Annotated in this window: 94 protein-coding genes and 3 pseudogenes (1 of these 97 only partly in view); 68 read left to right on the forward strand and 29 right to left on the reverse strand. The window is 73.4% G+C overall.

The features are described 5' to 3' along the window. The 6 genes from ACPXBU_RS24365 to ACPXBU_RS24390 form a co-directional block, all read right to left on the reverse strand. On the reverse strand, positions 1–740 hold the beginning of the coding sequence (locus tag ACPXBU_RS24365; RefSeq protein WP_425759806.1) for a phytoene desaturase family protein. It extends 748 nt beyond the left edge of the window; only the first 740 of its 1,488 coding nucleotides appear in the window; it begins with the start codon at positions 738–740; its stop codon lies off the left edge, out of view. A gap of 11 nt (positions 741–751) precedes the next feature. Then, positions 752–1,879 (reverse strand): glycosyltransferase, encoded by a 1,128-nt coding sequence (locus tag ACPXBU_RS24370; RefSeq protein ID WP_425759807.1) that lies wholly within the window; start codon positions 1,877–1,879, stop codon positions 752–754. After that, complete coding sequence (locus ACPXBU_RS24375) at positions 1,876–2,829, reverse strand: carotenoid biosynthesis protein (protein ID WP_425759808.1); 954 nt, start codon at positions 2,827–2,829, stop codon at positions 1,876–1,878. Before ACPXBU_RS24375 ends, ACPXBU_RS24370 begins: the two co-directional genes overlap by 4 nt. Next, positions 2,826–3,377 (reverse strand): GNAT family N-acetyltransferase, encoded by a 552-nt coding sequence (locus ACPXBU_RS24380; RefSeq protein WP_393363437.1) that lies wholly within the window; start codon positions 3,375–3,377, stop codon positions 2,826–2,828. Before ACPXBU_RS24380 ends, ACPXBU_RS24375 begins: the two co-directional genes overlap by 4 nt. Continuing rightward, positions 3,374–4,111, reverse strand: coding sequence for a monooxygenase (locus ACPXBU_RS24385; RefSeq protein WP_425759863.1), 738 nt, complete (start codon positions 4,109–4,111; stop codon positions 3,374–3,376). Before ACPXBU_RS24385 ends, ACPXBU_RS24380 begins: the two co-directional genes overlap by 4 nt. Positions 4,112–4,284: 173 nt before the next feature. Continuing rightward, the gene (locus tag ACPXBU_RS24390; protein WP_425759809.1) at positions 4,285–4,773 is read right to left on the reverse strand and encodes a YbaK/EbsC family protein; all 489 of its coding nucleotides are present in this window, start codon (positions 4,771–4,773) and stop codon (positions 4,285–4,287) included. A gap of 443 nt (positions 4,774–5,216) precedes the next feature. Here ACPXBU_RS24390 and ACPXBU_RS24395 point away from each other — a divergent pair, with 443 nt between their 5' ends. The 9 genes from ACPXBU_RS24395 (at position 5,217) to ACPXBU_RS24435 (ending at position 15,628) form a co-directional block, all read left to right on the forward strand. Next, the gene (locus tag ACPXBU_RS24395) at positions 5,217–5,666 is read left to right on the forward strand and encodes an SAV_6107 family HEPN domain-containing protein (RefSeq protein WP_007463070.1); all 450 of its coding nucleotides are present in this window, start codon (positions 5,217–5,219) and stop codon (positions 5,664–5,666) included. 105 nt (positions 5,667–5,771) lie between these two features. Beyond that, complete coding sequence (locus tag ACPXBU_RS24400; RefSeq protein WP_393363430.1) at positions 5,772–6,497, forward strand: hypothetical protein; 726 nt, start codon at positions 5,772–5,774, stop codon at positions 6,495–6,497. Beyond that, positions 6,494–8,107 carry a DNA polymerase Y family protein gene (locus tag ACPXBU_RS24405; RefSeq protein WP_425759810.1) on the forward strand — a complete coding sequence of 538 codons (1,614 nt, stop codon included), beginning with the start codon at positions 6,494–6,496 and terminating at the stop codon, positions 8,105–8,107. The genes ACPXBU_RS24400 and ACPXBU_RS24405 overlap by 4 nt, the downstream gene beginning before the upstream one ends. A gap of 33 nt (positions 8,108–8,140) precedes the next feature. After that, on the forward strand, positions 8,141–11,527 hold the full coding sequence (locus tag ACPXBU_RS24410) for an error-prone DNA polymerase (protein ID WP_425759811.1): 3,387 nt from the start codon (positions 8,141–8,143) through the stop codon (positions 11,525–11,527). A 93-nt stretch (positions 11,528–11,620) separates the two neighbouring features. Next, the gene (locus tag ACPXBU_RS24415; RefSeq protein WP_393318609.1) at positions 11,621–11,797 is read left to right on the forward strand and encodes a hypothetical protein; all 177 of its coding nucleotides are present in this window, start codon (positions 11,621–11,623) and stop codon (positions 11,795–11,797) included. 18 nt (positions 11,798–11,815) lie between these two features. Further along, a complete protein-coding gene (locus tag ACPXBU_RS24420) occupies positions 11,816–12,565 on the forward strand; it encodes a methyltransferase domain-containing protein (protein ID WP_393363421.1) in 750 nt (249 codons plus the stop codon). Continuing rightward, positions 12,562–13,734 (forward strand): alkaline phosphatase family protein, encoded by a 1,173-nt coding sequence (locus ACPXBU_RS24425; protein ID WP_425759812.1) that lies wholly within the window; start codon positions 12,562–12,564, stop codon positions 13,732–13,734. The genes ACPXBU_RS24420 and ACPXBU_RS24425 overlap by 4 nt, the downstream gene beginning before the upstream one ends. A gap of 119 nt (positions 13,735–13,853) precedes the next feature. After that, complete coding sequence (locus tag ACPXBU_RS24430; protein ID WP_393363416.1) at positions 13,854–15,113, forward strand: DNA polymerase IV; 1,260 nt, start codon at positions 13,854–13,856, stop codon at positions 15,111–15,113. Between the two features lie 116 nt (positions 15,114–15,229). Further along, the gene (locus ACPXBU_RS24435) at positions 15,230–15,628 is read left to right on the forward strand and encodes a DUF3040 domain-containing protein (RefSeq protein WP_110564093.1); all 399 of its coding nucleotides are present in this window, start codon (positions 15,230–15,232) and stop codon (positions 15,626–15,628) included. A 678-nt stretch (positions 15,629–16,306) separates the two neighbouring features. Here ACPXBU_RS24435 and ACPXBU_RS24440 read toward each other — a convergent pair. The 3 genes from ACPXBU_RS24440 to ACPXBU_RS24450 are packed head-to-tail and all read right to left on the reverse strand — an operon-like array spanning position 16,307 to position 21,153. Then, positions 16,307–18,784, reverse strand: coding sequence for a transglutaminaseTgpA domain-containing protein (locus tag ACPXBU_RS24440; protein ID WP_425759814.1), 2,478 nt, complete (start codon positions 18,782–18,784; stop codon positions 16,307–16,309). A gap of 16 nt (positions 18,785–18,800) precedes the next feature. After that, positions 18,801–20,099 (reverse strand): DUF58 domain-containing protein, encoded by a 1,299-nt coding sequence (locus ACPXBU_RS24445; protein ID WP_393363410.1) that lies wholly within the window; start codon positions 20,097–20,099, stop codon positions 18,801–18,803. A 1-nt stretch (position 20,100) separates the two neighbouring features. Beyond that, a complete protein-coding gene (locus ACPXBU_RS24450) occupies positions 20,101–21,153 on the reverse strand; it encodes an AAA family ATPase (RefSeq protein ID WP_387197722.1) in 1,053 nt (350 codons plus the stop codon). A gap of 402 nt (positions 21,154–21,555) precedes the next feature. On the opposite strand from ACPXBU_RS24450, the gene leuS reads away from it, so the two are divergent. Further along, positions 21,556–24,396: a leucine--tRNA ligase gene (gene leuS, locus ACPXBU_RS24455; RefSeq protein ID WP_425759815.1), complete on the forward strand. Its 2,841-nt coding sequence runs from the start codon at positions 21,556–21,558 to the stop codon at positions 24,394–24,396. Positions 24,397–24,490: 94 nt separating this feature from the next. Here leuS and ACPXBU_RS24460 read toward each other — a convergent pair whose 3' ends face one another. Genes ACPXBU_RS24460 through ACPXBU_RS24475 form a run of 4 tightly spaced genes read right to left on the reverse strand, consistent with a single transcriptional unit; the run spans position 24,491 to position 27,894 of the window. Continuing rightward, a complete protein-coding gene (locus ACPXBU_RS24460) occupies positions 24,491–25,255 on the reverse strand; it encodes an aminoglycoside phosphotransferase family protein (protein ID WP_425759816.1) in 765 nt (254 codons plus the stop codon). Between the two features lie 2 nt (positions 25,256–25,257). After that, positions 25,258–25,941, reverse strand: a complete 684-nt coding sequence (locus ACPXBU_RS24465; RefSeq protein WP_393363401.1) for a TVP38/TMEM64 family protein — start codon at positions 25,939–25,941, stop codon at positions 25,258–25,260. After that, the gene (locus ACPXBU_RS24470) at positions 25,938–26,657 is read right to left on the reverse strand and encodes a type 1 glutamine amidotransferase (RefSeq protein WP_393363398.1); all 720 of its coding nucleotides are present in this window, start codon (positions 26,655–26,657) and stop codon (positions 25,938–25,940) included. The genes ACPXBU_RS24465 and ACPXBU_RS24470 overlap by 4 nt, the downstream gene beginning before the upstream one ends. Then, positions 26,647–27,894: a MurT ligase domain-containing protein gene (locus tag ACPXBU_RS24475; RefSeq protein WP_393364511.1), complete on the reverse strand. Its 1,248-nt coding sequence runs from the start codon at positions 27,892–27,894 to the stop codon at positions 26,647–26,649. Before ACPXBU_RS24475 ends, ACPXBU_RS24470 begins: the two co-directional genes overlap by 11 nt. A 355-nt stretch (positions 27,895–28,249) precedes the next feature. Here ACPXBU_RS24475 and mraZ point away from each other — a divergent pair, with 355 nt between their 5' ends. From mraZ to ACPXBU_RS24600, 25 genes and pseudogenes are all read left to right on the forward strand, one after another. Next, a complete protein-coding gene (gene mraZ / locus ACPXBU_RS24480) occupies positions 28,250–28,681 on the forward strand; it encodes a division/cell wall cluster transcriptional repressor MraZ (protein ID WP_393363395.1) in 432 nt (143 codons plus the stop codon). A gap of 205 nt (positions 28,682–28,886) precedes the next feature. Further along, positions 28,887–29,996 (forward strand): annotated as a pseudogene (gene rsmH / locus ACPXBU_RS24485) (16S rRNA (cytosine(1402)-N(4))-methyltransferase RsmH). Beyond that, positions 29,986–30,591, forward strand: coding sequence for a hypothetical protein (locus ACPXBU_RS24490; protein ID WP_393363393.1), 606 nt, complete (start codon positions 29,986–29,988; stop codon positions 30,589–30,591). Before rsmH ends, ACPXBU_RS24490 begins: the two are co-directional and overlap by 11 nt. A gap of 3 nt (positions 30,592–30,594) precedes the next feature. Beyond that, on the forward strand, positions 30,595–32,799 hold the full coding sequence (locus tag ACPXBU_RS24495) for a peptidoglycan D,D-transpeptidase FtsI family protein (RefSeq protein WP_425759817.1): 2,205 nt from the start codon (positions 30,595–30,597) through the stop codon (positions 32,797–32,799). Between the two features lie 91 nt (positions 32,800–32,890). Then, positions 32,891–34,414 (forward strand): UDP-N-acetylmuramoyl-L-alanyl-D-glutamate--2,6-diaminopimelate ligase, encoded by a 1,524-nt coding sequence (locus tag ACPXBU_RS24500; RefSeq protein ID WP_425759818.1) that lies wholly within the window; start codon positions 32,891–32,893, stop codon positions 34,412–34,414. Further along, positions 34,411–35,808, forward strand: a complete 1,398-nt coding sequence (locus ACPXBU_RS24505) for a UDP-N-acetylmuramoyl-tripeptide--D-alanyl-D-alanine ligase (RefSeq protein WP_425759819.1) — start codon at positions 34,411–34,413, stop codon at positions 35,806–35,808. The genes ACPXBU_RS24500 and ACPXBU_RS24505 overlap by 4 nt, the downstream gene beginning before the upstream one ends. Continuing rightward, entirely contained in the window at positions 35,805–36,929 is a 1,125-nt protein-coding gene (mraY, locus tag ACPXBU_RS24510; RefSeq protein WP_393363381.1) for a phospho-N-acetylmuramoyl-pentapeptide-transferase, read from the forward strand. The genes ACPXBU_RS24505 and mraY overlap by 4 nt, the downstream gene beginning before the upstream one ends. 222 nt (positions 36,930–37,151) lie before the next feature. Continuing rightward, positions 37,152–38,597 (forward strand): FtsW/RodA/SpoVE family cell cycle protein, encoded by a 1,446-nt coding sequence (locus tag ACPXBU_RS24515; protein WP_425759864.1) that lies wholly within the window; start codon positions 37,152–37,154, stop codon positions 38,595–38,597. Further along, positions 38,597–39,703, forward strand: a complete 1,107-nt coding sequence (gene murG, locus ACPXBU_RS24520; protein ID WP_357556319.1) for an undecaprenyldiphospho-muramoylpentapeptide beta-N-acetylglucosaminyltransferase — start codon at positions 38,597–38,599, stop codon at positions 39,701–39,703. The genes ACPXBU_RS24515 and murG overlap by 1 nt, the downstream gene beginning before the upstream one ends. Next, complete coding sequence (murC, locus tag ACPXBU_RS24525) at positions 39,700–41,265, forward strand: UDP-N-acetylmuramate--L-alanine ligase (protein ID WP_425759820.1); 1,566 nt, start codon at positions 39,700–39,702, stop codon at positions 41,263–41,265. The genes murG and murC overlap by 4 nt, the downstream gene beginning before the upstream one ends. After that, positions 41,262–42,080 carry a cell division protein FtsQ/DivIB gene (locus ACPXBU_RS24530; protein WP_425759821.1) on the forward strand — a complete coding sequence of 273 codons (819 nt, stop codon included), beginning with the start codon at positions 41,262–41,264 and terminating at the stop codon, positions 42,078–42,080. The genes murC and ACPXBU_RS24530 overlap by 4 nt, the downstream gene beginning before the upstream one ends. Positions 42,081–42,325: 245 nt before the next feature. Further along, entirely contained in the window at positions 42,326–43,441 is a 1,116-nt protein-coding gene (gene ftsZ / locus ACPXBU_RS24535) for a cell division protein FtsZ (protein ID WP_357251061.1), read from the forward strand. A 9-nt stretch (positions 43,442–43,450) separates the two neighbouring features. Next, positions 43,451–44,194, forward strand: a complete 744-nt coding sequence (locus ACPXBU_RS24540; protein WP_393363372.1) for a YggS family pyridoxal phosphate-dependent enzyme — start codon at positions 43,451–43,453, stop codon at positions 44,192–44,194. A 189-nt stretch (positions 44,195–44,383) separates the two neighbouring features. Beyond that, the gene (locus tag ACPXBU_RS24545; protein WP_393363369.1) at positions 44,384–45,076 is read left to right on the forward strand and encodes a cell division protein SepF; all 693 of its coding nucleotides are present in this window, start codon (positions 44,384–44,386) and stop codon (positions 45,074–45,076) included. 31 nt (positions 45,077–45,107) lie between these two features. Beyond that, positions 45,108–45,413, forward strand: a complete 306-nt coding sequence (locus ACPXBU_RS24550; RefSeq protein WP_030334503.1) for a YggT family protein — start codon at positions 45,108–45,110, stop codon at positions 45,411–45,413. A gap of 44 nt (positions 45,414–45,457) precedes the next feature. Then, positions 45,458–46,264 carry a DivIVA domain-containing protein gene (locus ACPXBU_RS24555; protein ID WP_357251070.1) on the forward strand — a complete coding sequence of 269 codons (807 nt, stop codon included), beginning with the start codon at positions 45,458–45,460 and terminating at the stop codon, positions 46,262–46,264. 80 nt (positions 46,265–46,344) lie between these two features. After that, positions 46,345–46,731 (forward strand): annotated as a pseudogene (locus tag ACPXBU_RS24560) (hypothetical protein); the annotation flags it as partial. Between the two features lie 449 nt (positions 46,732–47,180). Further along, positions 47,181–47,486 (forward strand): DUF167 domain-containing protein, encoded by a 306-nt coding sequence (locus ACPXBU_RS24565; protein WP_425759822.1) that lies wholly within the window; start codon positions 47,181–47,183, stop codon positions 47,484–47,486. Between the two features lie 22 nt (positions 47,487–47,508). Further along, complete coding sequence (locus ACPXBU_RS24570; RefSeq protein WP_425759823.1) at positions 47,509–49,008, forward strand: potassium/proton antiporter; 1,500 nt, start codon at positions 47,509–47,511, stop codon at positions 49,006–49,008. A gap of 227 nt (positions 49,009–49,235) precedes the next feature. Beyond that, complete coding sequence (locus tag ACPXBU_RS24575; protein WP_124770807.1) at positions 49,236–49,655, forward strand: TraR/DksA family transcriptional regulator; 420 nt, start codon at positions 49,236–49,238, stop codon at positions 49,653–49,655. 65 nt (positions 49,656–49,720) lie between these two features. Continuing rightward, complete coding sequence (lspA, locus tag ACPXBU_RS24580; protein WP_425759824.1) at positions 49,721–50,335, forward strand: signal peptidase II; 615 nt, start codon at positions 49,721–49,723, stop codon at positions 50,333–50,335. Next, positions 50,332–51,276 carry an RluA family pseudouridine synthase gene (locus tag ACPXBU_RS24585; protein WP_425759825.1) on the forward strand — a complete coding sequence of 315 codons (945 nt, stop codon included), beginning with the start codon at positions 50,332–50,334 and terminating at the stop codon, positions 51,274–51,276. The genes lspA and ACPXBU_RS24585 overlap by 4 nt, the downstream gene beginning before the upstream one ends. 42 nt (positions 51,277–51,318) lie before the next feature. Further along, positions 51,319–52,350, forward strand: a complete 1,032-nt coding sequence (locus ACPXBU_RS24590; RefSeq protein ID WP_425759826.1) for a hypothetical protein — start codon at positions 51,319–51,321, stop codon at positions 52,348–52,350. A 95-nt stretch (positions 52,351–52,445) separates the two neighbouring features. Beyond that, a complete protein-coding gene (locus tag ACPXBU_RS24595; protein WP_425759827.1) occupies positions 52,446–54,218 on the forward strand; it encodes an ATPase in 1,773 nt (590 codons plus the stop codon). 245 nt (positions 54,219–54,463) lie between these two features. Then, positions 54,464–55,210 carry a DUF2567 domain-containing protein gene (locus ACPXBU_RS24600; protein WP_425759865.1) on the forward strand — a complete coding sequence of 249 codons (747 nt, stop codon included), beginning with the start codon at positions 54,464–54,466 and terminating at the stop codon, positions 55,208–55,210. On the opposite strand, the gene ACPXBU_RS24605 is transcribed toward ACPXBU_RS24600, so the two are convergent. Continuing rightward, the gene (locus ACPXBU_RS24605) at positions 55,125–55,829 is read right to left on the reverse strand and encodes an LON peptidase substrate-binding domain-containing protein (RefSeq protein ID WP_425759828.1); all 705 of its coding nucleotides are present in this window, start codon (positions 55,827–55,829) and stop codon (positions 55,125–55,127) included. The two genes, ACPXBU_RS24600 and ACPXBU_RS24605, sit on opposite strands and share 86 nt — an antisense overlap. Before the next feature lie 106 nt (positions 55,830–55,935). On the opposite strand from ACPXBU_RS24605, the gene hisD reads away from it, so the two are divergent. From hisD to hisF, 12 genes are all read left to right on the forward strand, one after another. Further along, positions 55,936–57,258, forward strand: a complete 1,323-nt coding sequence (gene hisD, locus ACPXBU_RS24610) for a histidinol dehydrogenase (protein WP_425759829.1) — start codon at positions 55,936–55,938, stop codon at positions 57,256–57,258. Then, complete coding sequence (locus ACPXBU_RS24615; protein WP_425759830.1) at positions 57,255–58,346, forward strand: histidinol-phosphate transaminase; 1,092 nt, start codon at positions 57,255–57,257, stop codon at positions 58,344–58,346. The genes hisD and ACPXBU_RS24615 overlap by 4 nt, the downstream gene beginning before the upstream one ends. After that, a complete protein-coding gene (gene hisB, locus ACPXBU_RS24620; protein WP_425759831.1) occupies positions 58,343–58,954 on the forward strand; it encodes an imidazoleglycerol-phosphate dehydratase HisB in 612 nt (203 codons plus the stop codon). Before ACPXBU_RS24615 ends, hisB begins: the two co-directional genes overlap by 4 nt. Further along, entirely contained in the window at positions 58,954–59,127 is a 174-nt protein-coding gene (locus tag ACPXBU_RS24625) for a hypothetical protein (protein ID WP_393363331.1), read from the forward strand. Before hisB ends, ACPXBU_RS24625 begins: the two co-directional genes overlap by 1 nt. Then, entirely contained in the window at positions 59,124–59,756 is a 633-nt protein-coding gene (gene hisH, locus ACPXBU_RS24630) for an imidazole glycerol phosphate synthase subunit HisH (RefSeq protein WP_425759832.1), read from the forward strand. Before ACPXBU_RS24625 ends, hisH begins: the two co-directional genes overlap by 4 nt. Before the next feature lie 36 nt (positions 59,757–59,792). Next, positions 59,793–60,116: a hypothetical protein gene (locus tag ACPXBU_RS24635; RefSeq protein WP_393364505.1), complete on the forward strand. Its 324-nt coding sequence runs from the start codon at positions 59,793–59,795 to the stop codon at positions 60,114–60,116. 14 nt (positions 60,117–60,130) lie between these two features. Then, positions 60,131–60,856, forward strand: a complete 726-nt coding sequence (gene priA, locus ACPXBU_RS24640; RefSeq protein WP_393363325.1) for a bifunctional 1-(5-phosphoribosyl)-5-((5-phosphoribosylamino)methylideneamino)imidazole-4-carboxamide isomerase/phosphoribosylanthranilate isomerase PriA — start codon at positions 60,131–60,133, stop codon at positions 60,854–60,856. Further along, complete coding sequence (locus ACPXBU_RS24645) at positions 60,853–61,242, forward strand: RidA family protein (RefSeq protein WP_393363322.1); 390 nt, start codon at positions 60,853–60,855, stop codon at positions 61,240–61,242. The genes priA and ACPXBU_RS24645 overlap by 4 nt, the downstream gene beginning before the upstream one ends. 80 nt (positions 61,243–61,322) lie before the next feature. Next, positions 61,323–61,769 (forward strand): MarR family winged helix-turn-helix transcriptional regulator, encoded by a 447-nt coding sequence (locus ACPXBU_RS24650; protein WP_393363319.1) that lies wholly within the window; start codon positions 61,323–61,325, stop codon positions 61,767–61,769. 5 nt (positions 61,770–61,774) lie between these two features. Next, a complete protein-coding gene (locus ACPXBU_RS24655) occupies positions 61,775–62,206 on the forward strand; it encodes an organic hydroperoxide resistance protein (protein WP_393363316.1) in 432 nt (143 codons plus the stop codon). A gap of 46 nt (positions 62,207–62,252) precedes the next feature. Continuing rightward, complete coding sequence (locus ACPXBU_RS24660) at positions 62,253–63,248, forward strand: NADP-dependent oxidoreductase (RefSeq protein ID WP_425759833.1); 996 nt, start codon at positions 62,253–62,255, stop codon at positions 63,246–63,248. Positions 63,249–63,324: 76 nt separating this feature from the next. Further along, positions 63,325–64,092, forward strand: a complete 768-nt coding sequence (gene hisF, locus ACPXBU_RS24665; protein WP_425759834.1) for an imidazole glycerol phosphate synthase subunit HisF — start codon at positions 63,325–63,327, stop codon at positions 64,090–64,092. A gap of 5 nt (positions 64,093–64,097) precedes the next feature. Here hisF and ACPXBU_RS24670 read toward each other — a convergent pair whose 3' ends face one another. Both ACPXBU_RS24670 and ACPXBU_RS24675 read right to left on the reverse strand, forming a co-directional pair. Beyond that, positions 64,098–64,559: a hypothetical protein gene (locus tag ACPXBU_RS24670; protein ID WP_393363307.1), complete on the reverse strand. Its 462-nt coding sequence runs from the start codon at positions 64,557–64,559 to the stop codon at positions 64,098–64,100. Between the two features lie 102 nt (positions 64,560–64,661). Continuing rightward, positions 64,662–65,330 carry a YczE/YyaS/YitT family protein gene (locus ACPXBU_RS24675; RefSeq protein ID WP_425759835.1) on the reverse strand — a complete coding sequence of 223 codons (669 nt, stop codon included), beginning with the start codon at positions 65,328–65,330 and terminating at the stop codon, positions 64,662–64,664. Positions 65,331–65,389: 59 nt separating this feature from the next. Here ACPXBU_RS24675 and ACPXBU_RS24680 point away from each other — a divergent pair, with 59 nt between their 5' ends. Beyond that, positions 65,390–66,847, forward strand: a complete 1,458-nt coding sequence (locus ACPXBU_RS24680) for a PLP-dependent aminotransferase family protein (protein ID WP_425759837.1) — start codon at positions 65,390–65,392, stop codon at positions 66,845–66,847. A gap of 62 nt (positions 66,848–66,909) precedes the next feature. Here the strand turns inward: ACPXBU_RS24680 and ACPXBU_RS24685 are convergent, their stop codons facing one another. The 3 genes from ACPXBU_RS24685 to ACPXBU_RS24695 form a co-directional block, all read right to left on the reverse strand. After that, a complete protein-coding gene (locus tag ACPXBU_RS24685) occupies positions 66,910–68,736 on the reverse strand; it encodes an AMP-dependent synthetase/ligase (RefSeq protein WP_425759838.1) in 1,827 nt (608 codons plus the stop codon). A 138-nt stretch (positions 68,737–68,874) separates the two neighbouring features. Beyond that, positions 68,875–69,750: a terpene synthase family protein gene (locus ACPXBU_RS24690; RefSeq protein WP_425759839.1), complete on the reverse strand. Its 876-nt coding sequence runs from the start codon at positions 69,748–69,750 to the stop codon at positions 68,875–68,877. A 204-nt stretch (positions 69,751–69,954) separates the two neighbouring features. Next, a complete protein-coding gene (locus ACPXBU_RS24695; RefSeq protein WP_393363293.1) occupies positions 69,955–70,584 on the reverse strand; it encodes a TIGR03085 family metal-binding protein in 630 nt (209 codons plus the stop codon). Positions 70,585–70,779: 195 nt separating this feature from the next. On the opposite strand from ACPXBU_RS24695, the gene ACPXBU_RS24700 reads away from it, so the two are divergent. The 3 genes from ACPXBU_RS24700 (at position 70,780) to ACPXBU_RS24710 (ending at position 75,340) form a co-directional block, all read left to right on the forward strand. Then, positions 70,780–72,663, forward strand: coding sequence for an ABC transporter ATP-binding protein (locus ACPXBU_RS24700; protein WP_425759840.1), 1,884 nt, complete (start codon positions 70,780–70,782; stop codon positions 72,661–72,663). Between the two features lie 56 nt (positions 72,664–72,719). Then, a complete protein-coding gene (locus ACPXBU_RS24705) occupies positions 72,720–74,498 on the forward strand; it encodes an ABC transporter ATP-binding protein (RefSeq protein WP_425759841.1) in 1,779 nt (592 codons plus the stop codon). 92 nt (positions 74,499–74,590) lie between these two features. Then, complete coding sequence (locus tag ACPXBU_RS24710) at positions 74,591–75,340, forward strand: DUF2470 domain-containing protein (protein WP_393363284.1); 750 nt, start codon at positions 74,591–74,593, stop codon at positions 75,338–75,340. A 124-nt stretch (positions 75,341–75,464) separates the two neighbouring features. Here the strand turns inward: ACPXBU_RS24710 and ACPXBU_RS24715 are convergent, their stop codons facing one another. The 3 genes from ACPXBU_RS24715 to ACPXBU_RS24725 all read right to left on the reverse strand — a co-directional run bounded on the left by ACPXBU_RS24715 (position 75,465) and on the right by ACPXBU_RS24725 (position 77,631). Beyond that, on the reverse strand, positions 75,465–76,061 hold the full coding sequence (locus tag ACPXBU_RS24715; RefSeq protein WP_393363281.1) for a TetR family transcriptional regulator: 597 nt from the start codon (positions 76,059–76,061) through the stop codon (positions 75,465–75,467). Positions 76,062–76,123: 62 nt separating this feature from the next. After that, the gene (locus tag ACPXBU_RS24720) at positions 76,124–76,879 is read right to left on the reverse strand and encodes an ABC transporter permease (protein ID WP_393363278.1); all 756 of its coding nucleotides are present in this window, start codon (positions 76,877–76,879) and stop codon (positions 76,124–76,126) included. After that, on the reverse strand, positions 76,876–77,631 hold the full coding sequence (locus tag ACPXBU_RS24725) for an ABC transporter ATP-binding protein (RefSeq protein WP_425759842.1): 756 nt from the start codon (positions 77,629–77,631) through the stop codon (positions 76,876–76,878). The genes ACPXBU_RS24720 and ACPXBU_RS24725 overlap by 4 nt, the downstream gene beginning before the upstream one ends. Positions 77,632–78,188: 557 nt before the next feature. Between ACPXBU_RS24725 and ACPXBU_RS24730 the strand changes: the two are divergent. The 4 genes and pseudogenes from ACPXBU_RS24730 to ACPXBU_RS24745 all read left to right on the forward strand — a co-directional run. Further along, a pseudogene (locus ACPXBU_RS24730) lies at positions 78,189–78,512 on the forward strand (phosphoribosyl-AMP cyclohydrolase); the annotation flags it as partial. 180 nt (positions 78,513–78,692) lie between these two features. Next, the gene (gene hisI, locus ACPXBU_RS24735; RefSeq protein ID WP_425759866.1) at positions 78,693–79,124 is read left to right on the forward strand and encodes a phosphoribosyl-AMP cyclohydrolase; all 432 of its coding nucleotides are present in this window, start codon (positions 78,693–78,695) and stop codon (positions 79,122–79,124) included. A gap of 58 nt (positions 79,125–79,182) precedes the next feature. Further along, entirely contained in the window at positions 79,183–80,736 is a 1,554-nt protein-coding gene (locus tag ACPXBU_RS24740; RefSeq protein WP_425759843.1) for an anthranilate synthase component I, read from the forward strand. A 115-nt stretch (positions 80,737–80,851) separates the two neighbouring features. Continuing rightward, positions 80,852–81,442 carry a Trp biosynthesis-associated membrane protein gene (locus ACPXBU_RS24745; RefSeq protein WP_425759844.1) on the forward strand — a complete coding sequence of 197 codons (591 nt, stop codon included), beginning with the start codon at positions 80,852–80,854 and terminating at the stop codon, positions 81,440–81,442. A 29-nt stretch (positions 81,443–81,471) separates the two neighbouring features. Here ACPXBU_RS24745 and ACPXBU_RS24750 read toward each other — a convergent pair whose 3' ends face one another. Then, positions 81,472–81,735: a hypothetical protein gene (locus ACPXBU_RS24750; protein ID WP_425759845.1), complete on the reverse strand. Its 264-nt coding sequence runs from the start codon at positions 81,733–81,735 to the stop codon at positions 81,472–81,474. A 494-nt stretch (positions 81,736–82,229) separates the two neighbouring features. On the opposite strand from ACPXBU_RS24750, the gene trpC reads away from it, so the two are divergent. Genes trpC through trpA form a run of 3 tightly spaced genes read left to right on the forward strand, consistent with a single transcriptional unit; the run spans position 82,230 to position 85,112 of the window. After that, complete coding sequence (gene trpC / locus ACPXBU_RS24755; protein WP_334631255.1) at positions 82,230–83,033, forward strand: indole-3-glycerol phosphate synthase TrpC; 804 nt, start codon at positions 82,230–82,232, stop codon at positions 83,031–83,033. A 35-nt stretch (positions 83,034–83,068) separates the two neighbouring features. Next, a complete protein-coding gene (gene trpB / locus ACPXBU_RS24760; RefSeq protein WP_393363264.1) occupies positions 83,069–84,307 on the forward strand; it encodes a tryptophan synthase subunit beta in 1,239 nt (412 codons plus the stop codon). A gap of 1 nt (position 84,308) precedes the next feature. Beyond that, a complete protein-coding gene (gene trpA / locus ACPXBU_RS24765) occupies positions 84,309–85,112 on the forward strand; it encodes a tryptophan synthase subunit alpha (protein ID WP_393363261.1) in 804 nt (267 codons plus the stop codon). Positions 85,113–85,162: 50 nt separating this feature from the next. On the opposite strand, the gene ACPXBU_RS24770 is transcribed toward trpA, so the two are convergent. Continuing rightward, on the reverse strand, positions 85,163–85,801 hold the full coding sequence (locus tag ACPXBU_RS24770; protein ID WP_425759846.1) for an NUDIX hydrolase: 639 nt from the start codon (positions 85,799–85,801) through the stop codon (positions 85,163–85,165). A gap of 102 nt (positions 85,802–85,903) precedes the next feature. Here ACPXBU_RS24770 and lgt point away from each other — a divergent pair, with 102 nt between their 5' ends. Continuing rightward, complete coding sequence (lgt, locus tag ACPXBU_RS24775) at positions 85,904–87,076, forward strand: prolipoprotein diacylglyceryl transferase (protein ID WP_425759847.1); 1,173 nt, start codon at positions 85,904–85,906, stop codon at positions 87,074–87,076. 15 nt (positions 87,077–87,091) lie between these two features. Continuing rightward, entirely contained in the window at positions 87,092–88,279 is a 1,188-nt protein-coding gene (locus tag ACPXBU_RS24780; RefSeq protein ID WP_425759849.1) for an FAD-dependent oxidoreductase, read from the forward strand. A gap of 18 nt (positions 88,280–88,297) precedes the next feature. On the opposite strand, the gene ACPXBU_RS24785 is transcribed toward ACPXBU_RS24780, so the two are convergent. Then, on the reverse strand, positions 88,298–89,143 hold the full coding sequence (locus ACPXBU_RS24785; protein ID WP_425759850.1) for a GNAT family N-acetyltransferase: 846 nt from the start codon (positions 89,141–89,143) through the stop codon (positions 88,298–88,300). 166 nt (positions 89,144–89,309) lie between these two features. Between ACPXBU_RS24785 and gltB the strand changes: the two genes are divergently transcribed. The 4 genes from gltB (at position 89,310) to ACPXBU_RS24805 (ending at position 97,686) form a co-directional block, all read left to right on the forward strand. After that, positions 89,310–93,995, forward strand: coding sequence for a glutamate synthase large subunit (gltB, locus tag ACPXBU_RS24790; protein WP_425759867.1), 4,686 nt, complete (start codon positions 89,310–89,312; stop codon positions 93,993–93,995). Continuing rightward, positions 93,988–95,523: a glutamate synthase subunit beta gene (locus ACPXBU_RS24795; RefSeq protein WP_425759851.1), complete on the forward strand. Its 1,536-nt coding sequence runs from the start codon at positions 93,988–93,990 to the stop codon at positions 95,521–95,523. Before gltB ends, ACPXBU_RS24795 begins: the two co-directional genes overlap by 8 nt. A gap of 174 nt (positions 95,524–95,697) precedes the next feature. Beyond that, the gene (locus ACPXBU_RS24800) at positions 95,698–97,083 is read left to right on the forward strand and encodes an MFS transporter (RefSeq protein ID WP_425759852.1); all 1,386 of its coding nucleotides are present in this window, start codon (positions 95,698–95,700) and stop codon (positions 97,081–97,083) included. Positions 97,084–97,152: 69 nt separating this feature from the next. Next, the gene (locus ACPXBU_RS24805) at positions 97,153–97,686 is read left to right on the forward strand and encodes a hypothetical protein (RefSeq protein WP_425759853.1); all 534 of its coding nucleotides are present in this window, start codon (positions 97,153–97,155) and stop codon (positions 97,684–97,686) included. Between the two features lie 632 nt (positions 97,687–98,318). Here the strand turns inward: ACPXBU_RS24805 and ACPXBU_RS24810 are convergent. Next, the gene (locus ACPXBU_RS24810; protein ID WP_393363239.1) at positions 98,319–99,854 is read right to left on the reverse strand and encodes a M1 family metallopeptidase; all 1,536 of its coding nucleotides are present in this window, start codon (positions 99,852–99,854) and stop codon (positions 98,319–98,321) included. A gap of 169 nt (positions 99,855–100,023) precedes the next feature. Here ACPXBU_RS24810 and ACPXBU_RS24815 point away from each other — a divergent pair, with 169 nt between their 5' ends. The 3 genes from ACPXBU_RS24815 to ACPXBU_RS24825 all read left to right on the forward strand — a co-directional run bounded on the left by ACPXBU_RS24815 (position 100,024) and on the right by ACPXBU_RS24825 (position 106,363). Beyond that, a complete protein-coding gene (locus ACPXBU_RS24815) occupies positions 100,024–102,759 on the forward strand; it encodes a hypothetical protein (protein WP_425759854.1) in 2,736 nt (911 codons plus the stop codon). Positions 102,760–102,842: 83 nt separating this feature from the next. Further along, positions 102,843–105,419, forward strand: a complete 2,577-nt coding sequence (locus ACPXBU_RS24820) for an FtsK/SpoIIIE domain-containing protein (RefSeq protein WP_425759855.1) — start codon at positions 102,843–102,845, stop codon at positions 105,417–105,419. Positions 105,420–105,421: 2 nt separating this feature from the next. Next, on the forward strand, positions 105,422–106,363 hold the full coding sequence (locus ACPXBU_RS24825; protein WP_425759856.1) for a hypothetical protein: 942 nt from the start codon (positions 105,422–105,424) through the stop codon (positions 106,361–106,363). Between the two features lie 127 nt (positions 106,364–106,490). On the opposite strand, the gene ACPXBU_RS24830 is transcribed toward ACPXBU_RS24825, so the two are convergent. Genes ACPXBU_RS24830 through ACPXBU_RS24840 form a run of 3 tightly spaced genes read right to left on the reverse strand, consistent with a single transcriptional unit; the run spans position 106,491 to position 107,859 of the window. Next, positions 106,491–106,961: a hypothetical protein gene (locus ACPXBU_RS24830; RefSeq protein WP_425759857.1), complete on the reverse strand. Its 471-nt coding sequence runs from the start codon at positions 106,959–106,961 to the stop codon at positions 106,491–106,493. Beyond that, positions 106,958–107,707 (reverse strand): hypothetical protein, encoded by a 750-nt coding sequence (locus tag ACPXBU_RS24835; protein ID WP_425759858.1) that lies wholly within the window; start codon positions 107,705–107,707, stop codon positions 106,958–106,960. Before ACPXBU_RS24835 ends, ACPXBU_RS24830 begins: the two co-directional genes overlap by 4 nt. Continuing rightward, positions 107,704–107,859 carry a hypothetical protein gene (locus ACPXBU_RS24840; protein WP_357374398.1) on the reverse strand — a complete coding sequence of 52 codons (156 nt, stop codon included), beginning with the start codon at positions 107,857–107,859 and terminating at the stop codon, positions 107,704–107,706. Before ACPXBU_RS24840 ends, ACPXBU_RS24835 begins: the two co-directional genes overlap by 4 nt. A gap of 356 nt (positions 107,860–108,215) precedes the next feature. Here ACPXBU_RS24840 and ACPXBU_RS24845 point away from each other — a divergent pair, with 356 nt between their 5' ends. Continuing rightward, positions 108,216–108,434 carry a winged helix-turn-helix domain-containing protein gene (locus tag ACPXBU_RS24845; RefSeq protein WP_196925434.1) on the forward strand — a complete coding sequence of 73 codons (219 nt, stop codon included), beginning with the start codon at positions 108,216–108,218 and terminating at the stop codon, positions 108,432–108,434. Positions 108,435–108,577: the final 143 nt, after the last annotated feature.

Genomic DNA, 108,577 nt, shown 5'->3' on the forward strand with positions numbered 1-108,577 from the left:
ACGACCACGCCGAGGTCCAGGCAACGCGTCAGCAGCGCGTCGGCGAGCGTGCCCAGCCCACCGCGCAGGTACCAGCCGCCGAAGGCCAACTCGGCGTAGGGGACCGCGACCAACGCCGCCGGCGCCCGGCGCGGGTCGGCGCCGGTGTAGGTGGCGTACCGGTCCAGCAGCATCCGCAGCCGCGGGTCGGACAGGTGCCCCCGGCCCAGCCCGCGCAGGGTGCGGCCCGGGGCGATGGCGGCCAGGTCGCCGAGCCGCCAGGCCAGCGACGCGAGATCGCGGGGGGAGTCGACGGTACGGCGCAGGATGTCGCGCTCGGAGGCCCGCCACACCCGTTCGGCGCGACGCCACAGCCGCTGCCAGTCGGCCGCCGCCCGGTCACCGAGGGCGGCCCCGATCCGGGTGGCGAACTCCACCGGGTCGGCGCACGAGTCCAGGGTCGGGCCACCGTCTCCGAAGACGTGCCGGACGATCGGGTCCAACGGGACCAGGTCCAGGTATTCGTCGAGCTTCGCCCCGGTCGCCTCGAACAGGTCGTGGAAGACCTGGGGCAGGGTGAGCAGGCTCGGCCCGGTGTCGAAGTGGAACGACCCGGCCGGGGTGTCGTGCGCGTACCGGCCGAGCTTGCCACCGACCGCGTCGGCGGCCTCGAAGACGGTCACCTGGTGCCCGGTGGCGGCCAGCCGGGCGGCGGTGGCGAGGCCACCCACCCCGGCGCCGACGACCACGATCCGCGCCATGCCGCGCCCTCCTAGCTGACCGGGCGGCCCCGCCAGGTCAGGCGGCGTCGCTTTCGCAGATGGTACGACCGTAGGGTCAACCAACCGAGGACCACGACCGACACGGGGTGTGCGAGCGCGTCGGGCCACCACCGGCCTCCGGTCGCCCGCGCGGTGAGCACCCGTCCGGCCACCCCCAGCAGGTAGCCGGCCAGCGCCACGGCGGCCACCCCCGGCGCGCCGGCGAGCAGCGCGCTGACCGCGACCAGTGGCGGGGCGGTGTAGAGCAGGAGCAGCAGCGCCACCACGACCGCCGCCGCGCCCGGGTGCCCGAACGACGCCCAGAGCGACTTCGAGTACCCGTCGCGCAGTTGCGGCCAGTCGTCGTACATCCGACAGGTGGCCAGCCGGGAACCGTCGGCCAGGGCGATCCGCCCACCGGCCCGCTTGACCGCCCGGGCCAGCTCGACGTCCTCCAGGATCTTGTCGGCGACCGCGGCGTGCCCGCCGGCGGCGGTGTAGCCGGCCCGGTCCAGCACCAGGAACTGCCCGCCCGCAGCGGCCAGCGACGGCCGCCGCGAGCGTTCCATCGCGCGCAGCGGCAGGAACGTCAACCAGAGCCACTGCAGCAGCGGCTGCACCAGCCGGTCGGCCGCCGTCGCCACCACGATCCGGGGGTACGGCGACAGCAGCGTCACGCGGGCGGCGCGCAACTCGGTGACGGCCGCCGCGACGGCGTGCGGGGCGAGCACCACGTCGGCGTCGACGAAGACCAGCGCGGTGGCGTCCGGGTCGGCCCGGGTGGCCAACTGCCAGCACGCGTGCGGCTTGCCCAGCCAGCCCGGCGGCGGGGCGACCCCGGTGAGCAGCGTGACGCGGGGGTCGTCGCCGGCCACCGCGCGGACCACGTCGGCGGTGCCGTCGGTGGACCCGTCGTCGAGGACCACGACGCGCAGCCCCGGCACACCGCGTTGGGCGAGCAGCGCGCGTAGGCATCCGGTGACCCGGGTGGCCTCGTCGCGCAGCGGCAGCAGGACGGCGACCGGCTCCTGGAGGGCGTCGGGTCGGTCGGTGGGCCGGCGCAACCACCGGGCGGCGTTGAGCCAGGTGTGCCCGGTCAGCGCGGCGACGGCGGCCAGCAGGGCGAGCAGGACGGTCATCGGGTCGCGTCGACGCCGGGGCGGTGCGGCTGGTGGTCCTCCCGGCGGGTGTCCCGGCCCCGGCGGGCCCGCAGCAGGGTCACCGCCAGCGGGACGGCGGTCACCGCCATGCCGGCGGCCCCCCAGAGCGCCGACGCGGGCAGGTCGAGGAAGACGGCGTGGGCCAGGATGCTGGAGAAGTACGTCCACAGGTAGAGCGCGATCATCGGGTGGTCCCGCCGATCGGTGTGCGCCGCGCTCGGCCCGGCCAGCGGACGCAGCGCGCTCATCAGCAGCACCGCGAAGAGCAGCCAGCCCAGGTAGTTGCTGACCGGGATGCCGGCCAGGCCGGGCAGGGCCGGTGTGGCGTCGCGCCACCGCCAGTAGCCCTCGGCCACCATCTGCGGGTCGAGGAAGAGGTCCCAGGCGGCCAGCCCCACGGTGGCCAGCGCGATCCGCCGTACCCACAGACCGGCCGCCGCGCCGCTGCCGGCTGTCGCGCCGCTGCTGCCCGTTGCGCCGCTGCTGCCCGTTGCGCCGCTGCCGCCCGGTGCGCCGCTGCCGCTGGTTCCGGTTGCGCCGCTGCTGCTGACCCGTGACGCGCTGCCGCCGGTCAGCCGGACCGCCGCCAGCCAGGCCGGCCAGGCCATCCAGGTCCAGGCCAGCGGAATGATCAGCGGCACTCCGGCCAGCTTGGGACCCAACTCGCCGGAGTAGTCGTAGCTGCCGAACGGCACACCGGTGGCCACGCCGATCGCCTCGATCGCGAACCCGCCGCCGGTGGCCACCGCGACCAGCGCCGCCGCGACCCGCGGGCCCCGGCTGAGCAGCGCGTGGCCCACCGAGAGCAGCCACCCGAGCACGACGGTGGCCACGGTGAGCCCGGCCCTGGTGGCGCCGGTGGTGAGTGGGTAGCAGATCTGGGCGAGCACCAGGACGGCGAGCAGTGTCCAGGAGATCCGCCGGGTCATGACGCCGGTGGCTCGAGCGGCAGATCCCGACCGAGTACGCCGAACGGTCGTTCGTCACCGGGGAAGTGGAAGTTGCGCAGCACGTCGACGAAGCCGAAGCGCCGGTACAGCCGCCAGGCCCGCGAGGTCTGCTCGTCGGCCTCCGGGGTGGACAACAGCACGGTGTCGCCCTCGGCCATGCCGAGCAGCGCGCGCAGTTGGCCGGTGCCCAGGCCGTGTCCCTGTGCCGGTGGCCGGACGTGCAGCTCGACCACCTCGAAGCAGTGGGTGAGCCAACGCTGGCGGGTCGGGGCGTCCAGTGCCCGGTGCACCTGGTCGTGCCACCACTGACCGGAGGCGCCCAGGTAGCCGTAGCCGAAGCCGGCGAGGTGCCCCTCGCTGGTCAGGCTGGCGACCGCCCGGAAACCCGGCCGGCGGACGTGGGTGGCGATGTAGCCGCGCCGGGCCTCCAGCAGGTCGGTGCGGTATCCCATCGCCTCGCCGTAGACGGCCACCACGTCGTCCAGCCGCCGGACGAGATCGTCCGGCGTCCAGCGCACCAACCTCATGCCCGTCCACCCTTCACCGTTTCGGGGCCACCGTCGGCGACCCACCCGAGCACCGTCCGGTCGCCGACCACGTCGCGCACCTCGAACCGGGCGAACAGTTCCTCGGCGTACCAGCCCGCGGTGGGGGTTCGCATGATCGCCGCCCGGTGCTCCGGGTGACGGTACGCGAACGCCACCAGGTCTGTCGGGTCGCGCCACACGCTCACCGTGCCCTGCCAACCCAGCGGTGCCTCCCCGACCCCGAACCGGGCCAGCAGGCCGGGCGCGTCGCGCAGGGCGGCGGCCACCGGAGGGATCGCCCGCCAGAAGGTGGCCGCCCGGCGGACCCGCAACCGGGCCCGGGTCAGCGCCAGCACCGGGCCGGTGACCCGACCGCCGGTGGGCTCGCCGAACGGTCGTCGGCCGGACCACTCGCCCCGGCTGGTCAGCGGACGCATGTCGATCCGGGCCTCGGCGCGGGCGATGCGGGCCCAGGCGCGGCCGACCGGCGAGTCGTCGAAGCCGGCCGCCGCGGCGGGGGAGTCCCAGACGGTCAGCGCCGCCCACCGGGTCAGATCGGCGTCGCCGGGCCCGAAGCCGGTGCCGGTCCCGGTGCCCAGCAGCTTGCCGAACCGGACGCCCGGGAGGGCCCGCAGCCGGCGCGGGTCCACCGCCATCCGGGTCAGCGCCCGGGGCAGCGCGCCGGAGGAGGTCCGCCACACGTGCAGGGTGACCAGCTCCGGAGCAGTGCTCACGCCGCTGTGCTTGCCGGTTCGCTCGCTCCGCTCGTTCACGCCGCCGCTTCGCGACGTCGCGAGCGCGTCGCCGCTGTGCTTGCCGGTTCGCTCGCTCCGCTCGCTCACGCCGCCGCTTCGCGGCGTCGCGAGCGCGTCGCTGCTGTGCTTGCCGGTTCGCTCGCTCCGCTCGCTCACGCCACCTCGGCCGGGCTGCCGGAGGTGACCCGCAACAACTCGGCGTAGGTGGTCGGGAAGACCGCCTGCGGTACGCCGCCCGCCGCCCAGATCTCGGGGTACGTCGCCAGCGCCGTGTCCACAAGTGTGCGCAGCGGGTGCGGGTGCCCGAGCGGGGCGACCCCGCCGATCGGTTGCCCGGTGTGCGTCCGGACGAACTCCGGGGTGGCCCGGCGCAGCCGGGTGACCCCGATCGACGCGGCCAGGCCGGCGGTGTCCACCCGGTGTGCGCCGGAGGTGAGCACGAGCAGCGGCGCGTCGTCCGCGTCGAAGACCAACGAGTTGGCGATCTGGCCGACCTCGACGTCGAGCGCCTCGGCGGCGGCTGCGGCGGTGGGCACCGCGTCGGGCAGCAGGCGGATCGTGCTGGGCTCACCGGCGCCGTCGAGCGTGCCGGCGGCGGTGAGCGCGTCCTGCACCGCCCGTACGTTCGGGTGTGGCTGCATCCCGCCATTCTTCCCGGTCCGCTGGGGGCCGGTTCAAGCGGCCGGCGCGGCCGGCGCGTCACACGTTGCATTTTCGTCGGTGGGGAGGTGTACTGTCAGCAGCAGTTAGAACGAGTGTTCGATTGCCTCGAACGCCCGTTCCAACCAGCCGGAGTGCGGCGTTTCGCGGCGCCAACTCCGGCCGGTGCGGCTCCGCGGGCCGCACCTGGGTTTCCGGGCAGTCGCGAGCCTGGTCCCGACAGGCAGGAGCGTCGTCCGCCGCCCACGACCCCCGGGCAGCGGGCGACGCACCCGCCGGTACGCCGGCCGGGTGTGGTGTGGGGAAGCGTCCACACCCGGCCGGCCACACCCGGTGCGTCTTCCTCCGCACCACCCGACCTCGGCGTCTCGTCGGCGGCACCAACGCGCCGAGGCGACACCCGGCCACGTGGAGGAGACACCCCATGCCGACCAACCCGGCTCAGGCACCGACGGTGCCGGCGCACGTGCTGCCGCACCGCACCCCCGCCCAACTCCTCACGTTGGCTCGGCGCGGGCTGGTCGAGGCCGGCCAGACCCGACCCGACGGCCTGCGCTACGCGGCTGCCCACCTGGCGGCGCTGCGTGCGGCGGCTGCCCTGCTCGCCGCCCGGGCCCGGCCCGCGCCGAGTCGGCGCAACCGGATCACCAGCGTCTGGGTCCTCCTCTGCGCCGTCGCTCCGGAGCTCGACGAGTGGTCCCGATTCTTCGCCGCCGGAGCCAGCAAGCGCGCCGCCGCCGAGGCCGGCATCCCCCGGGTGGTCAGCGCCCGGGAGGCCGACGACCTGCTCCGCGCCGCCGAACAGTTCGTCACGGTGGTGGAGACCGCGCTCGGCGTGGCCCACCAACCGGCCCTGGACGGCCTCGCCGCCTGATCCCGCCGTGTCACCGACCGCCCCGCGGGGGGAGCCGGGCGGCCGGTGGCACGGCGTGCCGGTCCTGAATGTGATCCACAGCAGCAACGACGGGGGGTTGGTCCAATGGCGGGCCGCATGGTGGTCGGTTCCGCCGCACTTGCCGATCTGGTGCGCCCGGCGAGCGCACCCGACCCGGTCGGTGGCCACCGTGTGCTGCCGGTGGCACCCGAGCTGACCGGTCTGCTGCCCAATCGAGGTCTGCGCCGGGGGAGCACCATCGCGGTCGCCGCCGGCCAGCCCCAGCGCAGTGGCGGCACCTCGCTGATGCTGGCCCTGCTTGCTGAGGCGTCCCGGGCCGGCTCGTGGTGCGCCGTGGTCGGGGTGCCGACGTTCGGTGCGGGCGCGGCCGCTGAGCTGGGCATCTCCCTGGACCGGTTGGCCCTGGTGCCGAATCCCGGCCCGGAGTGGGCCACCGTGATCGCCGCGCTGATCGACGGGGTGGACGTCGTGGTGACCACCGTGCCGGCATCGGTCTCCGCCTCGGTCGCCACCCGGTTGGCCGCCCGGGCCCGGCAGCGCGGCAGCGTGCTCGTCCCGTACGGCCGGTGGGACGGCGCGGACGTGACACTGCAGGTGGTCCGTGGGGTGTGGGAAGGGCTCGGGCAGGGCCGGGGGCGGCTGCGCCGCCGGGAGGTCACCGTCTCGGCGCGCGGGCGCGGGGCGGCCGCCCGACCCAAGGAGATCAAGGTCTGGCTCCCGGGTGACGAGCTGACCCGGGTCATCCCCCGCACGGTCTCGTCGACCGTGGGCCGACCGGCCGCGCCGCTTGCCCTGGTCGGTCGGGGGTGACCGGTTCTCCGCCCCGCACCCTGCTGTTGTGGTGCCCGGACTGGCCGGTGCTCGCCGCCGAGATCGTCGACGGGGTGCCGGCGACCGGCCCGGTCGCCGTGCTGCACGCCAACCGGGTGGTCGCCTGCTCCGAGCGGGCCCGCGCCGAGGGGGTCCGCCGAGGTCTGCGCAAGCGGGAGGCGCAGGGTCGTTGCCCGCAACTCACAGTCGTGGAACACGACCCGGGCCGGGACGCCCGGGCGTTCGAGCCGGTGGTCGCCGCGGTGGAGGAGTTGGTCGCCGGCGTGGAGGTGGTCCGTCCGGGCGCCTGCGCGGTGGCCGCCCGGGGGCCGGGCCGTTACCTCGGCGGCGAGGAGGCGGCCGCCGAGCGGATCATCGAGCACGTCGCCCAGTCGTGCCTGGTGGAGAGCCAGGTCGGCATCGCCGACGGGGTGTTCGCGGCCGGGTTGGCCGCCCGCGCCGGCCGGGTGGTGGCACCGGGCGGGACACCGGAGTTCCTGGCCGGGTTGCCGGTCGAGGCGCTCGGCCGGTCGGCGTTGGCCGACCTGCTGCGCCGGCTGGGGGTGCGTACCCTCGGAGAATTCGCCGCGTTGCCGGCCGGCGACGTGTTGGCCCGGTTCGGGTTCGACGGGGCGTTGGCCCACCGGCTCGCGGCCGGGCGCGACCACCGCCCGCTCGCCGTCCGGCAGCCACCGGCCGACCTGACGGTGACCGCCGGGTACGACGAGCCGATCGACCGGGTCGACGCGGCGGCGTTCGCGGCCCGCGCGTTGGCCGAGCAGTTGCACGAGGGGCTGGCCGGGCACGGGCTGGCCTGCACCCGGCTCGGCATCGAGGCGGTCACCGAGCACGGTCAGGAGCTGCACCGGGTCTGGCGGCACGATGGCCTGCTCACCGCCACGGCCATCGCCGACCGGGTGCGCTGGCAGCTCGACGGTTGGCTCTCCGGCAGCAACGGCCGTACCGGCGCCCGACCGGCCCGGCCGACGGCCGGCATCATCCGGTTGCGGCTGGTCCCGGACGGGGTGATCGCCCAGGCCGGTCTGCAGGTCGGCCTGTGGGGCGAGGCCGGTGCGGAGCGGGAACGGGCACACCGGGCGTTGAGCCGCGTGCAGGGCATCCTCGGCCCGGAGGCGGTGGTCACCGCGGTGCTCGGCGGTGGTCGCTCCCCGTCCGACCAGGTGCGACTGGTGCCGTGGGGCGACGAACGCGTCCCCGCCCGTCCCGGCCCGCCGACCGCTGCCGGCACCGACCCGGCCACCGGCCGGGGTGGAGGCGGGGCCCCGCCGTGGCCCGGCCGGCTGCCGGCGCCCGCGCCGGCGGTGGTGCTGCCCAGTCCGCTCGCGGCGACTGTGCACGACGCCGCCGGCGAGCCGGTGGTGATCAGCGCGCGGTTGGCGGTGAGCGCCCCACCGGCTCGGCTGGTGGTCGGCAACGGCCGGCCGGCGGAGATCGTGGGCTGGGCCGGGCCGTGGCCGGTGGACGAGCGGTGGTGGGCGCCGGTCGAGGCCCGCCGCCGGGCCCGCTTCCAGGTCAGCCTGGCCGACGGTGCCGCCCTGCTGCTGGCCGTCGAGGCCGGGCAGTGGCTGGTGGAGGCGATCTATGACTGAGCCGCTGCTTCCCAGGTCGGAGGCGGGTGCTCGATGAGCTTCCACAACCCGAAGATGCCCTGGTCGGAGTTGGAGCGGGTGCTCTCCGGGCGGACCGATGGCAGGTCGGGCGGTTCCGGCGGCGGGCGGTCGCGCGAGGAGCGGCACCTGCACGTGGTGGACCCGCTCGCCGTGGACGCCGACGGTGGCGACTCCCCGGCCTGGAGTCGCCGCCGCGAGCAGTACCAGCCACCGGAGCTGACCCGCCCGGACGGCGTGGTGCCCTACGCCGAGCTGCACGCGCACACCAACTTCAGCTTCCTCGACGGCGCCAGCCACCCGGAGGAGCTGGCCGAGGAGGCGGCCCGGCTGGGGCTCACCGCGCTCGCCGTCACCGACCACGACGGCTTCTACGGGGTGGTCCGCTTCGCCGAGGCGGCTCGTACGCTGGGCCTGCCGACCATCTTCGGCGCGGAGCTGTCCCTCGGACTGCCCGGCCCGCAGAACGGCGAACCCGACCCGCACGGCGCGCACCTGCTGGTGCTCGCGCACGGCCACGAGGGGTACGCCCGGCTGGCCACCACCATCGCCCGCGCCCAGCTCCGCGGCGGGGAGAAGGGCCGCCCGGTCTACGGGGAGCTGGAGCAGGTCGCCGAGGAACTGCGTGACCACGTGCTGGTGTTGACCGGCTGCCGCAAGGGACACGTGCCGGGGGCGCTGCTCACCGAGGGGGTGGACGCGGCGGCCCGCGAGTTGGACCGGCTGACCGCGCTCTTCGGCGCGGAGACGGTGGCGGTGGAGCTGACCGACCACGGTCATCCGATCGACGCCGACCGCAACGACGCGCTCGCCGAGCTGGCCGCCGCGGCCGGGCTGCCGACGGTGGCCAGCAACAACGTGCACTACGCCAGCCCCGGCCGGCGTCGGCTGGCCACCACCGTCGCCGCGGTCCGGGCCCGCCGCAGCCTGGACGAGATCGACGGCTGGCTGCCCGCGGCGGCCACCGCCCACCTGCGCAGTGGCGCGGAGATGGCGGCCCGGTTCGCCGCGTACCCGGGTGCGGTGGCGCGGGCCGCCGAGTTCGGCGCCGAGTTGGCCTTCGACCTGCAACTTGTCGCGCCGCAGTTGCCGGCGTACCCGGTGCCTCCGGGGCACACCGAGATGAGCTGGCTGCGCAAGCTGACCGCCGACGGCGCGCACGAACGCTACGGGCCGCCGCAGGCGCACCCGGCGGCGTACGCGCAGCTCGACCACGAGCTCAACATGATCGAGGAGCTGGGCTTCCCCGGCTACTTCCTGGTGGTCTACGACATCGTCACGTTCTGCCGGGACCAGGACATCTACTGCCAGGGCCGGGGGTCGGCGGCCAACTCGGCGGTCTGCTACGCGCTGCGGATCACGAATGTGGACGCGGTCCGGCACCGGCTGCTCTTCGAGCGTTTCCTCGCCCCGGAGCGGGACGGCCCACCGGACATCGACGTGGACATCGAGTCCGACCGTCGGGAGGAGGTGATCCAGCACGTCTACACCCGCTACGGCCGGGAACACGCCGCCCAGGTCGCCAACGTCATCTCCTACCGGCCCCGGTCGGCGGTGCGGGACGTGGCCAAGGCGTTCGGCTTCTCACCCGGGCAGCAGGACGCCTGGAGCAAGCAGATCGACAGGTGGGGCTCGGTGGCCACGGTCGACGTCGAGAACATCCCCGAGCAGGTGGTGGAGTACGCCAACGAGTTGCAGACGTTCCCCCGGCACCTGGGCATCCACTCCGGCGGCATGGTGATCTGCGACCGGCCGGTGATCGAGGTCTGCCCGGTGGAGTGGGGGCGGATGCCCGGCCGCAGCGTCCTGCAGTGGGACAAGGACGACTGCGCCGCGGTCGGCCTGGTGAAGTTCGACCTGCTCGGGCTCGGCATGCTCTCCGCCCTGCACTACGGCTACGACATGATCGGCGAGAGCCTCGACCTGGGTGACATGACCCTGGACGACCCGGAGGTCTACGACATGCTCTGCCGGGCCGACTCGGTCGGGGTGTTCCAGGTGGAGAGCCGCGCCCAGATGGCCACCCTGCCCCGGCTCAAGCCCCGCGAGTTCTACGACCTGGTGGTCGAGGTGGCCCTGATCCGCCCCGGCCCGATCCAGGGCGGTTCGGTGCACCCGTTCATCAGGCGCAAGAACGGCCAGGAGCCGGTGACGTTCGCGCACCCGTTGATGCGCAACGCCCTGGAGAAGACCCTCGGTGTGCCGCTGTTCCAGGAGCAGCTGATGCAGCTCGCCATCGACCTGGCCGGCTTCGACGCGGCCGAGGCCGACCAGTTGCGCCGGGCGATGGGCGCCAAACGGTCGGTCGAGCGGATGACCCGCATCGCCGACCGGCTCTACGCCGGGATGGCCGAGCGGGGCATCACCGGCGAACTGGCCGACGACGTCTACCGCAAGCTCACCGCGTTCGCCAGCTACGGCTTCCCGGAGAGCCACGCGATGAGCTTCGCCTACCTGGTCTACGCCAGCTCCTGGCTCAAGCGCTACCACCCGGCGCCGTTCCTGGCCGCGCTGCTCAACGCCCAGCCGATGGGCTTCTACTCCCCGCAGACCCTCGTCGACGACGCCCGCCGGCACGGGGTGGAGGTCCGTCGCCCGGACATCAACGCCAGCGGTGCCGCGGCGGTGCTGGAGTCCACCCCGGACACCCGGTGGGGCAGCGGGCCGGGGGAGCCGCCACACGCCTGGGGGCTGGGCGGCCCGGCCGTCCGGCTCGGCCTGTCCAGCGTACGGACCCTCGGCGCCGACGTGGCCGAGCGGATCGTGGCGGAGCGGGACGCCGGTGGGCCGTACCGGGACATGCCGGATCTGGCCCGGCGGGTCGGTCTCACCGCGGCGCAGCTGGAGGCGCTTGCCACCGCGGACGCCTTCGCCTGTTTCGGGCTGACCCGGCGGGAGGCGCTCTGGGCCGCCGGCGCGGCGGCCCAGGACCGGCCGGGCCGGCTGCCCGGCACGGTGACCGGCGCGGCGGCGCCCACGTTGCCCGGGATGGAGGCGGTGGACCGGCTGGTCGCCGACGTGTGGGCCACCGGGCTGTCCCCGGAGAGCCATCCGGCCCGGTTCATCAGGGGTCAGCTCGACGTGCTCGGCGCGGTGCCGATCGCCCGGCTGGGCCGGGTGGAGCCGGGGCAACGGATCCGGGTCGGCGGCATCGTCACCCACCGGCAACGTCCGGCGACCGCGGGCGGGGTCACCTTCCTCAACCTGGAGGACGAGACGGGAATGCTCAACGTCACCTGCTCGCCGGGGTTGTGGCAGCGCTACCGGCGGGTGGCCCGGACCAGCGCCGCGCTCGTGGTCCGGGGGCGGTTGCAGCGCCACGAGGGGGTGACAAACCTGGTCGCCGACCGACTGGACGCCATCGAGCCACCGGTCAGCCCCGCCTCCCGTGATTTCCGCTGATTCAGTGATCCACATTACGGTTTCCCGCGCCGTCGAGCGGGAGACTCGTCCTGAGCGGGCAGAGCGGCCCGCGATCCGTGAGGGAGAACGACAGTGACGGGAAATCACGCGTACACCGGTGGAATCGCCAACGCCCGGCGGACCCGGCTGGGCACCGGCTGGGTGCCGGCGCACCTCGCCGACCCCCGCGAGTACGAGGTGACAAACGGGCCGGTGGCCAACGAGCGCCGGTCCCGGGCCGAGGACGAGGCCGAGGGCACCGACTCCTGACCCACTAGGCTCGACCGGGTGGAGCAGACCCGAGGCCGGTTCGCCGGGCCGCCGCTGACACCCCGTACCGCCGTGATCTGGTCGGTGCTCCGCGCCGAGCTGGACCGGCGCGGCGACGCCGAGCTGACAGTGCTCGACGTGGGCGGCGGCACCGGCGGTTTCGCCGTCCCGCTGGCCCGCGCCGGACACCGGGTCACAGTTGTCGACGCCAGCCCCGACGCCCTCGCGGCGCTCACCCGTCGGGCCGCCGAGGCCGGGGTGGCCGACCGGATCGCCGCCGTGCAGGGCGACGGTGACGCTCTCGCCGGGCTGGTCGAGCCGGCCGGCGTCGACCTGGTGCTCTGCCACGCCGTGCTCGAGGTGGTCGACGACCCGACGCCCGTGGTGTCCGCGCTGGCCACCGCGCTGCGTCCCGGCGGCGCGGCAAGTGTCCTGGTGGCCGGCCGGGCCGCCGCCGTGCTGGGCCGGGCGATGAACGGGCACCTGGACGTGGCGACCGCCCTGGCCGCCGATCCGGCCGGCACCGCCGGGCCGCGCGACACGCTGCGCCGGCGTTACGACGCCCCCGGCGCCGCCGCGCTGCTCGGCGCCGCCGGGCTGGTCGTCGAGGAGATCCACGGGGTACGCGTGCTGGCCGACCTGCTGCCGGCCGCGGTCGCCGACGGGCAGTCCGCCGCGGTGGTCGAGCTGGAACGCGCGTTGGCCGCCCAACCGCCGTACCGGGATCTGGCCGCCCAACTGCACCTGTTCGCCCGCCGCCCCGCATGATCGCCGAAGCGGACGGCACGCCGGCGCCGCTGGCGGTCCTCGGGCCGGACCACGGCGGCGGCCGTCTCGCCGACGTGCTGCCCAGCGCGCTCGCCGTGCTGGGCGTGCCCGGCGCGGCCGACCCGCTCGGGTTGGCCCCCACGCTGGCCGGGGTACGCCGGATCGCCGTGCTGCTCGTCGACGGGCTCGGCTGGTACCAGCTGCCGACCGCCGCACCGTACGCGCCGACGCTCGCCGGACTCGCCGCGACGGCGGGCCGGCCGCTCCTCGCCGGTTTCCCGTCCACCACCCCGACCAGCCTGGTGTCGCTGGGCACCGGCGTGCCGCCCGGCGCGCACGGGGTGCTCGGCTTCACCGTGCGGGTGCCCGGCACCGACCGGGTGCTCACCCACACCGACTGGGCCGGAGATCCGTCGCCGCTGAGCTGGCAGCCGGTGACCACCCAGTTGGAGCGCGCCCGCGCCGCCGGCGTGACGACGACGGTGGTGAGTCGGCCCGAGTTCGGCGGCAGCGGGCTGACCCTGGCCGCCAACCGGGGTGGCGACTTCCGGGGCGCCGCCGGCGGGGACGCGGTGGCCGCCGCCATGCTGGCCGCGCTGGCCGCAGGCGTCGGGCCGACGCTGGTCTCCGGCTACCACGCCGACCTGGACCGGCACGGCCACCTCAGCGGCGTCGACTCGGCGCCCTGGCGGGTCGCCGCCACCGAGGTGGACGCGCTTGTCGCCCGACTTGTCGACGGACTCCCGCCGGACGCGGCGCTGCTGGTGACCGCCGACCACGGCCAGCTCGACATTCCCGCCGCGCACCGTTTCGACCTGGACACCGACCCCCGGCTGCGTGACGGGATCCGGGTGGTCACCGGTGAGGCCCGGGTGCGGTACCTGCACGTCGCGCCGGGCGCGCTCGACGACGTGGTGGCCGCCTGGTCGACGGTGCTCGGCGACGCCGCGCGGGTACAGACCCGCGACGAGGTGGTGGCCACCGGCTGGTTCGGGCCGGTGCCCGAGGAACACCTCGCCCGGATCGGCGACGTGGTGGTGACCTGCAACGACACCTACGCGGTCATGGCCAGCCGCACCGAGCGGCCGATGGCGTCGAAGCTGGTGGCGTACCACGGGTCGGACACCGCCGCCGAGCTGACCGTGCCGCTGCTGGTCGTCCGCGGCTGACCGGCGTACGGGGCGGCCCGCCGGCGGCTGGTGGTGTCGTACCTTCGGGTTAACCTGCCGGGGTATGGTCCGGCCCGCCGGCGGCTGGTGGTGTCGTACCTCCGGGTTAACCTGCCGGGATGGGCCGCAGTCAGTCGTTGCCCCGGGGCGGGGATCCGCGCTTCGGGCCGGATGCCGACGACTCCGGCAGCCCGATCCTGCACGTCGACATGGACGCCTTCTTCGCCGCCGTCGAGGTGCGCCGCCGCCCGGAGCTGCGCGGCCGGCCGGTCATCGTCGGCGGTGTGGGGCCGCGCGGGGTGGTCAGCTCGGCCAGCTACGAGGCCCGCCGTTACGGCGTCCGCAGCGCGATGCCGACCAGCCAGGCTCGGGCGCGCTGCCCGCACGCGGTCTACCTGCCACCGGAGTTCAGCGCCTACACGGCCGCCTCCCGGGCGGTGATGCAGATCTTCCGGGACGTCACCCCGCTCGTCGAGCCGCTCTCCCTCGACGAGGCGTTCCTCGACGTGAGCGGCGCCCGCCGACTCTTCGGCTCCCCGGCCGCCATCGCCCGGCGGATCCGCCGGCGGGTCGCCGAGGAGCAGGCGCTCACCTGTTCGGTCGGGGTGGCGCCGAGCAAGTTCGTGGCCAAGCTCGGCTCCACCCGGGCCAAGCCCGACGGCCTGCTGGTGGTGCCCTCGGGGCAGGTGCTCGACTTCCTGCACCCGCTGCCCGTGGACGCGCTCTGGGGGGTGGGGGAGCGCGCCGCCGAGTCGCTGCGCAGGCTGGGCCTGACCACCGTCGGCGACCTCGCCGAGGCCCCGCTGGGCATGCTCCGCAAGGCGGTGGGCGCGGCGTCGGCGGCCCACCTGCACGAGCTGGCCTGGGGACGCGACGCACGCCGGGTCACCCCGGAGCACGTCGACAAGTCCATCGGCGCCGAGGTGACCTTCGACGTCGACGTGGCCGACCCACTGGAGATCCGCCGCGCGTTGCTCGCGCTCAGCGCCAAGGTCGGCGTCCGGTTACGCGGCTCCGGGCAGGTCGGGCGCACCGTCGCCCTCAAGGTGCGGTTGGCCGACTTCCGGACCGTCAGCCGTTCCCGCACCCTCGACGTGCCCACCGACACCGCTCGCGAGATGTTCGACACGGTCTGGGCGCTCTACACCGCACTGGACCCGGGCGAGCGGATCCGGCTCGTCGGTGTCCGGGTGGAGGGGCTCGCCGCGGCGCGGGGTGCGCCCCGGCAGCTCACCCTCGGCGCGCCCGAGCGCGGTTGGCGGGAAGCGGAAGCTGCCGCCGACGCCGCCGCTGCCCGATTCGGGCGGTCCGTCATAGGTCCGGCCAGTCTGATGGGCGACCGTGACGCTCACCGGAAGGAAAATCCACCCCACCCGTAGGTCGTCCCGCTTTCCGACGCGCGAGCCCCCTCGTAGACTTGCGGGTAAGCAGCCGGATGGCTGCCACGGTCTGTCGGCCCGAGTGGGCCCGACCAACGTGACCGGGGAGGAGTGCCGTGCCGCTCTCGGAGCACGAGCAGCGGCTGTTCGAGCAGATCGAGCGGTCGCTTGCCGAGGACCCCAAATTCGCCTCGGCCGTGCGCGCCAGCGATCCGCGCTTCCATGCGCGGCGTCGCCTGCTCGTCGCCGCCGGCGTCATCATCGCTGGCCTGGCTCTACTGGTCTACGGGGCGGTGATCAAGACTCCACCGCTGGCGGTGGCGGGCTTTGTCGTCATGCTGGCCTCGGCCGCCTATGCGGTGCAGTCGCACCGGCGAGCGCAGTCACCCGACCTGCACGTGGTGGGCGGCACGACAAGTCGTCGTCGTCCCCGCGGTGGCCGGTCCGGTCGCCGGTCGTCGATCCTGGACCGCATGGAGGACAGGTGGCGGCAGCGCCCGGAGGGGCACCGCTGAGTCGGTCCCGCCGCTGAGGCGGGCCGAACGCCGCGACGAGCGGGTCGCCGGGCAGAGCCCCGGCGACCTCCGTCATATCCGCGCGCCCTTCTCCACCGCTGCCCGCAGCGCCTCGCGCGTGCCGCGAACCCGCGTGGCCTTACTCAAGCGCAGCGCCCCGCTCAGCCGTCAGAACCCGCGTGGCTTGCCCAAGCGTCGGGACCTGCCTGGCCTTGCTGAAGCGTGGGTACCTGCCTGGCCTTGCCCAAGCGTCGGGACCTGCATGGCCTTCTCAAGCGTCGGGACCTGCCTGGCCAAGATCAGGTGATGAAAAGTAGGTCTGGCGAGCCTCTGAGCCCTACTTTTCATCACCTGATCAAGGAGCCGGCGGGGGCCCGGATGCGGTGAGGGACCCGGAGGCGGCGGCGCGCCTGATGTGGCGGGCCTGGCCGCCGTGCGGGGCGGACTGTCGGCTCGGGCGGGGCCGCCCGTCGTCGGCTCGGGCGGGGCCGCCCGTCGGATCGAGCGGCGGGGTGGGCCGGGCTGTGTCCGGTGGGGTGGCGGTTCGAGCGGCGCGGCGCGGGGCGGGGCGGCGCGGGGCGGCGCGGCGCGGGGCGGCGCGGGGCGGACTCTCGGGCGGGGTGGCGGTTGGTGGACCGCCACCCCGGCTCCGAACGGGCGTCGCTCAGCCGGCCCAGGTCAGCGGGCCGCTCGGTCCGCCAACAGCCGTCGAGGGTTCCAGCGCAGCAACCGGTACCGGGCTCGCCCGGTCAGCGCCACCATCCGGCCGGACGCGTCCGCCATGGAGGTCCGCCACCGCAGCAGCACCGACGGCGGCAACACGGCGGCGACCAGGCGGGTGCGGCGGTCGGCCCGTGCGGCGAGCGCCCCGCGGACCGCGCGCAGCGCAGGCGGCAAGCGCTCACCGGTGAGCGGGTCCCGTGCGTAACGGGCCCGCTCCTCCGCCTGGCCGAGCAGTCGCGCCGACCCGGTCGCGGCCGTGTCGTCGCCGAGGGTGTCCCGGACCAGCCGGTCCGCGGTCGCTCGGGGCGTCTCGGTCAGGTCGACCGGGACCCGGAAGTCCACCATGGTGTCGAGCAGTTCCGCCCAGGCGGCGTGTGCGTCAGCGCGGGCCCGGTCGGCGTCCACGCCGACCACCACCACCCGCGCCCCCGGATCGACACCGTCGCCGACGGCCGCCGTGGGGGCCACCGCGGCGCTCGCCGGCTGGCCACCCCGTCGGCGGCGCAGCGCCAGCCGGCGCAGCGCGGGAATGGCGAGCAGCGCCAGCAGGGCCAGCAGGCCCGCCGTCCACCAGGGCCAGACCGGTGGCTGCTCGGCCGGCGTGGTGCCGCCCAGGGACAGCCCGTCGTCGACGTCCCGGTCGGCGTTGTCCGGACCGGCCGGACCGGCCGACGCCTCGGGGCCCGTCGGGGTGTCCGTGACGCCGGTGCCCGGTGTGGTCGGTTCCGGCGCGTCCGTGTCCGGTGCCCAGGCCGAGCGGGTGGACCCCGGCACCCCGTACGTCGGGGTGGCGTCGAACGGCACCCAACCGACCTCGTTGAAGTAGACCTCGGTCCAGGCGTGCAGGTTGAGGTTTGTCAGCGTGAACGTGTCACCGTCGCGCTTGCTGCCGTTGGTGAACCCGAACGCCACCCGCGCCGGGATGCCCGCCGAACGGACCAGCCACGCCATCGCGGCGGCGTACTGCTGGCAGTAGCCGACCTTGTTGGTGAGGAAGTTGACGATGTCCTGCCCGCTGCTGCCGCTCTCGGTGCTCAACCGGTAGCTGAACCCGTTGTCCGCCGAGAAGTGCTTGTAGATCGCCAACACCCGGTCGTAGTCGGTGCGCTTGTCCTGGATCAGTCCCTTGACCAGCTCCTCCACCTCGGGCACCGGCCCAGGGGTGGCGGTCATCTGCCGTCGTAACGGGTGGTCGGTCGGCAGCGATTGGGTGGCCCGCAGCGTCGTCGGCGTGTACGTCGAGCGGACGTAGTCGAAGGAGTACTTCCGGCCCCGGGAGTTTTCCCGGTTGGAGAAGACGACCTGCTGGTTGGGGTCGTAGAGCCAGTTGCCGCTGAGGTCCTCGGCGCGGATCGGCTCGGCGTACACCGGCATGAGCGACATGCTCAGGCTCTTGGTGACCTCGACGGTCGCCCGGTAGGTGGTGTGCTGCACACCGGGGCGGGCCCGCTCGGCCGGGTTGGGCAGGTCCCGGTTGACCGCTCGGCCGGCCGGGTTGCGTGCCTGGAAACCGGTCGGGCGCAGCTCGTCGGCGACCGCGTAGCGCAGGTAGAACGGGTCGGGTTCGGATGTGGTGACCTTTACCAGCTCGGCCACCTGGGACTGGTTGAGCTGACCGGCGAGCGAGGCGAACAGGTCGATCCGACCCGACGTGCCGCCCGAACCGGGCCCGTTGCCGGTGCCGTTGCCCGGACCTCGGCTGAGGGAGTCGAGGAGCCCGCCGCTCATGCCGGGCACCGCCAGCGGCAGCGCCACGGCCAGCACCACCCCGATCACCGCGAGCCGACGGCCGGCCGACGCCAGCGGCGAGGCCTCCCACACGTCGACGTCGCGGCCGTCACCGGTGAACCGGCGCCCGAACCTGCGGACCCGGTCGACGTTGTCGGTGACCAGCAGCCAGAGGTAACCGGCGGCGCCCACCACGAACGGCGTCGCGGGGACGCTGTTCACATAGACGGCGACCGGCACCGAGTAGATGGCGAGCATCGGCAGCCCCGCCAGCGCGGGCCGGCGCAGCCCCACCGCGAGGACATCCACGAGTACGGCGACCGCGCCGACGCCGAGCACGGCGATGAACAGCAGCGGGTCGGTGTCCGGGACCTCGACCCCGTACGAGCGCATGTCCTGCATGGAGCTGCTGAGCAGGTCGTTGAAGTGCGCGAACGTGCCCGGCGTGGGCAGGACTGTGAACAGTTCCTGGTTGCTGGGGAACAACCAGGTCAGGGCGAGGACCAACCCGGCCAGCATGCCCAGCACCTGACCCCACAGTGGTGCCCGGACGAGCCTGGTCAGCGCGGCCGCCCCGGCCACCACGGCGACCGCGATGACCGACTGGACGAGCCACGTCCAGCTCTGGAAGATGGCCGACAGCGGCGCGGCGGCCAGCAGCGTGGCCGTGGCCGCCACCAGGCCGATGTTCCGACTGGCGATCATGAGGGGACCCTTCCGTTCATCGCACGCCGCCGGCGACCGTCTCCGCCAGCGCGGCGCGCAGGGCGAAGCCCTGGGAGCCCCGGCCGGTCTGCGGCCACAGCGCCGGCAGTCGGGCGCCGTGGTCGACGCCGACGACGCGCCAGCCACTCTGCAACATGGCGAGGACGGCGGCAGCGTGCGCGTGTTCGGCCTCGGCCCGGGCCTTCTCCGGCAGGCTGAGCCAGGTGGAGCTGTTCAGGAGGAAACCGATGCAGGTGGCGCCGTTGCCCCGCAGCCCGGCCAGCAGCTCGGCCTCGGCCACGCTCACCGTGCCGAACAGCCCGATGATCAACCCGCCGTCGGCGCGCTGGCGGACCCGCTGCACGAGACCTGCCACGTCGGCGCGCTGATCCAGGCGCACCTCCGCGAGGTGATCGAGCAACGCCCCGTCACCGCCGGCCTCCGACGCGTCCACGTCGACGCCCGAGCCGCTGACCAGGCGCAGCTTGTAGCCGGCCTGGCGGAGGTGGACGGCGACGCTCGCGGCGGCGGAGACGGCCCACTCGAAACTGGCGGTCGGCCCCTCGCCGCGGTGGCCGTACGCCCGGGTGTCCAGGACGACTGTCGCGCGGCTCTCCCACGGCTGCTCCTCGCGGCGCACCATCAGCTCGCCCGTGCGCGCGGTGGACTTCCAGTGCACCCGCCGCAGGTCGTCGCCGCGCCGGTACTCCCGGGTCGCCGCGTCGTCCTCGCCGTGCACCGCCACCGACCGGGCCCGGCTGTCGCCGCTGCCCGCGTACTCCCCGGGGAGCCGGACCGACGGCAGGGGAGCGACCTGCGGGATGACCGTCAGGTGGTCGGTGCTGGGGAAGGACCGGGTGAGCTCGCAGAGGCCGAACGGGTCGGTTATCCGGACCACGAGCGGACCCACGTCGTACCGGCCCCGCACGTCGGCCCGCACGGTGTACGCCACGGAACTGGCCTGGTGCGCGCCGAGCCGCTCCAGCACCACCCGGGGCCGGCTGCCCAGCGCGTAGGGCAACCGGTCCTCCAGCAGGAGGGTGCCTGTCGGTAGCCGGGACAGGTTTTGTAGACGCAGCACCACGCGGGAGTTGGCGCCGACCGGAACCCGGTGCGGGTCCAGGGACCGGTTGCAGGCCAGCTTGTAACGGCTGCGCCCGACGTAGGCCGCGGCCAGCAACGGCAGGACGGCCAACAGCACCGCCACCCGGAGCAGGTCCTTCTCGCCGAGGATGCCGGACGAGAGCGCCGCCGCGACCGCGGCGGCGAGGAAGGAGCGCCCGCGGGTGGTCAGCCCGCGCAGCCCGGCACGCACGTCATGGCCTCCGCGGCTCGTAGGGCGCGCGGCCGTTGCCGGAAGCGGGCCGGGTGTCGTACTGGTTGCGCTGCCGGTCGTGCGGCAGCGGCAGGCGGTGCACCAGCTCCGAGACGATCGCGTCGGTGGTGCGCCGGGCGAGCTGCGCGTCGGCGGTCGGGATGATCCGGTGGGCGAGCACCGGCACCGCCAGGGCCTGGAGGTCGTCGGGGAGGACGTAGTCGCGGCCCTCCAGGGCGGCGACCGCGCGGGCGGTGCGCAGTAGCTGCAGGGTGGCTCGGGGGGAGGCGCCGAGCCGCAGGTCGGGGGCCTCGCGGGTGGCGGTGACCAGGTCGATCGCGTACTGCTTGACCGCGTCCGCGACGTGCACCTGCCGGACGGTGGCGATGAGCTGCCGGACGATGTCCGCGTCGGAGACCGCGCGCAGCTCGTTCAGCGGGTCGGTGGCACCGTGGCCGTCGAGCATGGCCAGCTCGGCGTTGGCGTCCGGGTAGCCCATCGCGATGCGGGCGGTGAACCTGTCGCGCTGCGCCTCGGGCAGCGGGTAGGTCCCCTCCATCTCGATCGGGTTCTGGGTGGCGATGACCATGAACGGGGTCTGGAGCTGGTACGTCACCCCGTCGACGGTGACCTGACGCTCCTCCATGCACTCCAGCAGCGCCGACTGGGTCTTCGGCGAGGCCCGGTTGATCTCGTCGCCGACCACCAGGTTGGCGAAGACGGCACCCGGGCGGAACTCGAAGTCGTGCGTCTCCTGGTTGTAGACGCTGACCCCGGTGACGTCGCTGGGCAGCAGGTCGGGGGTGAACTGGATCCGTCGTACCGTGCAGTCGATGGACCGCGCGAGGGCCTTGGCCAGCTTGGTCTTGCCGACACCGGGAACGTCTTCGATCAGGAGGTGACCCTCGGCGAGCAACACGGCCAGGGCGAGCCGCACGGTGGCGGTCTTACCCTCGATGACCTGCTCGATGTTGGCCACGATGGCCTCGCTTGCGGCGCGGAACTCGTCGTGCGGCAGTAGGCCGCCAACCTCGTCCCAGGTCTGTTGTGTCACGGGCCTCCTCCTCGTCGCCGTCACGGCAGCTCTGTAGAGAGCACCTAGACCCGCCGTTGGGTTCGCGACGTCGAGCCTCGTTTGCCGCAGGATTCTCACTAGCCTCTCAGGCTAACCATGTTTGTCGTTATCGCCGACCCCCGCAGGTAGTCCGTCGGTTGCGCCCCGATATTCGCCACCTCGGGGGACCCGGCCCGGCGTACCCCTGCGGCCGGCGGGGCGGGCCGCCGACGCGGTACACTGCCGAACATGGCCGGAGTCTTCCTGCTTCTTACCGGGCCGTGCTGATGCGCTGAAGGCGCGACAGCACGGCGGCCCCTCCTGTGCGAGGGGCATTTTTGTGCCCGCCGCCGGCCCGGCCCGGCGCCGCCGAGACGAAGCGAAGCGAAGCGAGGAGAGACGATGAGTGAGGCAGCCGCACCGGCGGGCGACATTCCCCCGTTCCGGTACACCGCGGCCCTGGCCGACGAGATCGAGATCCGTTGGCAGGACACCTGGGCGCGCGAGGGCACCTTCCACGCACCGAACCCGACCGGCCCGCTGGCCGACCCGACCCACCCCCGCGCCGGCGCGGAGAAGCTGTACGTGCTGGACATGTTCCCGTACCCGTCCGGCGCCGGCCTGCACGTCGGCCACCCGCTGGGCTACATCGGCACCGACTGCTACGCCCGCTACCAGCGGATGGCCGGCCGCAACGTGCTGCACGCGATGGGCTTCGACGCGTTCGGCCTGCCCGCCGAGCAGTACGCGGTGCAGACCGGCACCCACCCCCGGACCACCACCGTGGCGAACATCGAGCGGTACAAGACGCAGCTGCGCCGGCTGGGGCTGGCACACGACGAGCGCCGCTCGGTGGCCACCATCGACACCGACTTCTACCGCTGGACCCAGTGGATCTTCCTGCAGATCTTCAACTCCTGGTACGACGGCGACGCCGGCCGGGCCCGCCCGATCGCCGAGCTGATCGCCGAGTTCGAGGGCGGTAACCGACCCACCCCGGACGGCCGCGCCTGGGCCGAGCTGAGCGTCGCCGAGCGCCGCCAGGTCGTCGACGACCACCGCCTGGCGTACGTCTCCGAGGCCCCGGTCAACTGGTGCCCCGGGCTGGGCACCGTGCTGGCCAACGAGGAGGTCACCGCCGACGGTCGCTCCGACCGGGGCAACTTCCCGGTCTTCAAGCGTAACCTGAAGCAGTGGAAGATGCGGATCACCGCGTACGGTGACCGGCTGCTGGACGACCTGGACACCCTGGACTGGCCCGAGCCGATCAAGCTGATGCAGCGCAACTGGATCGGCCGCTCCACCGGCGCCCACATCGACTTCCCGACCGAGCAGGCGCCGGTGCGGGTGTTCACGACCCGGCCGGACACCGTCTTCGGCGCCACCTACATGGTGCTGGCGCCCGAGCACGAGCTGGTCGACGCGCTGACTCCGGACGCGTGGCCGGACGACGCGAGGGACGCCTGGACCGGCGGGCACGCCAACCCCCGGGCCGCCGTCGAGGCGTACCGGAAGGCGGCGGCGGCCAAGACCGACGTCGAGCGGCAGTCCGACACCAAGGAGAAGACAGGCGTCTTCATCGGCGCGTACGCCACCAACCCGGTCACCGGCGCGCAGATCCCGATCTTCATCGCCGACTACGTGCTGGCCGGCTACGGCACCGGCGCGATCATGGCGGTGCCGGCCCAGGACGAACGGGACTGGGCGTTCGCGGAGGTCTTCGAGCTGCCCATCGTGCGTACCGTGCAGCCGGCGGAGGGCTTCGACGGCAAGGCGTACACCGGGGACGGCCCGGCGATCAACAGCGCCGCGCCCGAACGCGGCCTGGACCTGAACGGCCTGGGGGTCGCCGACGCCAAGGCCGCGATCATCGCCTGGCTGGAGGCGAACGGGCACGGCACCGGCGCGGTGACCTACCGGCTGCGCGACTGGCTGTTCTCCCGCCAGCGTTACTGGGGTGAGCCGTTCCCGATCGTCTACGACTCCACCGGCGCGGCCATCGCCCTGCCGGAGGAGATGCTGCCGGTCGAGCTGCCGGAGGTGGACGACTTCTCCCCGAAGACGTTCGCCGCCGACGACGCGAACAGCAACCCGGAGACCCCGCTGTCGCGCCGGCGCGACTGGGTCGAGGTCGAGCTGGACCTGGGTGACGGGCCGAAGCGCTACACCCGGGAAACCAACGTGATGCCGCAGTGGGCCGGCTCCTGCTGGTACGAGCTGCGCTACCTGGACCCGACGAACAGCGGGCGGTTCGTCGACGCGGAGAACGAGCGCTACTGGATGGGCCCGCAGCGCGAGGGTGACTGCGGCGGCACCGACCTGTACGTCGGCGGCGCCGAGCACGCCGTGCTGCACCTGCTGTACGCGCGGTTCTGGCACAAGGTGCTGTTCGACCTGGGTCACGTGTCATCGTTCGAGCCGTTCCGCAAGCTGTTCAACCAGGGCATGATCCAGGCGTACGCGTACACCGACTCGCGCGGCAGCTACGTGCAGGCCGAGGACGTCATGGAGCGCGACGGCGCCTACTACCTGGGCGACCTGGCGGTCAACCGTGAGTACGGCAAGATGGGCAAGTCGCTGAAGAACGTGGTGACCCCCGACGACATGTGCGCCGCGTACGGCGCCGACACCTTCCGGGTGTACGAGATGTCGATGGGCCCGCTGGAGGTGTCCCGACCCTGGGAGACCCGGGCGGTGGTCGGCTCGTACCGGTTCCTGCAGCGGGTCTGGCGGGCCGTCGTCGACGAGCAGACCGGTGCCCTGCGGATCACCGAGGACCCGGCCGACGAGGCGACCCGCCGGCTGCTGCACAGGGTGATCGACGGGGTCCGTGGCGACATGGACGGCATCCGGTTCAACACCGCGATCGCCAAGCTGATCCAGCTGACCAACGGGCTGACCGGGCTGTCGGCGACGCCGCGCGAGGTGGCCGAGCCGCTGGTGCTGATGGTGGCCCCGTTCGCCCCGCACCTGGCCGAGGAGCTGTGGCGCAAGCTGGGCCACGACACCTCGCTGACGTACGCGGACTTCCCGACCGCCGACCCGGCGCTGCTGGTGGCCGACACGGTGACCTATCCGGTGCAGGTCAACGGCAAGGTCCGTGGCCGCGTCGAGGTGCCCGCCGACGCCGCCGAGGAGGTCGTCCGCGCGGCGGCCCTGGAGGCGGTGGCCGCAACCCTGGCCGGCAAGGAACCCCGCAAGGTCATCGTGGTCAAGGGCCGAATGGTCTCAGTAGTGGCGTAACTCGCCCCCGCGCCCCCGCGATCTTGCACTTTCGGTCCCTGTTTTGCCCTTTCGTGGGCGGTATGTCGGGACAGAAACTGCAAGATCGCGGGGATCAGAGGGTCAGCGCCGCCTGGACCACGGCGCTGTGGGTTTGTAGCCACTCGTGCCAGTGGGCTATCGACGTGCTGACGCCTGCCTCGCGGAGGCGGTGCATTGCCGGGTCGGTGCTCGCGTCGATGGTGCGCCAGGTGCTCCCGATCTGGTCGAGCATCAGATCCACCAGCTCCGTCCGGGGCAGCACCCCCGGGCCGGCCGAATCGTAGGCGTCGCAGAGGACGCGACAACGCCGGCCCAGCTCGGCCGGGTCGGCGCCCTCGCCCAGCGGGGCCCAGTGCCAGCCGGCGAACGCCACATCCTCGATCCGTCGTCCCGGCCTGGCCAGATCCCAGTCGATGAAGGACACGGGCAACGGCCCGGCCGGGAAGTCCCGGTACACCGTGTTCTTCGGCGACAGATCGCGATGGCACACCGTCTCGGCGTTGCCCGCCAGCCCGGTGCCCGCACACGCGTCGTGCAGCCGCCGGATCAGCTCGGCCAGCCGCACCAGCGCCGCGTCGGCGAAGAACGCCGGATCCTCCCGGTCCCGCCAGGGCACCCGACCCGCGACGTAGCTGAGCATCTGCCGACCGTGGGCGTCCACGCCCAGGTGGCGGGGCGCGAGGTCGGCGCCCACCTCGGCCAGGTGGCGCAGCAGCGCACCGACGAAGTCCAGGTTGGCGGGCGGGGTACGTCGTACCGTGTCGCCGATCCGGACCACGTCGGCGACGAACCCGCCGCACAGGGGCTCCTCGGCCGGGCTGACGGTTGGCTCGGGCACGGTCAGACCGGCATGGAGCGGCGGGCTCGCTCGGCACGCCACCACCGGTAGATCAGCACCCCGCTGGCGATGAGGCCGAGGCTGGCCGGGGCGGCGGCGTACCAGTTGATGTGGCCCGGTGAGCTGACCGACGCGCCGATCGCCGCGTAGCCGAAGGCGGTCGGCGCGGAGGCGATCACGCTCCCGGCCAGGAACGGCAGCACCCGGGCGCCGGTCGTGCCGTAGCCGTAGCTGACCAGCCCGAAGCCGGCGATCGGCAGCAGCCGGACGGTGACCACACCGACCACGCTCTGCCGGGCGAACCAGCCGTCGAGGCGGGCCAGGCGGCCACGGACCCTTTCGGCCACGAACTCTCGCCCGAGCAGCCGGCCGACCGTGAACCCGATCGCCGCGGCCACCAGCGCGGCGCCGAGGGCGTACGCGGCGCCCTCCAACGGGCCGAAGATCGCGCCCGCGGCGAGGGTGACGAAGGTCCGGGGGACCAGGGCGACCAGCAGCAGCGCGCCGCCGAGGACGGCCGCCACCGGGGCGAGGTCGCCCAGCCGGTCGGCCAGCAGCGGCAGTTGCTCCGGATCGGGTCGGGGCGCCAGGAGCAGCAGCAGCCCGCAGCCGCCGATCAGCAGCACGAGCAGGGCGAACCGGGCGGCCGACGGCTGCCGGAGCAGCCGCCGGACGGCACGGATCATGCCCGGGCGACGGCCACCGCGGAGCGGCGCTCGTTGCGGAGCCGGTCCGACCAGGTGTCGTCCAACGGCGGGAGTTGGTGAGCTCCGGTGGCCCAGCGCAGCAGCAGGTCGGCCAGGGCGGGGTTGCGGGCCAGCGCCGGCCCGTGTGAGTAGGTGCCCAGCAGCTTGCCGCGCCACGCGCCCTCGGTGGCGCCGTTGTTGCCCACCCCGGCGGTGACCCGGGCCAGCGGCGAGACCTCCGGGCCGAGGTGGGTCCGGCCGCCGTGGTTCTCGAAACCGGTGAGCGGGGGCAGCCCCAGCCGGGGGTCGATCTCGCCGGCCAGCTCGCCCACGGCCCGGCTCTCGCCCCGGTCCGACTGCAGGTCGAGCAGCTCCAGGCCGCGGCACTGCACGCCCTTGGCGAAGAACGAGGCGCCGAGCAGTTGGTAGCCGGCGCAGACCCCGAACACCACCGAGCCCTGCGCGACGGCGCGGTGCAGGCCGCCGTCGGCGAGGAGCCGCTGGGCGCCGAGCGCCTGCGGGCCGTCCTCGCCGCCGCCGACCAGGTAGATGTCGGCGGTCGCGGGCAGCCGCTGGTCGGAGCGGACCTCCAGCACCTCGACAGGCATCCCGCGCTGACGGGCCCGACGGGCGAGGATCAGGGCGTTGCCCCGGTCTCCGTAGGTGGAGAGCAGGTCGGGGTAGATCCAGACGATGCGCAGACTCTCAGATGACACGGTCCAACTCCGCTCGGATGTCCTGGAACGCGGTGTAGTTCGCGATGACCTCCAGCCGCCCGGGCGGGACCGACCGGAGCGCGTCGTCGAACGTGCGGACGTGCTGGAACGGCACGTCGTTGACGTCCAGTCGGACCGCCAGGTCGTATGCCCGGTCACCGGTGATCAACACCTGCCGGCCGCGGAGCGGGGCGAAGTCGACGTCGTAGAGCCAGGAGGTGTCGAGGCCGTCGGGGTCGCGCGCGTTTATGGAGAGCAGGGTCGGTGCGTCGTCGGCCATGTCGAACGCCTCCAGCCAGCTGGCCGGGTTCTTCGCCAGCAGCAGCCGGATGTTGCGCCCGTCCTTGTCGACCTGTGCGTAGCGGCCGGCCACCGAGGTGACGATGCCGAGGCGGGACACCGCGTCGACCGGGCGTACGCCGAACTCGGCGGCCACCGCCAGCGCGGTCGCCGCGTTGCCGAGGTTGACCTTGCCGGGCAGTTGGAGGGAGACCTTGTGCCAGGCGCCGGTGGGGTCGAGCACCCCCTCGTCCTCGACGACCCAGTGCGGCTCGGGTCGGCGCAGTGGGCAGCCGGTGCACCACCACTGCTCGCCGGAGCGCTGGATGGTGGAGCCGCACTCCGGGCAGACCCAGGAGTCGTCGTGCCAGCGCTGACCGGCACTGAACCAGGTCACGTGCGGCGGGTTGATGCCCTGGGCGGGGTCGCCGGGCGGGGTGGCCGCCCAGACCACGAGCGGGTCGTCGGCGTTCGCCACCACCCGGACGTTCGTGTGCCGGACCAGCGCCGCACGCCAGAGCTGCGCCATCATGGCGACCTCCTTGGCGCGGTCGAGCTGGTCGCGGGAGAGGTTGAGCAGCGCGACCACGTGCGGCTCGGTCGCCTCGAGGACCTGGGCGAGGTAGTGCTCGTCCACCTCCAGCACCGCGTACGGGGTGCTACCGGCCTTGGCCAGTGCCGAGGTGTGCCCGCTGGGCATGTTGGCGCCGAACGAGTTGGTGGCGACCCGGCCGAGCACGCCGACCGCGGCGGAGGTCAACCGGGTGGTGGTGGTCTTGCCGTTGGTGCCGGAGACGAGCGCGATCGCACGCCCGGCCGACAGGTGGGCCAGCAGGTCCGGGTCGATCTTCAGGCCGATCCACCCGCCGATCACCGAACCGTCGCCACGGCCGGCCGCCCGGGAGAGCGCCGCGGCGGTCCGTGACACGGAGCTGGCCACCTTGGCCCGTAGGGGCATTTTCGCGTCCGTCACGCGAGCGAGGTTACCGGACCGCCAGCCCCGCCAGATCGCCGCCGACGGTGAACCGTTCGGCCGTGGTGGCGGCGCGGGCGGCCGGGAGGACCTCCACCGGACGGAGTCGATCTATGTCGGAAAGCGGACCACGCCGGCGGGCCGGCGTGGCCCTCCACTCCGCTCCACCCCTTGTGACGTGCTGTTTTGCCGCCGGATCGGACACGCCACGCGGGCCAATCTGGTTGCAGGTGGAGGGAAGTGGAGTAGAGTGGGGACCAATGGTGAGGCCGGGAGGGCTCACCGGCCCGGGGGGTCAGCGGCGCCGCGAACGCCGCTCAGGGGCGAGGGGGTTGGGCCGGTGTTTCTCGGCACCCACACTCCACGCCTGGACGAAAAGGGCCGGTTGATCCTTCCGGCCAAGTTTCGGGATGAGCTGGCGGGGGGTGTCGTGGTCACCAAAGGGCAGGAGCGCTGCCTCTACGTCTTCCCGACCCCTGAGTTCCAGCGGATCGCGGACCAGTTGCGCGCGCAGCCGATGACGCACAAGGCGGCCCGGGCCTACAGCCGGGTCTTCTTCGCCAGCGCGCACGACGAGGTTCCGGACAAGCAGGGTCGGGTAACCATCCCGGCCCACCTGCGGACGTACGCCGCGCTGGACCGCGACCTGGTGGTGATCGGCGCGAGCACGCGGGTGGAGATCTGGGACAAGACAGCCTGGGAGACCTACCTCGCCGACAGCGAGGACGACTTCGCCGACATCTCGGAGGGGGTGCTGCCCGGCGGTCTGTAGGGCGGAACGGCGCCCGACGTACTGCGAGATCTCCAGCCGCTTTCGAGTTCCTGGCACCCCTTCCCCGGTGCCAGGCGCACGATCCAGTCATCGGGCGACGGTCCGGTGTCCGGCGGGAGCGGATGGGGATCTGGCGGTACGACGGCAGCGCCGTCCGACGACAGGCGCACGAGGAGAACGGACGTTTCAACCAGTGGGGGTCAACATGGGGGAGTTGCGCGGCACGCACGTGCCGGTGCTGCTCGAGCGGTGTCTTGAGCTGCTGGCCCCCGCGCTGGGTCGAGGCGGCCGGACGGTCCACGTCGACGCGACGCTCGGCCTGGCCGGGCACGCCGAGGCGGTGCTCGAGGCGCACCCGGAGACGGTCCTGATCGGGCTCGACCGGGACACCGAGGCGCTCGCTCACGCGCGGGTCCGGCTGGCCCGGTTCGCCGATCGGGTGCATCTGGAGCACGCCGTCTACGACGAGTTGCCCGAGGTGCTGGACCGGCTGGGCTATCCGGGCATCGACGGCATCCTGTTCGACCTGGGTGTGTCGTCGTTGCAGTTGGACGCGCCCGACCGCGGGTTCGCGTACGCCCAGGACGCGCCACTGGACATGCGGATGGACCAGACCCGGGGGGTGACCGCCGAAGAGGTGGTCAACACCTACGCGCATCCGGACCTGGCCCGGGTGCTGCGGGTCTACGGCGAGGAGAAGTTCGCCGGCCGGATCGCCTCGGCGATCCTGCGGGAGCGGGAACGCGGCCGGATCACCTCGTCCGCGCGGTTGGCGGAGCTGGTCCGGGAGTCCATTCCGGCACCAGCCCGACGAACGGGTGGGCACCCGGCAAAGAGAACGTTTCAGGCTTTACGGATCGAGGTAAACAGAGAGCTGGCAGCGCTGGAGTCAGCGCTGCCATCCGCGCTCGACGCACTGACCGTGGGCGGTCGCATGGTGGTCCTGTCCTACCACTCCCTGGAGGACAGGCTCACCAAGGTGGCGCTCGCGGACCGGGTCCGCAGTAAGGGCCCGGTCGACCTCCCGGTCGAGCTTCCCGGGTCGGGTCCGACGTTCCGGCTGCTCAGCCGGGGCGCCGAACTGCCCGGGGAGGCGGAGGTCGCCGCGAACCCGCGCGCCGCCTCGGTGCGGCTGCGGGCCGCGGAGCGACTCGACCCGAACGCGACAGAGCAGGGGCGGACCGACCGCGAACGGTCTCGCCGACGGGTGAAGGGAATGCACCAACCGGGCACGGGGTCCGCCTGATCCGTGGGGGGTCAGGGGCACCGGGACGGCAGAGGGACGGACGTTGAGGGGGAGGGACATGAACATTGACAAGCGCGGCCGCCGGGACGTCACCGGCGGCGGGCAGCGCGCACCGCGGTCGGGGGGCCGGACCGCGGCGGAGCGGGCTCCGCGCCTCGGAAACGGTACGCCACGCATCGATCGAGTGAACCAGCAGGGGGAGACTCGCGCCCGGGGGGCGCGCGAGTTCCCGACCGAGGGCGCCGCCGCGCTGCGGCCGGTCGAGAAGGCCGCCGGCGCCACCGGCGCCCGGTCGCCGCGGCTGCGGGTGGCGCCGCCGCCGCCGATCTCGGTGCCGCGTGCGCCGTTCGCGGCGCTGATCGTGGTGCTTGTGGTCGGTGGGGTGCTGGGCATCCTGGCGGTCAACACCAAGATCAATGAGAACGCGTTCCGGTTGGAGCGGCTGCAGCAGCAGCAGGCTCGACTGGACCTGGAGAAGCAGCAGTTGGACAAGCAGATCGCCGAGTACGAGGCGCCGGGCAACCTGACCGCCGAGGCGCGGCGGCTGGGCCTGGTGGACGCCGGCGAGCCGGGCTACATCCGGCTGCCGGACGGCAAGACCATCGGCGTGCCGCAGCCGGCCACCGGTAAGCCGTCGGTGACCAGCCAGGGTGCGGGAGGCTGACCGGTGCCACGAAGGTCGGACGAGCCGCGCCGGGACCCCACGGGGTCCCGGCGCGGTTCTTCGCGTGACGGCAGCCCCACCGACCCCGAGCCGCGCACCGGCGAGCCGGGCATCGGGGGCATCTCCGGCGCCCGCGCGTACACGCCACGGGGTCGGACCGTCCGCGACGAGCGCGGCACGCCGCCGCGCGGTGTGGGCGGCGAGCAACGGCGTACCCCGCGCAGCACCCGCTCCGGCGATCCGTTCCGGCCGGCGTTGCAGGTGCTCGACGGCGGCCGGGCCGCCGCCCGGGCCGGTCGCCGCGACGCCCCGGCCGCCGGGCGGGGCGGCGTGGTGCGCACCGTCGCGCCGCGTACCCCCCGTGGGCCGGGCGTCGACGAGCCGCCGCCGCGCCGACGGACCACACCGCGCGCGCCACGCCGCGCCGAGCGCCCGGCGGCCCGGCGGCCGTCCCGCAAGCCACCGCGCCCGCCGAAGCTTGCCGACTCGCGGCTGCGGCTGCGGCTGGGCACCGCCCTCGCCCTGACGTTGTTCGTGACCATCGGGATCCGGCTGATCTTCCTCCAGACCGTCGACGCACCGGCGTACGCCGGCGGTGGCGTCGTCGACCGCACCCGCACCGTCGAACTGCCGGCGCCGCGGGGCGCGATCTACGACTACCGGGGCGAGCCGCTGGCGCGCAGCGTCGAGGCGCGGTACGTGTTCGCCGACCCCACGAAGGTCGAGGACCAGGCGGCCACCGCCAAGGCGCTCTCACCGCTGCTCGCCATCCCGGCGTCGAAGCTCGTCGCGCTGATGAAGCCGCGCAAGCTGGACAACGGCAAGGAGTCCACGTTCGCCTACCTGGCCCGGGGGGTGGAGATCGCGACCGCCAAGCGGGTGCAGGCTCTGGAACTGCCCGGCATCGGGGTGCACCGCGACGAGCGTCGCGAGGTGCCCGGGGGTGACCTGGCGGCCAACCTGATCGGCTTCACCAGCCAGGACATGGTCGGGCTGGAGGGGCTGGAGGCTCGCTACGACGACGTGCTCGCCGGGCAGGACGGCCAGCGGCGGTACGAGGCCGGCCTCGGTGACCTCGACGCGGCGATCCCGGGCGGCTACAGCCAGACCACCCTCGCCAAGCCGGGCAGCTCGCTGTGCCTCACCATCGATCGTGATCTGCAGTACCGGACGCAGCAGATCCTCAGCGCGGGCATGGCCCAGCTGCGGGGCGGCACCGGCGCGGCCGTGATCATGGAGATCCCCTCCGGCGCGGTGCTGGCCCAGGCCAGCAATCCCACCTACAGCGCGGCGAAGCCGACGGACAGCACCCCGGTCGAGCGGGAGGACGCGGCCACCAGCTTCATCGTCGATCCCGGTTCGGTGCACAAGGCGATCACCTACGGCGCGGCGCTGCAGGAGGGGGTGATCACCCCGGACACCACCCTGCCCATCGCCAACCGCATCAAGATGGGCGACACCTGGTTCTCCGACACGCACCCGGCCGGTGGCAAGCGGATGAGCATCCCCGGGATGCTCGCCTACTCGTCGAACGTCGGGGCCATCACCGTCGCCGACAAGCTCGGCCGGGACCGGTTGATCGACTACCAGAAGCGGTTCGGGCTGGGCAGGCCGACCGGTGAGGGGATGCCGGGGGAGGCCGGCGGGCGACTGCTGCCGGCCGAGGAGTGGAGCGGATCGTCGGCCGGGTCGGTGCCGATCGGGCACAGCGTCGACGCCACCCCGTTGCAGATGGCCGCCGCGTACGCCGCGATCGCCAACAACGGCACCTACGTGCAGCCGCACCTGGTCAAGGAGGTGATCGGCCCGGACGGCAAGCGCACCCCGGCGCCCGCTCCGGTGACCCGGTCGGTGCTCAGCCCGCAGAACGCGGCGGCCCTGCGCACCATGCTGGAGGCGGTCACCACAGTCGACCACGCCACCGGGCTCACCGCCGCGGTCCCCAGTTACCGGGTCGCCGGCAAGACCGGCACCGGCCTGCGGTTCGTCGACGGCAAGCAGCAGCCCGGCGAGGTGTCCTCCTTCATCGGCATGGCCCCCGCCGAGAACCCCCGGTACGTGATCGCCGTCTTCGTGTACGCGCCCAACTACGGGGGCGCGGCGGTCGCCAATCCGGCGTTTCGCGACATGATGCAGTTCACCCTGCGTCACTATCGCGTGCCGCCGTCCACAGGTTCGGCACCCAAGTTCGTGGTCTATCCGCGCTGAGCAGCGGTGGCGGGACATCATCGGTGGGTGCCGACGAACCACCGGGGCGGCTGTACGGCCGGAACCGGACGACCGGGTAGGGTCTGACGCCGTGCCTGGCAATCCACGTCCACGTACCGTGACCGGAGTCCGGCTCGGTGACCTCGCCGTCCGGCTCGCCGTCGACCTCCCGGCGGACGCCGCCACGGTGACCGTCACCGGGGCGACCCACGCCAGCCAGGAGGTCCGCCCCGGCGACCTGTACGCGGCGCTGCCCGGCGCCCGTCGACACGGCGCGGAGTTCGCCGCCGGCGCGGCCGAGGCCGGCGCGGTGGCCCTGTTGACCGACCCGGCCGGCGCCGAGCTGGCGGCGGCGAGCGGTCTGCCCGCCCTGGTGGTGCCCGACCCCCGCGCGGTCCTCGGCGAGCTGGCCTCGGCGGTCTACGGCGACCCGACCGCCGCGCTCACCGTGATCGGCGTGACCGGCACCGCCGGCAAGACCTCCACCGCGTACCTGGTCGAGTCGGGGCTGCGGGCCGCCGGACACACCACCGGGCTGATCGGCACCGTGGAGACCCGCCTCGGTGACCTGGTGATCGACAGCGTGCGCACCACCCCCGAGGCGACCGACCTGCACGCGATGCTGGCCACCGCCCGCGAGCGTGGGGTCACCGCCGTGGTCATGGAGGTCTCCAGCCACGCGCTGGCCATGGGCCGGGTGGGCGGTGTCCGGTTCGCCGTGGGGGGCTACACCAACTTCGGCTCCGACCATCTGGACTTCCACGCCGACAGCGACGACTACTTCGCCGCGAAGGCCCAGCTCTTCGACGGGCGCTGCGCGGTCGAGGTGCTCAACCACGACGACCCGGCGTTGCAGCCGCTGCACAAGCCGGCCACCGTCACCTACTCGGCGGCCGGTGACCGGGGCGCGACCTGGTGGGCCGACGGCGTGGGCGGCGAGGGGTACGCCCAGCGGTTCACCGCGCACGGCCCGGACGGTGTGGTCCTCTCCACCGGGGTGGCGCTGCCCGGCCGGCACAACGTGGCAAACGCGCTGTTGGCCATCGCCGCCCTGGTGGGCGCCGGGGTGGACCCGGTGACCGCGGCGGCCGGCGTGGCCGCCTGCGGTGGCGTACCCGGCCGGTTGGAGCTGGTCGACAGCGTCGGGCCGGTGCGTGGGGTGGTCGACTACGCGCACAAGTCGGACGCGATCGTGGCCGTGCTGGCCGCGCTGCGGGAGCTGAGCGTCGGCCGGTTGATCTGTGTGCTCGGCGCCGGCGGGGACCGGGACCGGGGCAAGCGGCCGGTGATGGGCGCTGCCGCCGCCGAGGGCGCCGACGTGGTGTTGGTGACCGACGACAACCCGCGTACCGAGGATCCGGCGGAGATCCGCGCCGAGGTGCTCGCCGGGGCGTACCGGGCCGGCACGGCCGCCCGGATCATCGAGGTGTCCGGTCGGCGGGCCGCGATCGACGAGGCGGTTCGGTTGGCCGAGCCGGGCGACGTGATCGCGCTGCTCGGCAAGGGGCACGAGCGCGGCCAGGAGGTGGCGGGCGAGGTGTTTCCGTTCGACGACAGCGTCGAGCTGGCCGACGCGCTGCGGGCCCGCTTCGGAGACCTGGCGGGTCGGCGATGATCGCGCTGAGCCTGGCCGAGGTGGCCGCGGCGGTCGACGGGCGGCTGGTGGGCGCCGATCCGGCCGCCACCGTGACTGGTTCGGTGGAGTTCGACTCGCGCAAGGTGGGGCCCGGTTCGCTCTTCGTGGCCTTTCCGGGCGAGAAGGTCGACGGGCACGACTACGCGGTGACGGCGGTCCGGGCCGGGGCGGTGGCGGTGCTCGGCAGCCGCGAGGTGCCCGGGGTGCCGATGGTGCTCGTCGACGACGCCCTGACCGCGATGGGCCGGCTGGCCCGCGCGGCGGTGGACCGGCTGCCCGGGTTGACCGTGATCGGCGTGACCGGCTCGTCGGGCAAGACCACCACCAAGGATCTGATCGGTCAGCTCACCACCCGGCTCGGGGCCACGGTGGCGCCGCCCGGGTCGTTCAACAACGAGCTGGGGCACCCGTACACCGCGTTGCGGGCCGGGCCGGACACCCGCTACCTGGTGATGGAGAAGGGCGCGCGCGGGATCGGGCACGTCCGTTACCTGTGTGAGCTGGTGCCGCCCCGGATCTCCGTGGTGCTCAACGTCGGCACGTCGCACATCGGCGAGTTCGGCTCGCAGGAGGCCATCGCGCAGGCGAAGGGCGAGCTGGTCGAGGCCCTGCCGCCGGACGGGCTGGCCGTGCTGAACGCCGACGACCCGCGGGTGGACGCGATGGCGAGCCGGACGCGGGCCCGGGTGGTCCGCTACGGCGAGGCGTCGGACGCCGACGTGCGCGCCGAGGACGTCACGCTCGACGAGCGGGGACACCCGTCGTACACACTCGTCACCCCGGAGGGGCGCGCGCCGGTACGGCTCGGGCTGGCCGGCCGGCACCAGGTCGGCAACACCCTCGCCGCGGCGGCGGTGGCCCGGGAGCTGGGCATGCTGCTCACGGAGCTGGCGACGGCCCTCGGCGAGTTGGGGCTGGTGTCGACCCGCCGGATGGACGTCTTCGACCGCCCCGACGGGGTGACGGTCATCGACGACTCGTACAACGCCAACCCGGCCTCGATGGCGGTGGCGGTGCGGGCGCTGGCCAGCATGGGTCACGGACGGCGTACCGTCGCGGTGCTTGGTTACATGGCCGAGCTGGGTCCGTTCGAGTACGACGGCCACGCCGAGGTCGGTCGACTCGCGGCCGAGCTGGGCGTCGACCGGCTGCTCGTGGTGGGCGAGCCGGCCGCGCCGATCCACGAAGGCGCGACAGCGGTAGCGAACTGGGGAGGAGAGTCGGTGCTGCTCACCGATCAGGCGGCGGCCGTCGAGGTGCTGCGAGGCGAGCTACGACCGGGCGATGTCGTCCTGGTCAAGGGCTCCCGGTACCGGACCTGGGAGGTGGCCGACGCCCTGCGCGCCGACACCGGTGGGGAGTCGACCCGATGAGGGCGGTCATCGTCGCCATCGGGGTGGCCTTCATCGTCTCGCTCTTCTGCACCCCCATCGCGATCAAGGTGTTCACCCGGCTCAAGGCCGGTCAGCCGATCCGGTCCGACGGCCCCGCCATGCACCAGGGCAAGAAGGGCACGCCCACGATGGGTGGCGTGGTCTTCATCCTGGCCACGGTGATCGCGTACGTGGCCGGGCACCTGGCCCTGACCACCCTGCCGGACAAGCAGATCGCCCAGGTGGAGCCGACCATCACCGCGCTGGTGCTGCTGGGGCTGATGGTCTTCTCCGGCGCGGTCGGTTTCCTCGACGACTTCCTCAAGGTGCGCAAGCGCAACAGCGCCGGTCTGAACAAGCGCGGCAAGTTGCTCGGGCAGATCCTGGTCGGTGCGGTCTTCGGGGTGATCGCGCTGTGGTTCCCGAGCACGATGACCGACGGTTCGGGCGTGGCGACGAACACCGAGACGGTGGGCAGCACGACGCTGAGCTTCATCCGGGACATCGACTTCCTGGAGGTCAGCAAGGTCGGCGCGGTGATCATCTTCATCTTCGTGGTGATGGCCGCGACGAACGGCGTGAACCTCACCGACGGTCTGGACGGTCTGGCCACCGGCGCGTCGGTGATGGTGCTGGCCTCGTACGCGCTCATCGCGTTCTGGCAGTACCGGCACTGGTGCGCCGACCCGAACTACACGCAGCCGTACTGCTACGAGGTCCGCGACCCGTTGGAGATCGCGCTCATCGCCGGGGCGGCGGCCGGGGCCTGTGTGGGCTTCCTCTGGTGGAACACGTCCCCGGCGCGGATCTTCATGGGCGACACCGGGGCGCTGGGGTTGGGCGGTCTGATCGCCGGCATGGCGATGTCGACCCGCACCATCCTGCTGCTGCCGATCATCGGCGGGCTCTTCGTGATCATCACGATGTCCGTGGTGATCCAGATCATCTCCTTCAAGACCACCGGCAAACGGGTGTTCCGGATGTCGCCACTACAGCACCACTTCGAGCTGGCCGGCTGGAGTGAGGTCAACATCGTGGTGCGCTTCTGGATCATCGCCGGCATCGGGGTGGCCATCGCCCTGGGCCTGTTCTACAGCGAGTTCCTCGCCAACATGACCTGATCCGCGCGACGACACGCCCGGTGTGTCGTTGTGGGCCGCTCGGGCGCGTTCAGCGGTGATGATGTCGGGGTGGGGGAGGATCCAGGCACCGACGACAGGACAGCCGGCCGGCCGCGACGGTCACCGGGCGCGACGCGTACCGCGGAGGCCGGCGCGCCGCCGGACGACACGCGCGGCCCGGAACCGAATGCCACACCGCGCGCGACGGAACCGGCGACGCCCGTGCCGCTGCGCGGGTGGGACGCGGCCGGCGGGCTCGCCGCGCTGCGTGGCCTGCTGGACCGGCCGCTGGCGTCCTACTACCTGCTGTTGTCCAGCGCCGGCCTGCTGCTGCTGATCGGGCTGACCATGGTCTTCTCGGCGACAAGCGTGAAGGACTACGCCCAGGACGGCAACGCCTCGGCCTCGGTGACCAAGCAGGCCATCTTCGCGGTGATCGGCATCGGGGCGTTCTGGGCCTGTCAGCGCCTGCCCGCCAGCACCTACCGCTCGCTGGGCCGGCCCCTGCTGTTCACCTCGATCGCGTTGCTGCTGGTGCTCAACCTGCTGCTGGCCTACGCGCGCCTGACGAGCCAGAAGTCCGGGCAGATCGGGCCGATCGAGGCGCGGCTGAACTGGCTGTTCATCGGCGGAATCCAGGTGCAGCCCTCCGAGCTGGCCAAGTTCGCGCTCGTGCTCTGGGGCGCGCACGTGATCGCCCGCAAGGGGGCGGCGCTGGGCTGGTGGCGGGAGCTGGCCACCCCGCTCTTCCCGGTGCTGGGCCTGCTCTTCGTCCTGGTCGGCTACAACGACACGGGCACCATGCTCTGCCTGCTGGCCCTGGTGGTCGGTCTGCTCTGGGCCGCCGGCGTACGGATGCGGGTCTTCGGCACCCTGACCGTGGTCGGTCTGCTCGGCGTCGGGCTGCTCATCGCGGTGGCCTCGCTGGGCGCCGGCTCCGGCGAGAAGGGCGCGGACAACTACCGCCTGGCGCGACTGACGCTCTTTCTCAACCCACCGCCGCCGGACAAGTGCGGAGACCCGTGTTACCAGGTCTACCAGGGTCGACTGGCCATCGAGCACGGCGGTTGGTTCGGCGTCGGGCTGGGCAAGGGCAGCGCGAAGTGGGACTGGCTGCCCGAGGCGCACAACGACTTCATCTTCGCGATCATCGCCGAGGAGCTGGGCGTGATCGGGTGCGTCGTCATCCTCAGCCTGTTCGCGGTCCTCACGTACACCGGGTTGCGGATCGCCAGGCGGGTCGACGATCCGTTCCGCCGGCTCGCCGCCGCCGCCGTGACCACCTGGCTGGTCAGCCAGGCGGTGATCAACATCGGTGGGGTGGTGGAGCTGCTGCCGATCACCGGCCTGCCGCTGCCGTTCATCTCCGACGGTGGAAGTGCCCTGGTCGTGACGTTGGCCGCGATCGGCATGCTGGCGTCCTTCGCCCGCGCCGAACCCGATGCGGCCAGAGCACTGCATGCCCGTCCGCCGGCCCGGTGGGTCCGACTACTCTGGGCCCCGTTGCCGCCGCTTCCCGGCCGGCGCCGCCGACCGGCGACGCCGCCGCCGGCTGGCCGAGGGTCCGTGCCCCGGTCCCGCGAGCGGCGCCACGACGACCAGGCCGCGCCGCGCGGGGTCCGCCAGGACCGCAGCCGCGGGGGTACGGCGAGCGAGAGGAGACGCTGATGGGTCCGCTGCGTTCGGTGGTGCTCGCGGGAGGTGGCACCGGGGGGCACATCTACCCGTTGCTCGCCTTCGCCGACTGCCTGCGCCGACACGACCCGGGCGTCCGGATCACCTGCCTCGGCACACCCAAGGGCATGGAGAACGACCTGATCCCGCCGCAGGGCTACGACCTGCGGCAGATCCCCGCGTACCAACTGCCCCGGTCGGTCAACATGAACCTGGTCCGTACCCCGGGGCGGATGTGGACCGCGGCGCGCGCCGCGGGCAAGGTGATCGACGAGGTGAAGGCCGACGTGGTCGTCGGCTTCGGTGGGTACGTCTCGGTGCCGGCCTACCTCGCCGCCTGGCGCCGGGAGCTGCCCATGGTGATCCACGAGGTGAACGTGCCACCGGGTGTGGCCAACCGGCTGGGCATGAAGTTCACCAAGAACATCGCCGTCGGTTTCCCACACCAGCCGAGCCAGGCCGAGTCGCTGCGCGACGCCACGATCGTCGGGGTGCCGCTGCGCCGCAGCATCGCGGGGCTGGACCGGTACGCGCTGCGCAACGCCGCCCGCGCCCACTTCGGGCTCCGCCCGGACCTGCCGGTGCTCTTCGTCTCCGGCGGCTCGTCGGGTGCCCGTTCGATCAACCTGGCGGTCTCCGGGGCGGCCAAGGAGCTGGCCCGCAACGGCGTGCAGGTGCTGCACGTGATGGGCGCCCGCAACGAGCCGGTGCCGATCCCCACCGACCTGCCGGTGCCGTACGTGACGTTGCCCTACCTGTCCGAGATGGAGCTGGGCTACGCCGCCGCCGACCTGATGCTGGCCCGGGGCGGGGCGATGACAGTCGCCGAGGTGGCCGCGATCGGGCAGCCCACGATCTACGTGCCGTACCCGCACAGCAACCAGGAGCAGCGGCGCAACGCGCTGCCCGTGGTGGAGGCCGGCGGCGGGCTGCTCGTCGACGACGCGGAGCTCACACCGGACTGGTTGGAGCGCACCGTGATCCCCCTCATCCGCGACCCCCAGCGGTTGTACGCGATGGGCGCCGCCGCGGCGGCGTACGGGCGGCGCGACGGTGACGAGGCGTTGCGCTCCTTCGTCATCGCGGCGGTGGCCCGATGACGGCGCAGTTCACCCCGGCCGGCACGCTCACCGCCGAGGACCTGGGGGCCGTCCACCTGATCGGGGTGGGTGGGGTGGGCATGCTCGGCGTGGCCCGGCTGCTGCTCACCCGGGGCATCCGGGTGTCCGGCAGCGACCTGCGGGAGTGGCCCTCGCTGGAGGGGCTGCGGGCGCTCGGCGGCACCATCCACCTCAGCCACGAGGCGAGCAACCTCGACGGCGTGGACACCGTCGTCTACTCGTCGGCCATTCCGCAGGACCACCTGGAGCTGGTCGAGGCGCGTCGGCGCGGCCTGCGGGTGCTGCACCGCTCGGAGGCCCTGGCCGCGGCGATGACCGGCCGTCGGGCGGTGGCGGTCGCCGGCACCCACGGCAAGACCACCACCACCTCGATGGTGACGATGGTGCTCCAGCAGGCCGGTGTGGACCCGTCCTTCGTGATCGGCGGGGAGATCTCCGAGGTCGGCTCGGGCGCCCACCACGGCACCGGCGAGCACTTCGTGGTCGAGGCGGACGAGAGCGACCGCTCGTTCCTCATCTACCGCCCGTACGTCTCGATCATCACGAACGTCGAGGCCGACCACCTGAACACCTACGGCGACTACGCGACGCTGGAGGCGGCGTTCGTGGAGTTCGCCCGCCTCACCGACCCGGACGGGTTCATCATCACCTGCGCCGACGACCCGGGCGGTCGGCGGCTGGCCGAGAGCCTGCGCGCCGAGGGGCGGCGGGTGTTCACCTACGGCGAGGCCGCCGACGCCGACCTGCGGTTGACCGAGATCGTCTCCTCCGCGCGCGGGGTTCGCTACCTGGCCGCGATCGACGGCCGGTCGCTCGGCGAGTTCCGCCTGCCGGTGCCGGGGCGGCACATGGGGTTGAACAGCGCCGCCGCCGTGCTGGCCGCGTACCTGCTGGATCTGCCGCTGGAGGCGGCCGAGACGGCGCTCGCGGTCTTTCCCGGCGTGCGACGGCGCTTCGAGCGCAAGGGTCTCGCGGACGGCGTGCTGGTCTACGACGAGTACGCCTACCACCCGACCTCGATGACCCTCGCGATGCAGACGCTGCGCGAGGTGGCCGGGGACGGACGGTTGATCGTCGTCTTCCAGCCCTACCGGCTGTACCGCACCCGTGACAACCAGGCGGAGATCGCCGAGGCGCTGGCCATCGCCGACGAGGTGGTGCTGCTGGAGGTCTTCGGGCCGGGAGAGCTGCGGCAGCCCGGCGAGGGTTCGGCGGCGCTGATCGCGGCGGTGGACCTGCCCGCCGACCGCAAGATCTTCGTGGAGTCGTGGGAGCAGGCGCCGGTCGAGGTGGCCCGCCGGGCCCGTTCCGGGGACGTGGTGGTCACCATGGGCGCCCCGCCGATCTCGCTGATGGGCGACGAGTTGCTGGCGGCCCTGGGCGAGCGCACGGACGGCCCGGCGCGGACCGCGACCGTCGACCCGGCGGCCACGTCCCCGGCGATCACCGACTCGGTGCGGGGTGGGACCACGGCCGGCGGCGACGGAGCGGCTCTCGGTGGCACCGCCGCGCCCGGCGGCGCGGCGCCCCTGGCCGGATGAGTCCCGGCCCGGCCCGGGGGCGGACCAGCGCCGCCGACGGTGGCGCCCCGCGCCGTGGCCCGGCGCGGCGGTGGCAGCTCGTCCGGGCGGGTCGCGACGCGGTACCGCCCTCGACCCGCCGGTTCATGGCTCGTGCCCGGCAGCGTCGCATGCGTGCGGCGCTGCCGTGGGCGGTGGCGGCCGGGGTGCTGGCGTTGGCCGGGCTGGTCGCCTGGACGGTGCTCGGCACCGGGTTGTTCGGGGTCCGGGAGGTGCGGGTGGAGGGTGCCGGGCTGGTCACCCCGGTCCAGGTGCACGACGCGGTCCGCGTGCCGGACGGGGTGCCGCTGGCCCGGGTGGACCTGGCCGCCGCCGCCCGCCGGGTCGGTGCGCTGCCGGCGGTGGAGCGGGCCACTGTCTCCCGGGACTGGCCCGACGTGCTCGTGGTGCGGGTGACCGAGCGGACTCCGGTGGCGGTGGTGCCGCAGGGGGCGGCGTTCGCCCTGATCGACCGGAGCGGTGTCGCGTTCCGGACGGTGGACCGGCGTCCCGCCGATCTGCCGCAGGTGACGGTGGGCCAGCCGGCCGCCGACGACCCGGGCACCCGGGCCGCGCTGGAGGTCCTGGCCGCGCTGACCCCGCAGCTCCGCGCGCAGTTGGTGGACCTGAAGGTGGAGGGGTTGGCCCGGATCAGCCTGCGGTTGCGGGGGGATCGGACGGTGGTCTGGGGCGACGCGACCCGGGGGACGGACAAGGCCCGGGTGGCCACCGCCCTGCTGGGTGAGGACGCCAACCGGATCGACGTGAGCGCGCCCGATGTGGTGACCTTTCGCTGACCGGGGAGCGCCACCGGAGGTGACTCGTCCCGCTCGGCTCGGCGACACGCCGGTCGGGTCCTTGGCTCATCGCGCGGTGGCGCTTACGTTGCCCCGAAGAGGAACAGTGGTTGACATAACTGTAAGCCTCTAGTAGAGGGTGAGGGTTCACCTCTGAGCCTCGCTGGTGACAGCTGTCGTCGGCCGCTGGTCTGGCCACGCCGTAACCGGTCGGCCGAAGCCAATCTCGAAGGAAAGGACCGGAGATGACACCTCCGCACAACTACCTGGCGGTCATCAAGGTCGTCGGCATCGGGGGCGGCGGGGTCAACGCCGTCAACCGGATGATCGAGGTTGGGCTCAAGGGCGTCGAGTTCATCGCGATCAACACGGATGCCCAGGCGCTGCTGATGAGCGACGCCGACGTCAAGCTCGACGTGGGCCGGGAGCTGACCCGCGGCCTGGGCGCCGGCGCCAACCCCGACGTCGGCAAGAACGCCGCCGAGGACCACCGCGACGAGATCGAGGAGGTGCTCAAGGGCGCCGACATGGTCTTCGTGACCTGCGGCGAGGGCGGCGGCACCGGCACCGGTGGCGCGCCCGTGGTGGCCAACATCGCCCGCAAGCTCGGCGCGCTGACCATCGGCGTGGTGACCCGGCCGTTCTCCTTCGAGGGCAAGCGCCGCCAGGTGCAGGCCGAGACGGGGATAGACGAGCTGCGCAACCAGTGCGACACGCTCATCGTGATCCCGAACGACCGGCTGCTGGCCCTGGGCGACCGCAACATCAGCATGATGGACGCGTTCCGCACGGCGGACCAGGTGCTGCTCTCCGGTGTGCAGGGCATCACCGACCTGATCACCACCCCCGGTCTGATCAACCTGGACTTCGCCGACGTCAAGAGCGTGATGAGCGGCGCCGGCAGCGCGTTGATGGGCATCGGCAGCGCCCGCGGGGAGAACCGCGCGGTCGAGGCGGCCGAGGCGGCCATCTCCAGCCCGCTGCTGGAGCAGAGCATGGACGGCGCGCGAGGCGTGCTGCTCTCCATCGCCGGCGGTTCCGACCTGGGCCTGTTCGAGATCAACGACGCGGCCCAGCTGGTCACCGACGCGGCCCACCCGGACGCCAACATCATCTTCGGCGCGGTCATCGACGACGCGCTCGGCGACGAGGTGCGGGTGACGGTCATCGCGGCGGGCTTCGACGGCGGCACTCCGGCGTACAAGGCGGCCGAGCCGACCCGCAAGACCAACACCAACCAGCCGGCGCCGCAGAGCACCCCGGTGCCGGCGCCGGTCAGCAACCCGACACCGGCCCAGTCGCCGCGTCGCGTGCTCTTCGACGACGTGGACGTCCCCGACTTCCTCAAGAACGGGTCCTGAGCACCGCCGATGACCGACAGCTCAGCCACGGTACGACCGGACCGGCACGCCGAACTGGCGGCCGGCCTGGCCCAGATCCGGTCCCGTATCGCCGACGCCTGCGCGTCTGTCGGTCGGGACCGCGCCGAGGTCACGATGATCGCCGTGACGAAGACCTACCCGGCCAGCGACGTGGTGGCGTTGGCCGGGCTCGGGGTGACCGACATGGGGGAGAACCGCGACCAGGAGGCGGCCGGTAAGGCCGCCGAGGTGGCCGCCGCCGGAGTACGTCCACGGTGGCACTTCATCGGCCAACTGCAGCGCAACAAGGCCCGCTCGGTGGTCCGCTACGCCGACGCGGTGCACTCCGTGGACAGCGTCCGGCTGGCCCGGGCGTTGGCGGCCGCGACGGCCGACCGGGAGGTGCCGCTGGACGCCATGGTCCAGGTGAGCATCGACGGCGACGCGGCCCGGGGCGGAGCGCTGCCCGGTTCGGCCGATCCGGGGGCCGGGTTGGAACCGGTGGCCGAGGCGATCGCCGACGCGCCGGGGATGCGTCTGGTCGGTCTGATGGCGGTGGCTCCGCTGGGTTGGGAGCCGGACCGGGCCTTCGCCCGCCTCGCGGAGGTCGCCAGTGCGTTTCGGACGGTCCATCCGGGAGCCACCGGATTGTCCGCGGGTATGAGTGGAGATTTCGACATCGCGATCCGATACGGCGCGACACATGTCCGCGTCGGTAGCGCGTTGCTCGGAATGCGTCCCACGCTGCGGTAGCCTGACCGCGAGACAAGCAAATTACATCAGTGTTGTTTCAGGGGCGGCGTCTCCTGGTCGGGGTCGTGCGCGCGACGCGAATCGCGTGCTTGGGGGATTGCGGTTCCGGTCCGATGGGCATGGTTGTCCACTCGCGACGGGCGACATGGCACGGGGGCGCGTGCCGCACGGCGGACGGAAGGGCGCGGGATGGGTGCACTGCGCAAGGCGGGGGTCTGGCTCGGTCTGGTCGAAGAAGACGACGAGCGGGCCTACGACGACGGTGGCTACGACAAGGGTGGCTACCGCGACTCGCGGTACCGGCAGAGCCGGTACGCCGAGGAGTTCGCCGACGAGGACGAGGACGACGCCGAGGAGCCGCCGGCTCCCCGGTCGCGCGCCAGTGAGCGGGGTCGACTCTCCGAGCGGACGAGCGGGCGGTTGAGCGAGTCCGAGCGTGGTGACAGTGAGCGCCCGGAGCGGGTCGAGCGGTCCAGCGTACGGTCGATCACCAGGTCGTCGGCGGGCGAGACGTCCGGCGCGCTGACGTACCACACCCGGGACAACCTGGCCCTGGCGCCGCAGGTCACGTCGCGGGAGCGGGCGCTGCCCGAGGAGGAGCAGCGATACCAGATCACCACGCTGCACCCGACCACGTACCGGGAGGCGCGCACCATCGGTGAGCACTTCCGCGACGGCGTCCCGGTGATCATCAATCTCACCGAGATGGATGAGGCGGATGCCCGCCGTCTGGTTGACTTCGCGGCCGGACTGGCGTTCGGCCTGCGCGGTACGATCGAGCGCGTGACCAATCGGGTGTTCCTGCTCTCACCGGCTAACGTCCAGGTCACCGCTGAGGACAAGGCCAAGATCGCTGAGGGCGGCTTTTTCAGTTTGAGTTGACCCCCGCCCGACCCGAGGGACGTCGCTGACCGTGTTGTCGATCTTACTGCAAGTGCTGTACCTGATCCTTTATGTCTTCCTGCTTTTGCTTCTGTCCCGGTTCGTGTTGAGCGCCGTCCTGCAGTACGGCCGACGCTGGCAACCGGGCCGTGGCGCATCGGCAGGATTGGAATCCGTGTGGAGCGTCACTGATCCCCCTCTCAACGCGTTGAGGCGTGTGATCCCTCCGCTGCGAATTGGTACCGTGAGCATCGACCTGGCCTCCCTTGTGCTCCTGGTTATCCTGTTCGTGCTGATGGAGTTCGTGTTAGGGCCGTCGATCAGGGCATCTGCCTGATGACCGACGCGCTTTCGCGGCCGCAACTGACCCGAGGAGTTTCGATGCCGCTGACCCCGGCCGACGTCCACAACGTCGCCTTCAAAAAGCCGCCGATCGGCAAGCGGGGGTATGACGAGGAGGAGGTCGACGCCTTCCTGGACGAGGTCGAGCGCGAGCTCGCCCGTCTCATCGAGGAAAACAACGAGCTGCGCGCCCAGGTGGAGCGCGGCGGCCGTGGCGGTGCCCCCGCGGGCCCCGGCGGCGACGCCCGACTGGCGGCGGAGCTCAACGACGTCAAGGCCCAACTGGACCGGGTGCAGCGCGACAAGTCGGCGGCCGAGCAGGCTGCCCGCGCGATGCAGGCCGAGCTGGAGCAGGTCCGCGCGACCGGCGGCCCGGCCGGCGGCGTCACCGGTGACGGTGAGCAGCAGGCCCTGCGCGTGCTGATGATGGCCCAGCGCACCGCCGACGACCACGTGTCCGACGCGCGCCGCGAGGCCGACCAGCTGCTGTCCGAGGCTCGTGGCAAGGCCGAGGAGGTGACCCGCGAGGCTCGCGCGAAGGCCGACGCCCTGGAGCGGGACGCCCGCCAGCGGCACCAGGAGGCCATGGGCGGCCTGGACGCCAAGCGCACGGCCCTGCAGAAGCACATCGAGGAGCTCAAGCAGTTCGAGCGCGAGTACCGCACCCGGCTCAAGGCGTACCTGGAGAGCCAGCTGCGTGACCTCGACGGTCGCGGCCAGGGACTGGAAGCCGAGATGACCCGCTCCGAGGCAGGCCGGGTCGCCGGCGGCAACGGGCTGGCCGCTGCGGGCCTCGCCGGTTCGTACGGCAGTGGGCGTTCCGGCGCCCTCGAAGCCGGACGCTGAGCGCCGGCCGGCGATCGTTCTCCGCACATGGTGACGGTCGCCGGCCCTGTCTGGACGGTACGACGCGGCGGGGGTGAGCCGTGATAGTCGCAAGTCTTCTGCTCATCCTCGTCGCAGTGGTGCTCCTGGTGCTCGGCCTGGCCGGTGGCTCCAGCTTCATGTTGATCATCTCTATCGCGGCCAGTCTGCTGGCCGCCGTGGCGTTGGTGGTGGGTGCCCGTCAGGCAGCCGCCAACCGTGCGACGGCGGATCCCGGCCGGACCGGCCGGTGGCAACCCGACCCACCCCGCACGGCCAGCCAGGCCACGCAGGGTGTCGCGTACGGGCCGCCGCTGGTCGAGCCGGAGGTGCCGGTCCAGCATGTGCCCACGACGGTCGGTACCGGCGGCACCGGGTGGCGGCAACCACCCGCGCCGCCGGTCGACCACGACGCGCCCGCTGACGCGCCGCTCGACGACGCGCCCTCGTTCGACGGGCGGGCCGACGACGCGTCCCCGTTCGACGGGCGGGCCGACGACGTGCCGGGCTTCGACGCGCGGCTCGACGACGCGCCCCCGTTCGGAGAGTGGCCGCCGTTGGGGACGCCGGCCGACGACACGTCCCCGCCGGTCCGCCCGGTCAGCCCCGCGCCGTCGACCGACGACGATCCGAGCCACGGCGCCCCGGCCGCCGACGAGCCCGCCGAGCAGCGGGTCACTCCCGCCGAGGCCGCCCGGGTGGCGCGACTGACCGACGCCGTCGAGGTGGTGGACGGCCACCCCCGCTACCACCTCGCCAGTTGCCCGCATCTCGCCGGCCGGGTGCCCGAGACGCTGCCGGTCGCCGAGGCCGCCGAACTCGGTTTCACCCCGTGCGCGACCTGTGCGCCGGCCACCGCCCTGCTCGCCGACGCCCGGCCGATCTGAAGCGGCCCCCGGTGCCCGCGCAGGACACGCTCACCGTGGCGGTACGCGTGAAGCCCGGCGCCTCGTCCGCCCGGGTGGGTGGCCGCTTCGACGGCCCGCACGGGCCCGCCCTCGTGATCGCGGTCCACGAACCGGCAGTCGACGGTCGGGCGACCGAGGCGGCTCGCCGGGCCCTCGCCGCTGCCCTGGGTGTCCGGCGGGCCGAGGTCGCCCTACGCGCCGGCGCGGCCAGTCGGGACAAGCTCTTCCTCGTCGATCGGCCCAGCCCGGAGCTGTCCGCGGCGCTGCGCCTACTGCGCGACGGATCCGCCGAGTGAGGAACGCCCAGGCCGGGCAGCCGTGACGCCCGGCTTCGACATCGCGCTGTTGCTGGGGGCGGCCGTGCTGCTCGTCGCCGTCGGCGCGGTGCGGCTCTCCACCCGGCTGGGTGTGCCAAGCCTCCTGGTCTATCTGGCGCTGGGCGTGGCGATCGGCGAGAGTGGGCTGGGCATCCACTTCGACGACGTCGAGTTGACCCGTACCCTCGGCTTCTGCGCGCTTATCGTGATCATCGCGGAGGGCGGTCTGACCGCCCGGTGGTCCACGCTGCGACCGGTGCTCGGGCTGGCGTCGGCGCTCTCCACTGTCGGCGTGGTCGTGAGCATCGTGGTGGTCGGTGTCGCCGTGCACCTGTTGCTGGGGTTGGACTGGCGGTTGGCGCTGCTCTACGGCGCGGTGCTCTCGTCCACCGACGCGGCGGCCGTCTTCGCCACCCTGCGCCGGCTGCGGCTGCCGCCCCGCCTGGTGGCGACGCTGGAGGCCGAGTCGGGCATGAACGACGCCCCGGTGGTGCTGCTCGTGGTGCTGCTGTCGCACCAGGGCTGGTCGCACCCGTGGTGGTACGAGGTCCTGCTGGTCTGCTACGAGCTGGGCGTGGGCGCGGCGGTGGGCGTGGGCGTGGGCGTCGCCGGCATCTGGGCGCTGCGCCGGGCCGCGCTGCCCTCGGCCGGGCTCTACCCGATCGCCGCGGTGGGCATCACCGTGCTGGCGTACGCCGCGGGGGCGGTGTTGCACGCCTCGGGTTTCCTCGCCGTCTACGTGGCCGGGGTGCTGCTGGGCAATGCCCGGCTGTCGCACCGGCGGGCGATCCTCGGCTTCGCCGACGGGTTGGCGTGGCTCGCCCAGATCGGGTTGTTCGTGTTGCTCGGGTTGCTGGCCTCGCCGGGCCGGCTGGACGCGGCGGTGGTGCCGGCGGTGGTCGCGGGGCTGGCCCTGGTGCTGCTGGCCCGCCCGCTGTCGGTGGCCGTCTCGGCGCTGCCGTTCCGGGTGGGCCTCCGGGAACAGGCGTTCCTGTCCTGGGCCGGGCTGCGCGGGGCGGTGCCGATCGTGCTGGCGACAATTCCGCTCTCCGAGCGGGTGCCCGGCGCGGAGCGCCTCTTCGACGTGGTCTTCGTGCTGGTGGTGATCTTCACGCTGGTGCAGACCGGCACGCTGGGGCCGTTCGCCCGCCGGTTGCGGGTGACCGCGCCGGCGGAGGCCACCGAGATCCATCTGGAGACCGCGCCGCTGGAGCGGATGCGGGCGGACCTGCTGCAGTTGGAGGTGCCGCCGGGCTCACGGTTGGCGGGTGTGCACGTCGACGAGTTGCGGCTTCCGCTGGGCGCGTCGGTCACCCTGGTGCTCCGGGACGGGGTGGGTTTCGTGCCCAGCCCGGGCACCCGGTTGAAGACCGGCGACAGTCTGCTGATCGTGGCGACGGCCGGGGTGCGCGACGCGGCCGAACGGCGGCTGCGGGCGGTCAGTCGGCGGGGTCGGCTGGCCCGATGGTTTGGCGAGTACGGGGATGAGGCGGTCGGTTGACCTGCTAGCGTTCCCTTTGCCCCAGTTAGGCAGGGCTCGGGGTAGTTAAGCGGTGCGACGGTGCGGCACGTTGTCGGACGCCTGTACGTTCCGTATTCTTGCCAACCTCCGGAGTGCGCGGCCATCGTCGCCGTGCGCCCCTTTTCGTACATCTAGGGGACGTCGTGGTTGACGCCCCCTGACCAGGTGCCGCGGACAACGCGGCTCCGCGGCCGAGGGAGCGACCCATGGCGAAGCCAGCCGACACCAGGACCGCCGGGCGCAAGCCGGTGGCCAAGGCCACCCGCAGCACCGCGGAGACCGAGAAGATCCGGGCGGCGCTGGCGGCGCGGCGGGACGAGCTTCGCGCCGAGTACGATCAGACGCTGAGTGAGATCACCGAGCTGCAGCGCGATCGGCTGACCGACTCGGCCGGGGACGACCAGGCCGACACGGGCACCAAGACGCTCGAGCGGGAGCAGGAGATCTCCCTCGCCAACAGCATTCTGGAACGGATCACGCAGGTCGAGCGCGCTCTGGAGCGTCTCGACGAGGGTGGTTACGGCTGGTGCGAGCGGTGCGGCAACCCGATCCCGGTCGAGCGCCTCGCCGCCTTCCCGTCGGCCACCCAGTGTGTGACGTGCAAGCAGCTGGAGGAGCGGCGCTGAGGTCCGCTCCCCGGCGGCGATGAGACGGTGAGCGATCACCGCCGAGACACCTCGATGGGGAGCGCATGACCGCAGCACCGTCCGCCGAACCCGGCCGCACCGACCCGGGCGGCGACAAACGTCGCCCCCGGGCCATCGCGATTCTCGCCGGAGTCGCCCTGGTGGCCCTGCTGGCCGACCTGGTCACCAAGCACCTCGCGCTCGCCGCGTTGACCGACCGGGAGCCGGTCCGGCTGCTCGGCGGGGCCGTCTACCTGAGCCTGACCCGCAACAGCGGCGCCGCCTGGAGCATCGGCGCGGACCACACCTGGATCTTCCCGCTGATCACCATCGGTGTGGTCGGCTGGATCGTCTGGATGGCCCTGCGCCTGCGCTCGCTGCCGTGGGCGATCTGCCTCGGCCTGGTGCTGGGCGGCGCGCTCGGCAACCTCGTCGATCGGATCTTCCGGGCCCCCGCGCCCTTCCACGGGCACGTGGTCGACATGATCAGCCTCTTCGACCCGTACGGCCAGGTCTGGCCGGTGTTCAACCTGGCCGACAGCTCGCTGGTCTGCGGTGTGCTGCTGGCCATGCTGTTGGAGTTGACCGGCCGCCAGCGGGACGGTCGACGGGCCGGGCGCGACGGCGCCCCGGTCGAGACGGACGCCACCCAGGGCGCGGACCAGCGGGAGCGGGCATGACCTCCGCGTTCGCCGCAGGCGGCGACAAGCGTTCCCTCCCGGTCCCGGACGGCCTCGACGGCATGCGACTGGACCAGGCGGTGTCCCGGCTCTTCGGGCTCTCCCGCACCGCCGCCGCGGCCCTTGTCGACGCCGGGGACGCGCTTGTCGACGGCGCCTCCCGCGCCAACTCGCACAAGGTCAAGGCCGGCTCCTGGCTGGAGGTCACCCTGCCCGCCCCGGTCGCACCGCCGACAGTGGTGCCGCAGGCGGTGCCCGGCCTACGGGTGGTCTACGCCGACGACGACATCGTGGTGGTCGACAAGCCGGTGGGGGTGGCCGCGCACCCCAGCCCCGGGTGGACCGGTCCGACGGTGATCGGCGCCCTCGCCGCGATCGGGCACCGCATCTCCACGAGCGGCGCCGCCGAGCGGCAGGGCGTGGTGCACCGGCTCGACGTCGGCACCACCGGGATCATGGCGGTGGCCAAGAGCGAACACGCGTACACGGCGTTGAAGCGGGCCTTCAAGTACCGCGAGGTGGACAAGGGCTACCACGCGGTGGTGCAGGGTCACCTGGACCCGCTGCGCGGCACCGTCGACGCGCCGATCGACAGGCACCCCACCCACGACTACCGCTGGGCGGTGGTCTCCGGTGGTAAGCCGAGCATCACCCACTACGACACCCTGGAGGCGTTCCCGGCGGCCAGCCTCGTCGACGTCCGACTGGAGACCGGCCGGACCCACCAGATCCGGGTGCACTTCTCGACCATGCGGCACCCGTGCGTGGGTGACCTGACCTACGGTGCCGACCCCACCCTCTCGGCCCGTCTCGGCCTGGCCCGACAGTGGTTGCACGCCCGCGAACTGAGCTTCCTGCACCCCCGAACGGGGGACGAGGTCCGGTTCGTCAGCGACTACCCTGACGATCTGGACCGCGCGCTCCAGATCCTGCGTGACTGAGCGGCGACCGCCCGACACCGATCCGACGAGGGGATCCCGCCCGTGCGCGCCGGCAACCTGCTGCGGCAGTTGGACCAACGGTTGCTGCCGCCGCTGACCCGGGCCGTGACCCGGATGGGCGACCGGCCGACCCGGTCCGGGGTGCTCACCTGGGCGGCCGCGCTGTCCGCGGCGGCGGTGCTGGGCACCGCGCTCTGGGCCGCCGACGAGACCCCGCTCGGCGACCGGACGGTGGGCGAGGTGACCCGGGTCGGAGTCTCCGACGGCGACTCCGTGCCCGGCTACCTGCGGTCCGCCGCCGCCGACCTGGCCGCGCTCGCCGAGACTCCCCCGGCCGCCGAGGACGGGACCTACGCGCTCGTCACACTCGTCGCGTACCTGCCGCCGCAGCGTCTGGCGACGGTGCTCGGCGACGTTCCGGTCTCGACGGTCTTCGGGCGGGTCCCGCTGCCGGGGCGGCAGACCGAGATCGTCAAGATTCCCGCGCTGCGGGTGCCGGACGACGTGGTCGCCGGAATGGGCGAGGTGGCGGCCCGCAAGGAGACCGAGGCCGCGGACTACCGGGCCAGGGCCACCGCTGTCGACGGCGACGGCGAGAGCGAGCGGGAGTTGCGCGCGCTCTACGTCAGCGGCGCCGAGGTGGCGACGGCCGAGGCGGCCGCGTACCGCACCGGCTGCGCCTGCGTCTACGCGGCGGTGGTACGAGCGGCGCCGGCGGTGTTGCGCGGCATGGCGGCCCGGCCGGACGTGCGGGCGGTCGACCCCGCCCCGGAGGTTCACCGGCTGGACCGCACGGTCTTCACGCCGCCCCTGCCGGAGCAGCGTGACGTGGTGCGCCCGCCCGCCGACACCGGAGCGAGTCCGAAGCCGACGCCAGCCCAGCGGTCGGAGCCGGCCTCGCGCACCCCGGCGCCCACGGCGTCGGTGGGCGAATCGTCGGAACCCGCACCCGTCGTGACGATTCCGTTACCCGTGCCGTCCTCGCCGGAGCCCACCGGGCCGCCCCCGTCGAGCGTCACCACCTCGCCGGACGTCACCGACGCCGGCGAGCCGCCGACGCCCACGCCGTCGTGATCTGCGTCGGCTGGTGTGCGTTCTGAGGTGTGGTCCGAATAGGGTTTGCTTCGTAGCCTGTCAGACGAAGATCGATGGTGCTGGGAGGGCGGGCCGTGGAGGGCAGTGAGACCGGCTGGGGCCGGCCGGCCGAACCAGCGCCGCGGTGGCGTGCGTTGTTGGACCGCGCCCGGCTGGGCGGTCGCGGCGCGGAGCAGACCGAGCCGGAGCGGCGGGCCGACGAGGCGCCGCCGGACCCGCTGCCGCGACGTGCGGCCCCGAACGGGCACGCCGGGAGGGCGCCCGCCGTCGGGCATCCGGCGGATTCGTCGTACGGCGCGGACCCCGCCTACCGGGCCGAGGCGACCTACCGCGTCGACCCCGCCTATCGGGCTGAACCGACGTACCGGGCGGATCCCGCCTACGGGGCCGAGCCGGACTACCGGTCGGAGCCGGCGTACCGCTCCGAGCCGGCGTACCGGGCGGAACCGGCGTACCGCGCTGAACCGACCTATCGCGCGGAGCCGGACTACCGGGCGGAGCCGGACTACCGGGCCGAGCCGACCTATCGCGCCGAGCCGGACTACCGGGCCGAGCCGACCTATCGCGCGGAACCGGGCTATCGCGCCGAGCCGGACTACCGCGCGGATCCGGCGTACCGGGCCGAGCCGGGTTACCGGGCGGAGCCGGGCTATCGCGCGGAGCCGGAGCCGGGCTACCGCGCGGAGCCGGACTACCGGGCCGAGCCGGCGTACCGCGCCGAGCCGGGCTACCAGGCGGAACCGGCGTACCGGGCCGAGCCCGAGCCGCCGCCCCGCGCGCCCGAGGCCGCCCAGTCCCGCTACGCGCTGCTGGACAACGGCTACCGGCCGGGCGACCCGCCGGTGGAGTCGCGGTACGCGCTGTTGGAGACCGGCTACCAGCCGGAGACCGGCTACCCGGCGGCCGCGCCGCCACCCCCACCTGTCGCACCCCCGGTCACCCCGCCGGTCGCGCCTCCGACCACCCCGTCCGTCGGCTCGGCGGTCTCCGAACGCGCCTACCCGGCCCGGGTCGAGTGGCGCTCGCAGGGCGCCGACCCGGAGCTGGAGCGGGCCAACGGGGTGCTCCGCCGCGACCTGGGCACGCCCCGGGTGTTCGCCTTCGCCAACCCCAAGGGCGGGGTGCACAAGACCACCGCGACCGTGCTCGCCGCGGCCACCGTCGGCAGCGTGCGCGGGAAGGGCGTACTGGCCTGGGACGACAACGAGCTGCGCGGCACCCTCGGACTGCGCGCCGGCAGCGCCCGGCACGCCCGGACGATCCGGCACCTGGTCAGCGACCTGGCCCACATCGAGATCCTGGAGGACTCGACCCTGCTGGGTCGGCTCGACGACTACCTGCGGCACGCCTCCGACGGCTCGTACGACGTGCTGGCCGGCGAGGAGAGCCCGCGCTTCGCCCAGCGACTGGACCAGTTCACCGTCCGGCGGGTGTTGGAGTTGCTGCGGCGCACCCACGACGTGGTCTGCGTGGACACCGGCAACAACGTGGAGAGCCCCAACTGGCGCACCGTGATGCAGGCCGCGGATCAGCTGGTGGTGACGACCGTCCCCCGCGAGGACGCGGCGTTCAGCGCCGACTGGATGCTCGACCTGCTGCACGAGGAGGGCATGGGCGAGCTGGCGGACAACGCCATCACCCTGATCTCCTGCCCGACCTCGGGCCGCTCGCCCCTGCAGGACGACCTGGAGCGGCACTTCGCCACCCGTACCCGGGGGGTGGCGGTGGTGCCGTACGACCCGGCGCTGGAGACCGGGTCGTCGATCGAGTACCACCAGCTCCAGCCGGAGACCCGGCAGGCGTGGCTGCGCGCGGCGGCCATGATGGTGGAGCCGTTCGCCCGGTGAGCTGGTCTGTCGCCACCGGGGCCCCGGCCCCACACCGGGCCTGAGAGGATCATCGGGTGAGCCCGGACAACCCCGACCGTGAGCGGCCCGTCGACGAGCCCGACCAGTCCACGCCGCCCCGAGCGTCGGGCACGACACCGCCGACCGCCGAGCCGCCGCCCGTCGGTGCGCCGCCGTCCGTAAGCGAGCCGCCATCCGCGAGTGAGTCGTCGGCAGCCGAGCCGCCGTCCGCCGAGCCGCCGTCCGTGAGTGCGCCGCCGTCCGTCGAGCCGCCGGCCGTGGGTGAGCAGCCGTCCGGTGGTGCCTTTCCGGGGGCGTACCAGAGCTCTCTGGAGCTGAGCTTCGACGAGCCGCGCCGTCCGCTGCGCGCCGTGGTGACGGTGCTGGGCACGGTGCTCGCGCTCGCCGTGCTGGGTGTGCCGTTCGGCCTGCTCTGGGCCGCGCTCGCGCCGGACACGCCGGTGGTCAAGACCGTCGAGGGGGCGATCTACGCCGACCCGCAACCGGAGCAGCCGATCGCCGCCGACGGGTGGTTCAGCCTGCTCGGGCTCGGCTTCGGGCTGCTTGTCGCGCTCGCCCTGTGGTTCGTGCTGCGGCGGCGGCGCGGCCCGGTGGGGCTGCTCGCCGCGGTGCTCGGCGCGTTGGTCGCCGCACCGGTGGCCTGGCAGGTGGGTAGGCGGGTCGGCCTGGCCACCTTCGACCGGCTGCTGGCCACCGCCCCGGCCGGGCAGGCCTTCACCAAGCCGGCCGACCTGCGGGCCGGTGGGATCGACTGGGTGCTCGGCGTGCTGCCGGTGCCGCACGGAAACCTGCTGCTGCCGGCGTTCGGCGCCGCGATCCTGTACACCCTGCTGGCCGGCTGGTCGCGGTGGCCGGGGCTGCGCCCGGAGCCGGACCCGGCGGGGTTCAGTTGGGTGTCGGCGGGGACGCCAACTCCGACAGCGGCACCGGCACCGCCCGCACCTGACGAAGCAGAGCCGCCTCGCGGTTGAGCAGCCGCAGCTCGGCACGGAGCCGGGCGGCGGTGTCGTCGATGGCCAGCAGCCGCTGGCGGTCGTCGACGGTGAGTGCCGCGGTCGCCGCCACCAGGTGGGAGAGCACCGTCGGGTCCTCCGGCAGTTGCTCGGAGATCTCCTCCGGATCGGAGCGGATCAGGCCCAGGTACTGCCGGAACACCGCGATCACCCGGGCGGCCAGCAGCTCGGCCACCTCGTCCGGCCCGGCCGGGTCGGGCAACCACTCCACGTCGGCGGTCAGGTAGGGCGCGACGGTGTCGTCGACCTCGGCGATCCGGAAGCGACGCCGGCCGACCGTGACGATGTCGAAGCCCCCATCGGCCAGCTCGGTCACCTGGCGCAGCTCGGCGGTGCAGCCCACCTCGTGCAGGGTGACGTCACCGCCGCCCGGCGTGGAGCGGGCGCCGGGACCGGCGGGCGCGACCTCCCAGCCGGACTGGATGGCCACCACGCCGAACTCACGCGGAGCACCCTCGGGCAGGTCGACCAGGTGCCGCACCAGCGCCCGGTAGCGATCCTCGAAGATGTGCAGCGGCAGCACCAACCCGGGAAAGAGCACTGTTGCGAGCGGGAACACCGGCAGCCGTGCGGTCACATGGTCGAGCCTAACCAATCTCGCCCCCGGGGGCGTGGCCCGGCTCACCGTCCCGGCGGTCGGGCGGCTCGGGTGCGCTCCGCGCCGGCCGCCTAGACTCCCAAGGGTGCTGAATCGGATCGACCTGCGCGACGGTCTCGGTGACCCGCGCCGCCTGCTGCCCCGTGCCCAGCTCGACGTCTCGGTTGCCGTCGAGCGGATCCGCCCGCTGGTGGAGGCGGTCCGCGAGCATGGCTACCCGGCGATCCGGGAGGCCAGCGAGCGCTTCGACGGCATCTCCCCGGAGGTGCTGCGGGTGCCGGTCGAGGCGATCGCCGAGGCCGAGGGGGTGCTCGACCCGGCCGTGCGCGCCGCGCTGCTGGAGTCGATCGCCCGAGCCCGCAGGGTGCACGACGACCAGCGGCGCACCGACCACACCACGCAGGTGGTGCCCGGCGGCACGGTCACCGAGCGCTGGCTGCCGGTCGACCGGGTCGGCCTCTACGTGCCCGGCGGCCTGGCGATGTACCCGTCGACAGTGGTGATGAACGTCGTGCCGGCCCAGGCGGCCGGTGTGCGGTCGCTGGTGGTGGCCAGCCCGCCGCAGAAGGACAACGGCGGTCTGCCCGACGCCCGGGTGCTCGCCGCGTGCGCGTTGCTCGGCGTCGACGAGGTGTACGCCGTGGGCGGGGCCCAGGCGGTGGCGATGCTGGCGTACGGCGCGGCGGTCGACCCGTTGGGTGAGCTGCGGTGCGACCCGGTCGACCTGATCACCGGCCCCGGCAACATCTGGGTGACCGCCGCCAAGCGGTTGCTGCGCGGCGTGGTCGGCATCGACGCCGAGGCCGGGCCGACCGAGATCGCCATCCTGGCCGACGACACGGCCGACCCGGCGCACGTCGCCGCCGACCTGATCAGTCAGGCCGAGCACGACCCGCTCGCCGCGAGCGTGCTCGTCACCCCGTCGCTGACGCTCGTCGAGTCGGTCGAGCGGGAGTTGGCCCGGCAGGTGCCGGCGACCAAGCACGCCGAGCGGGTCACCACCGCGCTGACCGGCCAGCAGAGCGGCGTGGTCCTGGTGGACGACCTGGAGGCGGGGTTGCGGGTGGTCGACGCGTACGCGGCCGAGCACCTGGAGATCCAGACGGTCGACGCCCGGGAGTGGGCGCTGCGGGTCCGCAACGCGGGGGCGATCTTCGTGGGCGCCTGGTCGCCGGTGTCGCTCGGCGACTACTGCGCCGGGTCCAACCACGTGCTGCCCACCGGCGGCTGCGCCCGGCACTCCTCCGGGTTGTCGGTCCAGTCGTTCCTGCGCGGCGTGCACCTGATCGAATACACCGAGGCCGCTCTGCGTGAGGTGGCCCCACACGTGGTCACCCTGGCCGGAGTCGAGGACCTGCCCGCGCACGGCCAGGCGGTCCAGGCCCGTTTCCCGGGAGCGTCGGCGTGAGCGAGCGCAGCGAGCGAACCGGCCTGGACGACCTGCCGATCCGCGACGACCTGCGCGGGCTCTCGCCGTACGGCGCGCCGCAGTTGGACGTGCCGGTGCGGCTCAACACCAACGAGAACTCCCACCCGGTGCCGGAGCCGGTGGTCGAGGCGATCAGCAAGGCGCTCGCGGCCGAGCTGCGGGAGTTGAACCGCTATCCGGACCGGGACGCGGTGGCGCTCCGCGCCGACCTGGCCGAATATCTCGGGCACGGGCTCACCGTCGATCAGGTGTGGGCCGCCAACGGCTCCAACGAGATCCAGCAGCAGCTCCTGCAGGCGTTCGGCGGGCCGGGGCGCAGCGCGCTCGGCTTCGTCCCGGCGTACTCGATGCACCCGCTGCTGGCCCTCGGCACCGGCACCCGGTGGGTGCCCGCGCGGCGCGGCGTCGACTTCGGTCTGACCGTCGGGGAGGCGGTCGCCCAGGTCCGCGAGCACCGACCCGACGTGGTCTTCCTCTGCTCTCCGAACAACCCCACCGGCACGGCACTGGACCCGGCGGTGATCGCGGCGGTGCTGGACGTCGCGCCCGGCATGGTGGTCGTGGACGAGGCGTACGCCGAGTTCGCCCGCCCCGGGACGGTCAGTGCCCTCGCGGTGCTGCCCGGCCACCCCCGGTTGGTGGTCACCAGGACGATGAGCAAGGCGTTCGGCTTCGCCGGCGGGCGGCTGGGTTACCTGGCCGCGGACCCGGCGGTGGTGCAGGCGGTGCAGCTCGTCCGACTGCCGTATCATCTGTCCACGCTCACCCAGGCTGCCGCCCGTGCGGCGGTGACCCACCGCGACACCCTCCTCGGTACGGTGAGCGCGATCATGGTGCAGCGGGACCGGATCGTGGCGACGCTGCGCGAGCGTGGGTTGCGGGTCGCCGACAGCGACGCCAATTTCGTGCTCTTCGAGGTGGGCGGCGACCAGACCACCGTCTGGCATGCCCTGCTGGCGCAGGGGGTGCTGGTCCGCGACGTGGGCCTGCCCGGCTGGCTGCGGGTGACCGCGGGCACCTCGGCCGAGACCGATGCCTTCCTTTCTGCAATGGAGACAGCGCAATGAGCCGGACCGCCCGGGTGGAGCGGATCACCAAGGAGACAAAGGTTCTCGTCGAGATCGACCTCGACGGTAACGGCACCGCCGAGATCAGCACCGGGGTCGGCTTCTACGACCACATGCTGAACCAGATCGCCCGGCACGGCGGCTTCGACCTGACCGTCCGCACGGTGGGCGACCTGGAGATCGACGCGCACCACACGATCGAGGACACCGCCCTGGCCCTGGGCGCCGCGTTCGACCAGGCGCTTGGCGACAAGGCGGGCATCCGGCGGTACGGCTCGGCGACGGTGCCGATGGACGAGGTGCTGGTCCGGGCCGCGGTGGACCTGTCCGGCCGGCCGTACGTGGTGCACGACGAGCCGGCGCTGGCCCCGTACATCGGGCCGGTCTACGCGACGAGCATGACCCGGCACATCTGGGAGTCCTTCGGTCAGGCGGCCCGGGTCACGTTGCACGTCGACGTGCTGCGGGCGGCCCGGCCGGGTGGCCACCCGGACGCGCACCACGTGGTGGAGGCCCAGTTCAAGGCCGTTTCCCGGGCGTTGCGCGAGGCGACCGCGATCGATCCCCGCGCGGCGGGCGCGATCCCGAGCACGAAGGGCGCGCTCTGATGGGCGCCGCGTTGCCGACGCTGCTGCTGATCCTGGCCGGGGTGCTTGTCGGCGGCGCCTGGTCGCTGTACCGCCAGGGCGCGCCGAAGGCGGCGGTGTTCGTCACCGCGGTGCTCGCGGCGCTCGCCACGGTCGCCGGGGTGCTCCGGCTGTTGCCGGGGGGCGACGCGTGAGCGCCGTGGTGGTGCTCGACTACGGCTCGGGCAACCTGCGCTCGGCGGAGCGGGCGCTGGCCGCCGCCGGCGCGGACGTCCGGGTGACCGACGACCTGGCCGCCGCTGCCGCCGCCGATGGTCTGGTGGTGCCGGGGGTGGGCGCGTACGCCGCGTGCATGGCCGGGATCGAGGCGCTCGGCGCGGGCCCGGTGATCGCCGAGCGGATCGCCGCCGGCCGGCCGGTGCTCGGCATCTGTGTGGGCATGCAGGTGCTCTTCGAGCACGGCGACGAGCACGGGGTGGTGACCAAGGGGCTGGGGTTGCTGCCCGGCGGGGTGACCCGACTGGCCGCCACCAGGCTGCCGCACATGGGCTGGAACACGGTCCGGGCGCCCGAGGAGTCGGTGCTCTTCGCGGGGCTGACCGCGCAGAGCCGGTTCTACTTCGTCCACTCGTACGCGATGGGCGACCCGGCGGCGTTGGCCGCCGCCGGCGCCGTGGTGACCACCGCGCGGCACGACACGGATTTCGTCGCCGCGGTGGAGCGGGGGCCGCTCTCGGCGGCCCAGTTCCATCCGGAGAAGTCCGCCGACACCGGTGCCGCGCTGCTGCGCAACTGGCTCGCCACGCTGCCCACCGGTGGCTGAGCGTCGTTGCCCGACGCCCGATTCGAGGGCGTCGCGGTGAGCCGGGAACGGGCTCGCCGGCGGGCGGAGCGGGAGGCGGAGCAGGCCCGGGAGCGGGCGGCTCGGCAGCGTCGGGTGGCGCGCCGGCAGCGTCGTCGCGCGGTGGTCCGCCGGTTGACCCCACGGTTGCGACGCGGCCGTTCCGGGCGGCTGGCCCGGCACAGCCGGGGTGAGCGAGCCGCCATCGTGCTGCTCACCGGCGCGGCGCTGATTCTGATCTGGTCGTTCGTCGACAACCTGGCGTTGCGGATCGCGCTGATCGTGTTGTTGCTGCTCGTACTGCCGGCGATCGTCGTGATCGCCCTGGACCGCCGTACCTGATCGAGGAGAAGACGTTGAGCCTCACTCTGTTACCCGCCGTGGATGTCGCCGACGGCCGGGCCGTCCGGCTCGTGCAGGGCGCCGTCGGAAGCGAGAGCCACTATGGCGAGCCGCTGGACGCGGCACTGGCCTGGCAGCAGGACGGCGCCGAGTGGATCCACCTGGTCGACCTGGACGCGGCGTTCGGTCGGGGCACGAACGCGCACCTTCTCGCCGAGGTGGTGCGCCAACTGGACGTCAAGGTGGAGCTCTCCGGCGGCATCCGTGACGACGAGTCGCTGCGCGCGGCGTTGGGCACCGGGGCGGCCCGGGTGAACATCGGCACCGCGGCCCTGGAGGACCCGGTGTGGTGTGACCGGGTGGTGGGGGAGTACGGCGACCGGGTGGCCATCGGGTTGGACGTACGCGGCCACACCCTCTCCGCGCGGGGTTGGACGCGCGACGGCGGCGACCTCTACGAGGTGCTGGAGCGGCTGGACAAGGCGGGCGCGAGCCGGTACGTGGTCACCGACATCACCAAGGACGGCACGATGCGCGGTCCGAACCTGGACCTGTTGCGCGAGGTGTGCGCCCGCACCGACCGGCCGGTGATCGCCTCCGGCGGGGTGTCCACGCTCGACGACCTGCGGGCGTTGGCGACCCTGGAGCCGATCGGGGTGGAGGGCGTGATCGCCGGTAAGGCGCTCTACGCGGGTGCCTTCACGGTGGCCGAGGCGCTGCGGACCCTGGCCGAGGTGTGACTGTCACCCGGCTCTCCTCGGGTGGCCCGTGGGAGCGGATCTACGGCTACTCGCGGGTGGTCCGGGCCGGCGATCGGGCCTTCACGTCCGGCTGCACCGCGACGGTGGATGGCCGGGTGGTGCACGTCGGTGATGCCGCCGCGCAGACCGCTCAGGCGCTGCGGATCGGGTTGGACGCGCTGGCCGAGGTGGGTGCGGAGCCGGGTGACGTGGTCCGGACCAGGATGTACGTGACCGACCGGCGGCACGCCGACGAGGTGGGCCGGGCGCACAACGTGGTCTTCGGCGCGGTCCGGCCGGCGGCGACGCTGGTGGTGGTGGCCGGGCTGCTGGACCCGGAGCATCTGGTCGAGGTGGAGTTGGAGGCGTACCTCGGCGATCGCTGAGGTCGCCGGGTGAGCGCGACGCTGGCCGCCTCCCGGCCCGATAAGTTGTGCACAACTTAATTGTGGGCTACGGTTATGCGGTGACCGATGACCTGGTGCTGCGCCGGCAGGTGTGCTTCGCGCTCTACGCCGCGTCGCGCGCCCTGACCGACGTCTACCGGCCGATCCTCGACGAGGTCGGGCTGACCTACCCGCAGTACCTGGTGCTGCTGGTGCTCTGGGAGCGCCCCGACGACGCCCCCACGGTGTCCGAGTTGGGCGCCGAGCTGCGACTGGACTCCGGCACGCTCTCCCCGCTGCTCAAGCGGCTGGAGGGGGCGGGTCTGGTGGCCCGGCGGCGGTCGGCCCGCGACGAGCGGCGGGTCGAGGTCGGCCTCACCGAGCAGGGCCGGGCGCTGCGCGAGCGGGTCTGCGACGTCCCGCTGCGTATCGCGCAGGCCACCGGGCTGGGCCTCGGCGAGCTGGTCGCGCTGCGCGACACCCTCACCCGGGTCACCGAGACCATCCACCGACAGAAGGAGCAGTGACTCTCATGCAGGTTCTCTACACCGCGTCCGCGACCGCCAGCGGCGACGGCCGCGACGGCCGCGTCGAGACCTCCGACGGCACCCTGGCGCTCGACCTGGCCGTGCCGAAGGAGATGGGCGGCGCCGGTGGGGCCGCCAACCCCGAGCAGCTCTTCGCCGCCGGCTACGCGGCCTGCTTCCACAGCGCGCTGCGGCTCGTGGGCCGCCGGGCCAAGGCCGACGTGAGCGACTCCGTCGTCGCCGCGGAGGTGGGCATCGGCCCGAACGGCAGCGGCGGTTTCGGGCTCACCGTGCGGCTCGTCGTCGACCTGCCCGCCGTCTCCCGCGAGACCGCCGAGCAGATCGTCGAGCAGGCCCACCAGGTCTGCCCGTACTCCAACGCCACCCGCGGCAACATCGACGTCGCGCTGACCGTCCGCGAGACCCTGGCCGCGTGACCGCGCGGCTCCAGGCCCCCACCCGCGGACGAGAGGACGACACCACGTGACCGGCAATCGTGAGATCCACCTGGCCAGCCGCCCCGAGGGCTGGCCCACCGAGGACACCTTCCGGATCGTCGACACCGACATTCCGAAGCCCGGACCGGGCGAGATCGTGGTCCGCAACCAGTACCTGTCCGTCGACCCGTACATGCGGGGGCGGATGAACGACGTCAAGTCGTACGTCGCGCCGTTCGCGCTCGACGCGCCGCTCGACGGTGCCGCGATCGGCGAGGTGGTGGCCAGCGAGGCGCCGGGCACCGCCGTCGGCACCACAGTCCTGCACGGGCTCGGCTGGCGGGAGTACGCGCTGCTCGACGCCAGCGCCGCCCGGCCGGTCGACACGAGCGTCGCGCCGGTCAGCGCGTACCTGAGCGTGCTCGGCATGACCGGGCTGACCGCGTACGCCGGGCTGTTGGGGGTCGCCGCCATGAAGCCTGGCGAGACGGTCTTCGTCTCCGCCGCGGCCGGCGCGGTCGGCAGCCTGGTCGGCCAGATCGCCAAGCTCAAGGGCGCCGGCCGGGTCATCGGCAGCGCCGGCTCGCCGGCCAAGGTCGAGCGGCTGCGGGCGCTGGGCTTCGACGCGGCCTTCGACTACCACGACGGGGTCCGCGAGTCGCTGCGTAGCGCGGCCCCGGACGGCGTCGACGTCTACTTCGACAACGTCGGGGGCGACCACCTGGAGGCGGCGATCTCGGCCATGAACCTGCACGGCCGGGCCGCCATCTGCGGCATGATCGCCCAGTACAACGACACCGAGCCGCCCGCCGCGCCGCGCAACCTGGCACTCGTCATCGGCAAGCGGCTCACCCTGCGCGGCTTCCTGGTCAACGATCACAACGACATGCGGGCGGCTTTCGTCCGCGACGTCGCCGGCTGGCTGCGCGACGGCACGCTGTCCTACGACGAGACGATCGTCGACGGCATCGAGAACGCCCCGGCGGCGTTCCTCGGCCTGCTGCGCGGCGAGAACCTCGGCAAGATGCTCGTCAAGGTGTGAGTCCCGACCCGACGCGCGGCGGTGACCGGCCGCACCGGCCGGTCGTCGCCGCGCGTGCGGGCGATAGGCTCGCGGCATGACGGTGGCGGTACGGGTGATCCCCTGTCTCGACGTGGACGCCGGGCGGGTGGTCAAGGGTGTCAACTTCCTCGACCTGCGCGATGCCGGCGACCCGGTGGAGTTGGCCGCCGCGTACGACCGGGCCGGCGCCGACGAGCTGACCTTCCTCGACGTCACCGCGTCCTCCAGCGACCGGGGCACCATGCTCGACGTGGTGCGCCGCACCGCCGAGTCGGTGTTCATCCCACTGACCGTCGGTGGCGGTGTCCGCCAGGTCGCCGATGTCGACACGCTGCTGCGCGCCGGCGCGGACAAGGTCGGCGTGAACACCGCCGCCATCGCCCGGCCGGAGCTGATCGCCGAGATAGCCGACCGGTTCGGCCGGCAGGTGCTTGTGCTCTCCCTCGACGTGCGTCGGTCGCCCGGCGGCGGCACGCCCAGCGGCTTCGAGGTCACCACGCACGGCGGCCGGCGGGGCACCGGCATCGACGCGGTGCGGTGGGCGCAGCGGGGCGCCGAGCTGGGCGCGGGGGAGATCCTGCTCAACTCGATGGACGCCGACGGCACCAAGGCCGGCTTCGACCTGGAGCTGATCGCCGCGGTGCGGGCGGTGGTGGACGTGCCGGTGGTGGCCAGCGGGGGCGCCGGCGAGGTGGCCCACTTCCCGCCCGCGATCGGCGCGGGCGCGGACGCGGTGCTCGCCGCGAGCGTCTTCCACTTCGGCGAGCTGACCGTGGCCGAGGTCAAGGACGCGCTGCGACACAGCGGCCACCCGGTGCGCTGAGCGGGTCAGTGCCCGCCGGAGTGCCCCTCCGGTGACCGGCGGGGCGTGGGGATCGAGCGGACCGCGTATTCCTGGACGGCCGCCGCGTGGTCGGCCTCGTCCAGGCTCCAGTCGGCCCGGCCGGGTGCGTGTCGGCGGGTCAGCACGCCCTGCACGGTGTCCACCATGGTCGCCACGCCCGCCCGGGGGCGGGTGCGCCAGAGCTGCTCACCCTCGGTGGTGATCCGGAACCAGCCGTCGGCGACGCTCACCAGCCCGGCCCCGACCAGCCGCTGGACCGCGGCCTCCACCTCGTGCCGCTGTGGAATCGCGTGGTTGAGGTGGTCGGCGGTGGAGAGCACGTCGGTCAGGCGGACGCCCTCCGGCCGTCGACTCGTCGCCGACCGGCGGTGCCGGCCCGCTCCGCTCGCGATCACCAGCGACACGAAGATCCAGGCGTCCGTCCATCGCCAACCGTTCTCCCCCATGCAGAGATGATGACGGCGCGCGTCGCGGAAGGGAACACCCACCCTCCCATCCGGTCTGCCGCACCACCACGACGTACCGGCTCACGGACGGTGGGTGAGGATTCAGCCGGCGGGGGCGACCGGGGCGGGGCTGCCCGGCGAGGGCGCGGCGTCGTCCGGCGCGGCGTCGGGCACCGCGAACAGCGGAATGAAGAGCTGGGCCAACGGACCGATGGCCAGCGCGTACGCGACGGTGCCCACGCCGACCTTGCCGCCGAGGAGCCAGCCGAGCGCCAGCACGGTGACCTCGATGACGGTGCGCACCAGCCGGACCGACCGGCCCGGCCGGCGGGCCACGAAGCCGGTCATCAGCCCGTCTCGTGGCCCCGGCCCCAGTCGGGCGCCGAGATAGAGGCCGGTGGCGGCACCGTTGGCGACGATCCCGGTGCTCAGCAGCGCGATCCGGACGCCGAGCGGGCCACCGGTCGGCAGGAGGGCCAGTGTGGCGTCCACGACGAGGCCGATCACCACGACGTTGCTGACCGTGCCGAGGCCCGGCCGCTGTCGCAACGGAATCCACAGCAGCAGCACGAGCGCGCCGACGGCGATGGTGACGGTGCCGAAGGAGAGCCCGGTCCGCTTGGACAGCCCCTGGTGGAACACGTCCCAGGGGTCGAGGCCCAGGGTGGAGCGGATCATCAGGGCCATGCTGACGCCGTAGAGGACGAGCCCCAGATAGAGCTGCGTCAGTCGCCGGACCGGCCGCTGCCGCAGATTGCCAATCAGTGCCATGCATGCCACTCTAGGTGCCAATCCTCGCCGAGGAAGATGCCAATATCCGAGGAGTGGTCATGACTGGGCAGGTACGCGGCGTCCAATTGGCCCGTCTGCTCGGCCAGTGGCACGCCCTGCCGGGCCGTCGGCGCAGCCCCGACTACGCCGCTCTGGCCGGGGCGGTGCGCGGGCTGCTCGCCGACGGCCGGCTGCCGCTGGGCGTCCGACTCCCGGCCGAACGGGAGCTGGCCGAGGCGCTGCGGATCAGCCGGACCACTGTCACCGCCGCGTACCGGCAGTTGCGGGAGACCGGGCACCTGGCCAGCCGCCGGGGCGCCGGGAGCTGGACGATGCTGCCCGGCAACCACCGGGTGGCCAGCACCGGCCTGTGGACCCCGCTCGACGACCGGGACATGCTCGACCTCGGCGTCGCGGCGCTGGCCGCCCCGCCGCAACTCCTGACGGCCGCCCGGGCGGCCACCGAGGACCTACCCCGCTATCTGGGCGGGGCCGGCTACCACCCGACCGGCATCATCGAGCTGCGCGAGGCGGTGGCCGGCGCGTACACCGCTCGGGGTCTGCCGACCTCGGCCGACCAGATCATGGTCACCAGCGGCACCCAGCACGCCCTGGACCTGGTGTTGCGACTCGCGCTCGCCCCCGGCGGCAACGTCCTGGTCGAGTCCCCGACCTATCCCAACGCGCTCGCCGCGCTGGCCGGCAGACGGGCCCGGATCACCACCCACGGCCTGGCCGCCGACGGCGGCGGCTGGGAGCCTGACCTGCTGCTGGGCAGCCTCCGCCAGACCCGGCCCAAGCTGGCCTACCTGATCCCGGAGTTCCAGAACCCGACGGGGCACCTGATGCCCGCCGCGCTGCGGGAACGTGTGGTGGCCGCCGCCCACGCCGTCGGCACCGACCTGGTCGTCGACGAGTCCTTCGTGGACCTCGCGCTGGACGGCACCGAGGTGCCGCCCCCGGTCGCCGTCCACGACCGGCACAGTCGGGTGATCAGCATCGGCGGGATGAGCAAGTCCTACTGGGGTGGCCTGCGGATCGGCTGGGTGCGCGCCTCCGCGCCGCAGGTGCAGCGGCTGGCCGCCGTCCGGGTCGGGGTGGACATGGCCAGCCCGGTGCTGGACCAACTGGTCGCGGTGCACCTGCTCGCCGACGCCGACGCCATCGTCGCCGACCGCCGCGTCCAGTTGGCCGGCCAGCGCGACGCCCTGCTCGGCGCGCTGGCGCACCGGCTGCCGGACTGGCGGGTCACCGTGCCGCGGGGTGGCGTGACGCTCTGGGCCGAGTTGGACGGCCCGGTCTCCAGCGCGCTGGCCCGGGCCGCCGAGGAGGTCGGCGTACGACTGGCGCCCGGCCCCCGCTTCGGCCTGGACGGCACCATGGAGCGTTTCCTGCGACTGCCGTTCACCCTGCCCGCCGCGGACCTGGTGGAGGCCGTCGGACGGATCGCGGCGGTCCGCTACGACCTGGACCGGACCGGGCCGCAGCGGTGGCGGGAGCCGGCCGTCATCGCCTGAGCCCCATCGACGGGAAGCCGGTGGCCCCACCCGGGCGTGGGTGCGGGGCCACCGGCGACGCGTCACAGCTCGGCGAGGGTGCCGGCGTACATCTTGTCGATCTCGCCCGCGAAGTTGCTCTCCACACCGCGCCGCTTGATCTTCAACGACGGGGTGATCTCGCCGTCCTCGATGGTGAGGTCGCGGGGCAGGATGGCCACCTTCTTGATCTGCTCCCAGCGGTTGAGCTTGGCGTTGAGTTGGGCGACGTACTCCTCGACCATCGTCTGGGCCTCCGCCGAGGTGACGATCTCGGTGTAGCCACGCCCCTCCAGCGGCCCGCCGGCGACCCAGCCCCGGATCGCGTCCGGGTCCAGCGTGATCAGCATCGTGCAGAAGTTGCGCGCCTGGCCGACGACGACCGCCTGCGAGGTGTACGGGCAGATGGCCTTGAACAGCCCCTCGATGTGCGACGGCGCGACGTACTTGCCGCCGGAGGTCTTGACCAGGTCCTTCTTGCGGTCGGTGATCTGGAGATAGCCCTGCTCGTCGAGGGTGCCGATGTCACCGGTACGGAAGAACCCGTCCTCGGTGAACGCGGCGGCGGTCTCCTCCGGCAGGTTGTGGTAGCCGCGCATCACCGGCCGACCGCGCAGCAGGATCTCGCCGTCGCTGTCGATCCGGCACTCCAGGTCGCCCATCGCTCGGCCCACCGTGCCGATCTGGAGCCCGCCCGGCGGGTTGACGAAGTTGCCGGCGCTGGTCTCGGTCAGGCCGTAGCCCTCCGAGATCGGCAGGTTCGCCGCGGCGAAGAAGCTGGCGATCTCCGGACTGAGCGGAGCGGCGCCGGAGACCAGCACCCGCATCCGGCCGCCCAGGCGGGCCTGGAGCTTGCTGAACACCAGCTTCTCGGCGAGCGCGTACTGCAGCTTCAGCCCGCCCGGCACCGGCATGCCGGCCTGCTCCAGGGCCACCTTCTGCTTGCCGACCCGGACGCCCCAGGCGAAGATCTTCGCCTTCGCGCCGCCCGCGCTCTGCGCGGTGGTCACCGCCCGGTTGTAGACCTTCTCGAACACGCGGGGGGCGCCGCACATCAGCGTCGGACGGATCACCGACAGCAGGTCGACGAGCTTGTCCACCCGCCCGTCGACGTAGGTGGGCAGCCCCACGTGGGTGGCGCCGCAGAGCAGCGTCTTGCCGAACGAGTGGGACAGCGGCAGCCACAGGTACTGCAGATCGTCGTCGAGCAGCAGCCCGGCCTCGGCCTGTGCCACGGCCTCCCAGCACCAACCGCCGTGCAGCAGCTCGACGCCCTTGGGCCGGCCGGTGGTGCCCGAGGTGTAGATCAGGGTGGCCAGGTGGTCGGGGCCGATGCCGGCCACGAGCATGTCGATCAGTTCCGGTTCGGCGGCCAGCGCACGGGCGCCCCGCTCCTCCAGCTCGGCGAGCGTCAGTTGGGGGATCGTGGCGGTCGGGTCGACGGCGCCGTCGAGGAGCACCACGTGGGTCAGCGCGGGCAGGTCGGCGCCGCCGGCCTTCGCCGCCTGGGTCGGGTTCTCCGCGAACAGCACCTTCGACCCGGAGTCGGCGAGGATGTACGTCGCGTCCGCCGGCTCGGTGGTCGGGTAGATGGTGGTGGTCGCTCCACCGGCACACATGATGCCGAGATCGATGATCACCCAGTCCAGTCGGGTGTTGGCGAGGATCGCGACCGGGTCCTCCTGGCCGATGCCCAGACCGTGCAGGCCGGCGGCGACCGCCTTGGCGCGCTGGCCGACCTGCTCCCAGGTCAACCAGACCGGCCCCGAGTCGTCGGCGTTCGGGGACGCGAACGCGTGCCGGTCGGGGGTGGCCGCCACGCGCTTGAGGAACATGTCCGGGATGGAACGGTACGGTACATCGAGAGCCATCGCTGTAGCCGCCTTCGGGGGTGGTGGCGTGACGGTCGTCACGTCATGATGGTTACCGAAGAGTATTGCCTGGCGCGGTGCGTCGGCTAGCCCCGGTGATCGTCCGGCCCTCCGACCCCGTCGACCGGTACGGGCGAATCAGGCGTACCGGGCGGCCACGACTGACCAGTCGTAGGTGGCACGGACCCAGTTCCGCCGTGCGGCCAGCGCGTGGCGCAGGCCCTCGTCCTCGTCTGCCAGCAGCGTCTTCTCGACATCGAGGTACGCGTCCAGCCCCCGGTTGAACCGGTCCGCCGCGGCCCGCAGCGCGCTCGCCTCGTCCGCGCCGCTGTCCCGGGCGAGCACCGTCACCAGGTTGTGCGCGTCCGGGTCCACCTGGCTCTCCTTGCCGTAGGAGAAGAGATCGTTGCACCAGCAGACCAGGTCCACCGCCAGCACGTCGAGGGCGACAAGCGCCGGATGGGCGCGCTGGGTCGGCCCGAGCTGCTGGGGCGCCGCCAGGTCGGTGAGCGTGAGACACGGCCGTACGCCACCGATGTGTCGCCGCAGTTGCACGTACTCCGCGACCTCGGGCACCCGCCGACGCTCCCGGTTGGCCGCCTCCCAGAGCAACGCCAACAGGTACTCCCGCATCTGGCTGACGAACCGCAACAGCAGGGCCGGGTGGTCGTGCAGCCGGGTGCGGCGGCACAGGTCGTGCAGCGCGTCGCCGAGCGGCCCGACGGCGGGCGGTACGACGTCCGGGTCCCCGCAGCGGTCCAGCACGTCGATCAGGGTGCTGATCGCCGGCCCCAGCCGGGCCGGGTCGGCGCCGAGGCCGTCCTCGTCACAGGCGTCGTCCATCACGAAGAGCCAGCTGATCAGGTCGGTGAGCAGGCGTAACCCGTCCACCGATCCGTCCGGGCAGGCGCGGCCGGCCAGGCCGGCGGCGTCGGCCCGGTGCAGCCGCTGCACACGCTGGCTGGAATCGACCAACCCGAACGCGCGCGCCCACTCGACGCTCTCGCCCGCCACCTGCTCCGTGGCCCCATGGCGCCCCGCACGAAAAGGAGGCTCCCGCAGCGCCGAAATCGCAAATTTCCGCACAGTGCGCCCCCACTTCGTACCGCTCGGCGCGGAGCGGCGCGGCGCGGTGAAGCGTACGGGAGGAGGCATCAGCGTGTTTCGCTGGGTGTGGGCAACGCCACACTTGACTTGTGACCGTTTAAGCTCAGGGAGTCACATGCCCAGGTTGGCGGCCCGCAGGCGACGTGCGGCGGCTGTCGTGCCGTCCAGTTGGACCCGCGCCACCCGCTGCCGACCGGAGAGGAACAGGGTCAGCTCGGCGGGGGCGCCGACCAACCGCAGCGGCTCCCCGCCCCGACCGACGGAGATCTCGCCGTGACCGGGCGCCTGCACGTAGAGGTCCGCCGGAAAGCGGCGCAGGACCAGCCGGGCCAGCGGGGCGGCACGCTTCCACAAAGTGCGCTGCAGGCCGGCGGGCAGGTCGCGCGGTTGCCACCCGGAGCCGGCCCGCCGCACGTCCTCGTGGTGGATGAAGAACTCCATCGTGTTGGCCAGCTCGTCGGTCAGGGGATTGCTGACCGGGCTCCACAGCGGCGGACGTCGTACCTGCGCCACCAGCTCCGGGTAGGGCCGCGCGGCGAGGCGGCGACGCACCCGTTCGGCGTAGCCGCGCAGCGGCGGCAGCAGGATCCCGCCGGCCGCGTCCGGGCGGCGTTCCCGCAGCACCAGGTGCGCGGCGAGGTCACGGGTCACCCACCCCTCGTTGATCGTCGGGGCGTCCGGCCCGAGGGCCAGCAGGAGATCGGCCAGCGCCTCGCGCTCGGCTCGGGCGTACCGCGGCATCTGCCGATCGTAGGCCCGGTCGCTCGTCGGCGCGCGACACCGGCCGCCGACTCGTCGCCCGCCGCCCGCCGCCCGTCGCCCGCCGCCCGTCGTCATCCGGGTACGTGACGGTCGACATATCCCGACCGGGTCGGCAGTGCTGGCCCCGACCGGTAAGGATGAGGGAGATAATTGCGGCTTACGGCGGGGGAAAGCGTGGCGAGCAAGACAAGTCGGGACGTGCTCAGCCGAGGGCTGGGGGTCCTGCGGCAGGCGATCCGCGAGCAGCCCCGGATCTTCTCGGTCGCGGTCGTCGGCAGCGTGCTCTTCGGCGGCATGATCATCGTCAGCGCTCGGGTCGTCGGGACCGTCATCGGCGAGGTGGCGCTGCCGGCCATCTCGCGCGGCGAGGTGGGCGCCGGGACCCTGGCGTTGGCCGCGGCCGCGCTGTTCGGGATCAGCGTGCTGCGGGTGGCGGGCATCTTCGGGCGTCGGCTCGGCGCCGGCTACATGCAGTACCGCCTCCAGGCCTCCTACCGGCGCCGGGTCACCCGCCGTTACCTGGAGCTGCCGCTGTCCTGGCACCACCGCAACTCGACCGGCACCCTGCTGTCCAACGCCAACTCCGACGTGGAGGCGGCCTGGTACCCGATCGCGCCGCTGCCGTTCGCCGTCGGCACGCTCGTGATGCTCGTCGGCGCGATCGTGTCGCTCTTCGCCACCGACTGGGCGCTGGCCCTGGTGGGCCTCGCGGTCTTTCCCGCGCTGTTCGCGCTCAACGTCGTCTACTCCCGCCGGATGGCGCCCCGACAGGCTCGGGCGCAGCGCCTGCGCGCCGAGGTCAGCGGCATCGCCCACGAGAGCTTCGACGGCGCCCTGGTGGTCAAGACCATGGGCCGCGAAGCCCAGGAGACCGCCCGGTTCGCGGGTCGCGCCGGTGAGCTGCGCGACTCGCTGATCGCGGTCGGTCGGCTGCGCGGCGTCTTCGACCCACTGTTGGAGACCCTGCCCAGCCTCGGCACCCTCGCCGTGCTCGTGGTCGGGGCGTTCCGGCTGCGCCAGGGCGCGATAAGCGTGACCGAGTTGGTCAGCGTGGCCTTCCTCTTCACCGTGCTGGCCTTCCCGGTCCGGGCCATCGGGTGGGTGCTGGCCGAGCTGCCGCGCAGCGTCGCCGGCTGGGACCGCGTCCGCCGGGTGCTCGACGCGACCGGCGAGATGCCGTACGGGCAGCGCGTGCTCGACCAGGACGGCGCCGGGGCGGCCACCCTCACCTTCCGCGACGTGCACTTCTCCTACCCGCCGGCCGAGGCGCACCAGACCGGCGCGCAGGTCCTCGGCGAGGTCGGCTTCACGGTGCCGGCCGGTCGGACGGTGGCCCTGGTCGGGCCCACCGGCGCCGGCAAGTCCACAATCGCCTCGCTGGCGGTGCGCCTCGTCGACCCGGACTCCGGCGCCGTCACCCTGGACGGGGTGGACGTGCGCGAGCTGACCGCCGCCTCGCTGGCCGGCACCGTGGCGCTGGTCGCCCAGGTGCCGTTCGTCTTCGACGACACGGTCCGCGCCAACATCGCCCTCGACCGGCCGGGCATCGACGACGAGGCGGTCTGGGCGGCGCTGCGGCTGGCCGAGGCGGACGGGTTCGTCGCCGCGCTGCCCGACGGTCTGGACACCATGGTCGGCGAGCGGGGCACCTCGCTCTCCGGCGGGCAGCGGCAGCGGCTCACCCTGGCCCGCGCGCTCGCCGGCCGGCCGCGCCTGCTGGTGCTCGACGACGCGACAAGCGCTGTCGACCCGCGGGTGGAGGCGGCCATCCTGGCCGGGCTGCGGTCGTCGGCGGCCGAGCCCGGGGTGCCTGTCGCGTCGATCCTGGTGGTGGCGTACCGCCGGGCCACCATCGCGCTCGCCGACGAGGTCATCTACGTGGAGCAGGGACGGGTGCTCGCCCGCGGCACGCACAGCGAGTTGCTGGCCACCGTGCCCGGGTACGTCGACCTGGTCACCGCCTACGAGCAGGCGGAGGTCGAGCGCGCGCAGGAGAGCGCCTACGGCGACGAGGTCACACCGCTGCCCTCGGGCCTGGAGATCGAGGTGGACCGGTGAGCGGGAGGAACGCGGCGAAGCGGAGCCCCGCGGTCGCGAACGAGAGGCGGGATCCGGTGACGACGACCGTGGACGGTGCCAAGCGGGAGGAGACGACCTGGCAGACCCTGCGCCGGGGTCTGGCGCTCTCACCGGAGTTGCGGACCGGCCTGGCCGGCACCCTGGCCCTGGCGTTGGTCTACATGATCGGCCGGGTGGCGGTGCCGGTCGCCGTGCAGCAGGGCATCGACCGGGGCCTCGTCGGCGGTCTGAACCTCGACGTGGTCTGGTCGGTGGTGGCGGTCACCGCGGCGATCCTGACGGTCACGACGGTCTGCGGCTATCTGATGATGCGCCGGCTGTTCACGGTCAGTGAGACGGCGTTGGCGAACGTCCGGACGCGGGCGTTCCGGCACGTGCACGACCTGTCGATGTTGCACCAGCAGTCGGAGCGGCGCGGCTCGCTTGTCTCGCGGGTCACCAGCGACGTCGACCAGATCACCCAGTTCCTCCAGTGGGGCGGGGTGATCCTGCTCGTCAACCTCGGTCAGCTGGTGGTCACCACAGCCGTCATGCTCGCGTACTCCTGGCAGTTGACGCTCGTGGTGCTGGCCGCCTTCCTGCCCGCGGTGTTCGTGATCCGGCGGTTGCAACGCCGGCTGGGCTCGGCGTACGCGACGGTGCGTCAGCGCACCGGCACGCTGCTCGGCACGATCGGCGAGAGCGTGGTGGGCGCGCCGGTGATCCGGGCGTACGGGATCGCGGGCCGCACCGAGCGGCGGTTGGACGAGGCCATCGACGGGCAGCGGCTGGCGCAGCAGCGGGCGATCCGGATCAGCATCGTGGGCAGCTCGGTGGGCGAGCTGGCCGCTGGGCTCGCGCTGGCGGGTGTGGTGGTGCTCGGGGTGACGCTGGGGGTGGACGGCACGCTGTCGATCGGCCAGTTGACCGCGTTCCTGTTCCTGGTGACGCTCTTCATCCAGCCGGTGCAGATCGCCACCGAGGTGCTCAACGAGGCGCAGAACGCGATCGCCGGCTGGCGTCGGGTGCTGGACGTGCTGGACGTCGCCCCCGACGTGGCCGACCCGGGGGAGCAGGGGCGCAAGCTGCCGGCCGGGCCGCTGGACATCCGGTTCGCCGGTGTGCGGTTCGCCTATCCGGGTGGCCCGCCGGTGCTGCACGACATCGACCTGGAGATTCCGGCGAAGAGCCGGGTGGCGGTGGTCGGCGAGACCGGCAGTGGCAAGACCACGTTCGCCAAGTTGCTGACCCGTCTGATGGACCCGTCGGCCGGGGCGGTGCTGCTGTCCGGGGTGCCGCTGGCGGAGGTGCGGTTCGATTCGCTGCGCTCCCGGGTGGTGATGGTGCCGCAGGACGGGTTCCTCTTCGACGCGACGGTGGGGGACAACGTCCGGTTCGCCCGGCCGGAGCTGACCGACGAGGAGCTGAGCGTGGCCTTCACCGAGCTGGGCCTGTCGGACTGGCTGGAGGGTCTGCCGGCGGGTCTGGACACGCCGGTCGGCGAGCGCGGCGAGGCGCTCAGCGTCGGTGAGCGGCAGTTGGTCGCACTGGCCCGCGCGTACGTGGCCGACCCGGACCTGTTGGTGCTGGACGAGGCGACGAGCGCCGTGGACCCGGCGACCGAGGTGCGTCTGCAACGCACCCTGGACGCGGTCACCAGGGGGCGGACCACCCTCGCGATCGCGCACCGGCTCTCCACGGCGCAGGCCGCCGACGAGGTGATCGTGGTGGACCGGGGTCGGGTGGTGCAGCGCGGCCCGCACGACGAGTTGGTCCGTGACGCCGACTCGGTCTATGGCCTGCTCTACGCGTCCTGGCTGGAGCAGACCCGATGACGCGCTCCGGCTGCGCCGGCTTGGTGGACGCCGACGGCGAGGTGCTCTAGGCTCCGGGTTAGGCAAGCCTAACCTTCGAAGGAGGTCGCGCCATGCGGCCCAACCCCGCCGAGATCGTCCGTACCCTCGTCGCCGGCCGCCTGCCCGGTCTTGTGCATCTCGCGCACCGGCCGGGCCCGCACCACGCCCGGCACGTGACCGACCCGGACGGGCGGGTGCTGCTGTTGGTGCCGGTGGCCAGCCACCTGGCCGCCGCGCTGCGACCGGCCGCCGGGGTCAGCGACGTCGCGGTGGTGCTCGACGTGCTCGACCTGCCACCCGCCGCCGGCGCGCCGGGTCTGGGTCGGGCCTGGGTCTCCGGCTGGGCCGGCGAGCTGCACGGCGACGAGGCCCGCCAGGCGGCGCTCGACTTCGCCGCGGTGGAGCCGACCGGCGACCTGCTCGACCTGGGCACCCGGTTCCGGCTGTTCCGCTTCGAGGTGGTCGAGGTCCGTTGGGAGCGCGCCGGCCTCGTGCGCCGGATCGACCCGGGGGAGTACGCGGAGGCGGAGCCGGACCCGGTGCACCCGGTCGAGGCACGTCTGCTCGCCGACCTCGCCGAGTGCCACGGCGCCCAGGTGACCGCGTACCTGCGCCAGCAGCTCGGCCTGACCGAGCAGACCGTCGACGGGCCGCCCCGGGTGGTGCGCATCGACCGCTACGGGCTGGTGGTCGCCCTCGGCCACCCCGGCGCCCGACGGCGGATCCGGTTGGCGTTCCCCGGCCCGGTGGCCGACCCGGCCGACCTGCCGCGACTGCTGCCGCCGCTACACCTCCCCGCCAACACCCGCCCGCCGCGCTGACCCACCCCGACCCACCCCGTCCCCACCCCTGCCGTGCGCCGATCTTGCACTTTCGGTCGCCGGAATGCGTTAGTTATCCCTTTTTGTCGGGACAGTAAGTGCAAGATCGCGAGGGCGTCCGGGGTCAGGTCGGCAGGGGGCCCGTCAGGTAGCGCTGGATCGTCGGGCCGACCGCGGCGACAAGGGTCTCCGGGTCGGCCGAGGCGACCGGCTCCAGGCGCACCACGTGCCGCATCATGGCCAGGCCGATCATCTGGGTGGCCACCAGGGAACCGCGCAGCGGCAGCTGGGCCGGATCGACGTCGAGTTGTTCGAGCACCCGCCGCAGCACCTGGGTGGCGATGAACTCCCGCAGCAGTCGGGCGGTCCACTCGTTGCTCACCGCGGAGCGCAGCAGCGCCTGGGCGGCGGCCCCGGCCGGGGAGTCCCAGATGCCGAGGAAGGTGCGCACCAGGCGCTCACCGGCGCCGTCCGGGTCGCCGGCGAGCACCTTCGGCACCAGCTGACCGGGGTCGAACGGGAAGTTCATCGCGGCGAGGAAGAGCTGGTCCTTGCTGCCGAAGTAGTGGTGCACGAGCGCCGGGTCGACGCCTGCCGTGCTGGCGATGGCGCGGATCGAGGCGGCGTCGTAGCCCCGCTCGGCGAACGCCGTGCGCGCCGAGTCGAGGATCGCCTCCCGGGTGTCCGGGTTGCCGGGTCGCCGGCCGGTCCGCCGCGTCATCGCCGCCCTTCGTTCGTCCACCTGGGCAGCCGTGGGCCGGCCGGCCCACGGCTGCCGCGGTCTCACCCGCTGCGTCGGCGCAGGGTGGCCGCCGCGAGCACCAGCGCCAGCACCACCGCGCCGAGCACCACCGCCACGTCCCGCCACATTGTGCCGGTCGGCTCGGCGTGGGCGCCGACCTCCTGCAACGCCTCGATGGCGTACGACAGGGGGAAGGCGTCACCGAGCGCCTGGAGCCAACCGGCCATCTCGTCGCGGGCCACGAACAGCCCGCAGAGCAGCAGTTGGGGGACCACCACGACCGGCAGGAACTGTACTGCCTGGAACTCGGTGCGCGCGAAGGCGCTGCACAGCAGCCCGAGGGCGACGCCCAGCACGGCGTCGACGACCGCGATCCCGATCACCAGCCAGCTGCTGCCGGCGGTGTCCAGATCGAAGATCCAGTACGCCACGGCGGCGGCGACGGCCGCCTGCGCGGCGGCGGCCAGCCCGAACGCGATGCCGTAACCGAAGAGCAGGTCGAGCTTGCCCAGCGGTGTGGTGAGCAGACGCTCCAGGGTGCCGGAGGTGCGTTCGCGGAGCATCGCGATGCTCGTCACCAGGAACATGATCACGAACGGGAAGATGCCCAGCAGCACCAGCGCGACCCGGTCGAACGTCGTCGGCTGCCCGGGCGGGGTCGGTTGGTCGGCGTACATGAAGTAGACGAGGGTGAGCAGGACGGCCGGCACCACCACGAGCAGGGCGATGGTGCGGCGATCGTGCCGGAGCTGACGCAGGATGCGGCCGGTGGTGGCCGCCAGGATCCGGGGGTTCATGACTGCTCCTGTCCGGCTTGCGGGGCGGTGGTGGTCGGAGCCGCCTCGCCGGCCCGGATCAGGCGCAGGAACGCCTCGTCGAGGTCGTCCACGCCGGCGGCGGCGCGGATGGCGGCCGGGCTGTCGTCGGCGATCAACCGCCCCTGGCGGATCAGCAGCAACCGGTCGCAGCGGGCCGCCTCGTCCATCACGTGGCTGGACACCAGCAGGGTGGTGCCCGCGGCGGCCATCGCGTGGAACCGGGCCCACAGGTCGGCCCGGAGCACCGGATCCTGACCGACTGTCGGCTCGTCGAGGATCACCAGCTCCGGCTCCCCGACCAGGGCGCAGGCCAGCGACGCCCGGCTGCGCTGGCCGCCGGAGAGGGTGGCGACCAGTTGGCCGGCGGCCTCGGCCAGCCCGACATCGCCGATCGCCCGGTCGGCCTCGACCCGCCCACGCCCGTAGAGGGCCGCGAAGTAGCGGGCGTTCTCCCGAACGGTCAGGTCGGCGTAGACGCTCGGCGCCTGGGTCAGGTAGCCCACCTGGTGCCGCAGCGCCGGGGCGCCGGCCGGTTGACCGAGCACGGTGACCGTCCCGCCGCTGACCACCTGCACCCCGACCACGGCGCGCATGAACGTGGTCTTGCCACTGCCGCTGGGGCCGAGCAGCCCGGTGACGGCGCCGCGCGGGACCCGGCAGCTGATGCGGTCCAACACCCGCCGCCCACCCCGGTCGACGACCAGGTCACGGACGGCTATCGCGTCGTCCATCACATACCTCCCAAGAAACTCATCATCCGTTGAACTCAACGGTAGATGAAATGCTGCCCCCGGTGCAACGGCCAGGACCGACGATCGGTCGGCTACCGTGCGCCCGGCGTTAGAACGGGCAGTAGGCTTCGGACCGGACACCGAGTCCGCCAACGGGCATTGCGTACTGATGGGGCGTACGGCACGATGGCGCCGTGGGTCACGCTCCGTTACCGAATAGCGGTTTTCTCGAAGACTGGGCCGCGCGGTTGCGGCAGACCGGCGAGCGGCCGGTCGTCGGCATCCTGCTGCGCGGCAGCCACGCCCGCCGAGCCGCCACCGCACACAGCGACGTCGACCTCGACGTGCTTGTCGGTGGCGCGCCGTACGCCGCGCGGCAGGCGTACCTGGCCGAATCCGCAGGCCGGGTCACCCACGTCTCGGTCGCCGCGCGCGACGTCCGCTCCTGGGTGCATCGACTCGGCGAACCGGCCGACTGGGCGTTCGGGCTCCCGGTCACCGCCCCGGCGCGGCTGCTCTGGGCCGACCCGCACTGGCGGCCCCGCATCGACCTGCCGGTGCTCTGCCAGCCCGCCGAACCACCCCGCCTCGAGGAGCTGATCGCCACGCTCGGTAAGGCCGCGGCCGCCCGGTCCGCCCACGACCGACTCGGAATCCGGCTCGCCGTCGCCGACCTGGCCCGGCTCTGCCCATCGGTGCTGCGCCCGGCCAACCCGTCGGTGCGGGTCCACTCCCGCCGGGCGGCCTTCGCGGCGGCCCTGGACCTGCCGGTCGCCCCACCGGGCTACCGGGCGGACATGCTGCTCTGCCTCGGCCTGCGACCGGGCGCCACCGCCCAGCTGTTCTCCGCCGCCGTACGACTCGTCGCCGGCACCCTGCCGCTGATCCGGCCGTACGCCGAGGAGATCGCCGAGGTGGCCGGCGCGGACCTGGCCGCCGCCCTTGTCGACGGCCGGCTGGACCGGTACGTGGCCCAGCTGGCCCGGCCCGACGTGCCCGCGCCGCCGCCGCACCGGGAGCGGTCGCCGGTGCCCGCGCCACGTGCGGGACACTTGGACACTGTGTCCGTACCTGACTCGCCGGCGACCGGCGTCCCCAGCGCACCGAGCGACCCGATGGCACCCGGGTCGGCCCGCCCGTCCCGACTCGACGCGGCCATCGCGGCCCGGCTGCGCCGCACCGCCGACGGTCTGGTCGCCGCGGTGGTCCGCGCGCACGACACCGGCGAGGTGCTGATGGTCGCGTGGATGGACGACGAGGCGCTGCACCGCACCCTCACCACCGGCCGGGCCACCTACTGGTCGCGCAGCCGCCGCGAATACTGGGTCAAGGGAGCCACCTCCGGGCACCACCAGTACGTCCGCTCGGTCGCGCTGGACTGCGACGGAGACGCGCTGCTGGTCAGCGTGGACCAGGTCGGGGCGGCCTGCCACACCGGACACCGGACCTGCTTCTTCACCGAGTTGCCCGTCACCGCCCCGGAGGCCCGGTGAGCGCGCCCAGCGCGGCCCGGCGCAGCCTCGCAGCCGCGAACGAAAGGCAGACCCAGCCATGACCGACGGCACCGTCAGCCCCGACCTGGGCACCTTCACCGAGCTGGCCGCCGACTGGCGGGTGGTGCCGGTGACCCGGCGGCTCCTGGCCGACGCGGAGACGCCGGTCGGGGTCTACCGGAAGCTGGCCGGTGGGCCCGGCACGTTCCTGCTGGAATCGGCCGAGCAGGGGGTCGGCTCGGCCGGCCTGGCCTGGTCGCGATACTCGTTCATCGGCGTCCGCAGCAGCGCCACGCTCGTCGAGCGGGACGGCGTGGCGACCTGGCTCGGCCAGCCGCCGGCGGGGTTGCCCACCGAGGGCGACCCGGTGCGGGTGCTGCGGGAGACGGTGGCGGCGCTCGCCGGCCCGGTCGGCGACCCGTCCGACGATCTGCCGCCGCTGACCGGGGGCATGGTCGGTTACCTCGGCTACGACCTGGTGCGCCGCTTCGAGCGGCTGCCCGAGCTGACCGAGGACGACCTGGGCGTGCCCGAGTTGGGCATGATGCTCGCCACCGACCTGGTGGTGCTCGACCACTACGACGGCTCGGCGATCCTGGTCGCCAACGCGGTGCTGCCGCCGTTGGACGCCCCGGACCGCGCCCCGCAGGTCGCCGCCGCGTACCACCACGCGGTGGGCCGGCTGGACGCGATGACCACGGCGCTGTCCCGGCCCATCCCACCGATGATCTCCACGGTCGAGCGTCCGCCGGCCGGGGAGGTGCTCTGCCGTACGCCCGACGGCGGCTACCCGAAGGCGGTGGAGGCCGCCAAGGAGGCGATCCGGGCCGGTGAGTGCTTCCAGATCGTGCTGTCCCAGCGCTTCGAGCGGTCGACGCACGCCGACCCGCTGGACGTCTACCGGGTGCTGCGCACCAGCAACCCCAGCCCGTACATGTACCTGCTGCGCTTCGACGGGTTCGACATCGTCGGCTCGTCCCCGGAGGCGCACCTGAAGGTCACCGGCGGCGCGAGCGGGCGGCGTCGCGCGTTGCTGCACCCGATCGCCGGCACCCGGCCGCGTGGCGACACCCCCGCCGCCGACGCCGTGCTCGCCGCGGAGCTGCTCGCCGACCCCAAGGAGCGGGCCGAGCACGTGATGCTCGTCGACCTCGGCCGCAACGACCTGGGCCGGGTGTGTCAGCCCGGCAGCGTGGAGGTGCCCGAGTTCGCCACCATCGAGCGGTACAGCCACGTCATGCACATCGTCTCCACCGTCACCGGCACGTTGCGTGACGACCAGAGCGCGTTCGACGCGCTCGCCGCGACCTTTCCGGCCGGGACCCTCTCCGGCGCGCCGAAGGTCCGGGCCATGGAGATCATCGAGGAGTTGGAGCCGGTCCGCCGCGGCCTCTACGGCGGCACGGTGGGTTACTTCGGCTTCGGCGGCGACCTGGACATGGCGATCGCCATCCGGACCGCGCTGATCCGCGACGGCCGCGCCTACGTGCAGGCCGGCGCCGGGGTGGTGGCCGACTCGGACCCGGCCGCCGAGGACCAGGAGACGCGGAACAAGGCCGCCGCCGTGCTGGCGGCGATCGCCGCCGCCGAGACGTTGCGGCCGGCCCGATGAGCGCGAGGAGTGCAGCGCAGCGGAGCCCCGCAGTGGCGAACGAAAGGCCGGCACCGGTGAGCGCGAGGAGTGCAGCGCAGCGGAGCCCCGCAGTCGCGAACGAAAGGCCGGCCCGATGAGGGGTGGCGAGCGGTCCGCCGTGGGCCGGCGTGAGTTGGCGTACGCCGTACTCCTCTGCCTGGTTGGCGCGGCCCTGGCGCTGTGGGCGGCGACGCGGACCTGGTCGGTCGAGCTGACCGTGCGCCCGGCGCCGCTGCCGCCGGTACGCGACACCCGCAGCGGGGCCGGGCTGCTGCCCTGGCTGCCGGCGTTGGCCCTGGTGACGTTGGCCGGTGGTGGCGCGGTGCTGGCCACCCGGGGCCGGCTGCGGCAGGTGCTCGGCGCGCTGCTCGGTGTGCTCGCGCTGGCCGTGGCTGCCGGCGGTGGGTACGGGCTGGGTGTCGACGTCGACGGCTCGGTGAACCGGCAGTGGCCGGTGCTCTGCCTGCTCGGCGGCCTGCTGGCCGCCGCGGGCGGTTTCTGGACGGCGGCGCGCGGTGGCGGCTGGCCGGCGATGGGCGCCCGGTACGAGCGGCCGGCCCGCACCGCGCCGCGGGCCGCGCCGGCGTCGACCGGTACGCCGGAGTCGCCCGCGCCGATGGCCGGGCGGCGGACCACCGAGGCGTGGGACGCGTTGGATCGGGGTGAGGACCCGACGGCCGACTGACGGCGGCGGCCCGTTGCGGCCGGTGGGTGTCAGCCGACGGACTGACGGTCCCGCCGCGGTCGTGACGTGGCGGCGCGGGCGGCGGTCAGTTCGGCCACCAGGCGGTTCAGTTCGGCGCGTTGGTCGGCGCGGGCCCGGTCGGCGCAGACCGCCTCCCAGGCGTTGCCCCGCGCCGTACGCATCCGACCCTCGCCCACCACGGCGCGTTCCACGCTGTGCACCACCCCGACGGCGAGCGACGCCACCGTCCGCGAGATGGTCGTCAGGCCGATGGTCGCTTGCGGCTCGGACATGCTCATGGTCACCTCGCACGAGGAGTGGCGATGGTCGGGGCAGGCGCGTCATCGAGTCTGCCTGAGGACGATGCTGGCCGGCTGACGTTTCGCCGTCGTGACCGCCCGGTCAACTGTCTCGCCCCGGCCGTGACCAGGGGCCGTCCGTTCGGCCTTGAGCTTGCTCACAACATCGACCGACGCCGTTGTCGTCGGGCGCCGGTCCGGAACTGGTGGCATGATCGATGCGACGGCACGGTCGGACCACGGCCGCCAAGGCTCCATACCGCGTGACGATTGTCGATACGGGAGGTGGCGCTGCGTGACATACCGTTCACGGCAAGTCGGCCATTATGCCGGAGCCCTTTTCGTGAGCAGCGCCATACCCCCGGCATTCGGTGTCGGTCGGCTGCCCCTAGCATCGGCCCATGACGCCCGGAGAGGGGAGTCCGTTGGTGACTGCTGAGCATGCGCACGCGGAGGGGGACGAGGCCGGTCAGGCAGCGTCCGTAAGCGTGCTCGATGAGATTCTGGCCGGCGTGCGTGAGGACGTCGCCCGACGCCAGGAGCAGGTTCCGCTGGAGCGGATCCGTGAACTGGCAGCGGCCGCGCCGCCGCCGCTGGACGCTTACGCGGCGCTGCGTAAGCCCGGCGTGGCAGTGATCGCCGAGGTGAAGCGCTCGTCGCCGTCCAAGGGGCGGCTGGCCGAGATCGCCGATCCGGCCGACCTGGCGGTCGACTACGCGGCAGGTGGGGCGCGCGCGATAAGTGTGCTGACCGAGGGGCGCTGGTTCGGCGGTTCGCTCGACGACCTGGCGGCCGTCCGTGCCGCGGTCACCGTGCCGGTGCTGCGCAAGGACTTCGTGGTCTCCAGCTACCAGATCCACGAGGCGCGCGCACACGGTGCCGACCTGGTGCTGCTGATCGTCGCCGCGCTCGAGCAGAACGTGCTGATGGGTCTGCTGGAGCGGATCGAGTCGTTGGGCATGACCGCGCTTGTCGAGGTGCACGACGAGGAAGAGGCCGACCGCGCGCTGGAGGCGGGCGCTCAGGTGATCGGGGTCAACGCCCGTGACCTGCGTACCCTGGAGGTCGACAGGTCGGTGTTCGAGCGGATCGCGCCGGGCCTGCCCAGCAGCGTCGTCAAGATCGCCGAATCCGGCGTTCGTGGTCCGCACGACCTGATCCGGTACGCCTCCGCGGGTGCTGACGCGGTCCTCGTGGGCGAGGGCCTGGTCACCCAGAAGAGCCCTCGCGAAGCGGTCGCCGAGCTGGTCAACGCGGGCAACCACCCGGCAACGCCACGGCCGGTGCGCTGACCTCGCACCGGACGCCCCGATCGAGAGGATTTCCGATGAGCGCCGACGCGCTGGCCCCGGTGGCCGGCCCGCAGCCCGACTCCGCCGGCCACTTCGGCCGCTTCGGCGGTCGGTTCGTTCCCGAGGCCCTGGTGGCCGCGCTCGACGAGCTCGACGGGGCGTGGCGCACGGCGATGGCGGACGAGTCCTTCCAGGCGGAGTTCGGCGCGCTGCTGCGGGACTACGCGGGCACGCCGTCGCTGCTCTACGAGGCCCGGCGATTCTCCGCGAAGCTCGGCGCGCGGGTGTTGCTCAAGCGCGAGGACCTCAACCACACCGGCGCGCACAAGGTGCGCAACGTGCTCGGCCAGGCGTTGCTCACCAAGCGGATGGGCAAGACCCGGGTGATCGCCGAGACCGGTGCCGGCCAGCACGGCGTGGCCACCGCGACCGCCGCCGCCCTGTTCGACCTGGAGTGCGTGGTCTACATGGGCCAGGTCGACACCGAACGGCAGGCGCTCAACGTGGCCCGGATGCGGATGCTCGGCGCCACTGTCGTTCCGGTCACCAACGGCTCGCGCACCCTCAAGGACGCGATGAACGAGGCGATGCGCGACTGGGTGGCGAACGTCGACGAGACGCACTACCTGATCGGCACCGCAGCGGGTCCGCACCCGTTCCCGGCGATGGTCCGCGACTTCGTCCGGGGCATCGGTGACGAGGCACGTCAGCAGTGCCTCGACCTGACCGGCGCACTGCCGGACGCGGTCACCGCCTGCGTCGGCGGCGGCTCCAACGCCCTGGGCATCTTCCACGCGTTCGTCGGTGACGAGGACGTGCGGCTGTACGGCTTCGAAGCCGGCGGCGACGGGGTGGCCACCGGCCGGCACGCGGCGAGCATCACCGGCGGGTCGGCCGGTGTCCTGCACGGCACACGCACCTACGTGTTGCAGGACGCCGACGGGCAGACGCTGGAGTCGCACTCGATCTCCGCCGGCCTGGACTACCCGGGCGTCGGGCCCGAGCACGCCTGGCTGCACGACACCGGCCGGGCGCGTTACCTCCCGGTCACCGACACCGAGGCGATGGCCGCGTTCGAGTTGCTCTGCCGCACCGAGGGGATCATCCCGGCGATCGAGAGCGCCCACGCGCTCGCCGGCACCGTCGCGCTGGCCCCGAAGCTCGCCGCCGAGCTGGGTCGGGAGCCCACCATCGTGGTCAACCTCTCCGGTCGGGGTGACAAGGACGTGCACACCGCCGGCGACTACTTCGGCATCCTCGACAAGGAGCGGTGAGATGAGCCGGATCGGGGTGGCCTTCGACAAGGCCCGCGCCGACGGACGGGCCCTGCTGGTCGGCTGCATGCCGGCCGGTTTCCCGACCGTCGACGGCAGCATCGCGGCGATGACCGCCATGGTCGAGGCCGGTGTGGACGTCATCGAGGTGGAGATCCCCTACTCCGACCCGGTGATGGACGGGCCGGTGATCCAGAAGGCCAGCGACATCGCGCTGGCCGGCGGCGTCCGCACCAGGGACACCCTGCGCATCATCGAGGCGGTGGCGGCCACCGGCGCTCCGGTGGTCACCATGACCTACTGGAACCCGGTCGAGCGGTACGGCGTGGACGTGTTCGCCCGTGACCTCGCCGCCGCCGGTGGCACCGGTCTGATCACCCCCGACCTCATTCCCGACGAGGCGGCCGAGTGGCTGGCCGCCTCGGACGCGCACGGCCTGGACCGCACGTTCCTGGTCTCCCCGTCGTCCACCGACGCGCGGCTGGCGATGACCGTGCGGCACTGCCGCGGTTTCGTCTACGCGACAGCGGTCATGGGTGTCACCGGAGCCCGGACGGGCACCTCGGACGCGGCACCGACGCTTGTCTCCCGGGTCCGCGAGGTCACCGACCTGCCGGTGGGTGTCGGTCTCGGCGTGGGCACCGGCGCGCAGGCCGGCACCGTCGCCGGCTACGCCGACGGGGTGATCGTCGGCAGCGCGCTGATCAGGTGTCTGCTCGACGCCCCCACCGAGGCGGAGGGGCTGGCTGCCCTGCGCGCCCTCAGCGCCGAACTCGCCGAGGGCGTCCGCAACCCCACCCGCTGACGCCGTCCGCCGATCCGTCGCTGACGGAGGTGCGGTCGTTGCCGGATGTGTCAGTGGCGCCGGGAGGGGTCCGCGGCCTCGCCGCGTTGCTCAGGTGGCTGCCCCACGCCCCACCGCACGTCCTGCCCCGCTCCCGGCTGGCCGTCCTGGTTTGTCGCCGGCCGGCTCTCCGGGCCAGTCGCCGTTGCTCCCTCCTCGGGTGGGCGAGCCGCTGGCGGGGCGGCCTCGACGACGCCGGGCACCCGGAGGACGTCGCGGAGCACGCCGGAGCGGCCGGCGGTCGCGTCGGCGACGGCGGCACGGGTGAGCGGGGTGACCGTCTCGGGCAGCGCGTCGGGGGAGTGCCAGGACAACCGACAACCCGGCGGTGGGTCGGCCGGCGGGCGGCCGTCGGTGGCGCGGGCCCGAAAAACGTGCACGAGTACGTCCGGCGACGGCCCGACCCGTCCGGCCGGCGTTTCCCCCGAGGGGTCGGCCAGGTGGTAGACGCCGATCAGGTCGATCAGCTCGATGGCGCGGCCGGTCTCCGCGCGGATGTCCCGTAGGGCCGCCCGCACCGGGCTCTCGGCCGGACGCAGTCGTCCGCCGGGCAACGCGTAGCGGCGCGTGCCCCGGCCCTGCTGGCAGAGCAGCACCCGGCCGACGTCGTCGGTGACGACCGCGGCGACCGCCCAGGTGAGCGCGCTCATGGACAAAGAGCGTACGGCGGCGCAAACCAGAAGTCACCGAGATGCGGGCTCCCCGTGCCCGGGGTGCCGCTAAGGGGGTGTGCAGCGGTAGCGTGTGCACCCGTGACCCTCGCCTCGCTGTCCCCCCAGGCGGCCCTGCCCAGTCCCAGCACCGCGGTCTGGCAACTCGGGCCGGTGCCGATCCGGGCGTACGCGCTCTGCATCATCGCCGGCATCGTGCTGGCCTGCTGGGTGACGGAGCGTCGGCTTCGGCAGCGCGGCGTCGCGCCCGGCGCGGTGCTCGACATCGCCGTCTGGGCGGTGCCGGCCGGCATCATCGGTGCCCGGATCTACCACGTCGTCACCTCACCGGAGAAATACTTCGGCGCCGGCGGTGAGCCGATGAAGGCGTTCGCCATCTGGGAGGGCGGCCTCGGCATCTGGGGCGCCGTCGCCGGTGGCGCGGTCGGTGTCTACATCGCCGCCCGGCAGCTCGGCATCCCGTTCGGCGTGGTGGCCGACGCGGTGGCGCCCGGGCTGGCGCTGGCCCAGGCGGTCGGCCGGATCGGCAACTGGTTCAACAACGAGCTGTTCGGCGGCCGGACCACACTGCCGTGGGGCCTGCAGATCCACCGGATGGACCCGGACAATCCGGGGCACGCGCTGCGTGACGACGCCGGGCAGCCGATCCTCGAACCGGGCCTCTACCAGCCGACCTTCCTCTACGAGGCGCTGTGGAACCTCGGCGTCGTCGCCCTGGTCCTCCTCCTGGACCGCAGGCTCAAGCTGGGCCGCGGCCGGGCGTTCGCGCTCTACGTGATGGGCTACACCGTCGGCCGGTTCTGGATCGAACTGATGCGCACCGACGAGGCCAACCACATTCTGGGCGTCCGGCTCAACGTCTGGACCGCCGGCCTGGTCTTCCTCGGCGCGTTGATCTACTTCGTCCGGGTGCGCGGCCCGCAGGACTACCTGATCCCGCTCGGCGCGGCGGGGACGCCGACCCCGTCCCCCACGTCCGACCTGTCCCAGGTCGACCTCTCGGAGCGGGAGACCCCCGCGCGGGCCGCCGCCCCGGAGGGATATCGGGTGGTCAGCGAGGAGCAGTACGCCGCCTGGCAGGACACCGGCGTCATCCCGCCGGAGCGGGCCGCCAACCCGGGCGACGAGCCACTCGGTGACGCGGCATCCGTCGACGGCCCGTCGACCGACGACGAGTCGGTGGACGACCTGTCGGCTCCGCGTGCCGACCGGGCCGACGCCGCGGGCGTACGGCCCGCCGACCGGGACAGCTGAGCGGAGGCGGCACCGATGCGAAGCGCGGTGGTGGTCGGCGCAGGGGTCGGTGGCCTCGCCGTGGCCGGTGCGCTGGCCCGCTCCGGCTGGCAGGTCACCGTGCTGGAACGCGCCGAGCGGGTTCGCCCCGAGCCGACCGCGGTGGTGCTCTGGCCCAACGGCGTCCGCGCGTTGCAGGCCCTCGGCCTCGGCGCGGGCCTGGCCGCCATCGCCACCCCGCTGTCCGACGGCGGGGTCCGTCGCCCGGACGGGCACTGGCTCGTGCAGCCCCGGCCCATCCCGGCCGACCGGATGCCGGTGGTGGTGCACCGCGAGGACCTGCACGACGCGCTGATCGCGGGCCTCGGTGAGCGGGTCGAGCTGCGTACCGGCGTGACCGTGCGGCACGTCCGGGTCGAGCCGGGGGAACGGCCCGCGGTCAGCGACGGACGGCACACCATCGAGGCCGACCTGGTGGTCGCCGCCGACGGCACGGACAGCGGCATCCGCCGCCAACTCGCCCCCGAGTCCCGGGTGGTCAGCTCCGGATGCGCCGCCTGGCGGGCCGTCATCCCCTGGTACCAGGCGCCGCGGCTCCCCGACGACCAACCGCTGGCCGGTGAGATCCTCGGCGCCGGTTACCGGTTCGTGGCCGCGTCGTTGGGCGATCGTGGCTCCTCCGGTGGGTCCAGCCGGGGCGGGATCTACTGGGTGGCCACCGCCGCCGGCGCCCCTCGTCCGGAACCCCCGGAGACCCAGCTCGCCCTGCTGCGCCGCTGGTACGCGGGCTGGCCCGCCCCGATCGGCGCGCTACTCGACGCCACCGACCCGGCCGACCTGGTCCAGCAGGAGGTCCGCGAGCTACGTCCGCTGCCTCGTGCCTACGGCTTCGGAGTCGGGCCGGGCGGGGTGGTGCTGCTCGGCGACGCGGCGCACGCCATGCCGCCGCACCTCGGGCAGGGCGCCTGCCTCGCGTTCGAGGACGCGGCCACGCTCGCCTCACTGCTGCGCGAGGCGCGACTGCCCGACGCGGTGCAGGCGTACGACCGGATTCGTCGCCCCCGGGCCACGACCGTGGTCCGGCAGACCCGGCGCATGTCGGCGGTGCTCCAGGCCCGGGGCCGGTTGGCGTTGCGCGCCCGGGACGCCGCACTCGGCACGATCAACTCCCGGCTGCTCTCCAACGCCGCCGCCTCCGCCGCCCAGTGGCGGCCCCCAGCCTGACCCGGGCGGCGGGAGCGGTCAGGCGATGAGGGCCGCGGGTTCGGCGATGCAGGCGGTGCCGATGCGGCGGAAGCCGACCCGCAGGTAGACCCGGGCGATGTCGTCGCTGCCCGCGGAGAGGAAGATCAGGTCGGTGCCGGCCGCGTGCAACTCCCGGGCGAGGGTGGCGGTGAGCGCGGCGCCCAGCCCGCGTCGCCGGGCGGCGGGCAGCGTGGCCACGCCGGCGATCTCCGCGACGTCGCCCACGCGCATGGCCATGCCGCTGGCCAGCGCGCCGTCGGTCGACGTGCCGGCGAGCGCGGAGATCCGTCGGCCGTCGGCGATCCGGGTCCGCTCCTCGTCGAGCGCGGCCACCTCCAACTCGGTGACGGCGGCGTCCCGTTCGGCCGGGCCGGCCGCACCGGGCGCGGTGCCGGCGGCGGCGAACGCCACCGCTGCCACCGCCCGCCGGGCCGCGACGTCGGCGGCGAGGCCGGGGGAGTCCGCGGCCAGCACCCGCACCGCCACGTCGGACAGGGTCGCCGGGTCGGGCAGCGCGGCCGGGTCGAGCACCATCAGCGGCGCCTCCAGCACCTGCAGCCCCGCCGAGCGGGCCACCGCCAGCAGCTCGGGATTCGTCTCGTGCACCCACTCGAAGGCTTCCGGCAGACCCAGCTTGCGCTGCCGCTCGCGTACCGAGGTCACGTCGGCGAGGGACGGCGGCTCGGTGGCGCCGATGCGGGGGCGGGCGTAGAACGGCCAGCCGGCACCCTCGCGGACGAACAGCACCAGAGCGCCATGCTCCTCCGCGGCGGCGACGTCGCGGGGCACCGCATCGTAGAAGCGTTCCAACCGGTCGAAGATGTCCTTGTGTGACGGATCCACCGCGCGAGACTACACGTCCCAACCCTTGGACGGTGTGATCAATCTCGGGTGGCAGTACGCGCCTGGCCCTAACGTAGACTCAATAGACCCACGGGCCGACGTCGTCCCCATCATGTGATCAACCTGAGTGACGACAGGAGGCCCGGTGGCTCAGCCGTACGCGGAAATGACACAGCCGCACCCGCACAGCCCGCAGGCGTCCCCGATGCCCGGCGCCCGCCCGTCCGCCCAGGGCCTCTACGACCCCAGGCAGGAGCACGACGCCTGCGGGGTGGCCTTCGTGGCAGACCTGCACGGCCGCCGTTCACACGCGGTCGTCGCCAACGGGCTCGGCGCGCTCTGCCGCCTGGACCATCGCGGCGCCCGGGGCGCGGAGCCCAACACCGGCGACGGCGCGGGCATCATGATCCAGGTCCCGGACGCGTTCCTGCGCGCGGCGGCCGGCGTCGCGCTGCCCCCGGCGGGCGAATACGCCACCGGGCTGGTCTTCCTGCCCGACGACGACGCCGGCGAGGCGCGCGCCCGGCAGGTGGTCGAGAAGTACGCGCTTGTCGAGGGTGCCGAGGTGCTCGGCTGGCGGGACGTGCCGATCGCCCCGGAGGGGCTCGGCGAGACCGCCCTGGCGGCGATGCCCCGGGTCCGGCAGGTCTTCGTGGCCGCGCGCCGGCTCACCGACTCACCCGCCGGCCCGGCCGGCTCCGCGCTGAGCGGCATCGAGCTGGACCGGGTGGCGTTCTGCCTGCGCAAGCAGGCCGAACGGGAGACCGCCGAGCGGGGCGTGCCGGCATACTTCCCGTCGCTGTCCAGCCGGACGATCGTCTACAAGGGAATGCTCACCCCCGACCAGTTGCCGGCGTTCTACCCGGACCTGCGCGACGAGCGGGTGGACAGCGCGATCGCGCTCGTGCACTCCCGCTTCTCCACGAACACGTTCCCGTCCTGGCCGCTGGCGCACCCGTACCGGTTCATCGCCCACAACGGTGAGATCAACACGATCCGGGGCAACCGCAACTGGATGCAGGCCCGCGAGGCGCTCCTGCGCTCGCCGAACGTGCCGGGCAACATCCGGCGGGTCTTCCCGGTCTGCACCCCCGCCGCGTCCGACTCGGCGAACTTCGACGAGGTCCTGGAGCTGCTGCACCTGGCCGGGCGGAGCCTGCCGCACGCGGTGCTCATGATGATCCCCGAGGCCTGGGAGAACGACCCGGGGATGGAGCCGGCGAAGCGTGCCTTCTACCGCTTCCACGCCAGCCTCATGGAGCCGTGGGACGGTCCGGCGTCGGTGGCCTTCACCGACGGCGAGATCGTCGGCGCGGTGCTGGACCGCAACGGGTTGCGCCCGGGGCGCTGGTGGCAGACCGACGACGGGCTCGTGGTGCTCGGCTCCGAGGCCGGCGTGCTCGACCTCGACCCGGCGCACGTGGTCGCGAAGGGGCGGCTCCAGCCGGGCAAGATGTTCCTGGTCGACACCGTGGCGGGCCGGATCGTGCACGACGAGGAGATCAAGTCCGAGTTGGCCGCCGCCCAGCCGTACGCCGAGTGGCTGCACGCCGGGCTTATCGAGCTGGGTGACCTGCCGGCCCGCGAGCACACCGTCTACACGCACGACTCGGTGCGCCGCCGGCAGCAGACCTTCGGCTACACCGAGGAGGAGCTGAAGATCCTGCTCGCGCCGATGGCCCGCACCGGCGCCGAGCCGCTCGGCTCGATGGGCACGGACACCCCGATCTCGCCGTTGTCGACCCGGCCGCGGCTGCTCTACGACTACTTCCATCAGCTCTTCGCCCAGGTCACCAACCCGCCACTGGACGCCATCCGCGAGGAGTTGGTGACCAGCCTGGCGTCGACGATCGGGCCGGAGGGCAACCTGCTCGACCCGGGCGCGGCGAGCTGCCGGCAGATCGTGCTGCCGCACCCGGTGATCGACAACGACGAGCTGGCCAAGATCCTCTCCATCGACGAGGACGGCGACCTGCCCGGCTTCAAGGCGGTCCGGGTGTCCGGCCTGTACCGCATCCGGGAGGGCGCCGCCGGGATCAAGGCGCGGCTGACCGAGATCTGCCGGCACGTCTCCGAGGCGATCGAGGACGGCGTCCGCATCCTGGTGCTCTCCGACCGGGACTCCAACGCCGACCTGGCGCCGATCCCGTCGTTGCTGCTCACCGCCGCCGTGCACCAGCACCTGGTGCGGGAGCAGACCCGCACCCAGGCGGCGCTGATCGTGGAGTCCGGCGACTGCCGGGAGGTGCACCACGCCGCGGTCCTGATCGGCTACGGCGCGGCGGCGGTCAACCCGTACCTGGCGTTCGAGTCGGTCGAGGACATGATCCACACTGGCGCGCTGGCCGGCGTGGAGCCCGCCGCGGCGGTACGCAACTACGCCAAGGCGCTCGGCAAGGGCGTCCTGAAGATCATGTCGAAGATGGGCATCTCGACTGTCTCGTCGTACTGCGGTGCGCAGGTCTTCGAGGCCGTCGGCCTGGACACCCGGCTGGTCGAACGCTATTTCCGGGGCACGCCCAGCCGGATCGGCGGGGTCGGCCTGGCCGGCGTGCACACCGAGGTGGCCGCCCGGCACGCGCTGGCCTGGCCCCCGGCCGGCACCGCGGCCTCCGCCCGACTGGAGGTCGGCGGCGAGTACCAGTGGCGCCGCGAGGGTGAGCTGCACCTGTTCAACCCGGAGACGGTCTTCCTGTTGCAGCACGCCACCCGCAGCCGGCAGTACGACGTCTTCCGGCAGTACACCGCGAAGGTCGACGCGCTCGCCGCGCAGGCCGGCTCGCTGCGGGGGTTGTTCACCCTGCGCACCGGGCTGCGCCCGGCGGTGCCGATCGAGGAGGTCGAGCCGGCCACCGAGATCGTCAAGCGCTTCGCCACCGGCGCCATGTCGTACGGGTCGATCTCCGCGGAGGCGCACGAGACGCTCGCCATCGCGATGAACCGTCTCGGCGGCAAGTCCAACACCGGTGAGGGCGGCGAGGACGTCGACCGGCTGCACGACCCGCGGCGCCGCTCGGCGGTCAAGCAGATCGCCAGCGGTCGGTTCGGTGTGACGAGCGAATACCTGGTCAACGCGGACGACCTGCAGATCAAGATGGCCCAGGGCGCCAAGCCCGGCGAGGGCGGACAGCTGCCCGGCAACAAGGTCTGGCCGTGGATCGCCCGTACCCGGCACGCGACCCCCGGTGTCGGTCTGATCTCCCCGCCGCCGCACCACGACATCTACTCCATCGAGGACCTCGCCCAACTCGTGCACGACCTGAAGTGCGTCAACCCGGCGGCCCGGGTGCACGTCAAGCTGGTCAGCGAGGTCGGCGTCGGCACGGTCGCCGCCGGGGTGGCGAAGCTCAAGGCGGACGTCATCCTGATCTCCGGCCACGACGGCGGCACGGGCGCGTCGCCGATGAACTCGCTCAAGCACGCCGGCACCCCGTGGGAGCTGGGGCTGGCCGAGGCACAGCAGACGCTGCTGCTCAACAAGCTGCGCGACCGGGTCACGGTGCAGGTCGACGGCCAGCTCAAGACCGGCCGGGACGTGCTGGTCGCGGCGCTGCTCGGCGCGGAGGAGTTCGGCTTCGCGACCGCGCCGCTGATCGTCGAGGGCTGCGTGATGATGCGGGTCTGCCACCTGGACACCTGCCCGGTGGGCATCGCCACCCAGAATCCGGTGCTGCGGGAGCGTTTCACCGGCAAGCCGGAGTTCGTGGAGAACTTCTTCCTGTTCCTCGCCGAGGAGGTCCGGGGCTACCTGGCCGAGCTGGGTTTCCGGTCCATCGAGGAGGCGATCGGGCAGTCCGAGCTGCTCGACGTGGCCCCGGCGCTGACGCACTGGAAGGCGCACGGGTTGGACCTGACGCCGGTCCTGCACCTGCCGGAGCTGCCCGCCGGCGCGTCCCGACGCGGGATCCGCGCCCAGGACCACGGCCTGGACCAGGCGTTGGACAACGAGCTGATCGCGCTGGCCCGTCCGGCGCTGTCGGAGGGCGCGCCGGTGCGGGTCGAGGTGGCGGTGCGCAACGAGCACCGCAGCGTCGGCGCGATGCTCGGCGGCGAGGTGACCCGTCGCTTCGGCGGTGCTGGCCTTCCCGAGGACACCATCGAGTTCGTGCTGCACGGCACGGCCGGGCAGTCGTTCGGCGCGTTCCTGCCGCGCGGGGTGACCCTGCGCCTGCACGGCGACGCCAACGACTACGTGGGCAAGGGCCTCTCCGGGGGCCGGCTCATCGTCCGTCCGGACGCCGCCGCGCCGTTCCTCGACCCGGACGCCGCGCCGGGGCAGCGGGCCGAGGACCAGATCATCGCCGGCAACACCATCCTGTACGGAGCCACGGCGGGTGAGGTCTTCCTGCGCGGTCGGGTGGGGGAGCGGTTCGCGGTCCGCAACTCCGGCGCGGTCGCCGTGGTCGAGGGCGTCGGTGACCACGGCTGCGAGTACATGACCGGTGGCACGGTCGTGGTGCTCGGCGCGACCGGCCGCAACTTCGCGGCCGGCATGTCCGGCGGCACGGCGTACGTGCACCACCTGGATCGTTCGCGGGTCAACGGGGAGCTTGTCGACCTGGCGCCGCTGGGCGAGCAGGAGCAGTCGCTCCTGCACGAGTTGGTGCAGCGGCACGTGGCCGAGACCGGGTCGGCGGTCGCCGAGGAGCTGCTCAAGCGTTGGCCGGAGGCGGTGGCCGAGTTCACCGCCGTGGTGCCCCGCGACTACCGCCGGGTGCTGGAGATCATGAAGGCCGCCGAAGCCGCCGGCCGCGACGTCGATGACGCGGTGATGAGCGCGCTCAGCGTGCCGTCCGCCGCGCCGGTGCCGCCCGCCCCGCGGGTGGCGGCCCAGGAGGTGGCACGTGCCTGACCCGAACGGTTTCCTGCGCTACGACAGGCGTCTGCCGGCCCGCCGCCCGGTGTCGGTGCGGATCAGCGACTGGCGCGAGGTGTACCCGCCGGCCGGCGAGGACCTGGTCCGTGAGCAGGCCACCCGCTGCATGGACTGCGGCATCCCGTTCTGCCACGACGGCTGCCCGCTGGGCAACCGCATCCCGGACTGGAACGACCTGGTCCGCACCGGCAACTGGGACGCCGCGGTGGAGTCACTGCACGCCACCAACAACTTCCCGGAGTTCACCGGTCGGCTCTGCCCGGCGCCATGCGAGGCGGCGTGCGTGCTCGGCATCTCCGGCGGCCAGCCGGTGACCATCAAGCAGGTCGAGGTGGAGATCGCCGACGCCGCCGCGGCGCGCGGGTTCACCCCTCGCCCGGTGCCGGCGCCGTCCGGTCGGTCGGTCGCCGTCGTCGGCTCCGGGCCCGCCGGCCTGGCCGCCGCCCAGCAACTGGCCCGCGCGGGTCACGCGGTGACGGTGTACGAACGCGACGACGCGATCGGCGGCCTGCTCCGGTACGGCATCCCCGACTTCAAGTTGGAGAAGCGGCACATCGACGCCCGGCTGGCGCAGCTCGCCGCCGAGGGGGTGCGCTTCCGCACCGGGGTGAACGTCGGGGTGGACGTCACCGCCGAGCAGTTGCGCGCTGAGCATGACGCGGTGCTGTTGGCCTGCGGCGCGTTGCAGGGCCGGGACACCCCGGAGACCCCGGGGCGGGTGCTGCGGGGCGTACACCAGGCCATGGCGCACCTGGTCGCGGCGAATCGCGCGGTCGCCACCGGGGCCGGCGGCGAGCCGGGCGTCCCGGCCACCGGCGAGGGCCGGCCGGCGCGTGCGCTGCTGCCGGACGGCACCCCGATCGACGCGGCCGGCAAGCACGTGGTGATCATCGGTGGCGGTGACACCGCGGCCGACTGTCTCGGTGTGGCGCACCGGCAGGGGGCCGCTGGCGTGCACCAGCTCGACCTGTACCCGCAGCCGCCGCAGGGGCGTGACGAGGCACGGGATCCGTGGCCGACCTGGCCGTGGGTCCTGCGCAGCTACCCGGCGCACGAGGAGGGTGGCGAGCGGGTGTTCGCCGTCGCGGTGCAGGAGTTCGTGGACGACGGCACCGGCCAGGTGCGGGCGGTGCGGATCGCCGAGGTGACCGTGGAGAAGCGCGACGGTCGGCGGGTCGTCACCGTGGTGCCGGGCTCCGAGCGGGAGCTGCCGGCCGATCTGGTGCTGCTGGCGATCGGTTTCGAGGGCACCGAGCAGCAGCCGTTGCTGGCCCAGTTCGGCGTGACCCGCAATCCCCGGGGCGCCGTCGACGCCCGCGACGACTGGCAGACCGACGCCGACGGGGTGTTCGTGGCCGGTGACATGCACCGGGGCGCGTCGCTGATCGTGTGGGCCATCGCCGAGGGGCGGGCGGCGGCCGCCGCCATCCACGGCTACCTGGGCGGTGTCGGTGCGCTGCCGGCCCCGGTGGGTCCGGCCGCGCAGGCTCTCGCCGTTCGCTGAGGTGCGGGCGTCCGGTCGGTGGGGCGGTTCCGCCGCCGCACCGACCGGACATTCCCGCTGGTGAAGCCACTCACAAAGGTGGGCAAAGAGGTTTAGGCCGGCAAGACTTGCCGGCTGCCGAACCGCACTGCGATCGGCATGAATGATCATGCTGCCGATCGCTGGAGGTTCGTCGTGGCCAGAGGTGCCACCTTCGCCGCGCTGCGCCACCGCAACTACCGGATCTGGGCGCTCGCCGGATTCGTCTCGGTCATCGGCACCTGGATGCAGGTCCTCGGGGTCAACTGGTACGTCCTGAAGGAAACCGGCTCCGCGACGTCCATGGGCTTCGCCGTGCTGCTCCAGGCGGCGCCCACGCTGCTGCTCAGCGTCTGGGGCGGCGTGTTGGCCGACCGCCTGCCGGCCCGCCCGCTGCTGATCGCCGCCCAGGTCGCCCACGCGGCGCTCGCCGCCGGACTGGCGGCGGTCGCCCTGACCGGGGTCGGCGGCCTGCCGCTGATCTTCGCGATCTCGCTGGGCACCGGTGCCGTCTCGGCGATCGAGGGCCCGGTGATGGGCCGCTGGGCCGCCACCCTCGTCGACCGGGAGACACTCGGCAACGCCCTGGCGCTCGGGTCGCTCACCAACTCCGCCGGGCGCATCCTCGGTATGAGCCTCGGTGCCGTGGTGGTGGCCGCCGTCGGGCCAGCCCTGCTGTTCGGCATCAACGCGGCGAGCTTCGCCGCCGTGGTGGTGGCGCTGTTCGCGGTACGTCCGGGCACCCCGCCGATGGTCACGGCGCCGAGCGGCGGCCGGGCCCACGACGGCGTCCGCGCCGGTTTCGCGTACCTGCGTGGGCAGCCGGTGCTGCTGCTCGCGCTCGCCCTGTCGTTCGTGCTGGGCAGCCTGGGCCGCAACTACCAGGTGACGATGGCCGCGATGAGCGACGGGCCACTGCACGCCGGCGCGTCCGGCTACGGCGTCCTGTCGACAGTGTTCGCGGTCGGAACCGTGGTGGGCGCGCTCGTCGCGGCCCGCCGACGGTCCCTGGACTACCGGACCCTGGTCGCCGCGGGTCTGTTCGCCAGCGGACTGCAGATCGTCGCCGGCCTGGCGCCGGGAACCTGGAGCTTCGCCGCGATGATCCTGCCGATCGCCGCCGCCGCGGTGGTCATCGACACCACCGTCGGCACCCGCGCCCAACTCGACACCGACGGCGCGATGCGGGGCCGGGTGCTCGCCGCGCTGGCGGTCACCGGCTCGGTCTCGGCCGCGGTCGGCGCTCCGCTGCTCGGCTGGCTCGCCGAACACGCCGGGCCGCGCCAGACGCTCGTGCTCGCCGGATCCGCCGCCGCGATCGCGACGGTGGCGGCGGCCGTCGCCCTGGACCGCCAGCACGCCCGCGCGGCCCTCGCGCTTGTCGCGCCACGCCCCCGTCATCCGGTACGGCGAGTGGCGTTCCGGGCCGCCCGCCTCGTCCGACCCGCCGGGGCGGTCTGTGTCATCGCGCCCGCCGGGGTGGGGGTGGGCGCGCCCCGACTCGGGGTGTTGGCCACCGCCGGACCGGCGGCGCGTCGCTGAGACGGCTGTCACCCCGGGAGGCCGGCTCGCGGGACCTGACGGCACGAAGATCGTCGTTACGCTGCGATCATGGACATCGAGGAGCGCCTACGGTGGACCCGTCGGTGGTTGTGGATCGTGCTGATCGGGCTTTTCCTGAGCGGTGCCACCGCTTTTCCGCTGGAGATCGAGGTGCGCTGGCTCCTGCGCGTACTGGACCCGCTGGCCGGCCAACTGCCCGCCCTGGTCGACTGGATCGAGCGGGTGCACACCGGGCTGGTGACGGCCGGCGAGGACTACCCGTTCCTGCTCTACGGCACCGACTGGTTGGCCTTCGCCCACCTGGTGCTGGCGGTGGCGTTCTGGGGGCCGCTGCGTGACCCGGTGCGCAACGTCTGGGTCGTGCAGGTCGGCATGATCGCCTGCGCGGGCATCGTCCCACTGGCGTTGATCTGCGGCCCGATCCGGGACATTCCCTGGTTCTGGACGCTCATCGACCTGTCCTTCGCAGTCGGGGCGTTCCCGCCGCTCTGGTTCGCCTACCGCCACATCCGCGCCATCGAGGCGAGCACGGCGGATGCGCCAACTGCCCCCGCCGTTCCCCGAACGGGCGTCGTCAGCTAACTGGTCGGGCGGGGTGAGCAATACCCCTGCGGCACCTGTAGAGCTGCCCCAGATATGGGGCAGCGACGTTCGGGCCCAGCCCGGTTTGCCCGTTGTCCTGGCTCTGGCTGCTTGGTCGCTTGGTCGCTTGGTCGCCCGGTCGCCCGGTCGCCCGGTTGGCCGGTGGCCCGGTGGGCTGGTGGGCCGGTTGGCCGGTTGGCCGGTTGGGCGGTTGGCTGGTTGCCCCATTGCTGGGGCAGCTCTACAGGCAAGCACCAGAGTGGTCGGGCCTGCCGGGTTGCGGGGGCAGCGCTTCGGCAGGGCGGACAAACGCCGGAGCGGTGGGACACCGCGAGCGCGCGCCAGGGGAGGCAGGGCGTCGGGGCAGGTCGTCGGGCGGCCGGAAGCGCGGCGGGGGCAGGCCGTCGGTCGGCCGGAAGCGCCCTCCGGCGGGGCGGCGGGCGCTTCCGGTCGGCACCGACTCCCAAGGCCTGTTTCATCAGAACTGGCCGGCCTGCGGCGGGCCCGGACGACGACCGGCGGCGTTGCGGTTTCGTTCGGATACCGGTGTTGTATCCGGACGAAACCGCGCCTTGCCGGATCGCCGCCCGGACTCCGCCTCGGCTCGACCGCCCCTATGAAACGGGCCCTAGTTAGTGGGGCAGCAGGTCGTGGGACTCGCGGATCTTGTCCCAGGACTTCGGTTCGGTCGGCGCGGCCGTGGCCTTGCGGGCGGCGGTGGCCACGTCGGGTCGGCCGGCGGTGAACAGCCAGGTGGTGAACAGGTCGTCCAGGTCCAGCCCGGAGATCTGCTCGGCGAGCGCCTGGAACTGCTCGATGGTGCCGTTGCCGTACCGGTGCTCGGCGGTCCACGCCGGCAGGATCTCGAAGAACGCGTCATCGCCGACGGCCAGCCGTAGCTGGTGCAGGGTCATCGCGCCCCGGTCGTAGACGGCGTCGTCGAAGATCCGGTCCGCGCCCGGGTCACCGGGCAGCACCTGCCAGAACTCGTCGTCGGCCGGGTAGCTGGCGTAGGCGAAGTCGAACACCTCCTGAGCGGTGCCCTCGCCCTGCTCCTCGGACCAGAGCCACTCGGCGTACGAGGCGAAGCCCTCGTTGAGCCAGATGTTGCGCCACTCGGCCACCGAGACCGAGTCACCGAACCACTGGTGGGCGTTCTCGTGCGTCACCACGTAGGTGTTGGCGCCGCGCCGCCAGAAGCCGGGCCCGTACACCGGTCGGGTCTGCGTCTCGAGCGCGAAGCCGATGCCGTCGACCGGGCCGGCCACGCCGCCCTGCGCCTCGAACGGGTACGGGCCGAAGATCCCGCTCTCCCAGTCGACGATCTCGGCGGTCCGCTCGATGCTGGCCCGTGCGGCCGGCCCGAGCGCACCCAGCGAGGTGCTGTACGCGTTGACCACCGGCTGGCCGCCGGGGGTGGTGTCGGTGACGATGTCGTACTGCCCGATGGCCATGAAGGCCAGGTAGGGGGCGGTGGGGGAGGTGGTGCGCCAGATCCACCTGGTGCGGTTGCCGGCCTCGGCCGCCGGCGGCCTCGGCTGCACGCCGTTGCTGATCACCTCGACGCCGGTGGGCACCGACACGGAGATGTCGAAGGTGGCCTTGTCCAGTGGGTGGTCGTTGCTCGGGAACCACCACCACGCCGACTCGGGCTCGTTGACGGCGAGGGCCCCGTCGTCGGTACGGGTCCAGCCGGTGTAGCCGCCGACCAGGGTCTCCGACGGGATGCCGGAGTAGCGCACCACGATGGTGAGCTGCTGGCCCCGGGTCACCGTGCGGGCCGGGGTGACCACCAGTTCGTGTGCGCCCGCGGTGCTGGTGGTCGCCGCCCACCCGTTGACCCGCACCGACTCGACGTCGAGCAGGAAGTCCAGGTTGAACGCCGAGAGGTCCTGCGTGGCGGTGGCGAGGATCGTGGTGGTGCCGCTGAGCTGGTCGGACGCCGGGTCGTACCGCAGTCGGACGTCGTAGTGCTCGACGTCGTAGCCGCCGTTGCCGTAGTCGGGGAAGTAGGTGTCTCCCAGGCCGGGTGCGCCGGGTTGCGGCGCGGCGGTGACGACGGGTCGCCCCCAGCCGGTCGGGGCGGCCTGGCCGGGCGTGCCGGCGAGCATTGTGCCGGCGGTGGTGAGGGTCAGGGCGGCGGTGGCCGCCGTGAACATTCGTCGCACGGGGTGGACTCCCTCCATCGGGTGTTCGCCACGCAAACCTAATCGACAACGGTGGACGTCGCGGCCCGTCGCGCCCGGCCTGTCGTCGGCGTCCCCGGTGGACGGTCGGCCGCCGGCCGCTGGCGTGCCTTGCGGCGCAAGGTCACACTGTGTGGATCGGAGGTGACGCGTGCGGCGATCCGAGGTGCCCAGGCGCGAGCTGATCGGCCAGCGACAGCCGCCCGGAGGGCGGGACCGGCTACCGGCCGGCGGGCTGGAGTTCTTCGCGCTGCTCGCACGGCTGCTGCGACGACCCCGCCGCGGTGACCGGCGACTGCCGCTGCTCTGGCTGGTCCACTCCGACACCCTGGTCCACTCCGACACCCTGGTCCGCGCCGACACCTCGGATCTGATGGCGCCGCTGCGCCGGTTCCTCGGCCAGGGGCCCCGACGGCGGGTGCCGCACGCCGTGCTGGACGCCGACGCGCCCCCGGGCGCCGGGGACGTGCCGGCGTTGCTGCGCGAACTGCACCGGCAGCTCTCCCTGGAGGCGTTCGGCGCCGCGCGGCTGCGCTTCCGGCACTATCCGCTCGCCGACTGGCTGATGCACCAGAGCCTCAGCTTCGGCACCGACGCCGACGACAGCCGGGCGGCCCTGGTACGCCGGCTGCGCGATCGCCGGGGGACGCGTACCCCCGAGGCGCCGCCCTCCGGTGGTGACGCGGTGAGCATCGCCTCGCAGGTGGTGCTCTGGCTGGTCCGCCGCGCCGTGCCGAGTGTGGTCTTCCGGGCCGCCGTCTCCGGTCGGGTGCCGGTGCTCGGGCGGCACTACAACTGGTTCATGCGCCAGCAGTACCTGGCGCCCCGGCAGTCGGTCACCTTCCTCGGTTTCGCCGAGCGCCTCACCGCCGGCTGGCGCGACGGCGAGCAGCCCGACCAGGTCAACAAGCTGCTGCTGCACGCGTTCCTGGAGGACCTGCGGCAGGCGTACCGGCGTCGGCCCTGGCGCCCGTCGGACTGGCGGCGCACCGCGTACCCGGCGCTGCTGCTCGATCACGTCGCTCCCGGCAACGTCGGCGGCGAGCTGGTCCGCCTGATCGGCGACGTCCGCACCGAGACCGGCCGCAACGACCCGCTGCTGATCGTCGCCTCCGGCGGGCAACCCCCACCGGAGCTGCCCGAACCGCACCCGTTGACCGAGGCCGACGAGGCGTACGACGAGTGGGCCGAGGCGTTGCCGGAGATGCGGCGGCTGCGCCGCAAGGCCGCCTGGCTGGTGGCGTTGCGGCCCGACGACACCGAGACCGGCCCGCCGTCGCGGGGCGGGATGCGACCGTTCTCCGCGCCCGACCCGCCCTGGTGGTCGCGGCGCTTCCTGCCGGCCGCGCTCTGCCTGGTGCTGCTCGCCGCGGGTGGTGTGTGGGTGGGCAGCCGGTGGGGGCCGGGCTGCCACCCCTCGCTCACCGGCGGCCGGGTCTCGGTCGAGGTGGCCGGCAGCGGCGAGTGCGTCGGCTACAGCGACAGCGCGGCGCAGGTGTTCAACAACGACCCCGGCCAGGACCGGCTGCGCACCGTTCAAGAGCGCATCTTCGCGCAGAACCGCGCCGCCGAGGAGGTGTGGCAGCGCAGCGACCGACGCCGGCCCTTCCTCACCCTCGTCTACCTGGGCACGCTCACCGGCAACCGGACCCGCGCCGACGAGGAGTCGTACGTCTCCGAGCGGGAGGAGTTGGAGGGGATGGCGACCGCCCAGTACGCGTTGCTGAAGGAGTCGGCCGGCGCCGACGGCGCCGCGCTGCTGCGGATCGTGGTGGCCAACGGTGGCCGGCAGATGGTCTACGCCGACCGGGCGGTGGCGATGCTCGCCGAGCTGGCCCGGGACGACCCCACGGTGCTCGGGGTGGTCGGGCTGGTGGAGAGCCGGACCAGCACCGCCCGCGCGTTGCGCGAGCTGAACCAGATCGGCCTGCCGGTGTTGGCGCCCACCCTGTCGGCCGACAAGATGGACGCCAACTCCCGCCTCTACCTCCAGATCTCCGCACCGAACAAGGACCAGGTGAAGCTTGTCGACGCGTACGCCCAGCAGGTGCTGAAGACCAACGAGGCGCACGTCTTCTACACCACACTGGAGGGCAGCACGCTCACCGAGGACCTCTACGTGGGCACCCTCGTCGACGGGCTCCGACAACAGTTCGGCCCCCGGATCACCCGCCTCGACGAGTGGCGCAACGGGCAGCGGCTTGTCGACGAGTGCGGCTATCCCGGGTTGCTCTTCTACGCGGGTCGATGGTCGGAGTTCGACGGTTTCCTGCGGGCGCTGCGCGAGTGCGGCGGCAACCCGCCCCGCCACCTCGTGGCCGACGACTCGGCCAACCGGTACATGGCCAACCCGGGTCTGCGCGCCGCCGCGCCCGGGAACCTGCCCGTCACGTACGTCTCCAAGGCCGCGCTGGCCACCTGCGCCGCGCTGCGGGCCGCCCAGGACCGGCGCGACGACGACGCGCGGGCCAGCTTCCTGTCCTGGATCCAGGCCGACGACCTGCTCGACCCGCCGCGCTGCCGGCCCGGCTCCGAGGAGCAGGTCGGCGAGCGGGTCAGCCTCGCCTACGACGCGTCGATGATGATGGTCCGGGCGGTGGAGAGCCTCGCCGCCCGGCTGCACCACGCCGACCCCCGGCAACGCTGGGAGCCGACCTCGGTCAACCCGGTGGGCGTGCACGCCGAGGTGCTCCGGCAGAACGCCGGCCAGGGCTACCCGGGGGTCGCCGGGCTGATCCGGTTCACCCCCGACTCGGGTGAGCCGGTCGACAAGCGGCTGGCCCTGATGCGGGTGGAGCGGGTGCCCGACGTGGCGACGGCACCCGTGGAGGTGTTCCGCTGCGGGGTGGCCGACGCGTCCACCCCGGCGGCGTGCGGTCCGGTGTGACACGTCCGCACGGGACTGTCCGGTTGCCACCGACGTCCGTTAGGGTTCCTGGGACCAGGCGGCGTTGGCGTTGGGGGCAGAGGTTGGGCAGGCTCGCGTCGGCGTACGGGCAGGCGGTCAATGCCCACCGGGCGGCCCGAGCGCACCTGGACGCCGCCCGTAGCGCCCTCGGCGCGACGCCGGCGGCCGTGGCGCCGACAGGTGCCGCCGAGCTGGTGGCCCGCCTCGCCCACCTCGGTGGCGCCCTGGCCACTCCCGCGCCGGGCGTCAGGCCGCTGACGGACGAGCCGACCGCCGTACGGATCGGCGCGGCGTCCACCCCGGACGGCGGCTTCCCGGTGCTGGTGCCGCTCGGCGGCGGCCACCACCTGGCGTTGGACGCCGACGTCCGGGACCCGCAGGTCGCCGGGTTGTTGCGGGCGCTGGTGCTGCGGCTGGTCGCCACCGCGCCACCCGGTCAGGTCCGGGTCGCCGGCATCGACACCGCCGCGGTGGGCGCCACCTTCGGCCCGCTGCGCCCGTTGCTCGACGCCGGGGTGCTGAGCCCGCCGGCGACCGGCGAGGCCGAGGTGGCCGCGCTGCTCGACGCCGCCGAGCGGCACGCCCGCGCGGCACAGCACGCCCAGCCCGCCGCCCGGCACCTGCTGGTGGTGGTCGCCACCGCCGCGCCGCCGCCGCGCGAACTGGCCCGGCTCGCCGCGCTCACCCACGCCGGCCCGGCCGCCGCCGTCTGCGTGCTGCTCGCCGGCCACCCGTCCCGGCTGCCCGGCGAGACCCCGACGCCGCTGGGCGGCACCACCGCGATCCGGCTCAACCAGGGGTACGCGCACGTCGGCGACCCGCCCGGCGCCCCGTTCAGCGCCGACGGCACCGGTCTCACCGCTCCCGTGCTGCTCGACGGTGACCCCCCGTCCGCCTCGGTACGCGCGCTCGCCGAACACCTGGCCACCGCCGCCCGCCGCTCCGACGCGCTGCCCTTCACCGACCTGCTGCCCGAGCGGCGCTGGGTCGAGTCGGCCGGCAACGGCCTGCGCACGGTGATCGGTCGGGCCGGCGGTACCGCGCCGACCGTCGACACCCCACTGACGCTCGCGTTCGACGACGCCACCCCACACTGGCTGGTCGGTGGGCGTACCGGCGCCGGCAAGACCGTCTTCCTCCTCGACGTCCTCTACGGCTTGGCCGCCCGATACTCCCCGGCCGAGTTGCAGCTCTACCTGCTCGACTTCAAGGAGGGCGTGAGCTTCACCGAGTTCGTGCCCACGAGTCGGGATCCGTCCTGGCTGCCCCACGCCCGTGCCGTCGGCATCGAATCCGACCGCGAGTACGGTCTCGCCGTCCTGCGCGAGCTGCGCCGGGAGGCGCAACGCCGGGCCACCGCCCTGAAGCGGCACGGTGTCACCAAACTCGGCGACCTGCCCCGGGACAATCCGCTGCCGCGCATCGTGGCGGTCATCGACGAGTTCCACGTGCTGCTCGCCGGCAACGACGCGCTGGCCCGTGAATCCGTGGACCTGCTGGAGGAGTTGGCCCGCAAGGGCCGCTCGTACGGCATCCACCTGGTGCTGGCCAGCCAGAGCATGACCGGCATCGAGGCCCTCTACGGGCGGGCCGAGGCGATCTTCGGGCAGTTCGCGTTGCGGGTGGCGTTGCCCGGTGGTGGTGGGGTGCTCGACCAGCTCAACACCGCCGCCGCGGCCCTGCCGATCGGCTCCGCCGTGGTCAACACCGCCGCCGGCGCGGTCGGCGCCGACACGGTGCTGCGCTTCCCCGACGCGCACGCCGCGGCGGCGGACCTGGCCGCGTTGCGCCACGACCTGTGGCAGGCCCGGCCGGCGGGCTCGCGGGCACCCGCGGTCTTCAAGGGGTACGACGCCGCGCGGGTCGAGGACGACCCCACCTTCGCCGGGTTGCGCCCCGGTGGTCGGCGTCCGATGGCCCTGGTCGGCCGGACCGTCGACGTGCACGGCACCACCGCGCTGTTCCTGATGGACGCCACCCCCGGCCGGCACCTCGCCGTGGTGGGCACCGCGCCGGCCGGCGCGGACGTGCTGCGCGCCGCGACGCTCAGCCTGGCCCGCCAGCACCACCCCGGCGACGTCCGGTTCCAGGTGGCCTCCCTGGTCACCGCCGCCGCCGGTGTCGCCGACGACACCGAAACCGCCCTCCGGGCCGCCGGCCACGAGGTGCGGCGCCTCGACGCCGTCGGGCTGCGCGAGCGCATCGCCGCGCTGGCCGCCGAGCCCACCGGCCGCGAATACCTCGTGGTGTTCGGGATGGACGCCGCCGCGCCCGTCCTCGGGGCCACCGACCCGAGCACCTTCCGCTCCGGCCTGGACGACCTGCGTACCGTCCTGCGCCAGGGCCCCGGGCAGGGAGTGCACCTGCTCGGCTGGTGGCGTGGGCTGCGCCGGCTCGCCGACGACCTCGGCGGCACCCAGAACCGCGACGACGTCGCCTGCCTGGTGGCGCTCAACGTGCCCGGAAGCGAGCTGGCCCTGCACCTCGGCACGCACGACCTCGCCTACACACCCCGCGCCGACCGGGCGCTGCTGATCGACCGGCACGACCAGCGGACCCGACTGATCGTCCCGTTCGCCGGCGAGGCAGACGAGCCGGACTTCGCCGGCCAGGCAGACGAGCCGGACAGGGAGCGGTGACGGTGTCCTTCGAGGAGTACGCGGCGCTGGCCCGACAGCTCGCCGAGCAGCACCGTGCCGGGGAACAGCACGCCGCCGCCGAGTCCGCGCGCCGCCGTGACCTGCACGCCGCCGTCGACTACCTGCACCAGCGGCTCACCGCCCAGGGCCAGCGCCTCGACCAGCTCGGCCACGCGATCGGCGTCGACCAGCCACCCGCCGCCCCTGTTCCTGCCTCGGGCCCTGCCCCTGCCTCGGGACCGGGGGCGGGACAGAGGGCGTGGACGGCTGACGAGACTGGCGCCTGGCCCGGCCCGCCGTCTGGCGCCGGGTCGCCCTCCGCTCCCGGCTCCGGGTCGTCTCCCGTTTCCGACGCTGTCAGGGTGCCGGGAACCGGGGACGGGGCATCCGACGGCGCAGCCGGCGGGTCGGGGCGGGCGGGGGTCGGGGCGTACCTCCAGGTGCCGGCGGCGGAGGGGCGGCTGGCGTTGCCGACGACGACGGCGAGCCCGGCGGGCGCCGGGGTGCCGGCGCAGCGGGCGGCGGCGGTCGACCCGGTGGTGGAGCTGGAGCTGGCCCGGCGGATGGCCGACGAGGCCGACCGGCACGGGCAGCAGGCGGAGTTGCTGGCCCAGCGGCCGGCGCTCCTGCCGACGTGGTCGCCGCTGGCGCGGGCGGTCGCCGTCTACGCCGGCTGTGGGGCCGCTGCCGGTGTGGTCATGCTGGCCCTGGTGCTGGCCTCCGGCGTGGGCATTGTGGACGGGTTCACCCTCGGCGCGTGGATCTGCGCGGGGTTGCCGGCGGTGGCGTTCTTCGGTGGGTATCTGGTGCTGGGCCGGTGGGGGCGGCCGGCCATGGTCGCCGGCACCCCGCCGCGTTACCTGCCGCTCGGGTTCCTGATCTGTTTCCTGCTGGTGCCGATGGCGTACTGCGCCTACCTGCTGTTGGTCCGCGGCCTGCGCTGAGCCCCGCCGCGGTCCTGCCCGACCCGCGCCCGGCTTGATCGACTCGGGTTTCAGGAAGGCGGGGTGTCCGGGCCGCTTGGACACGCCGCCTTCAAGGAAACCGAGTCGATCTTTCGCTCCGTTGCGCTCACTGCCGGTCGGACTGGACCGGTGCGCCTGCCCGCTGGCGATCCGTGCCCTGCGGCGAATCGTCGGCGGTGTATGCGGCGGTAACCAGGATTTCGTCGAGTTCGCGGTCGGTGAGGCATTCGTCTTCGAGCAGCCCGAGCAGCAGCACAGTCCGCGCGACGACCGCCGCCGCGTCGTGGGGCACCGGCGGACGCTCACCGAGCGCCGCCCACACCAGCGCCTCGGCCAGCACCGGGTCGACGTCGTGCCCGGTCGCGTCGTAGCGTTCCCGGGCGGACGCCACGAACCGGATCACCGGCGCCCGATCCTGCCCGGCGACGAACCGACGCCGGACCGCTACCAACAGCGCACCGGCGAGCAGATCCGCGTACCGCCGCCAGTCCGACTCGGCAAACCGGCCCAGCCGGCGCTCGTGGCCGCGCAGTCGACCAGTCAGCAGGCCGCGTAGCGCCGCATGCGCGTCAGTCACCATCGTCGCTCCCTGATCATCGCGAGTGCTCTCCGGTGTGGGCTCGGCCTGGTCAGTCGATGCCGCCTGGTCACCAGCGCGCTCGCCGCCCGGCAGCCGCGGGCGATCACGTCGGCGCCGCCGGCGTCGTTGTCGTTGTCGTGGTCGGCGTGGCTGGCACTGTCGTTGTCGTTGTCGGCGTGGCTGACCCTGTCGTGGTTGTCGGCGCAGGCGTCGGCGTCGTCGCGGTGGCTGGTCCTGTCGTGGTCGGCGTCGGCGTGTCTGGTGGGCTGGGTCGGCGGGGGCGGTGCCGTCACCGAACATCCGGTCAGCGCCGCCACCGAACGCTCGATCCGGCACCCGCCGACCGCGAGGCGGGCAACGACAAGGTCCAATCGGGTGATCGCCGCCGCGAGGCGCCGGGCCGCGACCACGTCCGCCACCTCCCGGGTACGCCGCAGCCGGTCCTCGGTCGCACCCAACCGCCAGCGGACCCGGGCGGCCAGCGCGGCGGCCCGGTCCGCGTCGACCCGAGCGGCGTGCAGACCGGCGAGCAGGTCCCCGACCGAGCCTCCCGGTGATTCCCGATCGGCGGCCAAGCCGGCGTAGACCAGGCTCAGCGCCCGCCAGCACTCCGTGACCGCGTCCTGCCAGGGCAGCCGCCGGCCGGGCGGCCCTGCCCCGTGCAACTGTGCACCGGCCCGATCGGCGGCGGAGATGGTCGCCAGCCAGGCGGCACGTAGATCGTCCAGAGTGTCGGCGCTCATTCGCCCGCCTCGGCACTGGACTTGACCAGCAGGGCGAAGCGCACATCGGTACAGGGGTAGTCGACACCGCACTCGCACAGCCAGCGACGCACCACCCGGGGCGGATGGGCGAAGAGGACGTCGTCGGCGTCCTCGACGTCCTGATCGGACACGAGACGATGGCTTTGCTCGGCTGGGGCTGGGGCTGGGGCTGGGGCTGGTGGGTCGGTGGGGGATTCGTCGGGTCGATCGGGCATCGGGTGGCTCCCGTCGGGGGTTGTCTCCTAGCTGCTCACGGCTCCTGCGTCGGGGCGGCGTGTGGGCACGCCCCGGGACGCCCGGCCGAACGGGGGGACCGACCGACCGGGCGCTTCCTGCGCGGTGGGAACGACCAGCTCCGGGTTTGCAGACCTGGGAGCCGGTCGCTTCGAACTTTACACAACTAGTCACGGATAGCAAGCACAACAACACGTTACTTGTCACGAGTAGTAGCGCGTGATCAAATGACGGGGCAGACCTGGGAGTCCATATGCCCGTCAAACCGAAGTGGGAACGGCTCGCGGACCACATCCGGGGCCAGATCGAGTCAGGGGAGCTTGCGCCGGGGGACCAGTTGCCCTCCACGGTGCAGCTCAAGGCTCAGCACGGTGTTTCGACGACCGTGGTTCGGCAAGCCATCCTCGTCCTTCAGACTCAGGGTTGGGTGCAAGGTGTTCACGGGCTCGGCGTGTTCGTTGCCGACCGCTGAACGTCCGTCCGCCGATGTCTGTCGGTCCCGCGTGGTGCCAATCTTGGACACTTTCCGTTAGCGCGTAACTGTGCTGTCCCGAGACATGTGTCAAGGTGAAGTCCCGATAGATGTGTCATGGGTTGTTGATCATGTTGTTCGGG

The sequence above is a fragment of the Micromonospora sp. DT231 genome (assembly GCF_049847025.1).
GTDB lineage: Bacteria > Actinomycetota > Actinomycetes > Mycobacteriales > Micromonosporaceae > Micromonospora.

What these genes read in the sequence shown, in the direction of transcription:
- ACPXBU_RS24370 (WP_425759807.1), bottom strand. Translation starts at nt 1,879, where the DNA reads ATGACCGTCCTGCTCGCCCTGCTGGCCGCCGTCGCCGCGCTGACCGGG.
- ACPXBU_RS24375 (WP_425759808.1), bottom strand. Translation starts at nt 2,829, where the DNA reads ATGACCCGGCGGATCTCCTGGACACTGCTCGCCGTCCTGGTGCTCGCC.
- ACPXBU_RS24380 (WP_393363437.1), bottom strand. Translation starts at nt 3,377, where the DNA reads ATGAGGTTGGTGCGCTGGACGCCGGACGATCTCGTCCGGCGGCTGGAC.
- ACPXBU_RS24390 (WP_425759809.1), bottom strand. Translation starts at nt 4,773, where the DNA reads ATGCAGCCACACCCGAACGTACGGGCGGTGCAGGACGCGCTCACCGCC.
- ACPXBU_RS24395 (WP_007463070.1), top strand. Translation starts at nt 5,217, where the DNA reads ATGCCGACCAACCCGGCTCAGGCACCGACGGTGCCGGCGCACGTGCTG.
- ACPXBU_RS24400 (WP_393363430.1), top strand. Translation starts at nt 5,772, where the DNA reads ATGGCGGGCCGCATGGTGGTCGGTTCCGCCGCACTTGCCGATCTGGTG.
- ACPXBU_RS24410 (WP_425759811.1), top strand. Translation starts at nt 8,141, where the DNA reads ATGAGCTTCCACAACCCGAAGATGCCCTGGTCGGAGTTGGAGCGGGTG.
- ACPXBU_RS24425 (WP_425759812.1), top strand. Translation starts at nt 12,562, where the DNA reads ATGATCGCCGAAGCGGACGGCACGCCGGCGCCGCTGGCGGTCCTCGGG.
- ACPXBU_RS24430 (WP_393363416.1), top strand. Translation starts at nt 13,854, where the DNA reads ATGGGCCGCAGTCAGTCGTTGCCCCGGGGCGGGGATCCGCGCTTCGGG.
- ACPXBU_RS24440 (WP_425759814.1), bottom strand. Translation starts at nt 18,784, where the DNA reads ATGATCGCCAGTCGGAACATCGGCCTGGTGGCGGCCACGGCCACGCTG.
- leuS (WP_425759815.1), top strand. Translation starts at nt 21,556, where the DNA reads ATGAGTGAGGCAGCCGCACCGGCGGGCGACATTCCCCCGTTCCGGTAC.
- ACPXBU_RS24465 (WP_393363401.1), bottom strand. Translation starts at nt 25,941, where the DNA reads ATGATCCGTGCCGTCCGGCGGCTGCTCCGGCAGCCGTCGGCCGCCCGG.
- ACPXBU_RS24475 (WP_393364511.1), bottom strand. Translation starts at nt 27,894, where the DNA reads ATGCCCCTACGGGCCAAGGTGGCCAGCTCCGTGTCACGGACCGCCGCG.
- ACPXBU_RS24490 (WP_393363393.1), top strand. Translation starts at nt 29,986, where the DNA reads ATGAACATTGACAAGCGCGGCCGCCGGGACGTCACCGGCGGCGGGCAG.
- ACPXBU_RS24505 (WP_425759819.1), top strand. Translation starts at nt 34,411, where the DNA reads ATGATCGCGCTGAGCCTGGCCGAGGTGGCCGCGGCGGTCGACGGGCGG.
- mraY (WP_393363381.1), top strand. Translation starts at nt 35,805, where the DNA reads ATGAGGGCGGTCATCGTCGCCATCGGGGTGGCCTTCATCGTCTCGCTC.
- murG (WP_357556319.1), top strand. Translation starts at nt 38,597, where the DNA reads ATGGGTCCGCTGCGTTCGGTGGTGCTCGCGGGAGGTGGCACCGGGGGG.
- murC (WP_425759820.1), top strand. Translation starts at nt 39,700, where the DNA reads ATGACGGCGCAGTTCACCCCGGCCGGCACGCTCACCGCCGAGGACCTG.
- ACPXBU_RS24530 (WP_425759821.1), top strand. Translation starts at nt 41,262, where the DNA reads ATGAGTCCCGGCCCGGCCCGGGGGCGGACCAGCGCCGCCGACGGTGGC.
- ftsZ (WP_357251061.1), top strand. Translation starts at nt 42,326, where the DNA reads ATGACACCTCCGCACAACTACCTGGCGGTCATCAAGGTCGTCGGCATC.
- ACPXBU_RS24540 (WP_393363372.1), top strand. Translation starts at nt 43,451, where the DNA reads ATGACCGACAGCTCAGCCACGGTACGACCGGACCGGCACGCCGAACTG.
- ACPXBU_RS24545 (WP_393363369.1), top strand. Translation starts at nt 44,384, where the DNA reads ATGGGTGCACTGCGCAAGGCGGGGGTCTGGCTCGGTCTGGTCGAAGAA.
- ACPXBU_RS24555 (WP_357251070.1), top strand. Translation starts at nt 45,458, where the DNA reads ATGCCGCTGACCCCGGCCGACGTCCACAACGTCGCCTTCAAAAAGCCG.
- ACPXBU_RS24575 (WP_124770807.1), top strand. Translation starts at nt 49,236, where the DNA reads ATGGCGAAGCCAGCCGACACCAGGACCGCCGGGCGCAAGCCGGTGGCC.
- lspA (WP_425759824.1), top strand. Translation starts at nt 49,721, where the DNA reads ATGACCGCAGCACCGTCCGCCGAACCCGGCCGCACCGACCCGGGCGGC.
- ACPXBU_RS24585 (WP_425759825.1), top strand. Translation starts at nt 50,332, where the DNA reads ATGACCTCCGCGTTCGCCGCAGGCGGCGACAAGCGTTCCCTCCCGGTC.
- hisB (WP_425759831.1), top strand. Translation starts at nt 58,343, where the DNA reads ATGAGCCGGACCGCCCGGGTGGAGCGGATCACCAAGGAGACAAAGGTT.
- ACPXBU_RS24625 (WP_393363331.1), top strand. Translation starts at nt 58,954, where the DNA reads ATGGGCGCCGCGTTGCCGACGCTGCTGCTGATCCTGGCCGGGGTGCTT.
- ACPXBU_RS24655 (WP_393363316.1), top strand. Translation starts at nt 61,775, where the DNA reads ATGCAGGTTCTCTACACCGCGTCCGCGACCGCCAGCGGCGACGGCCGC.
- hisF (WP_425759834.1), top strand. Translation starts at nt 63,325, where the DNA reads ATGACGGTGGCGGTACGGGTGATCCCCTGTCTCGACGTGGACGCCGGG.
- ACPXBU_RS24670 (WP_393363307.1), bottom strand. Translation starts at nt 64,559, where the DNA reads ATGGGGGAGAACGGTTGGCGATGGACGGACGCCTGGATCTTCGTGTCG.
- ACPXBU_RS24675 (WP_425759835.1), bottom strand. Translation starts at nt 65,330, where the DNA reads ATGGCACTGATTGGCAATCTGCGGCAGCGGCCGGTCCGGCGACTGACG.
- ACPXBU_RS24680 (WP_425759837.1), top strand. Translation starts at nt 65,390, where the DNA reads ATGACTGGGCAGGTACGCGGCGTCCAATTGGCCCGTCTGCTCGGCCAG.
- ACPXBU_RS24685 (WP_425759838.1), bottom strand. Translation starts at nt 68,736, where the DNA reads ATGGCTCTCGATGTACCGTACCGTTCCATCCCGGACATGTTCCTCAAG.
- ACPXBU_RS24695 (WP_393363293.1), bottom strand. Translation starts at nt 70,584, where the DNA reads ATGCCGCGGTACGCCCGAGCCGAGCGCGAGGCGCTGGCCGATCTCCTG.
- ACPXBU_RS24710 (WP_393363284.1), top strand. Translation starts at nt 74,591, where the DNA reads ATGCGGCCCAACCCCGCCGAGATCGTCCGTACCCTCGTCGCCGGCCGC.
- ACPXBU_RS24715 (WP_393363281.1), bottom strand. Translation starts at nt 76,061, where the DNA reads ATGACGCGGCGGACCGGCCGGCGACCCGGCAACCCGGACACCCGGGAG.
- ACPXBU_RS24720 (WP_393363278.1), bottom strand. Translation starts at nt 76,879, where the DNA reads ATGAACCCCCGGATCCTGGCGGCCACCACCGGCCGCATCCTGCGTCAG.
- ACPXBU_RS24725 (WP_425759842.1), bottom strand. Translation starts at nt 77,631, where the DNA reads ATGGACGACGCGATAGCCGTCCGTGACCTGGTCGTCGACCGGGGTGGG.
- ACPXBU_RS24740 (WP_425759843.1), top strand. Translation starts at nt 79,183, where the DNA reads ATGACCGACGGCACCGTCAGCCCCGACCTGGGCACCTTCACCGAGCTG.
- ACPXBU_RS24745 (WP_425759844.1), top strand. Translation starts at nt 80,852, where the DNA reads ATGAGGGGTGGCGAGCGGTCCGCCGTGGGCCGGCGTGAGTTGGCGTAC.
- ACPXBU_RS24750 (WP_425759845.1), bottom strand. Translation starts at nt 81,735, where the DNA reads ATGTCCGAGCCGCAAGCGACCATCGGCCTGACGACCATCTCGCGGACG.
- trpB (WP_393363264.1), top strand. Translation starts at nt 83,069, where the DNA reads ATGAGCGCCGACGCGCTGGCCCCGGTGGCCGGCCCGCAGCCCGACTCC.
- trpA (WP_393363261.1), top strand. Translation starts at nt 84,309, where the DNA reads ATGAGCCGGATCGGGGTGGCCTTCGACAAGGCCCGCGCCGACGGACGG.
- ACPXBU_RS24770 (WP_425759846.1), bottom strand. Translation starts at nt 85,801, where the DNA reads ATGAGCGCGCTCACCTGGGCGGTCGCCGCGGTCGTCACCGACGACGTC.
- ACPXBU_RS24780 (WP_425759849.1), top strand. Translation starts at nt 87,092, where the DNA reads ATGCGAAGCGCGGTGGTGGTCGGCGCAGGGGTCGGTGGCCTCGCCGTG.
- gltB (WP_425759867.1), top strand. Translation starts at nt 89,310, where the DNA reads ATGACACAGCCGCACCCGCACAGCCCGCAGGCGTCCCCGATGCCCGGC.
- ACPXBU_RS24805 (WP_425759853.1), top strand. Translation starts at nt 97,153, where the DNA reads ATGGACATCGAGGAGCGCCTACGGTGGACCCGTCGGTGGTTGTGGATC.
- ACPXBU_RS24835 (WP_425759858.1), bottom strand. Translation starts at nt 107,707, where the DNA reads ATGAGCGCCGACACTCTGGACGATCTACGTGCCGCCTGGCTGGCGACC.
- ACPXBU_RS24845 (WP_196925434.1), top strand. Translation starts at nt 108,216, where the DNA reads ATGCCCGTCAAACCGAAGTGGGAACGGCTCGCGGACCACATCCGGGGC.